Origin of the sequence: Rhizobium acaciae (assembly GCF_025941625.1) — a bacterium.
Lineage (GTDB): Bacteria > Pseudomonadota > Alphaproteobacteria > Rhizobiales > Rhizobiaceae > Rhizobium > Rhizobium acaciae.
In genome coordinates, this window is the sequence record NZ_JAPCZO010000002.1 from 169,886 (window position 1) to 285,228 (window position 115,343).

Consider the following 115,343-nt stretch of genomic DNA (forward strand, 5'->3'; position numbering starts at 1 on the left):
ACCGACTTCTTCGAATTCGTCCATCTGTATGTTCCCGACGATCAGATGCGCCGGATGTTTGCTGAGACGTTTGACCGCGATGCTCGGCTCATGGCTCTTCCCGAAGTAACTTTCGCAGATGCACCCGCCTTGGCGCACACGCTTCGGCAGATGACGAAAGCGATGTTGGCGGGCGGTCATCTGCTGGCTGAAGAAGCAATGACGCAGGCGATCAACGATTTCTTCGTTGATCCGCGTTATGGAGGAATGCGTCCCTGCGCGATCAGCGGCGGGCTCGCTCCTCATGTGCGGCGCCGGAGTCTGGAGTATATCGAGGCCCATCTCGGTGAGACAATCCGCTTGCAGGATCTGGCGGCGATCGGGCAGCTCAGCGCCTTTCATTTTCAGCGAATGTTCCGGGCAAGCTATGGTGTGTCCCCACATGGCTGGGTGGCTCACCGGCGTGTCGAGCGCGCCAAATCGATGTTATCAGGCATGGACCCGATCGCGCAGATCGCTTCGGCCTGCGGCTTCAGCAGCCAGAGCCACATGACACGGGCATTCAAGTTGGGCACCGGCGTCACACCCTCTGCCTACCGGCAACGACAGTGAAGCTCCGTCGCTCGGCCGCACTTCTCTTTTCAAAAACCAATCCGCGCTTCGACGTTTTGCAAAAGCCGCTCGGCTGAGCCGAGGGCTGATCGGCCTCCAGACGTCACTTCATCGCGATGACGACCTTCCCCTTGACGCGTCCCGTTTCCACATAGTCCAGCGCCTCGTTGGTCTTCTCGAACGGGAAGGCCCGGTCGATGACGGGGCGGATGGCGCCCGCCTCGATCAGCGCGGTGATCTTGCCGAGTTGCGCGCCGTTTGCCGTCATGAAGAGGAAGGAATAGCCGATCCCCCGGCGTTTCGATTTCCGCCGGATGCCGAAGCTCAGGAAGCGCATGACCTGCTGCAGCAGCCAGCCGAAACCGTTTTTCCTGGCGAAATCGGGATCGGGCGGACCTGATATCGAGATCAGTTTGCCGCCGGGCTTCAGGACGGCGAGCGATTTCTCCAGGGTCTCCTTGCCAAGGCTGTTCAGCACGACGTCATAGCCCTTCAGCACTTTTTCGAAATCGTCCTTCTTGTAATCGACCACCACGTCGGCGCCGAGGCTTTTCACCAGATCGATATTTGCCGTGCTCACGGTCGCCGCCACATGGGCGCCGAGATGTTTGGCAAGCTGGATCGCGATGGTGCCGACGCCGCCGGAGCCCGCATGGATCAGCACCCTCTGGCCTTTCTGCAGCGTGGCGCGCTCGACCAGTGCCTGCCATGCAGTCAGCGCCACAAGCGGAATGGATGCGGCCTCTTCCATGCTGAGATTGGCGGGCTTCAGCGCAACATCGGCAGCGTCGATGGCGATATACTCGGCGAAGGTGCCGATGCGATCCTGGTCAGGACGCGCATAGACCTCGTCGCCGGGTTTGAATTGCCGGACATTGGCGCCTACCCGGACCACGACGCCGGCGACATCATTGCCGAGCACCAAGGGAAGCCGGTAAGGCAGGATCAGCTTGAACTCTCCGTCCCGGATCTTGGCATCCAGCGGGTTCACGCCAGCGGCATGGATCTCGACCATGACGTCATTCTCGCGCAGTTGCGGTTCAGGGCTCTGGCTGAGCCTGAGGGCGCCGCCTTTCTTGTAGCGATCGATCAGGAATGCTTTCATGAGGGCGAACTTTCGTTTCTGTGGTCAGCCGGCGGGGCAGCAAGCTACGATCAACCGGGAAGTTTGTTGAATTTCCGGAGGCTCTTGTCGACGAAGGACTCGGGCAGGAAGCGGCGGATGAAACGCACTTGTCCTGCTGCTTTCCCGGCCGTGTAGCGTCTCTTCGGCGATGGCGCATTGGCGGCCTTGACGACGGTTGCGGCGACCACCTCGGGCGCATCGCCTTTCGAAACGATCTCGCGCATCAGCTTCTCCGCGTCGGCGCGCACTGCGTCATAGACGGCAAGCGGCCGATCGGGGCGCGTGATGTTCTCCTCGAAGGAGGTGCGGGTGACACCCGGTTCGACGAGCACGACGCGGATACCCTGTGTGCGCACTTCATGATCGAGGGATTCCGAATAACCTTCGATCGCGTGCTTGGTTGCTGCGTAGAGCGCGTTGAAGGGCGCCGGGATCAGCCCAAGGATCGAGCTCAGGTTGACGATCCGGCCGCTGTGCTGCCGCCGCATCACCGGCAGCACGGCATTGGTCATGCGCATCGTACCGAAGACGTTGACGTCGAATACGAATTTGGCCTGCGCCGTCGTCGATTCCTCGGCGCCGCCGAGCAGGCCGATCCCGGCATTGTTGACGAGAAGATCGATTCGTCCCGTGCGTTTCAGAATCTCGTCGACGACGCCCTGCACGGATTGATCGTCGATGACGTCGCAGACCAGCATGGTGATGCCGTCGGCAGTGTCAGCCATCGGCTTTCGGCTGGTGCCGAACACCCGGTAACCATCGCGTAGCAAGGCCTTCGCCGTCACCAACCCGATACCGGAGGAAGCCCCGGTGACCAGCGCAATGCCGCGTTCTCTTTTGCTCATCGACGTCTGCCTTCATTTTGTCGTGGAACGTTCATGGGCATTCTGTTACTATCAAATCGATAGCAAGTCACTACTAAAAAGATATCGACATGAAGAATCTTTCCGAACAGCCCTGCCTGATCGCCCGCAGCCTGGCGCTCGTCGGCGATGCGTGGAGCATGCTGATCATGCGCGACGCCCATGCGGGGCTGACCCGCTTCGATGAATTTCGCAAAAGCCTCGGCATCGTCCCGACAATGCTGACAGGGCGGCTGTCATCGCTGACCGAGGAAGGACTGTTGGAAAAACGCCGCTATTCCGAGCGTCCGCCGCGCGACGAATATGTGCTGACGGAAGCCGGCCGCGACTTTCTGCCGGTGCTGTTTGCAATCGGCGCCTGGGGCCGCAAGCACCGCGGCGGCGGTGGAGTCACCCGCTTCTTCGACGTCGAGACCGGAACGGAGATCGATCCCGTCACCATCGACCGCGTGACCGGCGCGCCGATTGGAACACGTCCTATTCGTATCGCCGCACCCGGATGCGAGCTGCCTGCGGCAGATGAAGCGGCACCTGACAACGCCCTTTGAAAGCGATGTCAGTATCCCCCGCCATCACCGCCTCCGGCGATGGCAAGGGTGATCCTCAAATAAAGCCCGCGGCGCCAATCCGGGCGCTACGACTGCTGCAGCCCGTAGAGCAGCGGCATCAGTCCTGCGAGCGCCCTGAAACGCTCCCACGACTTGGATGACGGCTTCGTCCAGCCCGTTTCGGCAAGTGCGGAAAGGCGCGGAAAGACGAGGCGGTCGAAAACGGCGCGATCCGTCATCGGCTCGGACCAGATGCAGGCCTGGATGCCGAGGAGTTTCTGTTTCTGGCTCGCCGTCCAGCCGCCGATGGGGTCGAAATTGTAGAGTTTCTCGGCATCCGAGGTGCCGGCCCAGCTGGCGCCGGGCTCATCCCAGTCGGGCCTCAGCGCCATGTCGAGGTAATAGACCTGTCCGGGGCAGACGACGATTTCGTAGCCGCGCTCGGCAAGTTCGGCCGAGACCTCGACATTGCGCCAGCTGCAGAGGTAGCTCTTCGATTTGTCGATGACATCGCCGTGGGCAGCCTCTTCCCAGCCGCCGGTGATGCAGTCCTTGCTCGCAAGGAAGCGCTGGACGCGGCTCAGGAACTCCGCCTGCAGGATGGCGGCACCCGAGCCGTGGATGTCGTCGGCGCCGTGGGTATTGGTCACCACGTTCAGCCGCTTGGCATGCGCATCGGCAACCTCGTCGCCCGCCACGCTGCGCAGGCGCTCGAGCGCTTCCGGCGAGCCGGACCACGCGCCGAGCGGCACTTCGTCGGCGCCGAGATGGATGGTCTTAAATGGAAAGAGCTCGATGAGTTCCAAGAGGATCGTCTCTATGATCTCATAGGTCTGCTCGCGGGCCGGATTGATGCAATTGTCGGGAAAGCCCTGAACCGAATAATAGCTGCCGACCTCGGCCGGATCGCGCAACTCCGGTATCGCCTGCAGCATGGCGTAGCAATGGCCGGGGACATCGATCTCCGGCACGATCTCCACGCCGAAGCTCTTGGCATGGGCGACGATCTCGCGGATCGCGGCCTTGGTGTAATAACCGCCGGTGCGGGCCGGGCTCGAACCGAGTAGCGGCGGAACGGCAAGACCGTGGCCGCGCCAGGCACCCACCGCCGTTAAATCAGGATAGGCGTCGATCTCGACGCGCCATGCTTCGTCGTCGGAAAGGTGCCAGTGGAAGCGGTTGAGCTTGTTCCAGGCAAGCACCGCCACCAGCTTCTTGACCTCGGCCGCGCCATAGAACTGGCGGGCGACGTCGAGATGCAGGCCGCGCCAACCCATCGACGGCTCATCGACGATCTCGCCGGAGGCCGGGAACTGGAAGACCTCGGGATGCAGCCTTGCACCGCGCCAGATCTGACCGAGCGTGACGAGGCCGTAGAGGAAGCCGGTCTGGCTGCTGGCCTCGATCGTGATCGTCTCACCCTCGAAGCTCAGCCGATAGGCCTCTGGCCCGAGCCCGGCGGCATCCTTCAGGGCAACCGGAACCGCGCCTTCCGCCTCGCTCCGCACGATGCCTTCGACCGCGAAGAGATGCTCGACCAGCGCTGCGAAGTTTCGTGTTGCCGCCTCCCCTTCAGCGCTCTGCGCCTGCGGCGCAAAACCGGCCGGCAGCGGACGGCGGGAAGTGACCGCTACATGGTTCGGCCAGGGGATGATCGACACATGAACTGGCGCATTGACGGGCACCGGATAGATCTCGGCGCCACGCTTCAATGGGGCGTTACTGACCGAAGATCGCGTCGGCTCGATGGTGAGCACGATCGTGCTGCCATCGGAAAGCGCGAGATAGCCGCTCGTTGCGCCGTCCGTCCAGTGGCGGAACTGCCAGCTCAGCGCGTAGACCGATATCGTCCACGTCTCGCCGGCGCCGAGGACGAAGTTGGCCGGTGGCTGGAATTCGGTGAAATTCGAGAGCCGCTGCGAAACCGTGGCGCCTTCGACACGCCCGGCCGGATCGACGCGACCCGGGCCACTGACGCAGAGGGAGAAATTCGAAAGCGGTTCGGTGCTGAGGTTTTTGAGGCGCAGGACGTAGGAAAATTCCTTGCCATCCGCAGGCGGGTTCCAAAGGGTTTCAAGCCGCAGGGTTTTCGGTCGCGATGTGGACATGGTCACTCTTTCCTCTTGAAGATCTGGCCTTTTTGACGATCGGGCCCTTTGAAATCAGCTCTTGAGCATTCCGGCGTAAATGCCGGGAGCGGAATTGGGGATCGGCATGGCCCCGACAGCTTTTTCGTAAAAGGCAGAAGGGCCGACATCGCCGATGATCGCATAGGCATAGCCCATCGCTTTCAGGTCGTTCAGGCTTGCAAAAAGCAATGCCCGGCCGATGCCGAGCCCGCGAAGCCCTTCGTCGACGCCCGTCGGTCCGAAGAAGCCCCGCGCCGTCGCTTCATGGCAGGAAAAACCGACGAGCTTCTGCTCGCGTGTAGCGATGAAGCAGCTCGGCGGCTGGCGGGTCATCGCGACGGATGCCTCGCTCGCCCATCCCTCACCGAATTGTTCTGCGATCCAGCCAGTGATCAGCCGGAATTCCGGCGGCAGGGCCCGCCGGATCGCCACACCCTCGCGCGCCATTCGTTCGGGCGACTGACTGTCCTGCGGCAGGGTGGAGAGGTTGACGAGATAGTCCACTTTGCCATCCTTCAGCTGGATACGCCGAGTGCGCGTATGAAATGGTTGGAGCCGACCTGCTCGATGACAGTCGATTCCGGACGGCTGAGCGAGCGTACCTTTTCCGCCTGTTCGAGGAAACGCGCGCTTCCGCCGGTCACGAAGGGTCTGCTGCCATCCGGAACGGCTGAAAGCAGCAATCTTGTATAGGGATGGCGCGGATCGGACAGAACCGTATCGGTGTCGCCCCATTCGACCATCTGGCCGGCGAACATGACAACGATCTCTTCGGCCACGTGCGCTGCCGTCGCGATGTCGTGGGTGATATAGAGCATGGCCAGGTCATTTTCCCGTTTCACCGTCGCGAGCAGATCGAGAATGTCCTTGCGGATGGAGACATCGAGCATCGAGGTTGGCTCATCGGCCACCAGCACACTCGGCGCGACGGCGAGCGCCCGGGCGATATTCACCCGCTGCCGCTGGCCGCCCGAGAGCTCATGCGGGAATTTCTGCCTGGTCAAACCGGGCTCCAGCCCGACGCTTGTCAGCAGGCGGGCAATCTCTTCGGCAAGATCCGCCCTGGAGCCGCTCTGCCGATGCAATTGCAGAGGCCGCGCCAGATGATGGCTGACCGTAAAGGCCGGGTTGAGCGACGAGAACGGATCCTGGAAGACCATCTGCACCTCCCTGCGGTACTGATGCTCATCCTTCGCCTCGCCGCGGGCGGCCAGATCCTGCTCGCGGAAAAACAGCCTGCCGCCCGTCGGCTTGTCCAAGCGCGCAATGATGCGGGCGCAAGTCGTCTTGCCGCAGCCGGATTCGCCGACCAGCGCCAATGCCCGACCGGGAAAGAGCGAGAAGGACACACCTTTCAGCGCGTGTATCGGGCCGAAATTACGCTGGATATTTTCGAGCCGGATCACGGCATCGGTGACAACAGGATTTGCCTCCGCCTTCATGCCAAGACTCCCGAGTGATGCGGATTGCCCGGAAGCTGGGGAATGGCATTCCAAAGCTTGCGGGTATAATCGTGCAGCGGCGCCTGGGCGACCTGGTGCACGTCGCCGACTTCGACGAGTTCGCCCTTCAGCATGACACCGATCCGCTGGCAGAGCTGCGCCATCAGATGCAGGTCATGGGTGATGAAGAGCACCGAGAAACCATAGGTCCGCTGCAGATCGACGACCTGCTCGAGGATCTCCCGCTGCACAACCACGTCGAGAGCCGTCGTCGGCTCATCCATGATGATAAGCTCGGGCCTCAGCGCCAGGCAGATGGCGATGACGATGCGCTGGCGCATGCCACCGGAGAACTGGTGCGGGTAATCGCCAATGCGATGCGTGGGAATGCCGACGAGGCGGAACATCTCCTCGCCGCGAGCCCTTGATTCCTCATGTGAGCAACCGGTGTGCCGGCGCAGAACGTCATGGAATTGCGCCTCGACCCGCATCAGCGGATTGAGCGAATTCATCGCGCTCTGGAAAACCATGCCGATGCGCTTCCAGCGGATTCTCTGCAACTCGCGTTCCGGCAGCCTCAGGAGATCTTGTCCGTCGAGCCTTATGCTGCCGCCGCTGATCCAGGCGGGTGCCTTGGAAAGACGGGTGATGGCATAGGCAATCGTGCTCTTGCCGCAGCCGGATTCGCCAGCGAGCCCGAAGATCTCGCCGCGGCCGATATTGAAGGAGACCTCCTTCACGGCGCGGAATTCCCCCTTGTCGACGAGATAGTCGACGTTGAGCTTGTCGATTTCCAGAAGATTGTCGCTCATCGGCCGAGCTCCAGTTCCCGGTTGCGGGCGCGGGTGAGACGGAACCAGCGGGTCAGCGCCGGGCCGGAGCGGAGCTGCGGGTTGGCGATCTCGTCGAAGGTGAAATTCAAAAGCGCAAGGCCGAGGCCGGTTACCGCGATGCCGAGCGCCGGCACGCCGATATCCCACCATGCGCCGACCATGATTGCCGAAGAATTCTGGGCATTGTAGAGCATCGTGCCCCAGGAGACTTTCAGGGGATCGCCGAAGCCGAGATATTCGAGCGTCGTCTGGGCAACGATGGCGTAGATGATGCTGCCGACGAGATTGATGCCGATCAGCGTCGTCAAGTTCGGCAGGATTTCCACGAAGATGATACGCCAGGCCGGTTCGCCAATCATCTTGGAGGCCGTGACGAAATCACGATTGCGAAGGGCCATCGTCTGCGACCGCGTCATGCGGGCGCCCCAGGGCCAGGAGGTCAGCGCTATGATCGTCATGATGGTCATCGGCCCCACGGTGCCGGCGAAGGAGGCGAGCAGGATCAAAAGCGGCATGTTCGGGATGACAAGCACGGCATTCGTCGCAAGATCGAGCACCGCATCGGTCTTGCCGCCGGCATAACCGGCGATGAGGCCGATGGCTGTGCCGAGAACGGTGATGGCAATGCCCGTGGCAAAGCCGACGGAGAGCGAGCTGCGAGCGCCCCAGACGAACTGGCGATAGACATCCCGCCCCATCTTCGTGGTGCCCATGACATGTTCGATCGACGGCGGCTGGTGCGAGCGCCCGACACGCGCTCCGGGCTCGCCGGGCGCAACGATCGGCGCAAACAGCGCCATCAGCCACAGAGCCATAATGATGACGAGGCCGGCCAGCGCTTTTTTCTGTCTGAGGATAGACCTTAGCCCGAAGTTCATTAGACCGCCTCCCGCAATCTGGGATCGACGAGCCCGTAGATGATGTCGACGAGGAAGTTGGCGCCGAGCGTTGCGAGCGTCATCAGCAGCAACTGTCCCTGGATGACGGGGTAATCGCGGGCGATGCTCGCGGTATAGAGCGTCAGTCCCAACCCCGGATAGTTGAAGACGATCTCGGTGACGATCGACCCGCCGAAGACGGCGCCGAGCATCAGCGCCAGGTTGGTCAAAACGGGAAGCATGGCATTGCGCGCGCCATAACCGAACATGACCTGAAGGTGGCTGAGCCCCTTCGCACGGCCCATGGTCACGTAGTCTTCGCCGAGCACCGAGATCATCGACGAGCGCATCGTCGTCTGGAATTCGCCGATCAGAAACGGCGAGAGTGTCAGGACCGGCAGGATGGCATGCATGAACACGCTGCCCGCGAAGGTGAAATTGAAGGCGGGATCGAGGTTCGGATCATAGGCGTAGCCGACCGGAAACCAGCGTAGCGAGACCGCAAAGACGAACAGCGTCGTCAGCGCCACGATAACGGGCGGCACCGAAATCATGATCACGGAAAGCGGCGAGACGATCGTGTCGAAGCGCCCGCCGCGGCGCCAGGCCGAAACAGCGCCCAGCACGACGCCGACGCAGAGCGAGAAGATGATCGCGGTGGTGACAAGGAAGACCGTCCAGAGCGTCGAGCGGCCGAGAACCTGGGCGACGGTCTGGGGATAATATTTGACCGAGACGCCCAGATCGAGGGTCGCAAGCCCCTTGAGGTAATCGACGAATTGCCAAAGCATCGGCTGGTCAACCGCGCCGAAGCGCGCTTTGATCGCCTCGATCGCGGCCGGTGTTGCCCGCGGGCCGAGTTGGGCAACCATGGCATCGACGGGGCTCCCCGGCATAAGCCGGGGAAGAATGAAGTTCACGACGATCGCAAACGCCAAGGCGACTGCATAGACGCCGAGGCGCCGGCTCGAAACACGCATGTCTGCACCTCCCGCGAGGTTTATTGGACCGGGGTGAGGCGCAGCAGATGCATCAGGCGCATGCGGTTGTTGTCATGATCCTCCGGATTCATGACGGGATCCTTGTCGGTGACCCAGCCGGTGAAGCGCTTGCTCGAGAACTGATACCAGGTCGGCCCGTTGAAGACAGGCACAACGGGGAAGTCGTCGGCGACCAGCAGCTGGATGTCGTTGAAGATCTTCTTGTGATCGTCCTGCGACGTCGCCTTCAGATACTGATCGAAAAGGGCGTCCAGCTTCGGGTTCGAATAGCGCGAGGGCGCGCCGGTGATGCGCCCGCCATAGGCGGTCGAAAGGTTCTGGTAATAGCCGCGGAACGGCGTTGCGGCATCGGCGCGGGAGTTCATGACGACCTCGAAGCTGCCGTCGAGGATCTGCTTGCGCCACTGCTCATATTCAGGCGTGGTGACGGATGCGTTGATGCCGGCGGCACGCAGTCCTTCGACGGCGATCTGAACGGCGTCGATCCAGTCAGTCCAGCCATTCGGAACGATGATCGGGAAGGCGATCGGCTTGCCGCTCGGCGTCGCGCGGAAGCCGTCGGCGCCCTTCTTGTAGCCGGCATCATCGAGAATCTTGTTGGCCTTCTCGGTATCGAAGCCCATGAAGGCATCCTTGTCGCCCTCGGCATCTTTGTTGCGCCAGCTCTCAAAACGCGGCGGCAGGCCGGACGCATGCTCGTTGACGACGGGATAGCCGAAGCCCGCAATATCGACCATCGACGTGCGGTCCATGGCAAGGCTGAAGGCATGGCGGAAGTTCAGGTCCTTGTAGGCCTCGAGGTTGCCTTCATTGCCGCTCTTGAAGTTCATCTGGAAGGCGACGGTCTCGGCCGGCGGCTGCCAATAGCCGTTGTGATCAGGATCGAGCGCGACGAATGTCTTGTCGATCTGGGGGATGAAGGAGCCGATCCAGTCCATATTGCCTTCCGGCAGGATTGCAAGCATCTGGTCGTTGCCCGAGATCTGCGGCAGCCTGAGGCAATCGACGTGCAGCGAGGCGGCATCCCAGTAGTTCGGGTTGCGGCATTGCTCGTAGACCTGCGGCGTGAACCGGCGCAGCTCCGTCATCGGCCCGGAACCGACCGGCTTCTCGTTCTTGAAGGCTACCGGATCGGAAACGTCCTTCCAGATATGCTCGGGAACGACGGCGAGGTCGGCAAGCGATTCCGGGAAATCGGAGTTCACGGCCTTGAGATTGACCCTGACCTCGGTCGCCGACGGCGCCTCAACGGAGGCAACGGTCTCGCCGACGCCGACAGTGTCGAGCGCGGCGTTCTTCAGCATCAGATCGATCGTGTATTTCATGTCGGCCGAGGTCAGCGGCTGCCCGTCGGACCATTTGACGCCGGGGCGAAGCTCGTAGGTGATCGACTTCATGTCATCGGAGAATTTATAGCTGGTCGCCAGGCGAAACACTGGTTTGCCACCATCCTCGGCATTGAAGATCACCAGGGGCTCGTAGATGAAATCCATCGTGCTCTGCCGGCGGCCGGCAAGGTCGAACGGATTGAAGTTCTGAACCCAGCTGCTCTGCTCCTCGATATGCATCGTCAGCACCGACTCTGCCGCTGCACCGCCGGCCGCGAAAGCGACGAGCGCCGTCAAAGCGGTTGCCGCCGCCAAGCCAGCGCGCATGGAATTGTTGCGGATTGCACTCTTGCTCAATCTCATTCCAGCGTTCCCCTTGTTGCTTATTTTTGAAGTCAATCAAATTGATTTAATATTGATAGTCAGTTTACCGTCGGCGCGTCAATTGCCGCTCTCAAATTTCTGCATCGACCTTCCGGATCAGCTCTTCGGCAGATCCAGGCACGATTTGGCTCATGGGATGGCCGGCGAATCCGGGCCTTCCGAGGTTTCACGTCCCGTTCCGAGAAAAAATAACGAGCCATGCTCGTTCGCGTTAACCATTAAGGTACTTTTAAGTACGATAATTAACCCAACGATGGCGAATTGATCTTCAACAACACAGGTCGATAAGCATGAGGCTGCTCGCCACGGCCGGGACGTTCCCCCCGGATGCACCACATTCAACTTTTAAGAGCGGGTCGAATTTCCCATGACGAGCATCAATACGAACAATTCAGCGATGTCTGCCCTTCAGACGCTGCGCAGCATCAACTCCAATCTCGAAACGACACAGAATAGTGTTTCTACCGGTTATCGGGTCGATACAGCATCCGATAACGCCGCTTACTGGTCGATCGCAACCACGATGCGGTCCGACAACAAGGCGCTCTCCGCCGTGTCCGACGCGCTCGGCCTCGGCGCGGCCAAGGTCGATACTGCTTACACGGCCATGGACAGTGCGATCGACGTCGTCGACGAGATCAAGGCCAAGCTGGTGGCAGCGACCGAGGACGGTGTCGACAAGTCCAAGGTCCAGGAAGAAATCAGTCAGCTGCAGGAGCAACTGATGAGCATAGCCCAGTCGGCGTCGTTCTCGGGTGAGAACTGGGTCGCCGGCGCTGACGGCACGATGAGCGTCGTATCCTCCTTCGTTCGCGACGGCTCCGGCGCCGTTTCCGTCAAGATGACTGAATATGCTTTGGACACCAGCTCCGCCGGCAATGTGCTGTTCGGCATGAACGGCGGGTCGATCGAAACCTCCACGGGTATCCTCGGAACGGCTGATGCAAACGGCGATTCCGTTTACTCGCTCGACATTACCGACTTTACCACCGGTCAGATCCAGTCGGCGCTGTCGACCATCGAATCCGCGCTGTCGGCAATGACCTCTGCCGGTGCGCAGTTGGGTTCGATCTCTACGCGCATCGACCTGCAGGAAGACTTCGTCAGTGCGCTTTCCGATTCGATCGACTCGGGCGTCGGGCGGCTGGTCGATGCCGACATGGAGGAGGAGTCGAGCAAACTCTCCGCCTTGCAAACACAACAGCAGCTTGCGATCCAGTCGCTATCGATCGCCAATTCGTCGTCGCAGAATATCCTGTCGCTCTTCCGCAGCTAAGCCCCGGACAAATAGGACGCTCGGACCAAATCCATTGAACAGAGGATCGAGCCTGACCCACCCGGTCAGGCTCGATCGCAATTGGGGATGCCTACAGCGCCGCTGTCTTTCAGACGCGGCGCTGCATCATTTTGAAATGCTGCATATTTTACTCTCGATCGATTCCGATTTAAGGAATTCTGCAGTAGTCTTCGCACTCTGGGCGGAGAATGCAGCTCGCGGGATCATCGCATGTCGGAACGACTTGAATCTGCCCGCCCTGATGAAGCGCCCGCCATCGTCTGGCTCGGCTTCATGGCGATGTGCGTCGGCATGTTCATGGCGATCCTCGACGTCCAGGTGGTGGCGACATCGCTGCCGACCATCCAGTCGGCGCTGGATATCGATCCGGATCAGATGAGCTGGATACAGACGGCCTATCTCATTGCCGAAGTGGTGGCGATCCCGCTCACCGGCTTTTTGACGCGGCTTCTGACGATGCGATGGCTGTTCGTTACCGCCATCAGCCTGTTCGTCGCAGCCTCCGCCGGCTGTGCGATGAGCGGCAGCTTCGGTGAGCTGGTCGCCTGGCGGGTGCTTCAGGGTTTTTCCGGCGGAACCCTGATCCCCTCGGTGTTTTCGGCCGTGTTCATTCTCTTTCGGAACGAGCGCCAGGCGCTTGCGACGACGATCGCCGGCGTTCTCGCGGTTTTGGCCCCGACCGTCGGACCGATCGCCGGCGGATGGCTGACTGAGACCTATTCCTGGCACTGGCTGTTCCTGATCAACATCCTTCCAGGCATTGCCTCGGCAATCCTGGCGGCACGGTCCCTGCCGAGGCAGGCGACCGATCCGTCCGAACTCAGGCGTCTCGACGGCCTGTCGCTTCTGCTGATGGCAACCGCGCTGACGAGCCTGGAACTCAGCCTGAAAGAGGCGCCGACGAGCGGCTGGATCTCGGCCTATGTGCTCAGTCTGCTGGCGGTCTGCCTTGCGTCGGGAGGTGTCTTCATCTGGCGAACGCTGCGCAGAGACCGGCCGATCGTCGATCTCGGAAATTTCGGCGATCGAAACTTTCTTGTCGGCTCGGTTCTGAGCTTCGTGCTCGGCATCGGCCTCTTCGGTTCGGTCTATCTCATGCCGGTCTTTCTCGCTTTCATCAGAGGACATGACGCCCTCCAAATCGGCATGACGATGCTGGTCACCGGCGTCGCGCAGCTGATCACGGCGCCGATCGCGGTCGCGCTGGAGAAGCGGATGGACGCGCGATTGCTGTCGGCCGCCGGTTTCGCGCTCTTTGCGATCGGTGTCGGGATGAGCGCCTTTCAGGATCCTCGTTCGGATTATGACGCGATGTTCTGGCCGCAGGTGGTGCGCGGCGTCGCCATCATGTTCTGCCTGCTGCCACCGACGCGACTAGCGCTCGGCACTCTGCCGCCAGACCGCATTCCCGACGCGAGCGGACTTTTCAACCTGATGCGCAATCTCGGAGGGGCCATCGGCATCGCTCTCATCGACACCATTATCTACACGCGCTCGGAGCCGCTGGGACAGGGTCTCTGGACCCGCCTTCAAGCCGGCGACGTCGAGGCTGCGACATTCGTCGGCGCGCCTCTTCAGACGATATCCGGGCATAGCGGCAGCTTCGACGCGGATACCACGGCGCTGCTTGATCCGCTGATCCAGACCGCGGCAAGCGTCCAGGCGATCAACGAAGCCTGGATGGTGATTGCCGTCCTGACCGGCTGCGCCCTGCTCTCAGTGCCCTTTGCCAGGCGGCCAAAGTCAACGTGAAAACCAGGTTGACGAAACCGCTTTAAGAGAATCAACTAAACTATTGAAAAACCTGGAGACGAGACTGCAATGGTGCCACCAGCTGTCAGTCTTCGCCACAAAAAATCTATTCTGCGACAAGGTCGGAACCCTACCCTCCGCCATTCTGAGATGGAGGCCACCGCATCGGTCTAGGCCAGCGTAGCACTGCGTGTCTCTGCATCGATGAAATAGGCTGCGGCACCTGCCAACAGCAGCAAAACAGCGAAAATCCCGATGACCAGGCCGAAATCTTTAGTCACAAAAAGACCGATCAACGATGGCGCAAGCAGCCCTCCAAGCCGAGCCATAGCACCGGCGGCACCCATCCCGGTTGCCCTGGACGCAGTAGGATAAAGCTCTGGCGTATAGGCGTAGAGTGCACCCCACGTACCAAGTAGCGCGAAACTCATGATTAGCAGTGACGACGCTACCAAGAGTGCGGATGAGCCGACGACGAACAAAATGGATCCCATCGCGGAAAGGATGCAAAATGCCACAAGCGTTGGACGCCGCCCCCACTTTTCGACGCCGTAGGCAGCGAGCGCATATCCAGGAAGCTGGGCAAGCGCGATCAGCACAAGAAAACCGTAGCCTCGAACGAAGCCAAAGCCGTCCCCGGCAAGTTTCGGAGGTATCCAAGTGAAGACACCATAGTAAGAAATGGACACCAGAAACCAAACCGCCAGGATCAATAGGGTTCGACGCCGCAGAGCGTGGGAGAATATTCCGATACTACGCGTCGGTGTCGCAGGCGCGATGTCAACCTCTTGCCCCAGAGCACTGCGGCCATTCACCACGGCCATCCGGTCGATGATCGCTTTTGCTTCTCCACCCCTTCCCTGGCGCAGAAGATAGAGCGGCGATTCCGGCACGAAAAACCGCAGACCGAAACCGATAATCGCCGGGAGCGCTGTTACGGCAAAGATCAATCGCCAGGCTTCGGCCACGTTCCAGAGACTGAGCAGCCAGGCTGCAAGTGCGACAACCAGGGTTCCGACGGCCCAGAAACCCTCCAGCAGCACCAGCCACCTGCCTCGGTTCTTCGCCGGTAGGAATTCGGCCATCATCGCATAGTCCACCGGCAACGTCCCGCCGACTGCCGCACCGGTCAGGAAGCGCATGAACAGGAGGAACGTGAAGTCCGGCGCGAAAATTGACAGCGTGCCAAAGACGGCATCACAGGAGACAGTCGCGATCAGAACGCCGCGACGGCCGATCCTATCGGCAAGCCTACCAAATCCCATTGCGCCCAGAAACATGCCAAGGAAAAACACCGTGCCCGTCTGAAGCGCCTGCGGCACCGTTAGTTCGAAGCTCGTGGCGATCGAAGCCGCAGTGAAGCCCACCGCGATGACCTGCATGGCGTCAGCAGCCCAGACCAAGCCGAAGACGGCCATCAGCCGTCCCTGATATCGTCCTGCCCCCGCGTGGTTGAGTGCATCGTCGATTGTGATTGTGGTCATTTGTTTTCCATACCCGGCTGCCGTGGTCCGCTCATAGCGCATTCAGCCCAAAAGATCACAGCCGCAAGCCGCGATGGCCATTTGCCAGCTTTACCTGGGCGTTTTATGACCTTCTGCAAGGTGATCCGTTCGTACATCTGATCTGAAGCTTAAGGCCGGAGCCTGAGAGGCCGCTGCTAAGGTTGGGAGGAGCTCCTCGGTGTTTAAGCTCTGCAGATGAACGGTTAACTTGGCGAATGGCTAGAAATCCTCAGCCGTGCCGAGCCCATGGCGCTATTGCCCATTCGACCTACGATTTCGGCTTAAAGAACCTATCGGCTTCCTTCATCGCATCCTGCGCCGAGCCGTACAGCGCGCTTACGGCATCGCGCATTTCAACAAACGCCTGCATGGTTCGTGGCGAAATGTAATCGCCTCTTGCTTCAGCATTGAGCCGCAAAGCTCTCTCGCAATCGGCGGCAATTCTATCCAGCTCCGGGGAAACCCGATAGAGCCGTTCCAAGATGGCGTCGATGTCACCCTTGGCGCGTTCAGACATTCGTTCTGCCATCAAACCCTCACTGCTGTGTTCTTTCCCCTGCAGGAGCCGAAGAATTCCTAAAGCAGTGTTCCCTGCTCGGCTTCGTCAGCCACTTTTACGTCCGCGTCGCCGCGGCGGCGAAGTTCCGTCTCCGCGCTGAAGCGGACGTCGGCATCCCGATCGCAAGCGAACGCCTGCAATGCCGCACTATCCAGCCGATCCCAGCTTTTGCCACGCTCGGGGCCCGAAGGTACTCGTGGCAAAAGACCCGGCTCGCTGCTCCATTTCACCAGTTGCTCGAAGGTGGATTCATTCAACATGTCCCGCAAATGATGTGCGGTTACGTACGCATCGGGCATTGCGCGGTGGGCGGGAAGGCCAATCGCGTGTACCAGTCCCTCGGGCATACGCAGATACCGCAGCATCTGGTTGGAGAACCTCGGCAGTTCAGGCCACAGCCGAAGCGCGCATTTCCACGTACATATCCAAGCCGCTCCGCCGGCAAATCTGGGGGTGCAGTAGCGCTGCTCGAAACTTGCCCTATGTGCAGCCAGTGCGACCACTCCACCTTCCGGCCGTAAGACGCTGGAGGCGATTTCTTTCCAAAAAGGTGCTGTCGCGACCTCCGCGTCCACGATGTGATGTATTGCCATCGTGTCAGGAGAGATCGGTCGCCCTGGATTTATAAGCAATGATCCGCGCTCATCATCAACCCGCCATCCCCCGTCATGACCAAGCACGACGTCCTGCCAGCCGATCTCGCAAACATCATTCGGGCCATTCCCGGCTGTTTCGAGGTCAACGACTCGGATGCGAGATGCATGATCTACAGGTTTTGATAGGATACCACTGCTCTCAATCAACATATTTAGCTATTTCGGCCCAGTGCCGTAAAAGTCCAGATATCACTCGGATACGATGCGACAGGCTTGCTGACGATTGTCGACACGCTAAAGCTATCACCATGGCCCATTTAAGATTTCAGGTAGCGAAGAATTCGGCCGACTAGTATTGGTCGGTGATCGACATTTTCATGGGATGGCCGTCCGCAGACAAAAAAAGAGGGCCGACGGAGAACCGTGGCCCATTAATTGTGAAGGTATCAACCTCCAGAGGGGAACAGCTGAAACGACGGAACTGGGAGGAAGGCCGTCGTGTATGCATCAGCTGTGAACACTATGCTCCTTTTTTGACCAGTTGGAAAACATTTTTTGTGCAATGCAGCTATGCAATGGCGGATCATCCAGCCGAAGGTAGTCCGTGTCAGAGGTTTCGCTTGATTTTACTCGGCGTCGTCGTTTGCCTTTGGGAACAGTTGCAGCACATTTGACCCACTCGGGTGCGCGAGAGTGCGCGCCTTTGGGTGCCGCGAGCTGTTTTCTCCAGCCTTTTGGATAGCTGAAACGAGACCTTCCCGCCGGCGATAATATTCTGGCTTGGCAGGCAGGGTGAGGTCAAACTCTTCAAGCATACGCTCAATAATGTCCATCGCTTCAGCCGCCAGACCAGCATAACCTTCTTGGCGTCGCTCGAAGAAGCCATCGTATCCGGGCCTGGAAAGGTCGAGACTATCCAACGCATAAGAAAGGGTCTTCACTCGGTTCGACAACCACAAAATTTCTTCTGAAAGCTCGGTATTAAAAAGCCCCCAGTTTGCGTCCTGCGGAAGTGCAAGGGTTGGATCGCGAACGTGAAATGCGAATTCGCCTTCATCCATAGGATTGAATTCGGGCATGTCGTGAACGGCCGCATAGCTGGCTCCGACAAAATCGTCCAGGGCCAGCACCGTCAGCATCGCTAGGTTTCTAACCTCGGCTTTCGGGCGCCGGTTGATCCCAGACTTCGCAAGTCGAATGACGATGGGAAGCAAGGACCCAGCGGCTAAACCGCCAGCGCCGATGAAAGCCCCCATTGCCATGATCCCTTGAGTGGTTTCGAAGAACTGCGTCAATAGTCACCTCGTTGAATGGAGCTGCGAGTTGCGTCAAGAAGCACGCACAGACGGAATCAGCGCTTTCCGTCCCAGTTTGCCTTGAAGTTAAATGATAGGGAACTCCGTTCCGGCCTATGGCGCCATTGAGCAACCTGACGGCATCATCGTCACCGGCGACCACAGTTCCTTTGAAGCCTTGGCAATGACCTCTCGGTGCAACGATCGAATTGGAATATCAAGTGATATCGACTGGCCTGGCTTTCAAGGACCTAATCGAGAACCGGCGCTAGTGGTAAGATTTCTCTCAACCATTTTGCGTCATCCTCCAGTTCCCTTCTGAAGCCAATCGACGAGATCTCAATGGCCACGGACCTTACGCGCAGTTTTCAAATGCCCCGACGCGACGAGCTTGGCCTCTTCACGATCAGCAACGGTTCCGGCCTGTCGATATCGGCCTTGCCGAACGGCACCCTATTTGCCATCGAATACGCCGACGACAAGGGATCGGTGCAGATCAACCAGATCCAGGGCTCGCCGCTCGCCGGCGGCGTCGGTCGCCTTTATCTGCGCATCGGAGGCGCCGCGCCCGAGGTGGTGGAGCTTGTCGGGCCTCGCGCTAACGGCAGCTTCGGGCACGATGCGACGAGCCTCTCCTGGAGCGGCAAAGCAGGCGATATCGGCTACAATGTCCGCCTCGAGCTTCATCCCTCCGAAACGGCCTGGTTCTGGCGTGCCTCCATCCGGCATCTGAAGGATGGGACGCTGCCGGTCGATCTGGTGCTGATCCAGGACGTCGGTCTCGGCGATCGCGGCTTCCTGATGAACAGTGAAGCCTATGCATCGCAATATGTCGATCATCATATCGCCGATCACGAGACATTCGGCCCTGTCGTAATGAACCGGCAAAATCTCAAGACGTCGGGCGCCCGCAACCCCTGGCTCGCGCAGGGCTGCCTCGATGGGGCGGCTGCCTATGCCACGGATGCGATCCAGCTGGTGCAGGCGAGCGACCGCCTCGACGACTTGCTGGTCGGGCCTTTCGGCACCAGCCTGCCGAGCAAACGGCGGCAGCAGGAGACGGCATGCCCCGCCATTCAGTCGAAATCGCTTTCTGTGCCGGCGACCGGCGCGACCACGACCTTCTTTGCCGTGTTCGCCGCCGATCATCCCGAGGCGTCGAAGGATGCCGACCTTTCACGGCTTGACGAGCTCGCGGCGACAGACAGTGCGCCCGCCGATATCGAGGAGGTCGCGCCGGTCCGCAGCCTGCTCCAGGATGCTGCTTTGCTGAAGGCCGAGGCGCTGGACAAAAAGGCGATCGGCAAGCTATATCCGGAGCGGAGCCTGGAAGAGCGGGTCGACGGAAAGCTTCTTTCGTTTTTCGTCTCCGATGATGGGGTTCTGAACCGTCATGTGGTCCTGCGCGACAAGGAGCTGATTGTGGCGCGCCGTCACGGCGCGATCGTCAGAAGCGGTGAGAACATGCTGCTCGACGATACGACGCTTGCCGCGACCTGCTGGATGCAGGGCATTTTCGCGGCCCAGCTGACGATCGGCAATACGTCCTTTCACAAGCTCTTTTCCGCCTCCCGTGACCCCTACAATCTGACCCGCGCCAGTGGGCTTCGCATCATGGCGGATGTCGGCGCCGGCTGGCAGCTTCTGGCGGTGCCGTCGGCTTTCGAAATGGGGCTCAGCGATTGCCGCTGGATCTATCGCCTCCCCGAACGCACAATCATCGTGTCGGCGGTCGCCTCCGGCGAGGATGCGGCGATGCAGTGGACCGTCTCTGTCGAGGGCAAGCCGTGCCGCTTCCTGGTGTTTGGTCATGTCGTGCTCGGCGAGCGCGAATATGACGTGGGCGGGCAGATCGAACTCTATCCGTCGGGCAAACGCATTCTTTTCCGACCGGACCCGGCCTGGCTCTGGGGCGAGCGTTATCCCGATGCCGGCTATTGGCTGGTGAGTTCGACGCCCGATGCCATCGAAGAAATCGGCGGCGACGAACTGCTCTACAGTGATGGGGTAACACGCAACGGTGCCTTTGTGGCGCTCCGATCCCTGATGACGCAGGCGCTCTCTTTCGCCGTCGTCGGCTCGATGACCGATGCGGCGGAAGCCGAGCGACTGGCGCAGCGTTATGAGGCCGGCGTCACCGATGAAGCCATGCTTGCGCCGGCATCGACATTCTGGCGGAACGCCGTGCGCGGCCTGACGATCGCCAGCACGGCGCCCGACCTTGCCGCGCAGACGACCCTCCTGCCGTGGCTGGCGCACGATGCGATCGTGCATCTGAGCGTACCACACGGCCTCGAGCAATATACGGGTGCCGCCTGGGGCACACGCGACGCATGCCAGGGGCCGATCGAATTCCTGCTCGCCTACGAGCATGACCGCGAAGCCAAGGAGGTGCTGAAGACCGTCTTCAGCGAACAATATCTGGAAAAAGGTGACTGGCCGCAATGGTTCATGCTGGAGCCCTATGCCAACATCCGGGCAGGCGATAGTCACGGCGATATCGTCGTCTGGCCGTTGAAGGCGCTCTGCGACTATATCGAAGCCACCGGCGATCTCGACATCCTCGACGAGAAAGTCTCCTGGCGCGACGAAAAGACGATGGCCAGGGCGCCGGAGCTCGACACCATCGCGATCCATGTCGAGAAGCTGCTCGAGACCGTTCGCGAAGCTTTCATCCCTGGAACGCATCTGATCCGCTATGGCGAGGGAGACTGGAACGATTCCCTGCAGCCGGCCGATCCGCATCTGCGCGACTGGATGGTCAGCAGCTGGACCGTTGCCCTGCTCTACGAGCAGATCGTCCGTTATTCGGCGATCCTGCGCCGCCTCGGCCATGGCGACAAGGCCAAGGGCTTGAGGAAGATCGCAACCGCGATGCGCCGGGATTTCAACCGCCATCTCGTGCGTGACGGCGTCGTTGCCGGCTACGGTATCTTCGATCCCAGCCATGACGGCGTCGAATTGCTGCTGCACCCGAGCGACCAGCGCACCGGCCTGCATTTTTCGCTGATCTCGATGACGCAGGCGATGCTTGGCGGGCTGTTCACGCCGGCTCAGAGACGCGATCATATGAAGCTGATTAAAGAGCATCTGCTCTTCCCCGACGGCGTGCGCCTGATAGAGAAGCCCGCGACCTATGCCGGCGGCCCCGAGACGCTGTTTCGCCGCGCCGAATCCTCCTCCTTCTTCGGTCGCGAGATCGGGCTGATGTATGTGCATGCGCATCTGCGATATTGCGAGACGTTGGCGCTCCAAGCCGAGGCGGAAGAGCTCTGGAAGGCGATCGCCGTCGTCAATCCGATTTCAGTCACATCAGCGCTGCCGCATGCATCGCTGCGCCAGCGCAATACCTATTTCAGCAGCAGCGATGCAGCTTTCCATGACCGCTATCAGGCAACGGCCGAATGGGAACGCGTCAAGGCGGGAGAGATCGCCGTCGACGGCGGATGGCGGATCTATTCAAGCGGCCCGGGGCTCTACACCAGGAGCTTCGTCGAAAATATCCTCGGCTTCAAACGGCGCTTCGGCCGGCGCAAACGCAAACCGCTTCTGCCCGCGATCCACGCTTCTGTCGATCTGCAAACCGACCACGCCGCCTGGCGGCGGCTGATGAAGTTGAAGCCTGAGGTGTGAAGCGGGGGCGCCATGCACTGCGGTATTATGCGGTAGCGTCGCGCAACTCTTCGAAGCGCGCGGCGCTCTTCGACAGGTGGCTTCGGATGGCGCGGCGCGCAGCAAGCTCGTCTCGGTCGCGGATCGCCGCGAATATGGCATGGTGTTCCCTGCGCATGCGCGCCGCATGACGCTTGCGCTCGGCTGATGTCATCTTGTCCAAGCGCGCCCATTGCCGCGGCACCATGATGTTGCCGAACGTGTCGAAGAGGCGGCCGTAATAGGAGTTTTGCGTTGCGACCAGGATGGATCTGTGGAAGGCGTAGTCCTCTTGCGCGCCATATCCACCCTCCTCGAGCGCCTTGTCGAGGGCATCGAGACGGTCCTGCATGCGGTCGATGTCCTCCTGCGTGCGCCGCAGCGCGGCAAGACCGGCGGCTTCGTATTCGATCCCCATGCGCAGCTCCAGCACGCGCAGAACCTCGCCGATCGACTGCAGGTCGTTGGGAATGATCGAGAAGGATCTCGGCGTCGGATCATTCGAGACGAAAGCCCCAAGGCCTTGCCGCGTGGTGATCAACCCCTTTGCGCGCAGCGCGGCGAGCGCTTCGCGAACGATCGTCCGGCTGACGCCGGTCGCCGTCATGATCGCCTGCTCGGTCGGCAGGCGCTGGCCGGGCTTCAGGTCACCGGACTCGATTTGCGCCGTCAACATATCGGCAAGGTTGCTGCGCAGGTTCGGCGCCTGCTGAATGGTATTGAAGACCGCGTTGTCCTTGTCTGCCATCCTGTTTCGAAATCCTGGTGTCGAGGCGGCTGCGCCGACCCCGTTTCCTGTTCGCATTCCGCATCCACGCCGATGCGGTGGGCAGCGGTGCTAAAGCGCGCAGCGATCTTTCAGATTACCTCCCCGCGCTTTAGGTCTTTGTTTTTATACATGTCGTTACCGCAAAACCGCATCACACTTTTGCGCGACATGCTTCAGGCCTGATCGGTTGGTGGGACCGATCAGCGCGCCAGCCAACCGCCATCGACGGGCAGGACCGTTCCATGCACGTAGTCGGATGCCGACGATGCCAGGAATACGGCCGCACCGCCGAGTTCGGACGGCGTTCCCCAGCGCCCGGCCGGGATGCGGGCAAGGATGGCGGCATTGCGGTCGGCATCCTCGCGCAGCGCCGTGGTGTTGTTGGTCACGAAGTAACCGGGGGCGATGGCGTTGACGTTGACGCCCTTGCCGGCCCATTCGCAGGCCAGCAGCTTGGTCAGTCCGGCGAGGCCGCTTTTCGAGGCAGTATAAGACGGGATCCGGATGCCGCCCTGGAAGGAGAGCAGCGAGGCGATGTTGATGATCTTGCCCCTGCCCTTGTCGACCATGTGGCGGCCGGCGGCCTGCGACAGGAAGAAGGCGGTCTTCAGGTTGACGTCGATCACCGCGTCCCAGTCTTCCTCGGTGAAGTCGAGCGCATCGGCGCGGCGGATGATGCCGGCATTGTTGACGAGGATGTCGAGACCGCCGAAGGTCTGGATGGTCTCCGTGACGATCCCCTTGACCGGCTCGATGCTGGCAAGATCGGCCTTGACGACATGGAAGCGGCTACCCGCTTCCTTCACCAGCGCTTCGGTTTCGTCCATCGAGGAGCGCCCGACGGCGACGATCGACGCACCGGCCTGCGCCAACGCTGCCGCGATGGCCTGGCCGAGCCCTGTATTGGCGCCGGTGACGACAGCAACCCGGCCGGAAAGGTCGAAGGGATTTGCCACGATGTTCACCTCAGATCCGCAATGGCGATATGGTCCATGTCGGTGAAGCTCTTATTGTCGCCGGCCATCGCCCAGATGAAGCTGTAGTTCTTGGTGCCGGCGCCCGAATGGATCGACCAGGGCGGCGAGATGACGGCCTGTTCGTTGGCGACAAGCATATGCCGGGTCTGCTGCGGCTCGCCCATGAAGTGGAAGACACGCTGCTCCGCTTCCAGATCGAAATAGAGATAGGCTTCCATGCGGCGGTCATGCGTATGGGCCGGCATGGTGTTCCAGACGCTGCCCGGCTCGATCATGGTGAAGCCCAGCGTGAGTTGGCAGGACTGGCAAACGTCCGGATGGATGAACTGATAGATGGACCGCTTGTTGGCCGTTGCGGCTTCGCCCGGCGTCAGGTGACGGGCCTTTTCGCGGGTGAGCAACACGGTCGGGTGCGTTTGATGCGCTGGCGTCGAGACCAGATAGAACTTTGCCGGATTGGCCGCATCCGCGCTCTCGAACCTGATGTCCTTGGCACCCTTGCCGACATAGAGGCAATCATATTTGGCAAGATCGTAGTTCGTGCCGTCGACGATGATGCGGCCGGCACCACCGATGTTCAGGGCGCCGAGTTCACGCTCGGCAAGGAAGGTTTCCTGTCCGATCGCCGTCGGCGCCGTCAGCGTCAGCCCGGGGGCGAGCGGCGTCGCGCCACCGATGACCATCCGGTCGTAATGCGAATATGTGAGCCGGATCTCGCCGCTCGCGAAGACGGTTTCCACCAGAAAGTGACGCCGCAGCGTCTCCGTGTCGAAATCACGCACGGCCCCGGGATGGGAGGCGTGCCTCACGTCGATCTGCATGTCAATTTTCCTTCCGCTTCATTGTCGCTACGGGTCGTCGCTATTGCGGGAGCCGATCTTATCCGGCCTGTTCCGCCGCGGCGGTATCCATCCGGTTACATAGTTGTACGACAAGTTTGGTGTCAACAGGTTTGTCGGTGCGCGCTTGAGGAGACGCAAGGCCCGCAAGAGCACGAGAGAAAATCTGGGAATGGACAGGAGAATTTCCGGAGATGATGACGCCATCATCAAGCGATGATCGCAAGCGGCCGTTCTTGGCGCGATCCAGCGGTGCTATCGGCCAAAACGAAAAAGCCTGCCGCGGGAGGAGGTGCGGCAGGCTTTCGTAAAAAACCGAACGACAGCTGGGAGGAGGAGTGCTGTCATTCCACAGACGACCCTGGGAGGAGGATGGGGCGCCTGTACATCGAAGGGATGCGGGAGGAGGTGCATCGCTTCGATAGAAATAATCATACTTATTTTTTGCTCAGTTGATAGGCACTTCTTTGCAGGGCAGCTATGCGTTATGCGAAAAGCGGGAGGCTCGATCTCATGGTCCAACTGCCGGAAGCACAAAAGCAAAGCGCCCGCTCGGGAGGAAGCAGGCGCTGGCATAGTCTTTGAAGATGCTTGGGCTAAGCTGCCGTTAGCGGGCGATGGCTGCGCGGGCGACGTTGCGGATTTCGCTGCGGCCGATGCCGAGGTCGTCCAGTTCGCGTGCGGACATACGACCCAGTTCAGCGACCGTCTGACGATACTTGCGCCAGTTGTTAAAAGAGCGTGCTACGTTCATGATGATCCCCTTTCGTGGGCTTTCGAAGCTTAGCTGCCAGTCCTTGGCGCTTCGTTCGCTTCGATGAGTTGTATATAGTATGAGACATCTGATTATTGCAGCGCCAATGCAACAGTGCACCTATGCGGCGCTTGCATGGGTCGCCATATCGAGTAGCCAATCAGAATCCGAACCGCTTCGCGGTCAGAGTTTGAAGCGATCGAAGGCCGTCAGCCGCACGATCGGCGGCTCCGCCTCGGCCCATCGGTAAATATCCGAGCGCAGATAGGAAAGCTCGTCGCCGAGATCCTCTTCACCGACTTCGATCCACCAGGACTTCAGGCGACCGTCGCTGCCGTCCGACCAGCGGTAACCCCTCGCCTTCAGATGATCCTTCATCTCGAACGGGCTGTGTTCGGCAAAGATGCGGATGCGCGAGCGCTGGCTGGCGCGGTAAAGCTCGGTGAACGGGCTTTCACCGTCGCGCTGCTTCCGATCGAGGATTTCCAGGAGGGCGTGGCAGTCGTCCACGGCGCGATGGCCTTCGTGAAAATAACCGGCCTGGCCGACGAGATAACCGAGCTTCGTGCCCTCGAAGCCGCGGGCGCTCCAGTCGATCTCCGAAACCGAGCATGCCCAGGCCTTGCCGGTGAAAATCTTCGAGAAGGCCTCGCAGAACGGCCGGTCGAAACCGGCATTGTGGGCAATGATCAGGTCCGCCGGCTCGATCAGAGTTCTCAGCGATTGGATATCGATGAGCTGTCCTTCGACCATCGCATCGGTGATACCCGTCAGCCGGGTGATCTCGGGCGGGATCGGCCGGGACGGCTGTTGCAGGCCGCCGTAAATGCCGACGATATCGCCGATCGTGCCGTCATCGTCGAAGGTAAAGGCGACGGCGCCGATTTCGATGATCTCGTCGTTGCGGTGGTTGAGACCGGTGGTCTCCGTATCGAGAATGACGCCGAGCCGCGAAAACCCGGGCCGTCGGACTGACGCAATCGGCCGGGCGGCCAGTTTTCTCAAGATGCGATAGTTGCCGCTCTCTTCGAGCGCCCTCGCCATGTCTTCATCGGAGTGGACGACCGGCTGCGACGGCCGCCGGTGCGATGGACCACGTGCCTTGGCAATCGCGGGCGATGCCTTGGCAAACATGTCGAGTTGCGAATCTCTGTGCACGCTCATCGAATCTCTATGTCACGGAGACGCGATTTAATCCATCGCATGACAACGCCGCGGGTCTTTTCGCGAGGCGCAAGGAACGCTGTAGCACCTTGAGTTATGCAGTCGCCAGATGCGGTGGAGTATCAACGCGTACCGTCTTGTCCGGCGGGAAGCTCAGCCGGCAGACCGCGCCGGGACTGCGGTTGTCGATCGTCACCTCGCCGCCGTGCATGCGCAGGATGTCGCGAACGAGATTGAGGCCGAGGCCGGCGCCGCGTCCGTCGTGATGGCGCTTGAAGAACGGCTCGAATATCCGATCCCGCATATCGGCGGGGATGCCTGGTCCCTCGTCGCTGACCTCGATCCAGTTGCAGCCGGCGGTCAGCGAGATGATACCTTTCCTGCCGCCGTGGTTGATCGCATTCTGCAGGATGTTCATCAGGGCGCGCTGCAGCGCCAGCGGATCGCCCTCGATCTCGCCGGCGCCATCGACATCGAACTGCACCGTATAACCTGCGGCAAAGGCCAGCGGCGCCATCTCGATGATGACCTTCCTCGCCAACTGGCCGAGGTCGACCTTGGTGAACTGGACCTTGCCCTGTTTCAGTCGCTGAAGATCGAGCATCTGCTCGGTGAGAACGGCAAGCCTTGCGGCATCTTCCAAGAGATCCGTCTTGATCGAACTGTGCGGCAGGGATCCAATTCTCGTATTCAGAATGGCGATCGGCGTGCGCAGCTCATGGGCGGCGTCGGTCAGAAACCGTTCCTGCCGCTCATAACCCTCGTCGAGACGGCCGAGCGCGCGGTTGACGGCGTGCACCAGCGGCGCGATCTCTTCCGGAGTATCGGTTTCAGACAGCCGGCCGCCGCGCTGGTCGATATCGATCGTATCGGCCTGGAGCGCGGCCTGATCGATCCCGACCAGCGACCTTCGCACGACGAGCGGCGTCGCGATCAACGCACCCAACGCCATAACCGCGACGATGGGAATGACAATTTTCGCAAGGACCAGCGAAAGCTTGAGCAGGATGAAGGTGGAGGAGTTGGGGCCGTCGGTGCCCGTCAGAAACTGCACCTGTCCCCAATCCGTCGCTACCCACTTCATCAGCGCAGCCTGACGATCGTGGTCGCCGAGATTCAAGCCGAACTTGGCTTGGCCGACATGATCGAGTGTGTTGCCGATTGTGGCATATTCTTCCGGGATCCGGCCTTCGGTCCAAACATGTCCCTGCATGTCGCGAACAGTGTACCAGAGATCGGGCGCCTCCTTGCGCAGCTGTCGCAGATCCTCGGTCTCCCTCAGGCTCAATTCTCCAGTGGGCTGGCGGAAGACGGCCTGGCGCAGGATCTCGATCGTGCCCTCCGTCGATCTAAATTCGGATATCTTGCCAACCGAAATCAGCACGATCATCACCAGGATGAGCACGACCGATTGCACGGCAAGAAGCCGCCAAAACAGGCGCTTGCGCAGCGAATAGGAGCATCGTTTGCTCATGATGCTTCACGCAGGAGATAACCCACGCCCCGGATAACGTTGATGACCACGCCTGCCTGCGATGCTGCCAGCTTGCGCCGCAGCCGCGATATATGAGAATCGAGCGCGTTCGACTGGATCTCGTCGTCGAAGCCGAAGACTGCTTCCATCAAGGCCGGTCGCGGCACCATGCGACCGGCACGGCGCATGAGGCATTCGAGCACCAGCGCCTCCCGGCGCGGCATTTCCAGACGCAGGCCGGAGACGATGATGTCGCAATAGGTCGGATCGAACGAAAGCCGGCCGATCGAGATCAGCGCCGGGCGCAAGGTTTCGGAGCGGCGCATCACGGCACGCAGCCGCGCCAGAAGTTCGTCGAAGACGAAGGGCTTGGCAAGGTAATCGTCGGCGCCGGTCTCAAGGCCGGTGATCCTGTCTGGAACCTCTCCCCTGGCGGTGATGACGATGATTGGCAGCGTCAGCCCCCTTTTGCGGATCTTCGGAATGAGTTCGAGGCCGTCGCCGTCGGGCAGTTGCCGATCCAGGAGGACGGCGTCGTAAGCGCCGTCGCCGATCACCAGTTCGGCGTCATATAGGGTCGAGACGTGGTCCATCACCATGTCGTGCCTAGTGAGCGCCCCTCGGAGCGCCACGGCCATTTGAGGTTCATCCTCGATCAGTAATATGCGCATCTCACATTCCTATCGGGGGCCCATCGGGGGCCTGTCGGGGCCGTCGGACCGTAGGTGGAAACCATATCACCCTCGAGCAAGTCTGCGATGCCTGTCGCGCATCGAATGCCGGATCGCCGCCTCGTAGCAAAGGATCGTATCCGTCATCACGCGCGGCGCTGCTCGATCAATATCATGGGCTGGTACCTGAGGCTGATGCGATAGACCGCGGCCGGCGGGATATTGCGCAACGTCCAGCCGACCCTCGTGGCGACAAGGCCGAGGGAGTCGAGGATTTCGACGGGCACCGGGCATTTCGGCCCGTAGGTGAACTGATAGAAGGCGCCGTGCGGTCTGAGGTTGGAAAAGCAGCCATCGAGCAGCGCCCGCACATCGTCCGGCCGCATGGCAAGAAGCGGAAGCCCGCTGACGACACCACCGAAGAAACTTCTGGAAAGCGCCGTCTTCCAGATCTGCCGCACGTCCAGATGCAGCACCCTGGCGTCGGGAAAGCGATCTTGAAGCAGCGTGGCGAAATCCCGCTCGTATTCGACCAACGTCAGATCGCGCTCTGCAATGCCGCGTTCCAAAAGGGCTGCGGTGAAAACGCCGGTGCCCGGGCCGAGTTCGAGAACCGGCCCGGTCAGCGTAGAAATTTCCTTGGTCAGCAGGCCCGCAAGGCGGGGGCCTGATGGTGTGATCGAGGCGATGCGCAGCGGTGCGCGAAGCCAGGCGAGAAGAAAGCGTCGGCGATCGAAACGTGGCATGGGACCTTCACGGTGGCTGATTGATCCCACCTATGAACCGGCTCAACATTGCAACAGTCTGTCATGACGCAGCCACGGTAACGCAGACGCAGATCTTCATGCCTGAAACGCGACCTTCCGCTGCGCGGCTCTCAGCCCCCTCCTGTCGATCCAGCTTTTGATTGCGGCGGCAATCGCCTCGGGCTGGTCCTCGGGTGCGATATGGCGTGCCGGCCCGCACCCCCTGATCTCCAGGCCCGCGATGTTGTCGCGGCACCACGAAATCATCTCGCTGCCGATCAACAGCGTCTCAGAGGGCCCTTCGAAGGTCAGCAGCAGCTTGGGAACCTCAGGACTGGCGGAAAGCCACCGGTCATAGGCCTCGATCCTGGCGACCACATCGGCTGGCTCGCCGTTGATCGGCATGGCGCGCGGCCATTCCAGCAATGGGCGGCGGCTGTCGCGGTCCGGATAGGGTGCGCGATAGACATTCCAGTCGGCGTCGCTGAGCCCTTTCAGCGTGGTCGCGCGCAAGGCCTGTTCGATGAAGAAATTTTCGTCGAGGACCTTGGCCTCGCCGGTTCCGGCACCCCGTAACAGTTCATAACGCGCCTTTCCGCCGTCTGGCAGATCCTCCCAGCTCATCGGCCGCAGGATGGTTTCCATGAAGGCGATGCCGCGCACTCGCTCGGCGTGGCGCGAGGCCCAGTCGAATGCCAGCGCGCCGCCCCAGTCGTGGCCGACGAGCACGACGCCGTCGAGGCCAAGCGCATCGAACCAGGCGTCGAGATAGGCGATGTGATCGCCATAGCGATAGCCGATATCGGGTTTGCCGGAGCGTCCCATGCCGATGAGATCGGGCGCCAGGCAGCGGCCGGGGCCGATGCCGGGCATGATGTTCCGCCAGAGATGCGATGAGGTGGGATTGCCGTGAAGGAAGACGATCGGGTCGCCCTCCCCCAGTTCCTCGTAGGAGATGAACGAGGTGAGGATATCGATGGTCGGCATATGGAGCTCCACGCTTTCGTGCTATATAGGCAGGCGACTGTCGATCTATCATATAGACAGGCAACTGTCTATATTTCTGTGCGGGGTTTCATGCCGTCTTCTTCCCTTGGCCTGTTGTTGCGTCTGGTCCATCAGCATTGGACACAGGCCGTCGAAGCGGCACTCGATGAGGCCGGCTACGGCGATATCCGCCCGCCGCACGCCAACGTCTTCACTTTCGCGCGGCCGGAGGGCATCCAGGTCAGCGAGCTGACCAAGCTCGCCCGTGTTCGCAAGCAGACGATGACGCAGGCCGTGGAAGAACTCGAGCGCCTGGGTTATGTCGAGCGCCGGCCCGATCCGAACGACCGGCGCGGCCGGCTGGTGTTTCTAACGGAAAAAGGCCAGGGGGTCAGGCCGATAGCGATGGCGGCGGGCCGGCGCGTCGATGAAAGCTGGGCGGCCTTGACCAGCCGGCAGCAGATGGACGATCTGCGGACAGCACTCCGGCGGCTGCTGGAACAGCTGCAATAGCGAAGCGGGCTTGCTTGAGACGACCCTTTCCACTTTAACCGTCGGACGACCGAAGGAAAATACATGCCGGGTGACAACAGCAAGGGCGCCGAAGAGGATGTCGTCATTATCGGCGCGGGTGCCGCCGGCATCGCCGCCGCCCGCCGCCTGCAGGCAATCCGCCCGGATCTCTCCATCCTCCTGCTTGAAGCCGGCGATCGTCTCGGCGGTCGCGCCTGGACGGCCAGCCTGCCTGAAGCCGCCGATATCGGGCTCGATCTCGGCTGCGGCTGGCTGCATGGCGCGCGGACCAATGCCTGGACTGCGATCGCCGGCGAGGTCGGATTGACGGTCGACCGCACACCTGCACCCTGGAACGATGGCGGACGGCGGCTTCAGCGGGATGACGCGGCGGCGCGTGCCGCAAGGCAGGCGATCGGCGCCTATTTCGAGCGCCTTGAGAGCCACGCGGGGAATGACGCAGCCATGGCCGATATGCTCGAGCCGGGCAATCCCTGGAACGGCCAGATCCGGGCGATCGGCACCTACATCACCGGCGCCGAACTGGAGCGGTCGTCGGTCGTCGATTACAACAGATATGATCCCGGCCCTGGCCCTGACTGGCGGGTGCGCGAGGGCTATGGAACGCTGGTCTCGCTCTATGGCAAGCCGGTTCGAGCAAAGCTCGGCACGGAGGTGACGCGCATCGACCATCGTCATGCCGGCCGTATCGGCATCGAGACGAACCAGGGTGTGCTCAGTGCCTGCGCGGTGCTGGTGACGGTTTCGACGAATGTGCTTGCGGCCGGCAAGATCGCCTTCGACCCGCCTTTGCCTGACAAGCTCGAGGCAGCGGCCCAATTACCGCTGGGGCTCGCCGACAAGCTCTTCTTGAGGCTCGCAAGTCGGGAGGCGCTGCCGGCGGACACGCATATGTTGGGCTCTACCCGTCGCGGTGCGACCGGCACCTATCAGCTCCGGCCGTTCGGCGCGCCTGTCGTCGAGGCCTATTTCGCCGGCGACCTCGCGCATGATCTGGAGGGGCAAGGCAGAGAGGCTGCCTTCTCCTTCGCTGGCGATGAACTGGCGGCACATTTCGGCGCGGACATCCGCAAGGAATTGTCGGTGGCCGCAATGTCGGCCTGGGCCGCAGCGCGCCATATCGGCGGCTCCTATTCCTACGCCGAACCCGGCGCCTCCGATCAACGCGGCCGTCTCGCCGCGCCGCATGACGAGCGGATCTTCTTTGCCGGCGAAGCCTGCTCGACGTCGCGCTATTCGACGGCGCACGGCGCCTACGAGACCGGCGTCGCTGCAGCCGATCGGATCGCCGGTTCGTTTTCGTGAAGTCCGGGCCTTCGCCGGCTGCCGCGGCAGGCAGGAATATTTTTTTCTCACTTGGTAGAGCGTGCGGGATTGGTTATGCTCTCCCTCGCCCCTGTGCTCCCAGCCCAGGGCGCTATACGTCATCCGGCGGCAAGCGGCCGCCTCAAGCACAATATTGTCATTGTCATTGATTGCAGGAGCCCCGGCTTCTACCCCGACGTTTGCACGTCGGCTGCGGGTATCCGCATGAGGAGGAAGAAATGGATTATCGCAAGCTCGGTCCCAGCGGGACCGTCGTCACCGCCTATTGCCTCGGCACCATGACCTTTGGCGCGGAGGCCGACGAGGCCGCCTCGCACAAGCTGCTCGACGATTATTTCGCCTGGGGCGGCAATTTCATCGATACCGCCGATGTCTACAGCGCCGGCAAGTCGGAAGAGATCATCGGACGCTGGCTGAAGGCGCGCCCGACCGAAGCCCGCCAGGCGATCGTCGCCACCAAGGGACGCTTTCCGATGGGCAACGGCCCCAATGATATCGGCCTGTCGCGCCGGCATCTTAGCCAGGCGCTCGACGATTCGCTCCGCCGCCTCGGCCTCGAGCAGATCGACCTCTACCAGATGCACGCCTGGGACGCGTTGACGCCGATCGAGGAAACGCTGCGCTTCCTCGACGATGCGGTTTCCTCCGGCAAGATCGGCTATTACGGCTTCTCCAACTATGTCGGCTGGCACATCGCCAAGGCCTCGGAGATCGCCAAGGCGCGGGGTTATACGCGTCCGGTGACGCTGCAGCCGCAATATAACCTGCTGGTGCGCGACATCGAGCTCGAGATTGTCGCGGCCTGCCAGGATGCCGGCATGGGTCTGTTGCCATGGTCGCCGCTCGGCGGCGGCTGGCTGACCGGCAAATACAAGCGCGACGAGATGCCGACGGGCGCCACCCGCCTCGGCGAAAACCCCAATCGCGGCGGCGAATCCTATGCGCCGCGCAATGCGATGGAGAGAACCTGGGCGATCATCGCTGTCGTCGAGGAAATCGCCAAGGCGCACGGCGTCAGCATGGCGCAGGTGGCGCTGGCCTGGACGGCGGCGCAGCCGGCGATCACCTCCGTCATCCTCGGCGCCCGCACGCCGGAACAGCTCGCCGACAATTTGGGCGCCATGAAGCTCAAACTCTCCGACGACGAGATGGCCAAACTGAACGAGGTGAGTGCGCCCCAGCCGTTCGACTACCCTTACGGCAAGGGCGGCATCAACCAGCGCCATCGCAAGATCGAGGGCGGCCGCTGAGCCTTCCGTCTGCAACCGGATGAGTCGTCTCGCCCGCTCTGCAGCCACCAATGAAAAAGCCGCCATGTTTCCATGGCGGCTTTTCGGCCTTTCTGCTTGGGAGGCGATTTTAGGCCGGAAGCTGGAAGATGACGTTGGCGATCAGGACGATCGCCAGGCCGCCGGCGAGTGCGAGATAGGGCAGCATGCCGGCTTTCTTGACGCCGAGATCCTGGCCGACGAGGCCAAGATCCTCCATCGCGCCGGCCGGGAATTTGCCGCCGTCGCGCACATAGTGGCGATAGGCGAAGACCGGCAGGATCAGGGCGGCGAAGATGAAGCCGACCCAGAGCGCATTGGAATAACCCCAGACCTTGGCACCGGCGCCGAGGAAGAGCGCATTGACGAAGGCCAGCACGGTGTTGAGGCCGATCAGCCAGGTCGGCGCCTTCCAGGGGCGTTCGATATGGCCGGAATCCATCCGGTGGATCCAGCCGGAATTGAGGTTCAGGAAGTTGAAGATGATGTAGCCGACATTCGAGACGGCGAGCACGAAGAAGTAGCCGCCGACATCCGAGGCGATCGCCAGCAGGAAGAGATTGAAGGCGAAATCGGTCCACATCGCCCTGGTCGGCGCGCCGTGTTCGTTGACGTGGTCGAGATATTTCGGCAGCCAGCCGTCTTTCGAACCCTGGTAGAGCGTGCGCGAGGAGCCGGCCATCGCCGTCATGATGGCGAGGAAAAGCGCCATGATCATCAATACGACGAGCAACTGGGTGACGATCCGGCCGGCGCCGATCAGGCCGCCGAGCGCTTCGGCAACACCCGTACCATCGACGATGCCGGGGGCCAGCATGCCTGCATGGCCGAGAACGCCCTGAAAGGCGAAGGGCACGAGGAAGAAGAACAGGCAGCAGGCAAGGCCGGAATAGAAGATCGCCTTGAAGGTGTCGGTCTTCGGGTTCTTGAGTTCGCGGGTGTAGCAGACCGCCGTCTCGAAGCCGTAGGTCGACCAGGCGGCGATATAGAGGCCGCCGAGGAAGAGCGTCCAGCCGCCGTTGCTCCAGGTGCCGTCGGCGGCGGCATAGGCGGCTGTCGGCGGCACGAGGCCGGTGACGTTGGTGGCAAGGATCTGGCCGCTGACGATCGGGTAAAGGCCGATGATGAGCAGCGGCACCAGCACGATGATGGCCAGCCACTTCTGCACGCTTGCCGTTTCCGAAATGCCACGATGCTGGATCGCGAAGATGATCAGCATCAGGATGCCGCCGATGAAGAAGGTGGCATTGATATTGGCGGTGGCAAGGAAGGGGATGTTGAAGCTGAAGAGCGACCAGCTGCGGATCGCCGGCGTCAGGGCGGCGACGCCATCGGCGCCGAGCAATGCCTTGACGGCGTCATCCGGCGTGGTGCCGGCATGGGCTGCGATATATTCGGCGACGCGGGAACTGTCGGCCGTGATGGAAGCGGCATGCGCTGAGATCCAGTCGAGGACCATTTGCGAATCCGCCGCCGGAATCGGATAGAATGCGTTGAGGATGTAACCGGCGGCGATGGCGCAGCCGAGCGACAGCACCGGCGACCAGGCAAACCAGTTGCACCAGACGGAGAGCGGCGCGATGAATTTCGAGTAACGCAGCCAGGCGGTGGCGCCATAGACCGAGGCGCCGCCGGATTTGTTGGCGAACATGCCGGCGATTTCGGCATAGGTGAAGGATTGCAGGAAACCCATCACCATCGAGATGATCCAGACGACGAAGGCGAGCTTGCCCGTCGTGCCTGCGATGCCGCCAATGGAGAAAAGAACGAGCGGCGGCACGCCCGCAGCCACCCAGAATGCGCCTTTCCAGTCGAGCGCGCGTACAAGCTTACCTTCGGTGCCGGATGCAATCCCGGCCTCCACAACGTCTGTCATCGGTGAAATTCCCCATTCTATTTGTTCCGGACGTATCTTTGTACGTCTCCCTGAACGTGTCTCCCTGACAGTCTCAAGCCCGCCCGGATGATTTTGGCGATCCGTGTTCCCGACGGATTCCCGAGTCTCAACTCTTTATACATAGTGAAGATATTTTCTTTTTAGTCAACATCACTTTACTTTCCCGGGGCATTTTGTAACCTGCATGGGTGGGTGTCCGAGGACGCCCGATCCTCCCATGAGGGCAGTATGCGAGAACTTCATCCTGCTATGACAGGCCTACGGCTGGCCGCTCCGAGCCTCGTGCATTATCCCGGCATTCCCATCCTGCCGGAGGGAACGGAGCGCTATAGGGCAAAGGGCGGCGGATCGGTCGTTATGCGCGTCGAGCCGGGCGATCGCGTCAGTGTCATCGACAGCGAGGGCGGTCAGCTCTGCGAGATCTCCTTTCTCGACGAGAAAGGGCGCTTCCTGGCCGCCGGTCTCGGAACGGATTTCAGTAATTCTGCCGAGGGTTTGAAGGCCATTCTTCAAGCAGAAGATGAGAGCGCTGCCCGTACGCGTGCAGCACTTCAGCGTCGCGGCGCCGATCTGGCAGCGGCCGGCGCGCTCTGCATTTTTGGGGCGGGATCGACGCCTGGCAGCCGGGCGGAATTTAGGATTTCCATGAAGGGCCTGCTGATCGTCGCAGCACCCGCCAGCGCCATGTCGCCGGAGGCGCAGGATACGGCGACGCCGATCGAGATCAGGATCCAGCGCAGCCTGCTGATCCGCGATTATGCCTCCGCCCTGCCGGAACCGGCGGCCGATCCGGTCGAGGATATCCGCATCCGGGCGGCGACCGCCGCGGCCTATTTCGTGCGTGCCGGCGAATTCATCCAGATCATCGACGTCTATGGGCGCCAGTGCACCGATTTCCAGGCCTTTGCCGCCCGCAAGGTCGACAAGGGTCTCGACCTCGCGCTCGATTCCACCGTCACCCGCACGTTGCTCAGCCGCAGCTATCCGATGCCGGGTCTCCCCTCCAAGGCCTTCGACCGCGACTTCGAGCCGCTGGTCGAAATCGTCCAGGATACGGTCGGGCGTCACGACGCTTTCGCGACCGCCTGCAATTCGCGCTATTACGACGACATGGGTTATCCCGGCCACGTCAACTGCACGGATAATTTCAACGCTGCGCTGGCGCCCTACGGCATTGCCGGCCGCAAGGGCTGGGAAGCGCTGAACTATTTCTACAACACCAATATCGACCACAACAACCAGCTCTATCTCGACGAGCCCTGGTCGCGTCCGGGCGATTACGTGCTGATGCGGGCGCTGACCGATCTCGTCTGTGTCTCCTCGTCCTGCCCTGACGATATCGACGCTGCGAACGGTTGGGATCCGACGGATATCCACGTCCGCACCTTTTCCGGAAAAGAGAAATTCTCACGAGCGATGGCCTATCGCATGACCCCAGATGCAGACGCCGAACTGACGCGCGAAACCGCCTTCCATCCCCGCCTCTCCGCCTTGACGCGGGACTACACCGAATATCGCGGCTTCTGGCTGCCGAACCGCTTTTCCAGCGAAGGGCCGGTCGAGGAATACTGGGCCTGCCGCGAGCGCGCCGCCGTCATCGACCTCTCGCCGTTGCGGAAATTCGAGGTGACGGGGCCGGATGCCGAGGAGCTGCTGCAATATTGCCTGACGCGCGACGTGCGCAAACTGTCGACCGGCCAGGTCGTCTATTCCGCCATGTGCTGCGAAAACGGCGGCATGATCGACGATGGCACGCTGTTCCGGCTCGGTGACAAGAACTTCCGCTGGATCGGCGGCGATGATTTCAGCGGCATCTGGTTGCGTCAGCAGGCGGAGAAAAAGGGCTTCAAGGCCTGGGTCCGCTCTTCGACCGATCAGATGCACAATATCGCCCTGCAGGGGCCGAAAAGCCGCGATATCCTCAAGGAGATCATCTGGACGCCGCCGCGCCAGCCTGATATCGGCGAGCTCGAATGGTTCCGCTTCACCGTCGGCCGCATCGGCGGCTTCGAGGGTGCTCCGATCGTCGTCTCGCGCACGGGTTACACCGGCGAACTCGGCTACGAGATCTTCTGTCATCCGAAGGATGCGCTGACGGTGTTCGACGCCGTCTGGGAGGCGGGCCAGCCGCACGGGTTGAAGCCGATGGGGCTGGAGGCGCTCGATATGGTTCGCATCGAGGCGGGCCTGATCTTTGCCCATCATGAATTCACCGACCAGACCGACCCGTTCGAGGCCGGGATCGGCTTCACCGTGCCGCTGAAATCCAAGCAGGACGAATTCATCGGCCGCGAGGCGCTGATCCGGCGCAAGGAGCATCCGCGCCATCTGCTCGTCGGCCTCGACATCAAGGCCAACGAGGCCGTCGGCCATGGCGATTGCATCCATATCGGCCGGGGCCAGGTGGGCGTTATCACCAGCGCCACCCGCTCGCCGATCCTCGGCAAGACGATCGCGCTCGCCCGCATCGACGTGATGCATGCGGGCCCCGGTACCGAGGTCGAGATCGGCAAGCTCGACGGCCACCAGAAGCGCCTGCCGGCGACGATCGTGCCGCTTTCGCACTACGACCCGCAGAAGACGCGGCCGCGCTCGTAGTGCCTGCTTTCGAGGTCGGGAGACGGCGATCGGCAGTTGATATTGCCGCGACGCGCACGATCAGCGAGATGCAATCTAATGGCGAATTGGCGAGTCAAAAAAACTAAAAGTTGACATATCCGGCTTTGATGATTATATCTCGGTGGTCGATATTGCTTGTTTGACTTTTGTTATCGCACGCTGGCAACGTGCCCTGGACGAACTTCCCTCTTCAAAATCGAGATCATCATCCGTCGTGCTTCCGCACGTGCGGTCGTTCAATTGCTATGAAAGGGTTTGTTATGACCACTGGCACAGTTAAATGGTTCAATTCCACCAAGGGCTTCGGCTTCATTCAGCCTGATGACGGCGGCGCTGACGCCTTCGTCCACATCTCTGCCGTCGAACGCGCTGGCATGCGCGAAATCGTCGAAGGCCAGAAGATCGGCTACGAGCTTGAGCGCGATAACAAGTCGGGCAAAATGTCCGCTTGCAATCTCCAAGCTGCTTAAACTGAAATCTGCTTTCCTTTGACCGCGGATGTACCGGCACTGTCGAAAGTATGATACTATCAAGGTCAGGCAAGTTGCCTGGCCTTTTTGCTGCTTTCGCCAAGCGGGCTCACAAATCCGGGATTAATATGACAGAGTCACACAGCAAATCACGCAAGCAGGCGGAGATTGCCTTCGGAAACGCGCAATCGCAATTCCTGGCGCGAAGCCGCGCGGTCGAAGAGATCGATTCGACCGTACGTGCCCGCGAGGAAAAAACCTTGCGGTTACGCGAAGCGCGTGAAGCCAAGGAATTGCAGGATCGCTTGACAGGGGTTACTGCTCCCGGCGCGAAGCGAAAAAAGAAAATCTGACCTACTGCATAATTCCCTAAATCGGATTCGATTTCAGGATAAAGCATGCGGCGGTTCAACGTAATACAGCGTCCTTCGCGCGTCTGATGGCGCGCGGCGCCTTGGAACAGGATGATTTTAGGCCGGATCGGCCTAGACACTGAATCTGTTCTAATTAAAGAGTAGAGCATGATGTGGTCCGAAAACCGCCCACGCTTTTCGACATCATGCTCTCGGGTCGAAGTCAAACAGTCAGGAAACAGATTTGAAAAACGCCAGAAACAACGAGCTTTCCGATCGCCGCAGCGCCGCTGCCGAAGCCAAGGCGGCTCTCCTCAATGCGTATCGCAGCGCCAAGGATTCAGCCGAACCCACAAGGCTGGCAAAGCAGGCGGAGCGTCAAGCCATTGCCGCGGCCAGGGAAGAACGTCGCGCTCAGCGAGAACGGGTCAAGCTCGAGGAGCTGGAGCGGGCTCAGGCCGCCGAGGCCGAACGTCAGGCTGCCGCCGAGGCCGCAGCACGCGCCGATGCCGACGCGCGCGAAGCAGCTGACAGAGACCGGAGCGCCCGCGTGATTGCCGACGAAGCCGCCCGAAAGGCCGAACGCGACCTGCGTTACGCCAATCGCAAAGCCAGGAAGTCCTGATCGTCAGCGCCGCCTGTTGTCGCAACAGGCAGCGCTCTCTTTCAAGCGGCCTGCACGGCCGCATTCAGCGGGATTTCGACGTCGATCTCAAGGGTCGAGACGTACTCGTTGCGATCGATCGTCACCTGCACCTTGTCGTGGTCGAGTTGTACATGCTTTGCGATCACCGCCAGGATTTCCTCGCGCAGCAGGGTGACCAGGTCCGACCCCGCCGAGGAACGTTCATGGGCGAGAAGGACCTGCAGCCGTTCGCGGGCGGCCGGTGCGGTTCTCTGTTTGTTGAAAAGACGGAAAATATTCATGCCGCCCTCCGTCCGAAGATCTTTCCGAAAATATTTCTCTTTTCCTCTGGGATGGCGATCGGCACCGTCTCGCCGGCGAGCCGGCGAGCAGCGTCGAAATAGGCCATCGCAGCCGCGCTGCGGCTGTCTGCCAGCGTGACCGGCGCACCGATGTTGGATGCCCGCAGAACATCCATGCTTTCGGGTATGATGCCGAGCAGCGGGATGGACAGGATTTCCAGGACGTCGTCGACCTTGAGCATGTCGCCGCGTTCGGCGCGGTTGGCGTCGTAGCGGGTGAGCAGCAGGTGCTTTTCCATCCGCTCGCCGCGTTCGGCCTTGGCGGTCTTGGCATCCAGCAGGCCGATGATGCGATCGGAATCGCGCACCGACGAGACCTCGGGATTGGTGACGACCACGGCAACATCGGCGTGGCGCATGGCAAGCGTTGCGCCGCGCTCGATCCCGGCGGGGCTGTCGCAGATGATCCAGTCGAAATAGCGCTTCAGGTCGTTGATGACGCGCTCGACGCCCTCGGCCGTCAGATTGTCCTTGTCGCGCGTCTGCGAGGCCGGCAGCAGGAACAGCGTTTCCAGCCGCTTGTCGCGGATCAGCGCCTGGGTAAGCTTGGCGTCGCCCTGGATGACATTGATCAGGTCGTAGACCACCCTGCGCTCGGCGCCCATGACGAGGTCGAGATTGCGCAGGCCGACGTCGAAATCGACGACGACGACTTTTTCATTGCGTTGCGCCAGCGCCGCTCCCAATGCGGCGGTCGAGGTTGTCTTGCCAACCCCGCCCTTGCCTGACGTGACGACGATCACTTTCCCCATCATTGTCTCTCCTTTGCCGTGGCCCCAGTAATTCAAGGTGTTAAAGCGTCCTTTGCGGCTCTCGAAGAGACGCGCGGCGCTGTCGTCAGATCAGTTTTTCCGCCATGATCGCGTCGTCTTCGAGCCAGAGCTGAACAGCCTGTCCGCGAAGATTGGGGGCCATGTCTTCCGCCATTTTGTAGATGCCGTCGATTGCAACCAGCTCGGCCTCGAGCTTGCGGCAAAAGATCCGCGCCGATGCGTTTCCGATGGATCCCGCCATGGCTCGGCCACGCAAGGCGCCATAGATATGGACGGACCCGCCGGCGATGACCTCGGCACCGGAGGCGACCGATCCGATGACGGTGACGTCGCCTTCCGGAAAGATCACCGATTGCCCCGAGCGCACCGGCTCCCTGATGACGATCGATTGCATGGCCGGGCGGGTCTCCGCCACTGCCTGTTTGCCGGGCGGATCGGCAGGCTCCTTTGCCTGAACCTCGATGTCGGAAACCGAACGACCGCCTTTGAGTGCCGGCGGCATGCCGGATCCGAGGATCGAAGGCCGCGCGCCCTCGATGCCCATGATGCTGACATTGCGCTTGGCAAGTTCGGCGATCAGGTCCTTCAACTGCGACCGGTCGATTTGCAGGTCCGTCAGATCGAGCACGACAGGCCGTCCCAGGAAGAAGCCGGCCGAACGCGCGGCCAGATCGTCCAGCCTGATCAACCAATCATCGATCGGAAGATCCGGGGACAGCATGACCGCGAGGAATGAGCGGCCCTTGATGCGGATAGAGCGAGCGTCTGTTAGCACTTTGGTCATCTATGTGAAGAAATCGTTGACCATGTCTACCGCTGCTATAGTTAACAAAAAGTTAACGCAGCCTTAATATTACCCGCAATCATTTGAGATTCGTCAAGCGCGGGATTACCGCAAGCCATTGGAAAAGCGTTGTAATCTGCGGAGGCGCCGAACGGTTAATAATGCGGCTTTGAACGTGAGCCGCAAATCCGCCGCTGCCTGGGAAAAGCTCAGCCTTCCGCCTTGCGTTGTGCGTTGGAAATGGCGCGTGCGGCCTCTTCCGAGGAGTTGGCGAGCGCGCGCATCTCGGCGGCAAGCACCGCAAAGCCCGACCCGGCCGTGCCGGCGCGGGCGGCCTCGATACCGGCATTGACGGCGAGCAGCTTGAGGTAACGCAACGATTGCAGGATCTCATTGGTCTTCGACGCGGTGACGCGCATGTCGGCGGTCTGGTCATCGATTCGCTGGTAGAGTGATTCGATGTTGATGATGCTGCCTTCGAGATAGAGAAGCTCGCCCTTCTCGTCCCAGATGCCGCCGCCCGTCTCGGTCACCCAGATGAGATGGCCCATGGCGTGACGGATGCGATATTCCATCGTCCAGTCTGTGCGCCTCTCCAGCGCCCGCCCGACGATCTCGTCCATCAGAGGCACGTCTTCCTCGTACATGATCGAGGTGAAGGTCCGCGTGCGGTTGCCGATGATTTCGTCGACGGGATAACCGAAGATGCGCTCGATGCCGTTGGTCATCTCAAGCATCGTGTAGTTTTCATCGGCACGGCAGCGATAGAGAAAACCGCTCATGCGCCCGAGAATGCTTGTTTGAAAATCCATGAAGGCGACATCCGAAAAGAAGAGTTGCAGATGGATTTATGTCGTCTCGTTTCCGGAGGAGCGTGCACGAACACCTCCTCCGGCAATGCAGGCCCGCCTCATCAGTTACGCAGATATTCCTCCATGGAATCGTCGAGCGCCTCGACCCAGGGCGTGTGGTGCGTCGGCGACATGTTGCCGGTCATCAGCGATCGGTAGGCATGGTCGCGGAAGCCCATGATGTTGTGGGCCTTGTGGTGTTCCCACTCCATGAAGGTCTGGTTGGTCCCCTCGATGTCGAAGCTCGGATAATCGGTTTCGGCAAGCAGTTCCTTCACATAGTCGCCCTGATACCAGATCATCTGCTCGGCATCCTCGAGCGTTTCCTCGCGGGCGCGCCACATGTCGAAATTGGCCTTCAACTCCTCTTCCGGCGGCAGGGTGATGCCGCCCATCATCACGTCGCGCGCCCACCAGGCCTGAACGTCGAACATGTTGAAGGTGTAGAACTGGTCCTGCATGCCGATATAGAAAAGCTGCGGGTTCTTGTCGAAGATCACACCCTTGTAGAGGCTGTCAGCCCAGAGGCGGTTGGCGGTCTTCAGCCGGAGATCGTCAGGCAGGAAGGGGAAATGGTGCTGGTAGCCGGTGCAGAGGATTACCGCATCGACCTCCTTGGTCGAGCCGTCGAGGAAATGCGCCGTGCGGTTTTCGAGCTTGGTCAGCAGCGGCCGCTCTTCGAAATTCTCCGGCCATTTGAAGCCCATCGGCTTCGAGCGATAGCTCGTCGTCACGGATTTCGCGCCGTATTTCCAGCATTGCGAGCCGATGTCCTCGGCCGAATAGCTGCGGCCGACGAGCAGGATGTCCTTGCCCTTGAACTCCAGCGCGTCGCGGAAGTCGTGGGCATGCAGCACGCGGCCGTTGGACGTCTTCACGCCCTCGAAATAGGGAACGTTCGGCGTCGAGAAGTGACCTGATGCCACGACGACATAGTCGAACTCCTCGTCATACATCCGGTCCTCGATGCGGTTATGCGCCGTCACTGTGAATTTCTTCGTCTGATCGTCGAAGCGGACCATGCGCACCGGCGTGCTGAAGCGGACCCAATGGCGGACATTCGCCTTCTCGACGCGTCCCTTGATATAATCCCAGAGCACGGCGCGCGGCGGATAGGAGGCGATCGGCTTGCCGAAATGCTCCTCGAAGGAATAATCGGCGAATTCGAGGCATTCCTTCGGGCCGTTCGACCAGAGGTAACGATACATGCTGCCGTGGACCGGCTCGCCATATTCGTCGAGCCCGGTGCGCCACGTATAGTTCCAGAGCCCACCCCAGTCCGACTGCTTTTCGAAGCAGACGATCTCCGGGATTTCGGCGCCCTTCTGGGCGGCCGATTGAAAGGCGCGCAGCTGCGCCAGTCCGGAAGGACCGGCACCGATGACGGCTACTCTAGTCATGAAGCATTCCCCTCTTGATTATCTCGCATTGCCTGACACATCGCTGCGCCTCAGTCCGGATAGATACCGGCGCTGGTCGGCGCCCCGTCGTCATATTTGGAAAACCAGTCGATCGTCGTCTCGCGGAAGCGGGTGAGGCCCTTGTAGTCGATAAGTTCTGGCGGCAGCGTCTTCAGCACGCGCGGGAAGCGGCGCGCCCATTTCGGCACGGTGACGAGCTCTTCCATGTTCATCAGGTAGCAGCGGATGACGAAGAGGATGGCGTTAGAGCGCGGCAGGCGCCAGAGGCTCTGCAGCTCGACGCGCAGATGCACCTTCTCGCCGACATTCTCCTGCGTCACCGTGGTGCGATCGGGACCCCATTTGTGATAATTCTCCGGGCTGGTGTCGAGCCGCGGATTGATCGTCATCGTCCAGTTGAAACGGCGTGTCGGCTTGCCCTGCTGCAGGTTCAGCAGGAATTTCAGCGCCCTGTCGAAGACGCCGATCTGGTGGGCGAGCGGCACCGGCCCGTGCCATTCCATGAAGTTCATGCCGATATCGAAATCGAGCGACCAGTCGGCCTGTGTCGTCACCATGCCGGCATCCATCCAGAGATTGCCGTCGCGCTGGTCGACGATGCAGAAATCGCCCTGGGCCTGGCGGGTGATATATTCGAAGGGCTCATAGGGCAGCGTCGAGGCATCGCCAAAGGTGAAGCTGTCGTCGATGCCGAGCGGGCGGTTGATCCAGCGCCACTGGTCACCGTTGCGGATCAGGGTGAAGTGGTCAGGGTAACCCGCCGCCTGCTCTTCCATCAAAAGTTCGAGCGTGTCCCATTGCGCGCTCATCATGTGCGGCAGGGCCTGATAGCGTAGCGGATCTTCCTTCAGGACCAGCGCCCGGTCGTGCATCTCGGCGACGTAATGTTCGTCGACGTCGATCAGGCTTTCGTAGACGGTTCCCGCCCGGCCGTGCACATGCGGCTCCATATTGACCGAATACATGTATTCGTCACGGTCGAAGGGAAACGGGAAACGCCGGATATTCTCGGGGCTGTTCCGATAGCTGAAATCGTTCCGGAAGGTTTCCTGCTTGAAGACGATTGCCATGTCCGGTCTCCTTGTTCCGCTTCCGATGCCGCTAGAGATCAAGATGCAGCGTGTTTCCCTCGAAGCGGGAAACGCAGATCATCACCTTGCGGCCGGATGCTTTTTCTTCGCTCGTCAGATAGACGTCATGGTGCAGCAGCTTGCCGTCACAGGTGACGACCCCGGTCTCGCATTGACCGCAGGCGCCGCCGCGACAGAGGAAGGGCGCGTCGACGCCCGCCGCCTCGATCGCCTCCAGCATGCTTTCGTGATGGCCGACCTTCACGGTCTTGCCGGAACGGAGCAGTTCCATCGTGAAGGGCTTGCCTGGTAGAGACGACAGGAACCGTTCCGAATGCAGGTTCTGCTCCGGCCAGCCGGCATCAAGGCCTGTTTTCAACACGCCGTCGATCATGCCGGACGGACCGCAGACATAGAGATGCGTGCCGAGCGGCTGGGTGCCGAGCAGGCGCGTCAGGGGGATGGCGTCGCCTTCGGCATCGCAATAGATCTTGATGCGATGTCCGCCGTAGCGCTCGACGAGTTGCTGCCAATAGGCGCCGCGGTCGCGGGTGCGGATGGCATAATGCAGCTCGAAATTGGCGCCTTCGCGGGAAAACTGCTCCATCATCGCGATGAAGGGGGTAATGCCGATGCCGCCGGCGATCAGAAGGTGCTTGCGGCCGCGCCAGTCCGGCTGGAAAAGGTTGACGGGATAGCTGACCTTCAGCTCGTCGCCTTCTCTGACCTTCTCATGCATGAAGGTGGAGCCGCCGCGTGAATCCTCGACATGCAGCACGCTGATCTCGTAGGCGGCGCAATCATGCGGCGGCGACATCAGCGAATAGGCGTTGCGGCGCATATGGCCGCCATCGTTCATCAAAACGATGACGTGGGCGCCGCCGGAGAAATAGGGCATCGGCTTGCCGTCAAGGCGCTCGAAACGGAAGCGCTTGACCCGCTCGGCGATTGGCGTGATCCGCGTCACGCGGACAGGAATTTCAGTGCCACCGCTCAAAGGAACAACTCCTCCGGATCAGGCGCGCTGCCCGGTTCTTCCGCATCGATGTTGACGCCCTGGAAGGCAGCCAGCCGGCGCGAATAATGGTCGCGCACCAGAAGGGGCAGCCCGCAATGGCTACAATTGAAGGGGCTGGTGATGACGTCGTCGGTGATGCCCTTGCAATGGACGCATTGCACACGCCGGGCCAGCGAGCCGCGATGCTCGGTGATGACGGAGGCATGGTCCATGCCGTAATCGAGCGCCACCAGCATTGCCTGGCCGATGAAACCTTCCGTGCCCGACAGATAAAGCCGTGTGCCCATATGGGCGGTGGCAAGTGAACCCTTCAATCGGAAGAGCAGCGTTGCGATGGTCGGGGCCGTGAAGAACATGTCGGCGCCGAGGCGGGCCAGCGTCTCGTCGAGGCCGGATCCTTGCGAGCCGCGGGCGACATAGAGGATCTCGCTGCGGGAAAGAGCCGTTTCGTCAAGCGCCGGCTGCTGATCGAGCAGAGCCCTGGCACCCTCCCCTTCGAGGGCGAAAATATGCCGCCGGGCGCGCGGCTGGATGGTCAGGCCCGTGTAGACTGGTCGGCTTTTGATGCCTGCAACGAGCATTGGCGTGCTCCTTAACCTACGGCAATCCTCTTCTTCTTCTCCGGATCGTCGAAAGGAAGCGTGTGGGCGGTGGCGCCTGCCTTCACGGTCTTGCCGCGGACTTCGAGTTTCGTCCCATGTACCGCCTTGTCAACGTCCAGACGGGCAATCGCCATGGATTTCTGCGTCAGCGACGAATAGCTCGGGCAGGTGATGACGCCGACTTTTTTGCCGTCGGCAAAAACTTCGTCGCCGAGATCGGCCGGTCCGTCGGCATCGATCAGCATGCCGAAGATCTTGAAGCGTTCCTTGCCCTTGAGGCGGGCATGTTCCTCGGCGCCACGGAAACCTGTCTTGCCGGGGCTGACGGTGAAGTCGAGGCCGAGTTCCCAGAGGCTGTCGCCGGGCGGCTGATCGGCGAACGGATACATCTGCGAATTGTCGTAGGGGTAGAACAGCAGATAGCTTTCGACCCGCAGCATGTCGAGAACCGAGAAGCAGCAGGGGATGATGCCCATCTCCTTGCCTTCCTCGACGATCCGGTCCCAGACCATGACCGCGTCCTGGCCGCGCACGAAGATCTCGTAGCCGCGTTCGCCGGTATAACCGGTGCGCGAGATCATCACCGGTGCGCCGAACAGCGTCGTCTGCATGTGGTGGAAATATTTGAGATCGCGGATGCCAGGCACATATTTGGCGAGATAGTCGACCGCGAGCGGACCTTGCAGCGACAGGTCGTGCAGGTCGTCGTCGAAGAGCACGGCGCAATTTCGGCCGGCGGCCTGCTTGACGAGCTCCTCGTGGCCGGAGCCGGAGCCGTGCACCAGCATCCAGGAATTCGGGCCGGTGCGATAGACGATGCAGTCGTCGGTGAAGTGGCCGCGCTCGTTCAGCATGGTCGCGTAGACCGACCGGCCGGGGTAGATCTTCGTCAAGTCGCGGGTGGTGATGGAGTCAAGCACGGCGATGGCGTGCGGGCCGACCAAATGCACCTTCTTCAGGCCCGAGACATCCATGATGCCGGCCTTGGTGCGGACGGCGACATGCTCTTCAGACATGTCCTTGTCGTAGGTCCAGGCGGTTCCCATACCGCTCCAGTCCTCGAGCTTCGATCCCAGAGCGCGATGCCGATCCGCCAAGACGGAGAAACGCCATGATAAAGCCATTGTCCGTTCCCTTTTGTTTCCTCTACGGAATATTTATTTCCTGACTATATAAGTCTTTCGCGCCGTGGCAAGCCCGCCCGGCATGCATTTCCCAAAACTTTGACGGCGTCTGTCCTGCGGCGCGATGGGTGCGATGACGCCAATCATCTCTCAGCCCATCCGCTCCGACGCGTAACTTCCCGGGCTTGCCGGGAAGACCACGGTGCGGTTGCCGTTGATGAAGGTGCGGTGATGGATATGGGCGTGGATGGCACGCGCCAGCACCTGGCTTTCGACGTCGCGGCCGATCGAGACATAGTCGTCGGGTGACTGTGCATGGGTGATGCGCGCCGTATCCTGCTCGATGATCGGGCCTTCGTCGAGATCGGCGGTGACGTAATGCGCCGTCGCGCCGATCAGCTTCACACCGCGTTGATAGGCCTGCTTGTAAGGGTTGGCGCCCTTGAAGCTCGGCAGGAAGGAATGGTGGATGTTGATGATCTTCCCGGACATCTTCTGGCACATCTCGTCCGACAGGATCTGCATGTAGCGGGCGAGCACGATCAGTTCGGTGCCGGTCTGCTCGGCCACCTCCATGATGCGGGCCTCGGCCTGCGCCTTGTTGGCCTTGGTGACGGGAATATGGTGGAAGGGAATGTCGTGGTTGACCACGACCTTCTGGTAGTCGAAATGGTTGGAGACGACGCCGACGATATCGATCGGCAGTGCGCCGATCTTCCAGCGGTAGAGCAGATCGTTGAGGCAATGGCCGAAGCGCGACACCATCAGCAGCACCTTCATGCGCTTCTCGCTGTCGTGAAAATCGTAATCCATCTCGAAGGGTGCCGCGACGGCTGCAAAACCGGCGTCGATATCGGCGCCCGAAAGACCTTCTTCCGAAATGAAGCTGACGCGCATGAAGAACTTGCCGGTATCGAGATCGTCGAACTGCGAGCTGTCGATGATGTTGCAGCCCTTGTCGGCCAGATAGCTCGAAATCGCCGCTACGATGCCGCGTGTCGATTTGCAGGATACGGTGAGTACGAAGTTCTTCATGCTGTCACTTTCTTCGCCATATCAAGTGCAGAAGGTCCGATCACGCCGGAGCTTGTCTGCTCCGGCGCATCAGCGTGTCTTCAGAACGTCCGTCCGTTCAGATATCGAGCGTGCTGTCGCGTTCCCACTGGGTGAAATGCGAGCAGTAGGCATTCCATTCCTGATGCTTGAGCTTGAGATAGGCGGCAGAAAACTCGGCCCCGATCGCCTGCTTCAAGCCCTCGTCTGCATCATAGGCACGCAGCGCATCGAGCAGGTTGAGCGGCAGGCGCGGCGCGTCCTTCACCAGATACCCCTCGGCATACATGTCGATATCGTAGTGCCGGCCGGGATCGGCTTGGCTGCGGATGCCGTCGAGGCCGGCGGCGATGATGATCGCCTGCAGCAGGTACGGATTGACCGCACCATCAGGCAGGCGCAGCTCGAAGCGGCCGGGTCCCGGCACGCGCACCATGTGGGTGCGGTTGTTGCCCGTCCAGGTCACGGTGTTCGGCGCCCAGGTCGCGCCCGATGTGGTGCGCGGCGCGTTGATGCGCTTATAGGAATTGACCGTCGGATTGGTGATCGCGGCAAGCGCGGAGGCGTGCTTCATGATGCCGCCGAGGAAGGTTTTACCCTGAGCGGAGAGCCCAAATGGCATTTCCTTGTCGGCGAAGGCGTTGACCTTGCCATCGATGTCCCAGACCGAGATGTGGGCATGGCAGCCGTTTCCGGTCAGGCCTTTGAAGGGCTTCGGCATGAAGGTGGCGCGAAGGCCGTGCTTTTCGGCGACCGACTTGACCATGAACTTGAAGAAGGAGTGCTTGTCTGCCGTCTGAAGCGCGTCGTCATATTCCCAGTTCATCTCGAACTGGCCGTTCGCGTCCTCGTGGTCGTTCTGATAGGGCTTCCAGCCAAGCTCGAGCATGTAGTCGCAGATCTCGGCGATGACATCATAGCGACGCATCACGGCCTGCTGATCGTAGCAGGGCTTTTCGGCTGTATCGAACTGGTCTGAAATCACCGAGCCGTCCGCGGAGATGAGAAAGAACTCAGGCTCCACGCCGGTTTTCACCCGGAGCCCCTCTTTCGCAGCTTCAGCGACCAGTCTTTTCAGCACCACGCGCGGTGCCTGTTCGACAGGCTGATCGTCCATGACGCAGTCGGCTGCAACCCATGCGACGTCTTTCTTCCAGGGTAGCTGGATGACCGAGGAAGCATCGGGAAGCGCGAACAGGTCGGGATGGGCTGGCGTCAAATCGAGCCAGGTTGCGAAGCCCGCAAAGCCGGCGCCATCTTTCTGCATATCGGCGATGGCTTCTGCGGGAACCAGCTTGGCGCGTTGGCCGCCGAACAGGTCGGTATAGCTGATCATGAAATATTTGATGCCTTTGTCTCTGGCAAAAGCAGCAAGGTCCAGTGTCATTCTCGTTCCCCTTTGGATTTCTTGGAGACACTTTGGTTATGGATGCGAGACGGCCGGGACGTTTGCCCGGCCGGTAGTAGAAATCAGTAGCCTCCCTTGCCGGGATACCAGTTTGTGCCGGCGAGCGGGATCTGGGCCATGGCGGCCGCCTCCATCGTCAGGGCGCAAAGATCTTCCGGTTCCAGGTTATGAAGGTGGTTCTTGCCGCAGGCGCGCGCGATGGTCTGGGCTTCCAGCGTCATGACCTTCAGATAGTTGGCAAGACGGCGGCCGGCGGCGATCGGATCAAGCCGCTTCATCAGTTCCGGGTCCTGCGTCGTGATGCCAGCCGGGTCTTTGCCTTCGTGCCAGTCGTCATAGGCGCCGGCCGTCGTGCCGAGCTTTTGATATTCTTCTTCCCAGTGCGGATCGTTGTCGCCGATCGCAACGAGTGCTGCCGTGCCGATGGCAACGGCATCGGCCCCCAGCGCCAGTGCTTTCGCCACGTCGGCGCCCGAACGGATGCCGCCCGAGATGATCAGTTGCACCTTGCGATGCATGCCGAGATCCTGCAGCGCCTGGACAGCGGGGCGGATGCAGGCGAGCGTCGGCATGCCGACATTTTCGATGAAGACATCCTGCGTGGCGGCGGTTCCGCCCTGCATGCCGTCGAGCACCACCACGTCGGCGCCGGCCTTCACGGCGAGCGCTGTATCGTAATAGGGACGCGCGCCGCCGACCTTCACATAGATCGGCTTTTCCCAGTCGGTGATCTCGCGCAGTTCCAGGATCTTGATTTCGAGGTCGTCCGGGCCAGTCCAATCCGGATGGCGGCAGGCCGAGCGCTGATCGATGCCTTTCGGCAGATTGCGCATGTTGGCGACTCGATCGGAGATTTTCTGGCCGAGCAGCATGCCGCCGCCGCCGGGCTTTGCGCCTTGACCGACGACCACCTCGATCGCGTCGGCGCGACGCAGGTCCTTGGGATTCATGCCGTATCGCGACGGCAGATACTGGTAGACCAGCGTCTGCGAATGGCCGCGCTCTTCATCGGTCATCCCGCCGTCGCCTGTCGTGGTGGAGGTTCCGGCAATCGTTGCGCCGCGTCCGAGCGCTTCCTTGGCATTGCCGGAGAGCGCGCCGAAGCTCATGCCGGCAATGGTGATCGGCGTCTTCAGGTGAATGGGTTTTTTGGCGAAGCGCGCGCCGAGGACGACCGAGGTATCGCACTTCTCGCGGTAACCTTCGAGCGGATAGCGTGAGATCGATGCGCCGAGAAACAGCAGGTCATCGAAATGCGGAACCTTCCGTTTGGTGCCGGCGCCACGGATGTCGTAAATGCCGGTCGCCGCAGCACGGCGGATTTCCGCCAGCGTGTAATCGTCGAAGGTCGCGGATTTGCGCGGCGGGGTATAGGGGTTGTGATAGCTCATGATGGTCCCTCGCCTTAATATGCGTCAGCGTTGTCGATATTGAAATTGTAAAGCTTGCGGGCGGAGCCGTAACGCTTGAATTCCTCGGGCCTCACTTCGGTCACGCCCGCCTTTTCGAGAAGTTCGGCCAGCTTCGTCAGATGCTCGGGACGCAGCTCCTTTTCGATGCAATCTGCACCCAGGCTCTTGACCGAACCGCGCACGAAGAGCTTTGCCTCGTAGAGCGAATCCCCAAGCGCATCGCCGGCATCGCCGAGCACCACGAGGTGGCCGGACTGGCCCATGAAGGCGGACATGTGGCCGATATTGCCATGAACGACGATGTCGATGCCCTTCATCGAGATGCCGCAGCGTGACGCCGCATTGCCCTTGATGACAAGGAGGCCGCCGCGACCGGTTGCGCCGGCATACTGGCTGGCATCGCCCTCGATGACGACTGTTCCAGACATCATGTTTTCCGCAACACCCGGACCTGCCGAACCGTGAACGGTGACTGTCCCGCCGTCGTTCATCCCGGCGCAGTAATAGCCGACCGACCCCTTCACATCGACCGTGACGGGCGCATCGATACCGACGGCAACCGAATGGCTGCCGCGCGGATTGACGACTTCGAAGGAAAGATCGTTCGAACCGTTCTGGATGTTGTGCAGGGCGCTGTTGAGTTCACGCAACGGCGTAGTGGCAAGATCAATGACAGGCATGTTTCGATAACCCTTGGAGAATACGCATGAGGCACCGGTCAAGCGACCTTCTGGTGATCCCAGAAATAGACGGTTGCAGGTTCCGGCTCCCAGACCCGGGCATTCTCGATGCCGGGCAGATTGACGAGCGCCCGGTATTCGGAACCGAAGGCGACATACTGGTCGGTTTCGGCCATGACGGCGGGCTTGCAGGCGATCGCGTCGCGCACGACGCCGAAGCCGGACTTCGTGCCGACGACAAAGGTGAAGAAGCCGTCGAGGTCATCCACCGCGCCTTCCAGCGCCTGGCCGAGATTCTTGCCCTTGGCCATCTCTGCCGTCAGATAGGCGGCGGCGACCTCGGTGTCGTTTTCGGTTTCGAAGGTCATGCCTTCGCGCTTCAGTTCGCGGCGCAGATTGTTGTGGTTGGACAGTGAGCCATTATGCACCAGGCATTGGTCGGAGCCGGTGGAGAAAGGATGGGCGCCAAGCGTCGTGACGGCTGATTCCGTCGCCATGCGGGTATGGCCGATGCCGTGGGTGCCGGCCATTGAATTGACCGCGAAGCGCGAGACGACATCCTTCGGCAGGCCGGTTTCCTTGTAGATCTCGATGGCGTCGCCGCTGCTCATGATGCGGATATTCGGACGCAGCTCGGCAACGGCTGCCTTGCCCGTGTTGAGCAGATCCTTCGCAAGCGTGATGACGGCATGGGTGCTCTTCACCTGGATGGCGACCGATGCGCCAACTGCCTGGCCGAGCTCGGCCTCGAGGCCGGCGAAATCCTTCTTCGGATTGGCCGACTGGATGGTGATCTTGGCATTGTTGCCGCTGGCGTCGCCATAGATCGCGATACCGGCGCTGTCCGGCCCCCGATCCGTCATCGTCACCAGCATCGAGGACAGCAGTGCCCCGAGCTCCGGTTCGAGACTTTTATCCTTGAGGAAGAGACCCACAATTCCGCACATGACCAGACCTCCGTTCGTGTTGAGAAAGGACTAGCAGGTCTGTTTTGGGTTTTCAACTCGGAAGAAAGATTTTTTCTTTTAAGGCAAGTCAGCTTTTCGAACTCTGCTGTGGATAGCTGATGATCGAGAGGTATTTGCTCGGCAGTTTCACCAGCTGCTCCGGCCCATGCGGCGCATCGGCGTCGAAGAACAGGCTGTCGCCCGGCTGCATCTGGAAAAGCTGGTCGCCGTGACGGTAAACGACTTCGCCCTCGAGCATATAGAGAAATTCCATCCCCTCGTGCTGGAAGGTCGGGAAGATGTCGGAGTCGGTCGTCAGGGTGATGAGGTAGGGCTCGACGATGACGCCGCTGGTATTGTTGTCGATATGACCGAGCACATTATATTGATGGCCGGCGCGTGTGCCGCGCCGTTCGAGCTCGATGCCTTGGCCTGCCTTGACGAAGACGGCGTTGCGCGGTTCCTCGAAACGGCGGAAGAAGGCCGTCAGCGGTACGCCGAGCGCCCGCGACAGCGATTGCAGCGTCGTCAGCGACGGCGAGATGTTGCCGTTCTCGATCTTCGACAGCATGCCGAGCGAAATGCCGGTCGCCGCCGCCAGATCGGTGACCGTAATGCCGAGTTTCTTGCGATAGGCGCGCACCTCATGGCCGATCGCCATTTCGAGGTTGTTTTCCTTCGGCTCACGGACGGCGTGCGGGTCCTGGGAAAAGGGAGCGCGTCCGCCCGCCTGTTCCGGTTGCTCTGCCGCTTCACGCCTGGATTTCATGGATTTTCCCCTGCCGCCATCTCTTTTGTCCAAAGGCAACCCTATCGTCATAGTGAAAATTTCTCAACCGTGAAGAAAACCTATTCCCGCCGCGCTGCGCGCGGGGCGATGCCGTAGACGGCACGGAACATCCGGGAAAAATGGCTCAGGCTGGAAAAGCCGGTGGCCACCGCGATTTCCGAGACGGAAAGCGGGCTCTGCTTCAGCAGCCGATGGGCATGCTGCAGCCTGATCCTGCGGTACTGATCAAGGTAGGTGGTGCCGAGATGAGCCGCAAAGAGCCGGTCGAGATGGCGGGTGGTGACGCCGGCAATGCGCGCCATGGCGGCACGCTCCAGCGGCATCTCGATCGTCTCCTCCATCCGTTCGAGAACGCTGAGCAGACCGGGATGATGGACGCCGTAACGCTGCGCCAGCGAGGCACGCTGGGGTGCAGCGGGCTCGTTGACCTCTGTATGAAGATACCAGTCGCTGACCCGGCGGGCGAAATCCGGCCCCATGCGCTCGGCGATCAGCACATGCATCATGTCGAGCGGTGCGATGCCGCCGCCGCAGGTAATCCGGTTGCCGTCGATCAGGAAGCGCGCCTGGCGCGGCGTGAGGTCCGGGAAGGCTTCGAGAAGGGCGGCGGCATGCTCCCAGTGGATGGTGAAGTCGCGGCCGCCGAGCAGTCCGGCAGCGGCCATCAGATAGGGCCCGCCCGAGATGCCGCCGATCCTCACCCCTTCGCGCGACAACTGCCGCAAGCAGGACAGCACGCCGGGATACCGCCAGTCGCGGGGCAAACCGCCGGCGCAGACGAAGGCCGTTCCGAGACCCGAGCCTCTGAGGGGAAGAGGTTCGGCGGGGACGCTGACGCCCGAGGAGGAGAGTGCGGCTGCGCCATCCGGCGAGAAGACCTGCAGCCGATAGATCTCGCGTCCGGCCAGAAGATTTGCCGCCCTCAGCGGTTCGGTCGCCGAGGCATAGGACATCAGCGCAAATCCCGGGATGAGGATGAAGCCGATCGTCTGCACATTTCTGCTATCAAGCGAGGACATGTCTCTTTCTTAGCGATTGATGTCCCTTTTGTGCAAGTCCGCCCTCCCCTTTCTGGCATCATGCAGCTGTTCTTTCCGGGGTGACCCATGCGCTATTCCGCTCTTTCGATTTTCCTGAACGGCCTTCGTGGCAACAAAGGTTGGGCGCCGGCCTGGCGCGACCCGGCGCCGAAGCCGCATTACGACGTCATCATCGTCGGTGGCGGCGGCCATGGTCTTGCCACCGCCTATTATCTAGCTAAGGAATTCGGTGTCACCAATGTCGCCGTCCTTGAAAAGGGCTACCTCGGCTCCGGCAATATCGGCAGGAACACGACGATCATCCGCTCGAACTACCTGCTGCCGGGCAACAATCCCTTCTATGAGCTGTCGATGAAACTCTGGGAGGGGTTGGAGCAGGACTTCAACTTCAACGCCATGGTCTCGCAGCGCGGCGTGCTCAACCTCTTCCATTCCGACGCTCAGCGCGACGCCTATACGCGCCGCGGCAATGCCATGCGGCTGCACGGCGTCGACGCCGAGCTTCTCGACCGGCAGGCGGTGCGCAAGAAATTGCCGTTCCTCGATTTCGACAATGCCCGTTTCCCCGTCATGGGCGGCCTGTTCCAGCCGCGCGGAGGCACCGTGCGCCACGATGCGGTCGCCTGGGGTTATGCGCGCGGCGCAGACAGCCGCGGCGTCGACATCATTACCCAGTGCGAGGTGACCGGCATTCGCACCGAGAACGGCGAGGTGACCGGCGTCGAGACCAGCAAGGGTTTCATCGGCTGTGGCAAGCTGGCGCTCGCAGCAGCCGGCAACTCCACCGTCGTTGCCGATATGGCCGGTCTTCGCCTGCCGATCGAAAGCCATGTGCTGCAAGCCTTCGTTTCGGAAGGGCTGAAGCCGTTCATCGACACGGTCGTCACATTCGGCGCCGGGCATTTCTACGCGTCCCAGTCGGACAAGGGCGGCCTCGTCTTCGGCGGCGATATCGACGGCTATAATTCCTATGCCCAGCGCGGCAATCTCGCCTCGGTCGAGCATGTCGCCGAAGCCGGGCTGGCGCTGATCCCGTCGCTGTCGCGCGTGCGGTATCTGCGCTCCTGGGGCGGCGTCATGGATATGAGCATGGACGGCTCGCCGATCATCGACCGCACCCATATCGACAATCTCTATCTGAATACCGGCTGGTGTTACGGCGGCTTCAAGGCCACGCCCGCCTCCGGCTTCTGCTACGCCCATCTGATCGCCCGCAACGCGCCGCATCAGACCGCCCGCGCCTTCCGGCTCGATCGTTTCGCGCGCGGCTATCCGATCGACGAAAAGGGCGTCGGCGCCCAGCCCAACCTGCACTGAGGACATTTAAGATGGCGAGCCTGATTTCCTGTCCCCATTGCGGCGCCCGACCGAAGGAGGAGTTCTCGATCCGCGGCGATGCGGGCCTTGGCCGGCCGGCGCCGGATGCCGGTGCGGAGGCCTGGTTCGATTATGTCTATCTGCGTGACAATCCGAGGGGCCGGCACAGCGAATACTGGCACCACTCCTCCGGATGCCGCCGCTGGCTGATCGTCGAACGCGATACCGTCACCCATGCAGTCCATGGCGTCAGGGATGCCGCCCTTTCCAAGCTCGGCGGAGAACCGGCATGACGAGCTTCCGTCTTTCCTCCGGCGGCCGCATCGACCGCACCAGGTCGCTCGGCTTCACCTTCGACGGCAGGCCGCTTGAAGGCCATCCGGGCGATACGCTCGCCTCGGCGTTGCTTGCCAACGGCGTCCAGCTCGTCGGCCGCAGTTTCAAATATCACCGCCCACGCGGCATCCTGACGGCGGGCGCTGCCGAACCGAACGCGCTGGTGACGACAGGCAGCGGCGGGCGCACCGAGCCGAACACGCGTGCGACGATGATCGAGCTCTATCAGGGGCTGACGGCAAAGAGCCAGAACCGCTGGCCTTCGCTCGGCTTCGATGTCGGCGCGGTCAACGGGCTGCTGTCGCCCTTCCTCAGTGCCGGTTTCTACTACAAGACCTTCATGTGGCCGGCGGCGCTTTGGGAAAAGCTCTACGAGCCGGTGATCCGCAAGGCGGCAGGCCTCGGCAGGGCCTCCTACGAGGCCGATCCCGATACCTACGAGAAATGCTGGGCGCATTGCGATCTGCTGGTGATCGGCGCCGGCCCCGCCGGTCTTGCCGCAGCTTTGACCGCCGGCCGCGCCGGCGCGCGCGTCATCCTCGCCGACGAGGGATCCGAACTCGGCGGCAGCCTGCTTTCCGACAGCGGTTCTGTCGACGGCAAGCCGGCGGGCGCGCTTCTGGGCGAGCTGCTTGCCGAACTGGCGAGCCTGGAGAACGTGCGCCGCCTGCCGCGCATGACGGTGTTCGGCTGGTACGACGACAATGTCTTCGGCGCCGTCGAACGGGTGCAGAAGCATGTGGCGATGCCCGATCCTGATCGTCCGGTCGAACGCTTGTGGCGCATCGTCGCCCGCCAGGCGATCCTTGCAACCGGCGCCGAGGAGCGTCCGCTCGTCTTCGGCGGCAACGATATTCCCGGTGTGATGATGGCAGGCGCCATGCGCAGCTATCTCAATCGGCAGGCGGTCGCGCCCGGCAGAAGCACCGTCATCTTTACCACCAACGATGCCGGATATCGCACCGCCGCCGATCTCGAGGCCGCCGGCCTCGCAGTTGCGGCGATCGTCGACAGCCGCGTGGATGCGGCCGCGAGCTGGCAGGGCCGCGCCGAAGTGCTGAAGTGCGCCAGGGTCATTGATGCGTTTGGCGGCAAGCGCCTGCGCGGTCTCAGCGTCGAAACCGCAACCGGCACCCGTCGGATCGAAGCCGATGCGCTTGCCATGTCGGGCGGCTGGAGCCCGATCATTCATCTTGCCTGCCATCGCGGTGCGAAACCGCTATGGTCGGACGAAGCCTCGGCGTTTCTGGCGCCCGTCCAGCAGGAAGGTCTGGCCGTTGCCGGCTCGGCCGCCGGCATGGCGCAAACGGCGACCTGCCTCGGGGATGGCGCAGCAAAGGCCGCTGCCGCGTTGAAGACGATCGGCTTCGCGGCGGCGGAAGCGGCCTTTGCCGCGGCGTCAGAGACGGCTGCACAGGCAAAGCCGCTCTGGTCGGTCAAAGGCTCGAAGGGCAAGGCCTTCGTCGATTATCAGAACGACGTGCATCTCAAGGACCTCGGCCTCGCCGTCCGCGAAGGCTACGGCCATGTCGAACTCGCCAAGCGTTACACGACATCAGGCATGGCGACCGACCAGGGCAAACTTTCCAACATCAACGCCATCGGTATCCTTGCCGAGGCGCGCGGCGTGTCGCCCGCCGAGGTGGGAACGACGACCTTTCGGCCCTTCTATACGCCGGTTTCCTTCGGCGCCTTGACCGGGGCGTCGCGCGGCAAACATTTCCAGCCGGCCCGCAAATCGCCGCTGCATGGCTGGGCCGAGAAGAATGGCGCGGTCTTCGTCGAAACCGGCCTCTGGTACCGGTCCGCCTGGTTTCCGCGCGCCGGTGAGACGACATGGCGTGAAAGCGTCGACCGCGAGGTGCTGAACATCAGGAAGAATGCCGGCCTCTGCGACGTCTCGACCCTCGGCAAGATCGAAATCTCAGGCAAGGATGCCGCGACCTTCCTCGATCGCATCTATTGCAACGGTTTCGCCAAGCTTGCTGTGGGCAAGGCGCGTTACGGCATCATGCTGCGCGAGGACGGCTTCATCTATGATGACGGCACGACCAGCCGGTTCAGTGACGAGCATTTCTTCATGACGACGACGACGGCGCTCGCCGCCGGCGTGCTGACCCATCTCGAATTCTGCGCCCAGACGCTCTGGCCGGAACTCGACGTCTGCTTCGCCTCCTCGACCGATCAATGGGCGCAGATGGCCGTCGCCGGGCCGAAGTCGCGTGCCATTCTTGAGGAGATCGTCGACGAGGACCTGTCGGATGCGGCCTTCCCCTTCATGAGCGCCCGCAAGGTCTCCCTCTTCGGTGGCCGCCTCGAAGGCCGGCTCTTCCGGATCTCCTTCTCCGGCGAACTCGCCTACGAGCTGGCAGTACCATCAGGTTACGGCGAAGGTGTTGCCGATGCGATCATGGCGGCGGGCGAGAAACATGACATCTGCGCCTATGGCGCCGAAGCGCTCGGCGTCATGCGCATCGAAAAGGGCCATGTCACCCATGCCGAGATCAACGGCACGGTGACGCCTGGTGATCTCGGCTTCGGCCGCATGGTTTCATCAACCAAACCGGATTTCATTGGCAAGGCAATGCTGGCGCGCGAAGGGCTGCAGGATCCCGAGCGGCCGCGCCTCGTCGGCGTCAAGCCACTTGACCCGGCGGTGGGCTTCCGCACCGGCTCGCATATTCTCGCCGATGGCGTTGCGGCGACGCTCGAAAACGACCAGGGTTACGTCACCTCGAGCGCCTTCTCGCCGACGCTCGGCCATACGATCGGCTTGGCGCTCGTCCGGCGCGGGCCGGAACGTATCGGCGAAAAAGTGACGGTCTGGAACGGCCTGCGCAACGAATTCACCGATGCGGTGCTCTGCCATCCCGTCTTCATCGATCCCGAAAACGAGAAGCTCCATGCGTGATCTTCCGCAACACAGACCGGTTCTGGCCGGCATGGCATATAACGGTATCTCGGAGGCGGGCGTCCGGCTGGAAGCCTTGCCGGAGGGCCATCTCCTGCATGTGCTCGGAGCGATCGAGCCATCCGCGCTCGCCGCGGAATTGGTGAAAGGCGGGTTTGCGAAAAGTTCGATCCGCAAGGCGGGTTTCCGGCAATGGTTCGTCGCCGGCGACGAGCCGCTTGTCCCGGCCAGCCTCGATGTTCTCGTGGCAGCGCTTGCGGGCAAGGCCTTCGTCATGGACCAGAGCCACGGCCGCGTGCGCATCGGCGTTTCCGGCCGTTCTTCGCGGGCGCTTCTCTCACGAGGCACCGCCGTCGATCTCGATCCTTCGGTCTTTCCGGAAGGCCATTCGGCCATGACGATGGTCGGCCATCTCTCCGTGCAGATCGTCCGCACCGGCGATGACAGCTTCGAGCTTACGGTCCTGCGCAGCTTTGCTGAAAGCCTCTGGGACGATCTCGCGCATATGGCGGCGAGCGCCGAAAAGGATGGCGCATCGTCATCATAACGAGAGCCTGGGTTCCAGCACGTTTCGCTGGAACCCGAAAAGCCATGCTGGCTTCAATGTTGCATCGCACGGTCTGCAACGCGCCACTTTTTCGGCGAGGGCGCTTAGTCAGACTTGTCGTATGATGACACGAAACTCGGCATCGGCGTTTCGCCTGGCTTGACCTCCAGCGTATTGCCATCGGTAAAGGAGAGCGTCAGCGCGCTGCCGAAGAAGAAATCCACCGAGATTCCATCGTTATCGTTTCCGTCGAAAGAAATCGTAGCCTTGTTGCCCGTTATGGTTACCTTTGTATTCTCAGCGGTGAAGCCTTCTCCCAACTCAATGGTGGAGGAGCTTTGGATCAGGCTTATGGAATCTTGTCCATCGCCGACCTCGAACTTGACGGTCGATCCGGAGCTTCCGTTTCCGTAGCTCTCGGCTTGGAGCCCGCTAATAGTAATTTTGTCATTCCCGGTCCCGCCGGTGATCGTGTTTCCGATCCCGGCAGAGATTGTATCGTCGCCGGCACCGGCATCAAGGGAATTGCGATGCGCGGCGCCAATTGTATCGTTGCCGACACCGCCAATCACCGTATTTTCAAATGCTGCATAGATCGTATCATTGCCGGCACCCGCATCAATCGTATTATTGCCCCCCGCAGAGATCGTATCGTCGCCTGCGCCGCCAGCCACCGTGTTTCTATTGCCGACAGAGATTGCGTCGTTGCCGCCGCCGCCGTCGATCGTGCTGTCAGTGCTGACTGATATCTGATCGTTTCCTGTGCCACCGCTGATATCCATCAGAAAGCTTCCGCTGATGATGTCGTCACCAGCGCCGCCGTTCACCCCGCCGCCCGGCCCCGCACGGATAACGTCGTCCTTGTCGGTGCCGGTGATGTCCGAAAACGCGCCGCCGATGATGAACTGCCCGCCGTTTTCGAGCAAAATTCGGGTGATCTGGCCCTCGGCCTGCTTCAGCGGATCGAGATTGACGCCGGAAATGGATGACAGAATCTGGGCGGCGGCCGACTGTTTTGTAGACGCCGCGGCCGACTGGGCAGATCCCTTGAGAAGGGTCAGTGCCGTCGAATTGCCGGAAGCTGCGGGCGATGAAACTGAAACCATGATGTCTTTTCTGTTAAACGCCCTCTCATGAGGCGGCATTGCAGATCGTCATCATGACGAACGTGAATCATTTGACATCGCTAGAGTGCAACGGGAACATTAATAGAGTATTTCATATGTGCAATCAATGCGCGAATAAATGCCGCCGCCAAGTGCTTGTTGGAGGCGTCGTCCGGCAAAGGTTTCAGGCCGTTACCTGCGCGGCGGCGCCGACCATTCGGGGCGCTCGGCGCCTTGCAGCTCTTCCACCGCATCGGCGGCAAAGCTCGGTACGACACCGGTCCACAGCAGTGCGCCATCGGGATTGGAATGGCCGTCGCCTTCGAGCTTGTAGATGCTTTCGACGATATACTGGCCGTCATTGTTCAGGCCCTTGATCTCGGAAATCTCGATCACCCGGCGCCGGCCGGTGCGCTTGAAGCGGGCGATCTGCACGACGACGTCGACCGCGGAGGCGATCTGGGCGCGCAGCGGCCGAAGCGGCATGTCGATATCGGACATCAGCGCCAGCGTCTCCAGCCGGTGCAGGGAATCATAGGGCGTGTTCGCATGCACCGTCGAAAGGCTGCCGCTGTGACCTGATGTCATCGCCTGGATCATATCGAGCGCCTCGCCGCCGCGGCACTCGCCGACGATGACCCGGTCCGGCCGCATGCGCAGCGACGAGCGGAAGAGGTCGCGGATGCTGGCGCCGCCGCGGCCGAAACGGTCAGGCTTCGTCACTTCGAGATAGACCACGTGTTCCTTGCGGATCTGCAGTTCGGACGTATCCTCGATGACGATGATGCGCTCGTGGTCGGCAAAGGCTTCCGACAGCGCGTTCAGCATCGTCGTCTTGCCGGTGCCGGTGCCGCCGGAGATGATCACGTTCTTCTGCAGGCCGACGGCCGCCTGCAGCAGCGTCAGCGACTGGTCGGTCAAGCTGCCCTGGGTGACGAGATCGTGGATGCTGCGATGTTCTTTCAGAAAGCGGCGAATGGAGATGCAGAGCCCGGTGCGGGAGGCGGGCGGCTGGATCATCTGCACGCGCGAACCATCCGGCAGACGCGCCTCGATGCTTGGCTCCTCCGGCGTCAGCCGCTTGCCGGAGAACTGCGCGATGCTGCGCGCGGCCGATTCCAGATCCTCGCGGCTGGCGAAGCGCGTATCGGCCCGTTCGAGCTTGCCTCGCCTTTCGACGAAGATGTCGGATGTGCCGTTGATCAGGATTTCGGACACGCTCGGATCATCGAGGAGAAAACGGATCGGCCCGAGCAGCTTGTCCAGCGCACGGGTCAGGACCTGAAAGGTCGCCTGTTCGGCGGCGTCGTCGGAAACGGCCTTCATCAGAGCGGCATCCCGACCAGGACCGTGCTCATGCCGAACAGTGTCGCCATCATCTGAACCGCAGTCGGAAAGAACATCATCAATGGAATGAGGACCAATCCAAGTATTAATATGCTGCTCATCGTTTCCATCGTTTTCTCTCCGGATCGACTGGCGGGCGATACCCACCATTTGACGAAAGCTTAATCCAGATCGCCAAACAACGCCATGGCCAGGCCCCGCGGAGGCAGTCATTATGATCGCCGCGCGCCGTTTCTTCTATCGCTTTGAAAGAATTGACCAATTATGGAGCAGTAGACGAGGCCTTGCAGGGTTGACAAAAACTTCGACCATTCAGGTAAAGCTGCAGCTTATTCAATCGGTTAATTGAAAAAATATGACGTCAACTGCGATTGTGCCGGCGATGCCTCCAAGACAATTGGAACCCTTCGTTTCGTTTGCTTGACGGAGGGCTGGCCTTGGGCGCACTCTTGGGTCTTAATGGTGTTGCTCAACAAACGTTGGCCGCCGGGGAAGATAAGCTGAAGCAGAAAATATCATTGGATCGAGCAACATGCTCGTTCGGATCGATAGCATATGCTTGGTTCATCTTCACCAGGGCTTCGAACCGAAACAAACCTGGGAATGAGGAGTAATCACATGTTTGGTAAACTCAAGACTCTCGCAATTGCACTTCACAAGGACGAACGCGGCGACATGGCCCAGATCGTCCTGGCCGTCGCCCTGATCGTCATTCCGCTGATGCTGATCCTGCTCGCATTCGGCAAACAGATCGGCGAATGGTTCAACGAAAAGAACACGGCGCTCTCGGATGCCGAGAGAATTCCTGAGCCGGGTCAATAAGCGGGTCGGGATCATGGATACGACCTATGATCTGACCCTGATGCCTGCGGCGGCGGCTCTTGCCGTCGCCTGCACCATGACCGCGGCGGTGCTCGACCATCGCCACGGTCATATCCCGAACGCCGTCACCTATCCTTGCCTGCTTGGCGGGTTCATGTTGGCAGCAGTCAGCGGCGGTCTCGCAGGGATAGGGCTTGCCTTTGCAGGCCTCCTTGCAGCCGGCCTGATCTTCATCATCGCCTTCGCAGCCGGAAGCTGCGGCGGCGGCGACGTCAAGCTGATGGCGGCGCTCGGCGCCATTCTTGGCCTCTGGCCCGCCATCGACGTCACACTTGCATCGCTGATGGCCGGCGGCGTGATCGCCGTTTTCTCCATGGCGCGGCGTGTTCAGTGGAGCGTGCTGGCCCGAACGGTCGGACTGTTTGCGCTTCTCCTGCCTGCCGGTTTCCGCGATGCCGCTTCGGTGCTGAAGCCGCGCGAAACCCATCATACCGTCCGCTTCGGCGTTGCCGCTGCTCTCGGACTTCTCTGGTGCCTTTTCATGCCCGATTTCACCCCTCTTTCATTCGTGAGGTAACGGCAATGCGCGCGGAACTCGAACGCCCCATCTTCGACGGTGCATTCTGGAGTTCGATCCTGCACTCGCGGACCTTCTGGGTCCCTCAGGATCACGGCGCGCTCCTCGGTACCTTTGTGATCGCCATGATGCTGCTTGCCTCGATGCTGCTGCTGCCGCGGCTTTCCGCCCGCCGGCGCCGGATATCGGAGCTGCACGGCGATATGTCCGGCAGCACGACGATGATGGATTTCGTGCTCGTGACACCGGTCTTCGTCTTCTTCATGTTCGTGGTCTTCCAGTTCACGATCCTGGCCAAGAACCACCTCTTCACTCATTATGCCGCCTATGCGGCGGCCCGCAGCGCCCGCGTCTATTTCTGCCCGGCTTTTCCGATCACGCTTAGAAGCATCATCGACGTCAAGACTTGCGATGACGATGCTGCCGCCGGCAAGGCCGATCTTGCCGCCCGCCTGGCGCTGATCCCGGCCGCACCCTACGACCAGCTGAAATGCGTCGGCGCCTGCCAGCCGCCGGAAGATGCGCTGAAAAGCCTTGCCGATGCCTCGGGCCTTTCGAAGAACTGGCGCGCGATGCGCAACCAGGCCCGCTACATGTTCGACCCACAGAACGTCACCGTGACGGTCGACCGCGCGCCGATGGCGCTCTATGCCGCCATCAACCGCTCGCCGCATGTGCCGGTCACCGCCAAGGTGGAAGCGCGCTTCCTGCTGCTCGAATATGCCGGCTGGGTCTTTGCCCGCGGCCAGAGGAAGGACGGCCGCTACTACACGATCTCGACGGCGGAGGTGAACCTGCTATGACACCGACCCTTATCAAGCGCCTGCACCGCGACGAACGCGGCTTCCTGTCGCCGATCATTCTCTACATGACGATCGCGCTCGCCCTGATGATCGTCTGGATCCTGAATACGGGACAGATGATCTACGACAAGCAGCGCACGCAGGACACGGCGGATGCCGCAGCACTCGTCCATGCCGACTGGGAAGCCCGCTATCTCAACATCATGGCGATGAACAACGTCGCCTCCTCGCAGGCAACGGTCGTCATGGCGACCTCGGTCGCCTTTCAGCTGACGACGGCGGAACTGGCCCTGCGCTCGGGCGTCATCCTCGCGAAACTCGCCGAATACTCTTTCACGGATGGCTTCGGCCCGGCGTCGCTCCTGCCGCCGATGCCGCCGATGCCGCATTGCCCGGGCTGGCAGAAGATCCCGGTCATCGGTGGCATCATCTACGGTGCTTGCCTGGCGTTCCAGGGGGTCCGGGCGATAGGAGCCACCAAGGCGATTGCATATACGGTAAAAGCACAGATCGATTATGATCCCTGGGGCCTCATCGTGAAGTCCAGCGACATCATCGACGCCATGAATGATCTCAACGACTACCTCGTCGAGAGCTTTCCGCAGCGGGTCGGCAACGAAGCCCTGCATCTGGTGCGCCTGAACAAGTCGGATCATGTCGTCTTCCATCCGCCGTGCGAGTCCTGCAACAACGCCGGAGAGGGCGCCGGGGGTAACCTGCCGGTCGATCGCGACGGCATCAATCCCGCCTCGGCCTATGCTGAAATGTGCCTCGCCATGACCTATGGCACCCAGGGGCAGGACCCGTTCCTCATGCGCGGCGAGTTTGCCAATCGCGGCTTCCCCAACGGCAAGGGTCCGTTGACCGCAGGCGGCGTCGACGGCAGCCATATCCGCGACTGGGTCAACCACGAGAGCGGCATCGACGATGCTTTAGTGGACTTCTACATCTTTTATGAAGCCTTCGGCCCGGCCTATCTGAGCAAGATCCCATTCAAGGCGATCATCGAGCAATTTGGCGATCTCAGCTGGTGGCAGGAACTGCTGCTCGATGGCAGCTTCTTTATCGCCGAGGAATTCTTCGGCATCGAATTCGGCATCGTGAACCCCTTTCAGCTGCCGATCGACAAGCCACCGCGCTATTCCGACAAGCAGACAAAAGACGAGAACGATTTCACCCGCAAGTTCGACACGATCTGGAATGGGGTCTGCAGCCCGGCGGGCGCTGCGATTTCGATGGCAGGCGCACTGCCCGTCATCTCCTTCCCGAAGCCTTACTGGCTGAAGGGACGCACACCTTTCAACTTCACGCCCTTTGGTGGCGAGCAACTCGACGACTATCAGACGCTGGCGATCGTTTCGCGCGCCCCGCGCGCCAGGCTCCAGATCCGCATTTTCAAGGACAAGACGCCGTCCGCCTATGCGCTCGCGCAGAGCTGGGTCCACAATTACACGGCCTTCGACCTCTATACGCAGGACTGGCTGGCATCGCTGGCGCCCGCCACGCTTGCCGACGATATCGGCGAGGTTTCGAACACCATCAAGCAAAGCCCGGCGGCCGACAGTTTTACCGGCCTGACGCGCGTCTTCGATCAAGGAGGAGCCAATGCCTGGGCTGCCGTCAACACACACTGAGCCTAAGAGCGGTCCTCCCGGCCGCGGGCTGCTGATGCGGCTGCACCGCGACAGGCGCGGTCTGGCCTCGATCGAATTCGTGCTCGCCGCGCCGGTCATCCTGCTGATCGTGATTTTCGTCATCCACGCGAACAAGATTTCCACCAAGAAGGTCGGAACCATGCTTGCCATGCGAAACGCCGCCTTCGCCGAAGCGAACGGGCTGGACTGCACGTCGGATTTCTCGAACGCCTTCCCGATCCCGGCCTTGCCGGCACTGCCCGGACGCGACGCCATGAGCTGCTCGCGCACGCCATCGCATGAAGGCGGCGGCGACCCTCAGCGCAGCTTTGTCTGGGACGACGTACAGAATACCTTAAAGAACGGCCGCGATTTCGGCGATATAGTCGGCGACCTCGCCAATGAAAAGCCGCAGCTCGTCACCGCGACGGCCGACCGGGTCTACAAATTCAGGGATTCCGACGATCTCGACACGATCCGGAGCCTCCGCTGGAAGGACGCGTTCGCGGTCGACGACTCGACACTGTTTGCCTCCCACAACAACGATACCACGAGCCGCGGCTACGATCCGACGCTGCGCCGGGAAATCCGCGATGTGGCCGACGATTCGGGCGATCTGTTCGACGGCGTCTTTCCGGGAGCGAAATAAGATGAGACAGGGCTCGCGCATCTCCTTCCGTTTCGCCGGCCATCTCACCGGTTTACTGCTCGTCATCGGGCTCGCCGCCGCCATGGGCACACCGGGTCGCGCCGAAATCTACAAGGATTTCAAAGTGACGCTGAATTCGATGCTGGCCGGCATTCTCGGCGCGCCAGAGCGGGCGCCGCGCGACCTCGTCATCAACGGCCAACCGCTGGAATTCACGCCCTATCAGAGCGATCGCAGCATTTCCGATATCACCGACGAATGGCTGCGGGTGCTGGCCGCCAACACACGGCCGGCCTTGCCCAGGAGCGATAGCAAGGAAGAACTGACCGCCGTCATTGCCGCCAACATGCTGATCGTCCCGAAGACGAGCCGCATCCGCGACGATCTCGCCGTGGTGGTGCGGTTCTTCGATGGCGACGGCGAGGCGGCCCTCGACTATCTCCGCCGGCAGGATCCCAAAAATCCTTCGGCAAGAGCGTCGATCTCGGGCGTCTCGATCATGATCCGCCGTCCCGCCGATGCGCCGAGGACCGAGGTGCTTATGAGCCGCTTCGAGGATGTCGCCGCGACGCTGCCGGCCTTCGCGGCTCCGGCTGATATCAGCAAGCTGCCGATGTCGCTGCGTCCGCCGGCCGGTGTCGAGGTGCTGAGCGATATCGGCGATCGCGACAGGGGCCACACGTCGCGCACGGTCGTGTCGAAAGGCACGCTGTCGGCCTCGCGCTGGTCCGATCAGCGCGCCGATCTGCTTGCCCGCGACGGCTTCACCATCGAGACGCCGCCGGCACAGCGCGGCGGGGTCACCGCCCTTTACGGCCGGCGCGGCAGCGTCGAGGCCAATGTCCTCTACACCCGCAGCAAGACCGACGGCCGGACCGTCGAAGTCATTCAAATCAGGCAACCCTTCGTAGGGGGAATAACACCATGAACTGGAAGCTCATCGCGGCCGTCATCGTCGGGCTGATCACCGGCGTTCTGCTCTATTTTTGGACCGAGAGCGTCAAGAACGAACAGACGGCCTATGCCTTCATGCGGCTCCAGCCCGACAGGAAGGTCACGCGAGGACAGGCGATCACGCCCGACATGCTCGCCGAACCGGTGATGCTGCCGGAAAGCTTCGGGGCGCTCGCCAAACTCGCGGTTCCCGCCGCCAGCGCCTATCAGGAATGGCTGAAGGACAGGACGGCTGCGAGCGATATTCCGGCAGGCTCCGTGCTGCTCTTTCAGTATTTCGACGATACCGATGGCGGACGCCTGACGACGATGATCGCGCCGGGTAAACGGGCGCTGACCCTCCCCGTCAACGCAGCCGCGGCCGTCGGCCATTTCGTCGAGCCAGGCAGCTATGTCGATATCATCGGCACGGTCGACGAACCGGTCGAGCCCGTGGCGCCGGCCGCAGCAGCCCAGCCGGGCGCGCCCGGCCAGCCCGCTGCCGTGCCAGGTCAGCCTGCCGCCCCGGGTCAGGCGCCGGCCGCCGGACAGCCGCAGGCTCCAGCCCAGCCGCAGTCGCCGGTCGAGCAGATGCTGAAGAACTATCTCACCCAGTATCCAGGCGCCGACGAGAACGATGTCAACGCCTACCGCAAACAGGCGCAGGATTATAAACTCGGCATCAGCTCGCGCACCCGCGTCGTCACCCGCACCTTCCTGCAGAATGTCAAGGTTCTGGCCGTCGGCGCGGCGACGACGGCGGAGGGTGCGGTCACCAAGGCCAACAGCACCTACAACAATGTCACCGTCGAAGTGACGCCGTCGGAGGCTGAAATGCTGATTTTTGCCATGGGCCAGTCGAACGGCAGCCTGAACCTCGTGCTGCGCAATCCGGCCGACAATACCGTCGAGGACCTGCCGAGCATCAATTGGACGCGCATGTGACCGCCGCGGGGGAATGAGCCATGCTGTTGAAGATTTCCTATGAGGACGGCAGCGGTCGGGAGGTCATCCCGCTCTCGGCGAACGAAACCTATTTCGTCGGCGAAAGCAGCACGCTGACGCTGCCCGCCGGCGCGGGGGTCGTGCGGCTGCGCGGCAGCCACGTCTCCTCGCCGCAATTCGTGCTGCGAAAGTCGGGCCAGGGCTGGTCGGTGCAGCATCACGGCCGCAACCCGACGCGCGTCGACGACCAGCCGCTTCGGGCCGGCACGCCGGTTGCGGTCTCGGCCGGCATGTCGATCTGGGTGCCGAACGTCACGATCGAACTCGTCGAGCCGGCGGCGGTGGCTGAAGCGGTCACGCAGTTTCCCGATCAGGAACGGGTGCTCGCCCTGCAGATGGAAATCCACGAGCGCCTGCTGAAGGACACGCAGTATGACCGGCTGGTGAAATCTTCCGATTTCGGCCGCGAGGACACGCGAAACCGAATCCGCGAGCGCCTCGACATGTTCATCAAGGAGGCGCTCGACGCTGCACCGCAGGATCTCGTTATCCTTGTCATCAAGAACGCCGTCTATCGGTGGCTGGCAAAACGCATCGCCCGCACGGGGCGGCGCGACGCCTCGTCGAATGCCGCAAGCCTGTCGCGCGAGGAGCAGGACAATCGCCGCCTCTTCGACGTCGGCAAGGCGCTGATTTCGGCCCTGCAGCTCAAGCTGAACTTCGAATCCACCCGCTCGGACTTCGCCCAGCTCGACACCCGTTTCAGCGCCGCCTTCCAGTCCAGGCAGGCTCTTTTCAACGCCGGTGACCGCTACGAGATCGCCCATATGCACCTGCGCTCCAATATCGAGGAGCTGATGTATCGCTGGGGGACGATCTCCGAGCTGATGGATCTCGACGTCATCTCGGAAATCATGGTGACGCGCTACGACGAGATCTACGTCGAAAAATTCGGCCTGCTGGAGCGGTACCCTTTCGCCTTCGCCAATGAACGGCAGCTGATGAAGGTGATCGAGCGCATCGCCGTCGATTCGAACCGCTCGATCAACGAGAGCGAGGCGATGGCCGACTTCCGCATGCCGGATGGTTCGCGCGTCAACGCCGTCATTCCGCCGCTGGCAGTCAAGGGCGCATGCCTCACCATCCGCAAGTTCGGCGGCAAGTCGCGGCTCGATATCAGCAAGCTGGTGACCGCCGGCGCGCTCAGCGAGCCGATGCGCGCCTTCCTCGAGGCTGCCGTCCGCTCCCGCAAGAACATCGTTGTTTCCGGCGGCACCGGTTCCGGCAAGACGACGCTCTTGAACAGCCTGTCGCAATTCATCCCGGTCGGCGAGCGCGTCGTTGCCGTCGAAGATACGTCGGAACTGCAGCTCGACGGCATCCATGTCGTCTACCTGCAATCGCGGCCGAAGACGGCAGAATCCGAGACCAGCGTCACCATCCGCGACCTCGTGCGCAACGCGCTGCGCATGCGGCCTGACCGCATCATCGTCGGCGAGTGCCGTGGCGCGGAGGCGATCGACATGCTGCAGGCGATGAACACCGGCCATGCCGGCTCGATGACGACGGCGCATGCCAACACGCCGCAGGACATGATGACCCGCCTGGAGGTGATGGTGCTGCAGGGCCAGAGCTCGCTGCCTGTCATGGCGATCCGCCAGCAGATCGTTGCCGCCGTCGAACTCGTCGTGCAGCTGAACCGGCTGGCGAACGGCCGGCGCGCCGTCACCGAAATATCGGAGGTGATCGGCATCGATCCGGATACCGGCCTCATCATCGTCGAGCCGATCTTCAATCTCGTCGGCCGCGCCGGCGGCCAGGCCGTGCATGCCTTCACCGGCTACTTGCCGAGCTTCGTCGCCGAGCTCGTCGAGTTCAACGACGACGGCGAGATCGAGAAACTGGACATGTTCGTCTAGAGCGGTTCCAGAACCGCTCTAAGTTTTTGTTTTTACGCAATTCCTCGGCAAAAACGCTTGGCGCTTTGCCTGGGAAAACCGCTTCGCACTTTTCCTGGAATTGCTCTGAGGGGGAAACCATGGATATCAGCATTCTGCAGATTTTTACGGTCGCCCTCGGGGCGGTGACCGCGGGACTGCTCGTCTGGGGCGCGCCGGTGCGTTGGCCGGCGCCGCTGCTGCGCGCCACCGAACGTGACATTGCGCTCGCCAGTGAGGCGGCGCAGGTCTTCGGGCGTGATGCCGTTCCGCCCTATACGATGATCCTCGCCTACGGCATCACCGCGGTCGTCGTCTTCATCGTGATCTCGCTGATCTTCGGACCGATCTTCGGCTTCGTCATCGCCATCCCGGTCGCTATCTTCCTGCCCAAGGGCGTGATCCGTTATTATCTGCAGCGCCGCTGGCTGCAGATCGAATCGCAGCTTCCCTATGCCGTCGACCAGATCGTCTCGGCGGTGCGCACCGGCAAGCCGCTCGCCATCGCCGTCAATGCGGTCGCCGATACCGGCCAGATGCCGGCCTCGCGCGAGTTCGAGCGCATTGCCCGCGAACAGAAGCTCGGCATCGGCCTGGTCGAGGCGCTCGACCGCCACGGCCGCAACGTGCCGAGCCTGCACTTCAAGATGGTCGATGCGGCACTCGGTCTCTTTGCGCGCCAGGGCGGCGACATTTCCGAGCCGCTGACGGAAATGTCGAAATCCTTCAAGGAAATCTGGAAGCTCGACCAGAAGATCACGACCTCCTCGTCGCAGGCGCGCATGAACTTCCGCGTCGTCAACGGCGGCGCGCTGTTCATGATCCTGATGATCTTCTTCGGCCAGCCGGAACTGATCGACAAAGTGTTCGGCAACGCCATCGGCATCGTCATCGCGATCGTCGGCGCCATCCTCTATGCAACCGGTTTCTTCTGGATGCGCTCGATGATGAAGGTGTCGGTATGATGTCTCAGATACCCCTCGCCCCGATCGCCATCACCTTTGCCGGCATTACCGCTGCGCTGTTCGTCTGGTGGATCGGCGATATGCTCGGCAGCATTCAGGTGGTGCGCCGGTCCGCCGGCGGCGATGGTCCGCCGCCGAATATCGTCGACAGCATCGGCATGCGCACGCCGGTCGAATTCGTGCTGACGCATTTCGAGCCGCTTCTGGCCGATTACGGCGCGCAGCTCGAGCAGAAGCTGATCTATGCCGGCCGGCCGTTCGGCGGCGTCACGGGACGGGAATATATCGCCCTTCTCGTCGTTCTGAGCCTCTTCGGCTTCGTTGTGCTCGGCCTGCTGTTCGGCATTGCCAGCGGCAGCGTCATCGGCGGGCTCGTGGCCGGCCTGATCCTCGGCCTCATCCCCGCCATCTATTTCTGGGTCGTCGCCGACGACAAGGCGCAGGACCGCAAGGAGCGCATTTCGCGCGAGTTCCCCTATTTCCTCGATCTCGTCGTTATGACGCAGCAGGCGCAAGCGACGCTGCCGGAAAGCCTGAGGCTTTATGCCGAAGCCGCACCCGGCACCGTCATGAGCGAAGAGATCGAACAGACGCTGAAGGACGTGGCGCTCGGCACCGGCATGATCGAGGCGTTGCAGCGGCTGGAGCGCCGCATGACCGCCGAGGAGGTCATCCGCGTCATCCGCGCGGTGATCCAGGGCGAAGTCGAGGGCAGCAACCGCGTGGAACTGTTGCGCGAACACGCGCGCGACCTGCGCTTCCGCCGCTGGGAAAAGGCCGACAGGGCCAGTGAAAAGCTGAAGGCCAAGATCGTCATGCCGGCGATGATGATCGTCGTATCGATCCTGCTTCTGGTACTGGCGCCTGCAATTGTCGAGATGATGTCGAGTGGGATGTTCTGATCATGGTCTTTTCCTTCTTTCGCGGAAACAAGCCTAGCCTTCTGCAGACCGGTCCCGGCGGCCAGAGCCGCAGCCATGTGCTCGATCGGCCGGAAATGTCGATCGGCCGGGCGGGCAATGCCGATATCGTCGTCGACGATCCGTTCCTGGCGCCGATCCATGCGCGCATCGAGCGGCAGAGCGACGGCGGCTTCATCATTCGCCGCATGGGGCTGAACCCGATCATGCTGCGTGGCGAAGCGCTGTTGCAGACGGCCTCGCTGAAAGCCGGCGACAGCTTCCGTCTCGGAAAGGACGTCGAATTCCAGTTCGTCGTCAAGGCCGCCGCCAAGGAGGCGCCTAAGAAGGAGGCTTCCAAGACGAGCGACGGCAAGCCGAAAAAATCGCTCCTCAAGCAGCCGGCCTTCCTCGCCGGCATGGCTGTCGTCTATCTCGCCATCGTCGGCATCATCGGTTACGTGATCCTCTCCGACAGCGGCAGCGCGGAAAGTGGCCCGACGGCAGAACGCATCAATGCGGAAGCCGCCCGCATTCCGACATGCATCAAGAATGCCCGGCGTTTGCGCCAGGTTTCCGAGCAAAGCTTCAACGGCGCCGTCGGCGGCCGCGTTGGCAGGGATGGCGATGCAACCTATGCCGCGCTTTCGCTGGCAGCCGAACCATCCGACGATGCCGGGCTGGCCAAGGCCGCCGAGCCGATCGTCGAGGCCTACAAGCGCACGGCGCTCGCAGCCCTCGCCTCGGAAAACCGCGGCAACAATACGTTGGCACAGACCCTCTACCAGCAGACCTACGATCTCGTTCCCGACGTCAACTGCTCAGCCGCGCGTTTCGCGCTGCAGCGGCGGGCTGCGGTGAAGCCGCCGGCGCGGCGCTGATCGCGAATGCTTTGATCAAACAGGACACTGTGAAGGCACGGGTCAGAAATTCCGCACTCTGACCATAGGCTTCGCTGCCCACGGGAGGGAAACACGTCATGGACGAATGGAAAGGCAAGGAAGTCAGGATCACGGTCTACAAGAAGGTGTCGGATCGCTCGTGGTCTTCCGCGGTGCCATCCAAAGATTACATTTTGAACGCAGATACAATGGCGGATGTATTCAATGAATACGACCCTAGCTCATATACTTTCACGATTGAGCCTGCGACCGAGGACGCTTGGCCTAAAGGCCTTGAGCCGAATCGAACTTCGCGATGACTGACAGCCGCATCGACCGGGACTATGTGGTCCCGGTGTGAGCGGCAAACCGTCGGCGGAGGCGTCGGAGCAGACGACAAAGGTCGATCCCTCCTGCGCCATGAAGAATCCACGCGCCGACAGCGCCTCGAGATCGGCAAAGATCGGCGGGTAGGCGACGATGGCGAGCTTATAGGCCTCCGCGGTATAGCGGCCGTCGGCCACGACCGCGCGTTGTCAGCCAAACCGGTCCACCAGGAAATCGATCACCGTCCGCAACATCGCCGTCGGCCGACGGTTCGGCGCATAGACGAGGTACATCGGTACAGGCTTGTAGGACCATTCCGGCAGCACCTGCTCAAGCCGTCCTTCGGCGATATCGGCGGCGAGCAGAGGTTCCGGCTGAAGCGCAATTCCCGCGCCGCTGAGCGCGGCCATGCGTAGCGCCGCCCCCTGGTTGGTCGAGAATTTTCCGGAAATCAATACATCGCGCATTTCGCCTCCAGGTCCGACCAGGTGCCAGCGATCCTGCATGCGCCAATAGGAGTGGCCGAGGCAGAGATGGTTCGTCAGAGCCTCCGGCGAGGTCGGCCGGCCATGGCGGGCAAGATAGTCCGGGGAGGCAGCGAGAATCCGCCGGTAGGGCGTCAGCGGGCGGGCGACGAGGCTGCTGTCGGCGAGCGGACCGATGTGGATGCCGAGCTCGAACCCCTCGCCAACGAGATCATGGACACTGTTATCGAGCGACAGCTCGATGCTGACGTCGGGATAGGCGTTCTGGTAATCGATCAGCGTCGGCACCAGGACTTGCGTGCCGAAGCTGACGGGTGCCACCAACCGAAGGCGGCCGCGCGGCGCCGATTGCAGCTCGTTTGCCGAAGCCTCGGCCAGCGCCACTTCGGAAAGCGCGCGCTTGCAGCGCTCGTAATAGAGCTGGCCTACCTCTGTCAGCTGATGGCGCCGCGTGGTGCGATGGATCAGCTTCGCCCCGAGCCGGGTCTCAATCGTCTTGATGTGCTTGGCAACCATGGCAGGCGACACTTGCGCGATCTCCGCGGCCGCCGCGAAACTGCCATTGTCGATGACCCTGACGAACATCGCCATGCCGGCCAGCTTGTCCATAATTGCCTACCTGTTGGTTTTGAATGACGATACCGGGAGCTTATTTATCAACCAAGGAATTTACAACATGGTCGTCATGCCCGCGCCAAGACGACGGACACCACCAACCTGACCAAGGAGACACCATGCCCATTCTTCACCTGCAGATGCATCCCGGCCGCACCGACGATCAGAAACGCGCCTTCGCGCGCGAAGCAACCAAGGCCGCCGTCGAAACCCTGGCGTGCCCGCCCGAGTCGCTGGAAATCCTGATAACGGAGATCGCCAAGGATTCCTGGGCGGTCGGTGGCAGGCTGAAATCTGAAGCCTAAGAGGCGACCCGCAGCGTCGAAGGCTCGAACTGCGGGACGCCGCCGCCATGGTATTGAACAGGGAGCCGGCACGCGGCTCCCGTGCTGACCGGGCGGGTGGCCGGTTGACTTTACTGGCTGCTGCAACTCCACCGCACGCAAGCCTTTGGGGTCACTCGTTCGCAAGCGCTGCCTTTCCCGATGCAAATTGGCGATCATAGAAAACCCGAACCGACAGAACGTCGCCGGCGATCAGGACAACGACCCCGGCGACTTCGATCGGCGTTGGCCAGCGCGCATGCACGACAAGTCCGCCAATCACGCCGAAGACAATCTCGGAGACGATCAATTGCGCGGCCAGGGCAACCGGCAGGGTCCTTGACGCAATACTCCAGGCCCAGACGCCGCCCACGGTGGCCAGTAGCGCGAGAGTTGTGCCCCAGACATAGAGGTTGCCGGCAGCGCTCCAGCCGAATCCCAATGTCGGAAGCCGGAAGAGGTCCATCGCGGCACCGATGGGATAGAAGGCCAGCATCAAGACGCCGCCGCCAACCAGTATCAGCGCCGACCACACGCCGGAGGGCATGTCCGGCCGTACGGCGAGTGCTGCCTGATTGGAAAGTGCGAACCAGACCCAAAGGCCCACGGCAGCAAGCGCCAGCGGCACGCCAATCCACAATGATTGCACAGAGTCCAGTCCTTCGGCCGTGAATGCTGTGCCATTGACGAGAACAAGGCCGACCAGCACCAGTGCCAGAGGCACCATGAGGGATCGCCATGGCAATGATGCCTGACCCTGATTGCCAATGACCATCAATACGATTGGTACCAGCCCGAGGAAGGCCGGAGCGATGACTGGGCCGGCAAAGAGGGCCGCTCCCGTCACTGTCAGGAAGTAGCCGACATAGCCGACGAAGGCGAGCCAGATGGCTTGCAGGCAGTTTCGAAGCGTGAGGTGGCGCATGACACCCTTCTCGGAAAACAGGATGCAAAGCCCGACGAGTGCCGAGACGACGTGACGGATGAGAGCAAAATCAAAGGTGGAATAGTCACCGATGATGAAGGGCACCACGAAGTTGAGCGAAAAGGCAAAGGCCGCAAAGAGAGCGGCCGACACGCCAATATAGAAAAGTCTGTCCATAATGTTCACCCTTTTGAGGTTGCGTCACCGAGCCCTGGTCTCCGCGACACCGAGTGTGCCGTTTGGCAATCAAGCGAAATGCTTGATCGAATGGGAAAATTTTTACCGGCCACGCGCTCTGGTCGGTAGCCGGCGAAAATGAGAACCAGCCTCTCGATACGCATCACCCGGATCGTGAAACGGTGCTGTATCGCGGGGGCCGCGATGCGGCTCCCACTTTGACCGGGGCGGGCGACTGGTTGACTCTGCTGGCTGCCCGGAACTCCACCGCCCGCAAGCCTATGGCAGCCGACTTCGCCGGGGGATTTGCCTTTTGGTGCATCTGAGCCATGGCGGAGTTCGGCCCGAAGCGGTCGTTGGTGAGGAGTTTAGTTACTTCGCTCGGGGCTGAGATTAGGTGGAATACAATGTACGCTCACTCCATTGCGAGCTCGAAAACTCAACGACTTTTCCACTAAGCTGATTTCGATCCTCGACGCCTTGTCTAGTATGAGCGTCTCGGGGGCTCCGTCACTCCCGGAACAGGCCCTGCGGAAGACCTTGATGACAGGGCCGTAGACGACCTGATAGCGGCCAAGGTCGACGCAATTGGGTTCTCCTGTAGTAATCGGATTGCCGCTAGCATCACATCTCTCAGCATAAGGGAAATTTTTTGCTGTCATCGAAAACCGAATAAGGGCTGCGCTTTGGCTGAACATTTCCCAGAAAATATATATGACGATAACGACACAGGCGAAGAGGCCACTGAGTCTGAAAAGACCAAGGGACAAACTAGGACCGGCCTCATCATCCTGCATTTTGTGCTTTTCTAGCTTTGGGACTAATGTCCGCGGCTGGGGCGCAAAAGTGACGTCGAGAGGCGAGTAGCCCCCCGAAATACGTGCTATCTTTGCGCGCTTGAGGGAAGGTCCGGTCGTCGCTCTCCAACCCCCTGCCGGACGAGCGATAGAGCAGCGATACCCGCCTCATCGGCCGCACGCAGAAGCGCTTCCCGGAATTGTTCCGGGGCAATTTTGCCGCTCAACGCGTCGACGCAGGCTTTCACGGCAGCCACATATTCCTCGCCGTCATCACAAGGCCAATCGTTGATCAGGAGACGCGCCGCGTCGCCCAGCGTCCATACGATCTTGCGAGATGCCGGGCCTCGCAAAGCAAACCCAACCGGCGTGAATGCTGATGATGTGTTCCAGCACATTGTCCTCGACCCCTCAAGGCACGGATACTGCAGTCCCCAGTTCAATATACGCGCGTATTTTGTAATTTGGAATTGAAATTTGTTGAATGATGCGGCTTGAGCGCGAGCTGCCGAATGAAGCAGAAACGGCGCTCACACTTCCCTATTCGGTCCCATTTTTCGCCGCGCTCACCGCAATTCGGCGGTGACGCGGAAGATGCCGCCGGCCGACGCGTCGGAGCAGACGACGAAGGTCGAGCCTTCCTGCGCCATGAAGGCGACATTGCCGCCGGCTTCGCAGGGGGTGGCGCTCCATTGCAGGATGATATCGCCGTTATCGGGCAGTTTTTCCGGCGTGATCTTTGCCGCACTTGCCATCCATTCCGTCGCCGACGGCAGGTGGACGGGCGCGTTCAGCTGCTTCGACAGCCAAGCCGTATAGTTCTGCGCCACGGCAAGCGGCACGTCGTCGGCCGGCTGCTCAGGATTGTCGGCATAGGCCTGGGCTGCGGCGGGATCGGAATTGGCGGTGTAATATTCCGCCATCTCCGCCCGTGTGACGGCCTTCGTCTGCATGCAGAAGGACTTGTCGATCTTCACGGCGCCATTGGCAACGCCGAGCATGCCGCCGAGCTCCTGCATCGACGAGGTCATCAGCCGGACATTGTCAAGCGAATAACTGCCCGCCGGCACGGTCTCGAAGGCAAGCGTCTGCGAAACCGGGCAGAAGCCGCGCGCCGACAGCGCCTCGAGATCGGCAAGGATCGGCTGGTAGGCAACGATCGCCAGCTTATAGGCCTCGGCGGTGTAGCGGCCGTCAGCCTCGCCGATCTTCGGGGCGAGTGCGGCAAGCGTCGGATCGGCAGCACCGGCGCGGGTCGCGATCGAGGCGCTGAGATCGGTAACTTTCTGCTTCAGCGCCGTCGCCTCATCCTTCGCCGCCATGACGTCGGCGATGACGGCGTCGAACAGTTTGGCGGCGTCGCCATAGCCTGACGTCGCGGCCGGCATCTGCCATTGCTCGGCCTTGGCCTTGGCCTCGGTCATCAGCCCGCTCGCCTTGGCGACATCGGGGCTATCGCCGGCGCCGATGCGATTGACCGTTTCGCGTTTTGCCGCCGCGTCCTTTTCGGCCGCCGCCAGCGCGGTGAGCGCCTTGGCGAGATCGTCGAACGTCGTTTTCGACGCGTCATAGGCGTCGACGGCAGCATGCATCTGCTTGGCGGTGGCGGCGTCGGCAGCAGTCTTCATCTTGGCGTCGGCCTCGGCAAAACCTGGCGCCTTGTCGCCACCTGCGGCCGAAGCGGCAGCCTTCGCCTTCTCGGCATTCTCCTTCGATATGCCGATCAGCGCATTGCCGAGATTGATGGCTGCCGTCTGGAAGCCCGGAAGAGCCTTTTCGTAATCTTCGTCCTTGAGCAGCGCATCGGCCGATGTCAGCGCCGCGGCGCCGGTGTCGTAGGAGAGCTTTGCCTGGTCGCTGGCCGGGCGCTCCGGCGCCTTGGCGGCGATTGCCTTCTGCTTGCGGCTTTCGGCCTCCTTCTTCCACACGCCGACATCGGCGACGAGTTTCGGATCCGGGCGGAGCAACTTCGGGATGGTGAAGGCACCGACGCCGATGCAGATCAAGAGCAGAGCTGCGATCATGGAGATTTTGACAGGCGTCCACTTCTTCGGCTTCGGGGTGTCCTGCTGCGGCGGCATGCCGCCGCGCGGATCCCACGACATTGGCTGGATGCCTGTCGTCACGCGAGCAAATTCGCCCAGCGCGTCGGCGCCCGTGCGCGGTCGCGCGCTCGGGTCGCGGCTCAGCATTCTTTCCACAAGGCTTGCAAGACCCTCCGGAAAGCCCGGGATCAACACGTCGAGGCGGGGAAAGATATTGGAAGGATCGAGATGGATGTTCTTCCAGCTCTGCTCGCGCTGGTGTTCGTCTTCCCAGACCATGACGCTGTCGAAGACGCTGGCATAGGTCTGCCGTGGCAGGAAAAGCTTGTAGGCGATCATGCCCATGGCGTAGATGTCGAGAGCCGCCGATGCGGAGAAGGTGCCGCTGGCATAGATCTCCGGTGCGCCGAATTCCGGCACATAGGGCGGGATGATGTGCTCGCCGATCTTCGAAATCAGGTGCAGGTTGCCGATCCGGACCGACAGGCCGGAATAGTCCTCGGAGACGTAGATGCACTGGTCCGTCAGGGCATTGTGGGCGTAACCCGCACCGTGCAGCGTCGCCAGCCCCTCGAGGATGTGGCGGCCGATCTCGACGGCGCGCTCGTAAGCCACCATTTCCGTCTCGTCGAGATACTGGTGCAGCGTTTTCGACGGCCGCTTCTCGACGATGTAGAAATTGTCGTCTTCCGGCGACGGCGGAATGAGGTCCTCGATCTCGACGAAGCGCCGCGCCGTCAGCGATTTGGCCTCGTTGATGGACGTCCAGACCCGCTCGAACCGAGCTTTGTCCAGTTTCAGCGCCATATCGGGCGCGACGATGAACACCGAATGGTCCATCCGCTTGTCCTGGGCAGGATAGACGATGAACTCGTTCTCATAGACCGGCTCGCCGATCGTATAGCGGGCGATCAGATCACTTCTCATGCACTTGTCCCCCTGCATTCATTGCATTCATGAAAACCGAATTCTATTCGCCTGCCAGAAGCGGATCGCCGATCAGACCGGCAGCCAGCAGCAGGCCGGTCTTGGTATCGCGAAGCGCGAAGGCAAAACGGGCATCGGCCACGACGCGAATAAGCTTCGGATCGATGCTGCGTTCCGTGATAACCGCCGTGGCTGCCGCCGCCTCCGTGCCGTTTTCGTCAACCTTGATCATCGTCTTCTGAAGGACGCGCGACAAGCTGATGTTTTCCTTGGTGAACCCCGGGAAACCCGCATCCTTGGCCTTCTCGGGCGCCACGCCCATCGCATTGAGTATCGGCATCAAATCACGCCCGTCGTTCAGGGAAAAGCGGGGCAGGAAGATTTCGCCCTTGGCGGCTTCGAATTTTTCCCCTTGCAGCCAGGAAGCGAGCGCCTTCAGGTCCGAGCCACCCACCCCCTTGCCGGAGCGCGCCGCCACCACGACCATGCTGTAGCTCTCGCCGGCATAGGCAAGGTCGACGGCGGTGAATTTCTCGTCGAAGCGGAATTTCTGGCCATCGCCGGCAAGATGCATCATCGGCACCGAAATCGTCGATCCATCCGGCCGCTGAAAGGGGCTTGCCGGGGTTTCCCTATCGAAGGACGTCTTCCAGCGTGCCTTGAAGGAGAGCGCGCCGAGACTGACGAAGCCGCCGCCGGGGGGGGCGTCCAGGATGACCGGAATGGCGCCCCGCGTTGCCTGTTTGACCCAGCCGTTGATGTGCTCGACCGATTTCGGTCCGTCGAGATCCTCGATCGAGGGCTTGATCCGGTGGCCGGCGAGCATGGAGAGCGCATCGGGAACGAGCACCAGCTTGTCGTCGAAGACGATCGCGACCGCCGTCGTCAAAGGCGCATCTGCCGCTGCCGGCTTCTCGGGGGTCATTGCGTCAAGCGCCGCCTCCGGTCCCTTCACCTCGCCACCGAAGCCGAGACCCCTGGCGATCGAGGCTTTGCCTTGGTCGGAGGCGCCGAGGCTTGCCAGACCGAGCGCTGCGGCAAGGCTTGCCGGCGATACCATGATATTGGCAGCACCCTTCTTTGTCAGCGTACGGTCGATCAGTTCGGCCGCAAGCCCTGCTTGTGCGGCAAGCATCGCCTTGCTGTCGCCGGCGTTGCCGGCATGAGCTGGGGCAAGCGTGATCAGGGAAGCGGCAAGACCCGCCAGCAGAGTGGGTTTCGGCATGGTTCGCTCCTGTTCAGCGGATGCGATAGAATTTGGAATCGAACGACCATTTGCCTTGGGCGCCGTTCTCGTCGTCGCCGACGATCCTGAGGCTTCGGGCGAGATCGTAGACATAGTTGAAGGCGGCGCGCTGGCCGACGAGCGGCGTCGGCACATCGGGGAGGTCGAGCACTTCGATCGGCTTGTCGCTGAGGATGGCAACGACCATGCCGACACCGGCCGGCCCTTCCACCACATATTCGAAGCCGGTATAGGGATTGCGCGCATCGGGCACGACGACCGGCCGGGCCGGATCGAGCCGGTTGTCGCCGCTTTTGGCTGTCGGCTTCAGGCCCATCGAGCGCTTGTTCGGGTAAAGCTGCGTCAGCTTGCCGGAGGCGTCGATATCGACCAGGATCAGGTAACCGGACTTCTTGGTGGAGACGCGCATCGCCACCTTGTCGCCGATGCTGACGGCGGTGCCGGGCAGCACGTCGACGGCGACGCCAGCCTCATTGTCGCTTTTCAGCGTGTTCTCGACAGCGGCGAGCGGCGTCTTCGCCTCCTCGCCCGTAATGACATCCCGGCCGAGCGCATCCGGCTGGCCATAAAATTGCGGCACCGGCGTGAAGCGGCAGTCTCCCGCATGTGTCCGGCAATATTCGTCGGATTTGCGCCGGACATAATCGAGCAAAGCGGCATTGCTGACATTCGGCTTGTCGGCCGCGCGCGCCACGCCAACCTGCACGCCTTCGATGAAGTGGCGGGTGAAGACGCCAAGCGCCGGCTTGGCCTCGCGGTCGATGAGCGCCCACTGCCCCGCGTTGACGGCCGACCAGACCATGGCGTTTTCGCCGCCGAAGGAGAATTTCGCTTCCTTGCCAGACTTGTTCGGCGGTTCGAGCGCTGCCAGCGCCGGGCCGAGGCAACGCACTGTGCCGGAGGGTGCGGCCACCGCGCTGCGGCTGCCGGGCCCGACATGGCAGGCATCGATCAGCAGCGTCACGCGGCGGTCCTTGAGACTGTTCAGCCGTGCGGCGATCTCTGTTTCGCGGATCTGGTTGGTGACCGTCACCTTGCCGCCCTCGCGCACCAGCTTGGCATCGGCTGCCACCAGCGTCGGGCTGGTCGTCGCCTCCGCACCCATTTCTTCCGAGCCCTGGCCGCTGAAATAAAGGAAGACCCGGCTTCCGGGCGTCGATTGGCGCACCAGCCAGTCATCGATTTCGGCAAGGATCGCCTCGCGGGTCGCCTTGCGGTTGGTCAGCGTGTGGATCTGCTCCGGGCGGTAGGCGAGCGTTTTGGCGAGGAAGACCTGCATCGCCTTCACATCGCTGGCGGAGCCGGTCAGTTTCGCCTCGCGCATCTCGTAATCGTCGATGCCGATCAGCAGCGCGCGGTCGCCGGGCGAGCTTTCGATCACCGGCGTCTGGACGACCGGTGGCTGCACGGCGGGCTCGTCACCGACGGGCTTGTCAGCCGGCGGGGTATTGCCGGCGGGCGCGTCGGGCGTTTCGGTCGTGGCGGCTGGCGCAGTATCGCCGGCGGGCGGGGTGGTGATGGCGAGATTGGCCTCTTCCTGTCCGGACTTCCTCTGCTTCGTCCCGCCACTGGTCGTGGTGGAGGCGACCTGATCGTCTGCAGCAGGTCCTTCAACGTTTGGCACGTCGCCGTCGGTCTTTACGGCGATCCAGTCGCGGAAGGCGGCGACACGGGTATAGACGCCGTAATGTTCGGCCTCGGCGCAGCCGGCGCCCCAGCTGACGATGCCGAGCTGGATCCAGCGCTTGTCGGGACGCTGGGCGACCAGCGGCCCGCCGCTGTCGCCCTGGCAGGCATCCCTGCCACCCTCGGCATAACCGGCGCAGACATTGCGCTCGTCGATCGGGTTCATGCGCATCGAGCTGTCGCGGTAGGCGGCGCGGCAGTCCTCGCGCGGCACGATCGGCAGTTCCACTTCCTGCAGCTCGGTCGGCAGGTATTTGTCGTCCCAGCCGTGATCGGCCTTGGTGTAACCCCAGCCGGTGACGACGGCCGGGTGGCCGGCGGCCTCCACCTCGTCATCGGAGGCCGAGGCAAGGATCGCCGGCTTCGATTTGGCCGGCTCGCTCAGCTTGATGAGGGCGATGTCGTTGGCGAAGACCTTGCGGTCGAAATCCTCGTGGATGATCACCTCGTCCACGGCAAGGCCCGGCTTGTCGGGGCCGTCGACCGCGATCACCTTGTCGATCTTCGACTTGCCCTCGACGATCAGCAGGTCGCGGGCGAAGAGATCCTGCTTGCCGGAGCGGCCGCTGGTGACGCAGTGGGCGGCCGTCAATATCCAGCGCGGCGAGATCAGCGAACCGCCGCAATGGCCGCCGAAGCGGCCGCGCTGTTCGGGGTCGGGCGCCAGGATCTTCACCTGCCAGGGCCATTCGCCCTTCTTGGCGGTCTGGCCGCCGATGACACGCCCGCCATCCTCGCCGGCAAAATCGGTATCCTGCTGCGCCACCACGGGAGTAGCCAGAAGCAGCATGACGGACGCAATATTGAGGACCCTGCTGATCGACGTACTCATAGCTTGGCTCCGGCGGAGGTATAGAGGACCGTAAATCCGACGCGCGCGCCCTCCGGCAGGAATTCGCCGAGGCGCTTGGCGATATTGCCGGCGGTGCGGCGCCTGTCGTTCTGCTTCAGGAATTCAATAAGTTCGGGCATCGGGGTTTCAGAGGTGACGGCGACAAGCAGGTCCGTGCCGAAAGGTGCGACGACGGAAAGATCGAGATCGAAGGTCTGAGACATCTCGGCATCGACCTCCTTTTCGCCCGGATAGAGGAACTGTACGGTTCCATCGCCGGTGACGTCGAAGAGCACGAGCTTGCGGCCCGATAGATCCGAAACCGTGACGCCGACGCGCTCACCTTCGCGATGGACGGTGTCGGAAGGCGTCACGCGCACGGTCTGCGGGTTGGTCTCGGAGAGCCGCTTCAGCGCATCGAGCGCGGCCATCCGGTCGACGACGAAAGGCATGTCGCCGGCGCCGACGCCGGAGGCGACGACATCGCCGCCGGCAATCGCCTCGTGTTTTTCGGGATCGAAGACGAGCTCGGCATCAGCACCCTCCGCCAGCTTGAACGGCGTGACGGCGGGGTCGATCCCCTGCAGCACCGGCTCGGAGCCGAGGGCGGCAATGCTGATCGGCGCGGGCTCGGCGAGCAGCGGAGTGTTTGATTTCTCCGCCGCCGCCTGGGCCCCCGCCCCTTCGTAATGATAGACGACCGCGCGATCGAGATCGGTTCCGGGCGGGCTTTCGGTAAAGATGTTCTGCCGCTGGTTGGTGAACTGATAGACCGCCTGGCGCACATATTCGAACAGTTCACGGCGGCTGACGGCGCCGTCGCCGTTCCGGTCCGCAGCCCCCTCAAAAGCGCGGGCGGTGGCATAGCTCAGCGCGCCGCGTTTCTGCGGAATGCCGGGAATTGATATCTCTGGCGACTTGGTGTTTTCGTCAACGGCGGCGAGAAAGGTCAGCCGCTTGAAATCGAAGCCGGTGGACAGCGCATCCGCCGTGGTCGAAATCGGCGCGAGATCGTCCTCCTCGATCGCATAGGAAGGCGCCTGACGCCAGGTGATCTCGGCGCCGCGCGGATCGACGTCGCGGGTCATGCCGCCGGCATGGCAGGTATCGGCGATGAAGACGACATCGGCGCCCCTGGTCTCGAGCTTGCGGATCAGCGTCTTGAATTCGTCGCCGAAGATGCGCTCGCGCGATCCCGGCAGCCGGGTGTCGAAGCCTGCAAGGATATAGACCTCGTCGCGGCCGCTCGGTTTGGAACCCTTGACGCGTTCCGGCTCGCTCGACCCATGACCGGCGATGCCGAGCACGATCAGGTCGCCAGGCCCTGCCCGTTCAGTCACGGCCTCGATCGCATGGAAGATGCCCTCGCGGTCGGCAGCGCCATTCTTCAAGAGCGTCATGTCCTCGACGCCGACCGAGCGCAGCGAAAGCGAAAGGTCGTCTGCGTCGGCGACGGCGCCGTGCAGCGGCGGAACATTGCGGTAGAGGTCGATGCCAATCAGCACGGCCCTGACCGCACCACGCTCGGGCGCCTCGATCACCCTTGCCAGGCTGTCGGTGGCCGCCATGGTGAGGAGGGCAAGTGCTGCGGCCATGGAAACGAATGCGGTCATGGCCAGTTCCCCCTCGTCCGGCCTATTCGCGGCGCCATTCGACGCGGCGGTTCAGCGCATCGACATCGTCTTCGGTGAGGTTTGCGGTTGCCGTGACGTCCACCGGTTCGGATGCTCCGCGGCCTTCGGCGTCGATTGTCGCGTCGAGGCCGTTGCTCTTCAGGAAGTCGGCGACGGCCTGGGCACGGCGTTCGGAAAGCTTCTGATTATAGTCGTCGCCGCCGCGCCGGTCGGTATGGCCGACGAGGATGATGCGGCCGGGCTTCTGTTCCTTCAGCGCCTCCAGCAGCTCCTCAGCGGCTTCGGTGCCGATCGAGGTGAAGCTCGACTTGTTGAAGTCGAAGGTGATCGGAACCGGAATGGAGACCGGCACGATGCCGCGCACATTCTCCGAATAGATGCCGCCGAGCACGCCGCTGCGGTGATCCTTCTCGGCCGGCACGAAGCTGCCTTCAGGATTGTCGCTGGTCGGGTTGGCGGCAAGGATGCGGGCCTGGGCGGCGCGCTGGATGAGGTCGGAGATCGTCTCGGCGGGCGGTGCCTTCGGCGTGCGGGTCTCGTTCTTGATGATCTCGATCGCCTGCTGGTAATCGGCGGCGGCATCGGCGAAGCGGCGTGCGGAGAAATAGATCTCGCCAAGTGTGGCGGAGGCCTGCCAGAGCACTTGCGGGCTGTCGGCGGCGACAAGCAGCGGCTCGTAATCGGCGACCGGCTGGTTGGCGGCCATCATCTCCTGGGCCGCGGAAAGCCTGAGGGCGGCGACGCGGCGCTGGGCGTTCACCTGGAACTGGCCGCAATCGGCGCTGACGGCGATCGCATCGGCCTCAGCCGCGGCAGCGCTGATATCCTTGGCGGCGACGGCGGTATTCAGCTTGTCGAGAAGGGCGGTGCAAACAGGCGTATCGGCGTTCGCTACCTCGATCTCTTCCCCGGCCTGGCCAGGTTTGGCCGAACGGCCGAGGTTTAGCTGCGGCATCTTGATGCTGAAGCCGCCGGGAAGCTTGAACTGCGGCATCTTGATCTGCGGCATCGGCAGTTTCGGCATCTTCGTCTGCGAAGACTGGCTCGGCTGCTTGTACTGCGTCGGCTGCTTATATTGGGTCGGCCGGGTGGATGAGGTGGTGTCGGCCGGACCGATCAGCTCCAGTTCGTCGGCGGCTAGCTCCTGGCCGGGCGCCAGGTTGGTGACGATCTTGTATTTCTTCGGCGGCTGCTGGGTTGCCTGCTCGACAGGCTTCGGCGCGACCTTTTTCGGGGCCGCCGGCTTCGGTTTTTCCACCAGCGTTTCCGGCTTCTTGGCGACTTCCTGTTTCGTTACCTTCGGCTTCGGCGCGGCCGCAGGTTTCGGTGCAACGGGCGGCTTTGCAGCCTGCTCGACCGGTTTCGCGGGGGCGGCCGCGACGGGCGGGATGGCAGCCGGACTATCGACCGTCGTCAGCATCAGCGTCTTGCTGCTGATCTTGGTGCCTAGGCTGCGGGCTTCTTCAAGACTGCGGGAAACGGCATCCATGCCGCCGTCGATCGAGCGGAACATGCCACCGCCGCTGCCGCCGAGATCGGCGAAGATGTTGAGCGGCTTGGAGGAATAGAAGACTTTGATCTGCTCCTGGCCGACCGGGCCTGAAACCTGCAGCTTGGCGCCGCTTGCCGGATCCGGCACCTGCACGCGCTTTCCGGCCCCGACAAGGGCGTCGGTCTGGTACTTGTTCGGGAAAAGCTTCACGACCGCCCCGTTCGGCGAGACGTTCAGCACCGTGACATAGGCGTTCTCGGTCGACTGGATGAAGAGGCCGACAACTTCGCCGATGGCGTATTTGGCTTCAGCGCGATCGAAGGTGATGGTGACGGGCCCGGTCTGCGCCGGCGCTTCGGTCAATGTGCGTTCGTTCTGCGCCTCGACGGCGGGAACCACCGAAAAGAACGAAAGAAAGGTGGCTGCAGCCAGGATGGCTTTGCGGTTCGGCATTGAAAAACCTCCTCTTCGAACATCTCACACTGTGTTGAAGATGAGAATAGCACTGACTGGCGAAATTGGGATGGTTTCGCCTGTCTTGCTTGAGGGAGGGTTACAAATTATTTGGAGCCTGGAAGAATCCGCCAAGGCAAAGACGTGAGCAAGACTCACGCTCTGGAATAACCGTGGCCTGTTATAGTCCGTTCAACTGTGAGGAGGCGGTTAGTTCTTGGGTTTCTGCCCGGCTGATTTCAAAATCGAGATCAGGTCGCTCATTCCCTCGGGCGAGGAATTGTAGAGCCAGAGAATATCCGGATTGTCGACCGTGAATTCCTTGCCGGGGCCTGAGCCCATGTCGCGGCCGGGCGAGGTCGCATCGGGCAGCTTGTCCTCGCCGGGCGTCAACCCCTTGGCGCGTTCGTGTTCGGCGATGATCGCAGTCGCCGCAGCAAAGGCCTTCTCGTCATGTTGGCGCAGCGCCGCAAGCGAGGGGTTTCGCGCCGCGAGCGCGTCCTCAGTCGGGCCGGAATGCGCGACCTCAGGTACCTGCAGCGCCAGCAGCAGGCCGATCGACAAGGTTATGAGCCAGGATTTCGTCATCGTCGTCACATCCGTCTTATTGGCGCCACTGCGCGACAAAAGCACGTCGCATTAAACTTGATTCATGCGACGTGCTTTCGCTCTTTGTTTTTATGCATGTCGTTGCCCCGGAACTGCTGCACCCTTCCGGGCGACATGCATAAGCGTCCCGAGAATAGGGAGAGGCCGGAAGGAAGGCAACGGCGCTCGGTGCCAATCGATTGGGAGGGTTGAAATCGGCTGGCAGCGGCGCTTTCGCTCTTTGTTTCATGCATGTCGTTGCCCCCTGCCGCACACTTCCGGGCGACATGCATCAGAGGATCTTCAATTGCTGCAGGCTAAGGCGCAGATCGCGCAGCATCTCGCCGAAGATTTCCTCTATCATTCCGGTCGACCAGACGACCATGGTGCCGTAGGGCGAGCGCTTGCGCTGCATGAAGCCCGCCGCCTCGAAATCGATCAACGTCTTGCGGCAAGTCTCGCTCGACATTACCGCGACAAGGAAACGGGCGAGATTGGACTGGTCGATCGCGCCTGATTTATCAGCCCAGTTCTGGATCAGCCGCGGCTTGGTGTCGGCGGTGAACATCGAGGCGAGCGCACGATCCTGCGAGAGCCCCAGACGCTGCAGCTTGGCCGGATCGCGGGTGAGCGAAACCACGTAATCATTGTGCAGATCGGCGAAGCGTTCGATATCCTCGGCGGTGCTGATGCCGAAGACCTTCATCGAATAGAGGAACTCGGCCATCAGATAGGTCGGCTCCGAGCGCAGCTGCGCCAGATGCTTGTCGTCCTTGCTGGCCGAGGCGGCGCAGACTCGGTCCGAGAAGTTGATCCTTGCCGCCCGAACCTGCTCCAGCAAGCTTATGTCGAGCGCCAGTTCGTCACCGTTCCATTCCAGCATAAGCATTTCCTGCCGATGAATCTTCGAGACGATGATCTTGTACTATCGCCGGCGCAGATCTCCAAATCGTTTGGAAAGCAACGGCTTGCTGAGAGGCCATATCTAGCCTACCATTTTAAAGACTTGACGGTCACAGAGCATGATGCCGGGAGTCGAGGCAATGCGTAGTTTAGGGTCGCATATCTTGTTCGCCGCGGCACTTGCGGTCGCCTTCCCGGTTTTCGCCAAAGATACGACGATCATCGAGCTTCGCGGCGGCGACGGCGCGCGTTCGGTCGGCATCATCTCTTCCAACGAGGAAGCGGAGGCATCCGGGCCGGCGGCGATCACCGTCGGCGACGACGGCACCATCTACATCCTCGACCAGAACAACGGCCGCGTGCTCGCCGTCGACGCCGAACGCTCGCAGGCCGAGCCTGAGATCCTGCCGCTGCCGGAAAATGCCACGCCGGAGGATCTCGCCGTCGTTCACAACGAACTCTACCTCTGGTCCGACGGCGTCGTGCCGCTCGAGCGCTCCACCGATGCTGACGGCCGTTCGCAGACGCTGCGCGCCGTCGACGGCGGCGGTGATGCCGACGACTACACCCGCTCGGTCTTCGCCTCGATGGGCTCGGTCTCGCCGGGTCCGCTGAACAGCATCATCGACGAGATCGGCCGCAGCACCAGCCGGCCCGAGGCCCGCCCGCCGGTCATTCAATATGTGCCGAGCCGCGGGCTCGGCGATATCGTTGCCGAGGTCTCGGCGGCCGCAAACGACAAGGCGGAGATCCTGCTGCGGCGCAGCAGCTCGGAGGAGAATTTCCTTTCGCTGCAGCTCGCCTCGGAAGGGCGGATCGGCACCGTCGAACTTCTCGACATCGACACGACAGGCAGGCCCTATGCGCTGGTCGAACTCGTGCCCGCCGACCGGCCCGAGCGCACCGGCATGTTGGTGGTGCGCTTCACGCCGAACGGCGCGATGGACCGGGTTTACGACCTGCCGATCGAACCGGGCACGGTATTTTCCAGGCGTTTCGTGGCGATCGGTCCGCGCGGCGACGTGCTTTATCTGCGCTCGCAGGAAAGTCGGGCGCAGGTGCTGCGGCTCGACGGCCGGGAGCCCGGCCGCAAGCTCGCCGTTATCAGGCCCACCAAGCAGCCGACTGCAGGCAAGCCCGGCAAGACTCCGAAGGTGGCGATCGTGCCGAAATCGCGCAGCGACGTCATCGAGCGGGCAATCGGCTTCGAGACGCTGAATTGGCTGGTGACATCAACAGCCTATGGCAAGGATCCCGGACCGGGCTGCGTCAACATGAACCGGCTGCGCCGCCCCATCTACCTGATCGGCAAGCGCGGCCAGACGGTCAAGGGTGTTCCCTACTGCTGGGGCTGCAAAACGCCGCTCGAAAATTTCGTCGGCGGCGTGGAAAAGGGCCAGACCGCCGGCAATGTCTGCACCAAGAGCGCGCCGCAATCCAGCATCCTCGGCGTCGACTGCTCCGGTTTCGTCAGCGACGCCTGGGGCTTGAAGATGCACGTTTCGACGCGCGCCATCCCCGGCATCACCAAGCGCCTCTCCGACCCCTGGTCGATGCGGCCGGGCGACGCGCTGAACAAGCCGGGCTCGCATGTGCTGTTGTTCATGCGCTTCACGGCCGACAAGAAGGTGGAGGTGATGGAAGCCTCGCCGAATGCCTGCAAGGGCCGCGTCTGCCGCAATACCTATTCGCTCGGCAGCCTGTTGATGCGCGGCTACCAGCCGGTGCGCTTCAAGGGTCTCGACGGCTGAACGGTCGGAGTCTCACGCTGCCGGCTTGATGTCAGCCGCCGCTTCACCGTTTCCAGAAGCCGGTTGATGGCGACGCTTGCAGTGATCCCGATAGGCCGGATGCTTGATGAAGTGGCTTGACGTGTCGCATGTGTGGGGTTGAAAAATCTCGGCCCGAGAGCGCTATCCGCCCGGACATAGACGAGGCTACAGATATAGAGCGCTCAAACAGCGGTCATGTTGCCGCTGGCCCTACGTGAGAACTAAAAGAGTTCCTGTGAAAGGAATCTATGGGCCAGTCGACCGTCTTCTCGATCATACTGCTGACAAAATGAAACCTTCTGAAGATGCGCGTTGTGTCCGTGAGCGGCGGCTTGCAGCGTTCACAGAAAGTCCCACGGCTACTGCGCCAGCTCCTGACGTAGCCAGCGAAAAGCCTTCTTTTACAGAAACCATATCGATGTCGAGATCCGCATAATTCACCATGTAATAGCCGGACGCAGTCCGTATGACCGCATCAGGCCGGATCAAGAGCAGGTCCTGGGCCATAGTGCCGATAAAAAGTGGTCCGCACCATATGTAACGGAACGCATAAATCGGAATGCCAGCCGGGGAGGTGCCAAGTCGACGGATATCTGTTTTCAAACGGCGGTCAGACCAGCCAGGATCGCTTCCACCAGGATCGCTTCCGCCTGAGTTACCGTCAGAACCGCCACCCATGCCACCCGAGGAGCCCCCCATGCCGCCGGAACTGGAATTCCCAGCGGAGCCGTTATCAGAGCGGGAAAAAGCCGGTTCATTGCTCCTTGCGGCTACCCTTCGGATAGTCGGCGTTTGTTTTTTTACTGTCGGCTGTTTGTTGACGGTCGGTTCTTCGCTGGCGAACAGTGTCCTGGCGCCTGGGTCGAAGATGCAACTCTGTAGCATTGCGCCTGAACCAGCGATGAAGGTCGAGCACAGGAGTACACGGATGAAGAGTTTGCTGGTCATGTAGGGCGCCCCCAGATCGCCGTTTTAGAAGAGATCGTATCTCGGATTTCGTTTCACCCAAGTCGCTTTGGCAAGAAGCATCAGCCTCTCGTTAAGCGATTTGGTCTTCGGAAGAGCCTTGAGTTCTTGTGGAGTGAGCTCGCTTGAAAAAGCCTCAGCTGCCTTCTTCTTTGCGGAATCAGCTAAGGATGCGAGCTCTTTGTCAGACTGTTTCTTAGGGTCGCCGGTGCCAGGTCTGTTGACTGCGCTTGCAAGAGCGAAATAGCGCGCTGCGGTCACCAGGCTTTCCGAGTTTGAACCGTCGCCCTTAGCCATCTTGGCCCGCTCGAGCGCACTCCAATAATCACCGCGCTCGGCGCCCATTTCCAGCCATGTGATGGATGCGGACTCGTCTTTAGGCACTCCTAAGCCGTCTCTATACATCAGGCCAATGTTTCGCGGAGCATAAGGCTGGCCGCCGTCCGCCGCCTTTTTAAAAAGCTCGAGTGCCTTCTCAAGATCTTGCGGCACGGCTTTGCCGGCGCGATAGATCATCCCGAGGCTATTCATTGAATAGATGTCGTCTCGCTTGAGGCCCGACTCGTAAAAGCGAATGCCGCGTTCTATGTCGGGTGGAACGCTGACGCCGTTGAAGAAGATGTAGCCGAGTTCGTTCATTGCGTAGGTGTGGCCCAAATCGGCCGCTTGAAGCATGAGCTTCAGGCCTTCTTGCGTATCAGCCTTGATACCTCTGCCATAATAGAGGCTTTTCCCGTAGGCATAGAGCGCATAGGGATCACCCTTCTTCGCACCGATGGCGGCTATCTCGCTCGATTTATCGAGGTTCGCCGGTACAGATGCTCCGACAAGATAAAGTGCAGAGAGCTCTGAAATAGCCCTGACATGCCCGGCATCCATCGCCTTCTTGATCGTCGCAAAAGCCGTCTTCGTCTCGCGGTTGGCGAGCTGGGCGCGGCCGAGCTGATAGACGAAGCGCGCGACCTCGGGATAAGCCTTCATCGCCTCCGTGCAGGCTGGCACGGCCACGCTTGGATCGATCTCATTCGGCAACTTGCCCGCGGTGACGCCCTGCAGGTCGAGCGGAGCCGCGGCTGCGCTATCGCAGGCGTCGAGTGCCGGCTTGAAAGTGACGGTCGCCGGCGGCAAGTCGTCATTGGCGGCCTGCAGCGTCAGGGCGAAAGGCTGGCTTTCTGTGCCGATCTGCGGCTCATAGGAAAGTGCGGGAATATCGGCGGCTTCAAGCACATGGCCGAGCCCGATCACCCGATCTCCGGCACGCAGCGTGCCCTTGTCGGGCAGGGCCGCGACCTTGAAGGTCATCTCCGCGGCCGATGCCGGCACGACCGGCAGGCTGGCTTCAACAGGGCCGACGCCGATCGTCGTGCTCACGTCGCGCGGCAATTCTTTCAAATAAGCGTCGGCCTCGGCCAGCCGCACCTGCTTTTCCTGTTCGAGCTGGGCGAGCTTGGCGCCGGCATCGGCCGAGACGGTGATCGCGATGACGCCCTGCGTTGCCTGGCCGTAAGGGTCGCTCACGGTATAGCCGATCAGGCCGACGGTTCCGGCGGCAACACCTGATGAATCATAGGTCAGCGCCGTCAGTGCCGCGGCTGGCATCTTCGCGCCCTGCTCGACCGGCTTGCCGTCGAAGCTGAGCGTGCCGGTCTTGGGAAGCTGGTTGAGGGTGACGAGCAGCGCCGAGCCGGTCTCGTCATGCGGCGGGGCGATCGGCAATCTGGTCGTGGCCGCACCCTCCGGCACGCTCACCTGCTGCATCGGTTCGACGCTTGGCGGCGGCGGCGCCGGGATGAAATAGAAGCTGTCCATCAGCGAGGAGTTTTCCCAGGGAACCTGCTTGCCGTCGGTCATGGCGATCACGTCGCGGCGCACGTCGGTCAGGACCTGGCGGATTTCCTTGTTGGGTTCGCTCGCCCGCTTGATGAAGGATTCGGAATAGGGGCTGAGCGCCCCGGTGCCATCGAGCGCCACCTGGCCGGGTTCTGTCGAAAAGGCGATCAGGCTGCCGAGATCGCTGTCGATGCGGGCAAGCCCGCGTGTGGCGCCGACCGGCTCCAGCTTTTCCGCCATCCAGAATTTCTGGGCATTGAAGGGATTGTTGCGGCAGGCGTCGAGGAAGATCAGCTGCACCCGCGAATTCTGCTTGAGATGGTTCAGGATGAGGTCGAGCGGCATGGTCTGCGTCTCGACGTCATAGGGCGTCTCCAGCGTCGCATCGACCGGCACGATGAAATTCTGGCCGCCCACCTGGATGCCATGGCCCGAATAATAGATGAGGCCGGCCTCGGCATTGCTGGTCGAACGCAGGAAGCGGCGCACCGTATCTTCGAGCCCGATGCGGTCGACATTGACGCCGATCGTCACGTCGAAGCCGGCGGCGCGCAACGTGGTCGCGACCTCTCCGACATCATTGGCAGGATTGGGAAGCGAGGGCAGCGTCTTGTAGACCGAGTTGCCGATGACGAGGGCGACGCGGCGCCCGCTCTCCTCGGTGACGGCTGCATGTACCGTGCCGATCGATAGCAGCATTGCCGCAATGATCAGCAGATAAGCGCACAGTCTCTTGACGCAGTGAAACCTGGGCATGGCTCGATCGCAAACATTCTATTGTCTAAGTTCAATAAAATTTGCTGGCCTGCTGGTGCTGGGCCCCCTCCGCATTCACAATTCAAAACTATTCCTCGGCGCTCCAAAAAGCAAGCTTCGCCGCCTCCAAGTGAATTGGAGCAGTCCCGTCAGTTTGGAAGCCCATCCGCGGCCGGAAAGACTATCGAAATCAGGAAATTATCATGCGGCCGGAATTAGATACGTCATCTCCGGCGAAGTTTCCTTAACCTCGAAACGTATAGTTGCTGATCGAGGCCGGTTTCATCTCGATGGAAAAGCCCGGCAGGGTGGGCGGCATGTAGGCGGCGTTCTCGATCAGGCAGGGGTCGAGGAAGTGTTCGTGCAGGTGATCGACATATTCGATGACGCGGCCTTCTTTCGTCCCCGACACCGCAATGTAATCGATCATCGACAGATGCTGCACATATTCGCAGAGGCCGACGCCGCCGGCATGCGGCCAGACCGGCAGGTCGAACTTGGCGGCGATCAGCAGCACGGAGAGGACCTCGTTCAGCCCGCCCATGCGGCAGGAATCGATTTGCACGATGTCGATCGCGCCCTCGGCGATGAACTGCTTGAACATGATGCGGTTCTGGCACATCTCGCCGGTCGCGACCTTCACCGGGCCGATCGCCTGGCGGATCTTGCGGTGGCCGGCAACATCGTCAGGGCTGGTCGGCTCCTCGATGAAGAAGGGCTTGGCGAAGGAAAGCGCCTTGACCCAGTCGATCGCCTGGCCGACGTCCCAGACCTGGTTGGCGTCGATCATCAGGTAGCGGTCGGGGCCGATGACCTCGCGGGCGATCCTGAGGCGGCGGATATCGTCGTCCAGGTCGCGGCCGACCTTCATCTTGATATGGTTGAAGCCGGCATCGATCGCCTCCTGGCAGAGGCGCCGTAGCTTTTCGTCGCCGTAGCCGAGCCAGCCTGCCGAGGTCGTGTAGCAGGCATAGCCTTCCTTTTCGAGGATGGCGATGCGTTCCGCCTTGCCCGCCTCGGCGCGTTTCAGGATCTCGATCGCTTCGGCGCGCGTCAGCACGTCGGTGAGATAGCGGTAATCGACGATATCGGCGATCTCTTCCGGCGACATTTCGGCGACGAGCCGCCAGACGGGCTTGCCGGCCTGTTTGGCGAGCAGATCCCAGACGGCGTTGACGACCGCGCCGGTCGCCAGGTGAATGGCGCCTTTTTCCGGACCGATCCAGCGCAGCTGGCTATCGCTGGTCAGATGCCGCCAGAAGGCGCCGGGATGGGCGAGAACCTCTGTGAGGTCGGCGCCGACGACGAGGTGGCGCATTGCCTCGATCGCCATGCAGCAAATGTCGTTGCCGCGGCCGATGGTGAAGGTCAGGCCGTGGCCGGCGAGATCAGGCGCATCCGTATCGAGAATGACGTAGGCGGCCGAATAATCCGGATCGGGATTCATCGCATCGGATCCGTCCAGGCTTTGCGACGTGGGAAAACGGAGATCGAAGACACGAAGGTCGGTGATGCGGGTCATGGTGTTTCTCCCGATTATAATGGGCCTATTATAGAGAGCCGATTGCAGCGGCCGGGCCGGCCGGCGAGACTGCCGCGCCGGCCGCCTCGCTGAAATTAGATCGTCCAGCCGCCGTCGATGGCGATCGCCTGGCCCGACGTGTAGGTCGCGCCGGCGAGATAGACGGCGAGATCGGCGATCTCTTCCGGCGAGCCCAGCCGGCCCATCGGCTGGCGGGCGATGAAGGCGGCGCGCGCCGCGTCGTAATCGCCCTGTGCCCGCATACGGTCCTGCAGCGACGGGCTTTCCACCGTGCCGGGGCAGATAGCGTTGCAGCGGATGCCCTGACCGACATAATCGGCGGCGACGGCTTTGGTGAGCCCGATCACCGCCGCCTTGGTGACGCCATAGGCGAAGCGGTTCGGCACGCCCTTGATGCTGGAGGCGACGGAGGCCATGTTGATGATCGCCCCGTCCTTGCGCTCGATCATGCCCGGCAGTACGGCGCGGATGGTGCGGATCATCGCCTTGACGTTGAGGTCGAAGGCGAATTCGAGATCGGAATCCTTCATCTCGAGGATCGAGCCGGCATGGACGAAACCGGCGCAATTGAACAGTACGTCGACGGCGCCGATCTTGGCGACCAGAGCCTTGACCGCATCCTCTTCGAGCACGTTCAGCTTATGGGTGGAGACGCCTGTTTCCGCGGCAAGCGTCGCCAGCGCTTCGGTGTTGATGTCGGTCGCGTGGACCTTGGCGCCGATTGCGGCAAAGGCTGCCGCCGTCGCCCGGCCGATGCCCTGCCCGGCGGCGGTGATGAGAACGGTCTTGCCGGAAAGTCTGCTTGTCACATCGGGGGTTGTCATATCACGGGCCTTTTCTGGAATGTCTACGCTGGACGATGGAGTGCGGTTGATGTCTTGGCGAAGCTCGGTCGTGATGAAACGCCTCGTTCATCATCGTCCGCCATTCGCCCTCGTTGCGCGTTTCGACCGGGTTCTGGCAAGATGCGCGCGGCTCTCTGTGTTAAATGGAGGAGTTGCCACTGTTGCAAAGGCAGACCAGCGCCGGATCCTACCGATCGGCTGCATGCGGACGCTTGAGTTCGGCGACCTTCGCCGGCTCCAGGGCCAATGACCATTCCCATGCACTGCATGGTCTTCCTCCCTGTCACCGCCCTGTTCTTCAGTGATGATTTGTCTGTTTATAGACAAACAGACGATTGGCCAAGGGTCAAGTGTGAAGTTTTCCTTTTCCGGCTGCGGTTCTGCGTATATGCAGAGCGATATTCACAGGAGGAAGGAATGGAGACCGACGAGTCCGACCGCTACCGCGCTCCTGCCCTCGACAAGGGCCTCGATATCCTGGAATTGCTCGCCGGCGTCGACAGTGGCCTGACCCAGGCAGATATCGCCAAACGGCTCGACCGCAGCCCCAACGAATTCTACCGCATGCTCGATCGCTTGGTACGCCGCGGTTACGTCACCCGGCTGGATGGCGACCGCTACTCGTTGACGCTGAAGCTCTTCGGCCTTGCGCAGCTGCACGCACCGGTGCGCCGGCTCGCCTCTTACGCCACGCCGCTGATGCGCGATCTTGCCCAGCGCACGCGCCAGGCCAATCATCTTGCCGTCTTCGATCGCGGAGCTGCCGTCGTCATCGCCCAGCAGGAGGCGCCGGATTATTGGGGATTTTCGATCCGCATCGGCGCCCATATCAGCCTCTTCGACACCGGGTCCGGGCACGTGCTGCTCGCCTTCCGCAGCGAGGAGGAGCGGGAGATGATGATCTCGGAACATGTGCGCAGCCGCGCGGACGTCGAACTCGGGCCAGAATTCTACGATCGTCTCGACCAGATCCGCGAGCGCGGCTACGAGATGATGGCGAGCGCCCAGACATCAGGCGTCTACAATCTTTCGGCTCCCGTTCTTGGACCGGACCGCCGCTGCATCGCCGCCCTCACCTGCCCCTTCATCGCGCTCGTCAATGCGCCGTCTGCTCCCGATATCACCCAGGCGATCACGCTGGTGCAGAAGGCGGCGGCCCAACTCTCACTGCTTGCCGGCGCCGATGTCGTCGCCCCTGCCTGAGGCCAAAGAATTTCTATTTGAACAATCCATTCACCAGGGATAGTTTCACGACACCATTCTGGGAGGAACAGCGTGTTCATCGACACCCATCTGCATATCATCGATCGATCGGCCCTGCCCTATCCTTGGCTCTCAGGCGCGCCTGATCTCGATCATGATTTCCTCTACGAGGCCTATGCGACCGAGGCCCGGCGCTGCGGTATCACCACGGTGCTGCATATGGAGGTCGACGTCGATCCAGCCGCCATGCAGGGCGAGACCGAACACGTCGCCAGGATCGCCAAAAGGGAAGGCAGTCTGATTGCCGGCGCCATTGTCTCCTGCCGGCCGGAAGAGCAGGGCTTTGCCGCCTATCTCGAGCGGCAAAAGGCCGATCCCTTCGTCAAGGGGTTCCGCCGCGTGCTGCATGTCGTGGCCGATGATGTCTCCGAAGGCGCCCTGTTTCGTGGAAACATCAGGCGCATCAGCGGCAGCGGCCTGACCTTCGACCTTTGCACATTGCCGCATCAGGCGAGCCGTGTGACCGCCCTCGTCGATCTTGCGCCCGACGTGCAGTTCGTGCTCGACCATTGCGGCGTGCCGGATATCCGCTCGGATGCCTTTGAGCCGTGGAGGGCCGGCATATCGGAGATCGCCCGGCGGCCGAACGTCGTCTGCAAGATTTCCGGCGTTATCGCCTATGCCGATGCGAAGACATGGACGGCGCAAACGCTGCAGCCCTATATCGAACATGTGACCGCAAGTTTCGGCTGGGACCGCGTCGTCTGGGGCAGCGACTGGCCGGTCTGCACGCTCGGTGGCGGCCTCTCTACCTGGGTCGCGGCGACCCATGCGATGCTTTCCGGCGTGAGCGAGGCGGAGCGTTCCAAGTTGCTTTTCGCTAACGCACAGCGACTCTGGTCGCTCTGACGTCACAAAATAAAGCGACCGGTCTCCTGGACGTGCCATTTCGGCATGTTTTTTGTACCATTCCGGGACAAAAAGTGCCCAATTTTCGGGTTTAACTCTATCTACATGCAAGCAATTGCTAGCCTTATTTATCTCGGCTAAAAGTTGTTGACACGGATATGGCGAATAACCCCTTGTCCGCTGCCTTCAGAAGGGAAATGAGATGAAAGAAGAACCGCATTCCGTCGATGTTCACGTCGGAAAGACGATCCGCATCCAGCGTCTGTTGAGGAAAGTTTCTCAGACGGAACTGGGCGATCGCGTGGGCGTAACGTTCCAGCAGATCCAGAAATACGAAAAGGGTTCCAACCGCGTTTCCGCCAGCATGCTGGTCGAAATCGCCGGCGCGCTCAAGGTCGATGTCAGGACGTTTTTCGACGATTTGTCGACCCCTGATACGGCCAACGACAACGCCGCTCCCAGCGAGGAATTCGTTATTTCGCGCGAAGGCGTGCTTCTCAATGCGGCGTTCTTTTCGATCAAGAACGAAGCGCTTCGCAAGAAGATCCTGAAGCTCGTCCAGGCGATTGCCGCCACCGGACAGTTGGATACTGAAGCCGCCGAATAGACCGGGTGTCCTTCACGCGCTCAGAACGGACCGCATGAGGATCAATGGCGGTTAATCGAGATCAACAGCAATCGATCGGGCTCAATGGCGATCGATCAGGATCAGATTCTCGCTGGCATCCTTCATTGCGATCTTGGCTTTGCTGCCGACCAGCTTTTCGAGATTGACGTCAAGCTCCCTGTCGGGATCTATGCCGTCCCAATCGATGACGACCTGCAGCAGCGCCATGTTCGTCAGGTGCATCAGATTACGCAGCTGAAGCTTTTCAGCCTCCTCCTTGGCTGCCGACAGCAGCCGGAAGATCCTTGCGTATTCGCTGCCGGTACCTTCGTGGTGTTGTTCAAACATCGTTCCCGCCCTCTTTGGTCGTGGAACCCTACGATTCCATCATTACTGCATCTTCCGCCGCGACCGTTATTCAAGCGTTACAGGAACCGCATTGCGCGTGACTTCAGCGTGCAGGAGCTCCCAGTGCGAGGTCGCGGCAAAGCGCCAGTCACGGTTGGCTGGGCGGAATTTGTCTCGGCGCAGCCATTCCAGCACTAGTAACGCGTCGCCGCGCTTGCGCTCGACACGGCTGCCGCGGATGGCGGCGAGGATGTGGTCGCGGCGCGGCTTGCGGAAATGGCACTCGTCGGCCACCTTGGCATAGGTGCGCTCGGAGAAATGCAGGAAACGGCCGGCCAGCAGCAGCTTCTTGCGCTCGCCGGACGAGATTTCGCCGTTGGCGTAAAGCGCATCGATGGTCGGCTCGAAATCGACCCAGGGTACGGAAAGCGGTAGCCAGCCGAGCTCCTGCGGCGCATGCACCAGCGCGACGGCCTCGTCGTCGAGCAGCCGCCCGGACTCATAATCTTCGAAGATGGAGCCGAGCCCGACCATGCCGAAGGGCGCGCATTCGGCTGCCCGCAGCGCGCCCATGCTGGCGCCGCCGGCAACGGCGACATCGTGTTCGAGTGCGTAAAGTATTTCCTTGTGCCAGACCGAAGGCAGATCGCCGAAATAGCCATCGACGAGGCCGATCGCGGTGGCGCCGTCCTGAACGGCCTTCAGGATGTCGCCGGCGGCGGCCGGCGGCCGGAAATCGATGCGAGGAGACATGGCCCTTGCCGCGGCAAGATCGCTCCCAAGGCTCGGGCCGACGAACAACACCTTCATGATTCGGCTCCTCTCATAGTGTTGACGGCGCGCAGGCCGAGCTGGATATATTGGCCTGAGATATCGACCTCCAGTCCCGGCACGACCACCCTGACGACGGAAACCGGCAGGGCCGGGTGCGGAAACGGCACGACGACGATCTGCTCGATGCCGGTCGCCGCCAGCCGGTCGGCAATATGGCCGATGGTGTCCTGGATCGTCGACGGGCGACGATCGCGGGCCTGGAACGAGCGCATCCGGCCGCTGTCCTCGCAGAGTTCGACCACCTGCTGCATCGCCGCACTCCTGTCGAGCCGCTGATAGATGCGCGGCGAGAAATCGTCGCGGCTGCCGGCAATCGCGGTCAGCCGGCTCTGCGCCGCTTCGGTGATGGCGCGCAGCGCGGCGCGCGCGGGATCGGGATGGCAGCCGCAGCCACCGCAGACATGCGACCAGCGCGCGTCGACACGGTCGGAAAGGTTGCCTGGCATGATGACGGCCAGAAAAGCGGGAACGCTGATATCCGTCGTCATGTCGAGCAGCAGCAGTTTCATGCCGGCGCGGGTAATCCGGTCGGTCATGACGTCGATGACCGCATCGCCGAAGGAGGCGGGGTCGATGCGGCTCTCCTTCAGGCGCTCGGGCGATTTCAGCTGGGTCAACGCCCAGGCGTCGCGCTCCACCAGCTCGCAAAGTCCATGCAGGACCGCCTCGGACGGCGTGTTGCCGGAGGCAAGCCCATCGCTCGACTGCTCGAAGCCCGGCGGCCTCTCGCCGCGATGGTCGAGACCGACGAGCCACCAGGGCACGAAGACGCTGCTGCCGGAAAGGATGTCGAACCCCGTGCACCAGGGAATAGGACTGCTGCCGATCTCGTCGGGCGCGCAGCGTGCGACATTGTCGAGATCGATCATCGCGGCACGCTCCGCCCGCATGCTGTCGACCGTCGCCTGCGTCAGGTCGGCGGGGGCAATTTCGGCGATCCGCGTCTCGATTGCTTCCATCGCCGCGGAGGCCATGGCGGCATCATTGTCGATACCCTTGCCCTGAAACACCGAGAGCGTATGGCTGTTCGGCCTCGTTGCGAAGGCGACGGGGATGTTCAAGACGTCGAGCGCAGTCAGCAGACCGACGCGTGTGATGCCGAATTCGCGCAGATGCGGCCTGATGGCTGCGAGGGTCTGAGCCGGCGTAACCGCGCGGTCATGATAATCGCTGACACCGGCCGATGATCGTTTAAGGTCACCGGCAAGCGTTTCAAGGTCGGTGAAAGCAGACATACCGATTTGTTCCTTAGCGGAACCTCAGCGCATGTGTCAGGCTCTCGAGCGCATTGGCGGAAACGTTGAGCTCGTCCTGCTTCATGGCTGCCTTGGCGGCTGCAGAGAAGCGCAGTGACTGTGTCTGAGCTGCGGTGGTGTCAGCATTCGTCTTCATGTTTCATCTCCGATTGGTTGGGCAGCGCCTTGCTGCCGTTAACCTTCGGAGGGAAACATTGCCTGCGTCATTTAAGCGTTACAGGCTTCATTAAAAGGCGGTGCATCAGGGAAGTCCGGCAAGTTGCAGGCCCTGTATCAGCGGTTCCGTATAGGCGGGATCGCGATCAGGGACGAAATGACGGATGTCCTCACTACGGAAATCGGGGAAGTTTTCCAACACTATCCTGGCGTAATTCCCAGCCTTTCCCGTATCGCCTGCCATGGCATGCGAGGCGGCGAGCAGACGGGCCGTTGCCTGCTTCGCCTTCACCGGTTCCAGCGCCTCGATCGCCATTTCATATTCTTCGCGCATGAAGTGGATGCCGCCGAGGTTCCAGTAATAATAGTCCGGCGGCAGCGGATTGAGTTTGAAGGCGGCGCGGCTGAGCTCCAGCGCTCGATCGAAATCGCCATCATGGGACAGCGCGTCGGCATAGTCGGCGAGGATGTCGGCGTCGTTGGGATTGAGATCCTGAGCCTGCTGGAAATATTCCAGGCTTTCGTCAAAGCGGCGGCGATAGAGCGCCACGAAGCCGAGCTCGCGGTAGGCCCGGCCGCTGTTCGGGTCGGACTGCTGCGCCTGCCGGGCAGCACCGTTTGCCTCGTCGAGCAGTTCCTTGTCCCGCATGCCGCGGATCAGCCATTCCATGCCGAGCGCGCGTGACATGCCGGCATGGGCGGCGGAGAAATGTTCATAACGATTAAGCGAGGATTTGAACCATTTGCGCGCCTGGCGCAGATGCTGCAGGTCGGTCTGGGCGATCAGCCGCTTGCCTTCCAGGTAGAGACGGTAGGCGGACGGCGGCGCCTCGCCGATCGGTATCGCCAGTTCGTGACGCTCGATCGAGTCGGCAAGCGAGGAGACGATCCGCCGCGTCAGATGCGCGAAGGATTCGCTGATCTTCTGCATGACCAGCGGCAGTTCGATGGCCCAGATCACCTCCGATGTCGTCGTTCGCGTCAGCCGGCAGGTCGCAAAGACATCCTCGTCGCGGCCCTGGATGGTGACGTAGACTGCGTAGTCGAAGCTGAGGTCGAGCGGACCGGGCACGGCACGGGACGGATCGATCGAACGGCTGAGGATCTCCAGGCTCGTATGCGCCGCGATCACCTTGAAACCGCGCTGCTGGCTGAGACCGATGGTGACGTCTTCGAGAAGGGCCCGGCCGACGCGCTCCATCACCGGATCGGTGAAAATACTTTCCGGCGGCAGGATGATGATGCGCGGCTGACCAAGCGGACTGCCGGAAAGGTTCGGCGCCGACTGAGGATATCCCGACGTCGCCTGCGCTGCCGGCACCAGGTTCAGTTCGCGGGCAAGAGCGGTGGTGCTTTCTTCCGGCTCGGTGTCGAAGTCGTCCTTCAGCTGGCTCTTGCACTTCAGATAGGCCTGACGCGCCGCTGCCGGATCGTTCATCCTGACATAGGTGCGCATCAAGGCGCGATAGGCCGTCTCGCTGGCAGGGTCGAGTTCCAGCAGGCGCCTGGCAAGCGTGACCTGATCTTCGTCCGATCTGTCTTCTGATGTCTCGACCAGCCGGGTGAGATGGGCGGAGCGCAACTCGTCGACCCGCTGGCGCTCAAAGGTCAGCCAGTCCTCGGCGCCCTGCGTCGGCGATTTGACGCCTTCGAGCAATTCGCCGTTCAGCAGGTCGCCGTCTTCGGTTGCGAGCGGCCCTTTCTGCTTCAGGATATGAACGTCGACCTCCCAGCCATCGGCAAGGCCGATATGGGTTCGGGTCGCGGCAAGCAGCGGTGGAAGGCCGGCGGGAATGCTCTGTTCGATGCGCGCCAGCAGCTGGCGCAGGCTGCCCGCGCGCTTTTCCGGCAGTTCCGATTGCCAGAGCTGCCGCCTGACGGTTTCGCGGTCGAGTTCGAAATTGGGTTCGGCGGCGAGCATGGCGAGGAGAAAATAAGACTTCTCCGGCAAGGGGAGTTCCTTCCCCGCCGCCAGCAATCTCGGTCTTCCGAGCAGGCACAGCCTGTTCGTCAGCATCTGCCGGATGTCCGTCGCATCTCGGTTCTCACCCCTGAAAGCCAAGGCGCACAAGCGCACCGGCCAGTCCAAACTATGTTAGAGCCATTAGAGGCCGGCGCATAGCGGTTTTGCTTCAAAAAGCAGAAGTTTCATCGAATATTTGCATATTCTCGTGTCACTCGCGCAGGGGATGCTTGATCAACACTGTCATCAGGATACGGTTTGCGTTACCTGACGGCAGGTTATTGAGCTATTGACGGTCCGTATTACGGGCTGTTCTCGACCAAATTGCAGCCACCGTGTAGTCCGAGCGCTTTGATGTGCTCGATCGAACGTCGGGCGAAGCGGCGCCAATCGGCCGGATTGTCGTGCCCGGTGACGATATGCTCAGCCTTTGTCTCGCGGGAAAGTGGTACAAGCATCGTAAACTTAACGATCTCACAGCGAGTCCACCCTTCGTTAAGTTGACGATGCCCATCAAAGCGATCCTGTCGGCCAGTACATCAAGCTCTACTTCTTCCTGTTCAGAAAGATCCAGGCACCAAAAGCGGCCCCAGCACCGGGAGATCTGGTATCGGCGGTCATATAGCGGACATCGGGACTGAACAGACAAGGGGACCGGCGGGCTTTGCCAGTCCCTTTTTTTGTTCCCTAGAGAGCGGCTCACGCGGTCTGGAAATCTGTGAGCATGCTGTAGGAGGGCAATGTCCTTTTGGCGAAGATCCCCTTGCGGAGGAGGACGCGGTCGGAGTGCGGACGGGCGATAACCTGGTCGAGGCTCCAGGCTTCCAGGATCATCAGGTCTGCCGGACGACCGACGCCGATCGTACCGGCGTCGATGCCCATGATGCCAGCGGGCGCCGGGCCTGCAAGAGCGGGCGCATCCCCGTAGGGGTGGTCGAGATGCAGGATGCGCACCGCTTGCCGCCAGGTGTCCAGCATGTCGTGATCGCCATAGGCAAAGAACGGATCACGACAATTGTCGCCGGCCGCGGCGACCGGAATGCCAGCCGCATGCAATTCCTGCACGGGCGTGACCCCGCGCCAGCGCGGCGTGCGGCCGTCTTCGCGATCCTGGAGGTACATGTTGACGGTTGGCAGCGTGATGATCGAGAGGCCGGCATCGGCGATCAGCGCGATCGTGTCGCGCAATTCTTGCTCGCCCTGAAGCGCAAGGGAACAGCAGTGGCCGCATGTCACGCGCCCCTCGTAACCGTGGCGGATGGCGGCACGCGCCACATGCGGCAGGGCATCGGCCTGTGCCGCCTCGTCGACATGCAGATCGACATCCAGTTCCCGTTCCTTCGCCAGCGCAAACAACCGGTCGAGCAGCAGGTCGATATCGTCGAGGCCTGACCCATGGGTGCCCCCGGAGGCGCGGGTGACGCCGCCGAGCAAGCCGCCGTGGACGGCAACGATATCGGCAAGGCGGGTGCCATAGTCGTCGCGATAGGCATCGAGCGGCACGAGGCCGGCAGCCTGCAAGGTGATGCAGCCTTTCCAACGTTCGCGCGTTTCGGCAAACGCGCTCCAGGTGATTTCCGCCTGCCCCTCGTGACTGTCGAGATGGGTGCGGATAGCGGCCACGCCATGGGCGTCGGCCGTTGCAAGAGCGAATTCCATCCGTCGCAGGAGGTCGTCGGCATTCCAGTGGGCAAGCCGGTCCGCCGTCGTCGCGGCGCGCGCGCCGGGATGCGTGCCGCCGGAATCGGGCGCACGTCCCATGATGTGGCCCTTGTCGAGATGGGCGTGCGCGTCGATCAGAAGCGGCCAGACATGGCGGCCGTGGAGCGCGACTGCATCTTCGCCACCATCGGCAAGGGCCGGCGTTATCGCAGCGATCCTGCCGTTCTCGACCAGAATATCGACGAGGGCGCAACCGTCCCGGTCCACCTCTCCGCCACCAGGCACGTCATCTCCAAGCAGCGCGACCGGGACGCGCGCCTTCGCAAGACGAATGCGCTCCTGTCTCGCCAGACGAGCGGCAAGGGTGGGAAACAGGGAAAGATCGTTCATGGTGGGTCTCTATTGGATGGGTTGCCGAGCGGTCAGCTCTGGTCGAACGAGGCGAGCAGCCGCTCCTGCGCGAATTGCATGAAATGGCTGCCGGCGGGTGAAAGCGAGCCGCGGGCGCGGTGGAGGATGTTGAGCCGTTGCAGCGAGTCGGTTCCCGTCAGCGGAATGAAGACCAGGTCGCCGGTCGCCATCTCGCGGTCGACATCGAGCCGGTTGAGGAAGGTTACGTGAGGCGTTGTCCGGGCAAGGCGCTTCATCAGTTCCATCGAATTGGTCTCGACGACGGGAACAAGGGTGGCACGCGCCGGGGCAGTCGCCTCGACGACCTCGCGCAGCGACAGCGATCGATCCGCCAGAACCAGCGGATAGAGCAGGCAATCGGACATGCGCACGGTCTTGCGGTTTGCGAGGGGATGGGCGGGCGCGACGACGGCTCCCAGCGCATGGCGGAATTCGGCGGCACGTTGCAGCCGGGTATCGTCCGGCAGGTTGTAGGCAATGGCGAGATCGGCCTGGCCGAGCGCAACCATCTCCGCAACAGTCGTCCGGTCGCCGACCATGATCCGCAGGCTGACCTGCGGATGTTTTTCTCGGTAGGCGGCAACGATCTCGGCAACCCGGCCCGCAGCGAGCGTTGCCATGGTCGCTAGCACCACCTCGCCGCGATTGAGCCCCTTGAGGGACTGGATCTGCGCCCGCATCCGCTGATGCGCCTGCAGTGTCTCGCGAATGTGCTGGATGAGGATCTCGCCGGAACTCGTCAATTTCAGGCCGCGCGGCAGGCGCTCGAAAATGGGTGCCTGCAGCTCTTCCTCAAGCTCCAGGATATAGCGGTTCACCGCAGAGGCGGCGACATGCAATGTCTTTGCCGCCTTGCGGATGGAGCCCTGTCGGGCCACCTCGTCGATATAACGCAGCGCGCGTCCATGAAGCATGATGGGTCCGTTGCCTGACGGGAGTCGGATTGACTGTTCCACGATGTCACCGCAACGGACCATCTTCAACGTTACTTCTTGGCGAAATTGGCGTTGATGCGCCGGGTCAGGTATTCGCCGGCGGTGATCGCCTCGTATTTGCCGAGCGGACCCTGCATGACGGCATCGCGGTTTGCCTGGCAGAAGAAGGGCAGTGACAGTCGGCGGCCCATGTACTCATTCTCGCGCGGCATGCGCACCCGGTGCAGCGTCGACTGCAGCTGGTCGTCCGACCAGCGCATCAGCATGTCGCCAATGTTGCAGGTGATGTAGCCCTTGCGCGGCGGAACATCCGTCCATTCCTTCAGGGCTGCATCCTTGCCCGGGCACACCTGGAGCCCGCCTTCGCCCTCCTTCTGGTGAAGGATGGTCAAGCAATCGAAGTCCGAATGCGCGCCGGCACGCCACGACGTGAAGTCTTCCGGCTTGGCGCCTTCCATCGACATGTAATGGATGAGGCGCAGCGTCGATTGATACTGGTCCGAAGACGGGTCATGCGCCTTGGTGAAGAAATCCTCGGCAAAGCCCATCTTCAGCGCAAAGCAGGAGAGGATGCGCATGCCGAGCTCCCAGTTCTGTCGCTCGAAGCGGAGCATCTTTTCCCGGAAGCCCGGAAGATCGTCTTCGCTCGGCCACAGGTTGAGGCGGATCATGTCCGGCCGGGTGAGCTGGAAGCTCTCCTTGTTATCTGGAGTACCGGTGGAGGGGCGGACCTGCGCCTTGAATTCCCAGCCGGCATTGATGCCCTTCGGCATTGGGGTTTTCGCCTTAACCTCCGCCGGCAGTGCGAAAAATGTCCAGGCCGTTTCGAAGGCAGCGTCGATATCGTCCTGGGCGATACCGTGATTGTAGACCTGGAAGAAACCGATATCGACCGAGGCCTGCCAGAGTGCATCAACGATCTCGTGCTTGCGGTTGTCGAAGTCAGAAAGGTCGATGACGGGGATTTCCCGGTCAACGGTCGTGCCCATGCCGCCGATAGTCGCTTCCTTGGCGAGTTCCGCGAGGGTGTCTGTCTGGATATTCATATCATTCTCCTTACGTGAATGCCGGCGAACCGACGGTTGAGGAGCAATGTCCGGGCAAGGCCCGACTGCTTCTACTCCGGATGGGTTCAGCCGTTTTTCGGCAGGCTCCAGGGAAAGAGGAGCTTCTGCGTCAGGACCACGGCCTGAAACAGCAAGAGCGACATGGCGGCGAGCACCAGCAAGCCGGCCCAGGCCTGTGGTAGCTTGAACAGGGAGGTCGACAGCTGGATGAAATAGCCGACGCCGGCTTCGGATGCGCAGAACTCCGCAACCACGGCGCCGATGACGGCAAGCGTGATCGAGATTTTCAGCGCCGAGAAGATGTAGGGCACTGCAAACGGCAGACGTATCTGGGTGATCTCGCGGAAGCCCGAGGCGCGCAGGCTTCGCGACAGCTCGATCAGCTCCGGCGGGGTTGCCGCAAGGCCCGTTGCGGTGGAGACGACAAGCGGAAAGAAGGTGATGAGACAGGTGATAACGATGCGTGGCGCATCGCCCGCCCCGAGCACGACGATGATGATCGGCGCAATCGCCACCACCGGCGTCGACTGCACTACGACGAGCAGCGGATAGAGCGTTCGCGACAGGAATGGCGATCGCATCATGACCACCGCGAGTGGAATGGCGATCACGATGGACATCGCATAACCGATCAGCGCCACCCGCAACGTCGCGGCGATGTGACCCATCCAGCGCTCGAAGCCGATGGAGGAGAACGAGCCGAGGATCGCGCTTGGCGGCGGCAGCAGATAGGTCGGGATCGACAGGAGCCGCGCCGCCGCTTCCCATAGCAGCACCGTGCCGATCAGGGCCGCGGCGGTCGTGATGCCCGGCAACGCCAGCAGCTGCTTTAGGAGCGCGACCGGCGTACGGCTCTGCATGGCCTCACGCCGCGTGACGGGTGAGGAGGAGATCGCGGAGGTAATTGGAGAGGTCATGGATCGCCTTGTCCTTTGCAGTTTCAGGGCCGCGTGGCCGGCCGACGGGAACGGTGACTTCAGTCAGGATCGAGCCCGGACGTCCGGTCATCACCAAAACGCGGTCGGACAGAAGCGCCGCCTCGCTGACGGAGTGGGTGATGAAGACCACGGTCTTCGGACGTTCGGAGAAGATGCGCAGCAGATCGAAGCCCATCACCTCGCGCGTCAGGGCATCCAGCGCCGAGAAGGGTTCGTCCATCAGCAGGATATCCGGGTCCATCAGCAGCGCGCGGGCGATGCCGACACGCTGCTGCATGCCGCCGGACAGTTCGTCCGGCAGGCGTTTCTCGAAGCCGGCAAGCCCGACCATGCTCAGCAATTCACCCGCCCGCCCGCGCTCCTCTGCCGTTACCCGGCCGGTCTTGTGGCGGGCGGGAAACACGACATTGTCTTCGACAGTCGCCCAGGGAAGCAGCGTCGGCTTCTGGAAGACGATCCCGATGTCGTCACGCGGGGCCGTCACCGGCAGAGCGAAGACGTCTACCGAGCCGGAGGTCGGCTTCAACAGGCCGGCGATCATGCGCAGCAGGGTCGATTTCCCGCAGCCCGAAGGGCCGAGGATCGAGACAAACTCATGCCGGGCCACATCGAAACTGACGTCGCGCAGCGCTTCCGTGCGCCCGGACCGGGTTTCGAAAACCTGTCCAAGCCTGTCGAAGCGGATAGCGGGCATCGCCATGGCGGTTACTCCGTGACGGCGAAGGTGCGGTTGACCGTGGTTTCCGGATCGAGCTTGGCCGGATCGATGTCCTGCGCTTCAGAGACACGGCGCCAGGTTTCGGCGAGGCGGGCGGTTTCGAAGGCACCGAGGCCGTCCTTCTCCGTCACCTCGTTGAAGATCAACGGCAGCGTGTCCTTGAGCGAGCCCTGGACATCTTCCGAGCCGAGTTCCGGTACGATGGCGGTGACAGCAGCGGCAGCCTTCTGCGGATTCTCCTTGGCGAACTCGACGGATTTCTTGTAGGCGGCGATAAAGCGGGCGGCGACCTGCGGACGCTTGGCGAGGAAATCGTCGCTGGCGATGAGAGATGCGGAATAAAGCTCGAGCCCGGCTGCCGACCATGGCAGGGCAACGATCTCCTTGCCAGCTTCCTTGCCCTGGTTGCTGTAGCGCGTCAGGTCGGTCATCCAGGCGATGATGCCATCGGCATTGCCGGTCATCAGCATCGGGCCGAGTGCGCCGGGATCGGCCTTGATGAGCTTGATATCCGCCATGTCGATGCCGGCATCCTTGAGCACCAGCGGCAGGTAGACATTCGAGGATGTGAAGGGCGACGTCGCGATCGTCTTGCCCTTGACGTCAGCGACGCTTGCGATCGAACCGCCCTTGGCGACGTAGAAAGCATGCGGCCCCTTGTTGAACAGCGACATGACGGCGGTCACCTTCACGCCTTCATTGGCGCGGGCGGCCATCAGGGCGCCGATATCGGAAACACCGATGTCGGAGGACGCGGCGGCAAGGCGCGAGATGGCGTCGGTCGAGCCGCGACCGGAGGCGATCTCCACCTCAAGGCCGGCATCCGAACAGAAACCTTCCTGGATGCAGACGTAGATCGGCGCCTTGTCGCCACCCGGCAGCCAATCGAGCTGAAAGATCACCTTGTCGGCGGCGGAGGTGGCGCCGGCAGAAAGGGTTGCGGCAAGTGCATAGAAGGCAAGCTTGGTGCGGGACATGGGTCGACCTTTCGCAATGAGTGTTCGGTTTTTAAGGACGGATAATGATTGGCGACGCGCTCCGGATCGAAGCCATCCGCGACGAGCCTGGCAATTGCGCAATCGCGTCTTTCAGGACGCTTGGTGCTCAGGCATGCAAAGCAACGATGCGCGCGAAGGTGATCAACTCCAGTGTCGATCTCTGCGGATTTCGGGACGAGATCACTGGTTTTTCCCTGCATTAGGACACCTCCTCGACAGATTTACCCGTCGAGCAATGTCCAGAACCGAGGCTCAGACCGCTTCTACTCGCAGGTCTTTTGTCTCATGAATTTCCGGCGTTCTGCAAGATTTTAAACGCTTCAATTCGTGTGCTGAAAAAACAGGCGAAATTGACAGCATTGAGGTTGAGGCGGGCAGGCCCGTCATCGATGTGATTGAAATAAAAGGATAAATTCCTCTGCAGGCGAGCGGGCCGGCGGCTGAAGAAATAAGCGTTCTAATATTTAGAGCGCTTAGCTCGTAATTTTCTTGTCGCACCTTTAGCTTTAGCGCTTCAAATCACAGCGTCATCCAGCGCTTCGTCTCTCTCTCCATGATCCGATCGCCAACCTCTTCCACATCCCCAGACACGTGTGGGCGCAAATCGCTCGGACAAGAACCGTCGAGGCGCGGCCAGCCTAGAATTGCGATCGTTAAGTTTACGATGCCGGGCCACCGCCTGCTCCAGCATGGCGAATTCGACGGTGGCCACGGACGTTATGCCTATTACGACACGGTGCCCGATCTCGGCGTGATGATCGAATTGCTGGAATTCGACAGCGACAAGGAGGTCCAGCCGAAACACGCCTGAGGATTACAGCACCTGTGCAATCCGCCTTGGGCTTGTTTCCGTTGCGGTCGCGGCCTCGACGAAATCAAGCCCGATATCCAGCACAGGGGCGCTGTGCGTCAGCCAGCCGACGGAAATGAGGTCGACACCGGAAGCGGCGATTGCGGCGGCCGTTATCGGCGTGACGCGGCCGGATGCCTCGGTGATGGCCCGGCCGGCGACGATGGCGACGGCCTCGCGCAGCTGATCCGGCGTCATATTGTCGAGCAGCACGGCGTCGACGCCGGTCTCCATCGCTTCGCGCAGCTGATCGAGGGTGTCCACCTCGACCTCGATCTTTACCATATGGCCGACGCCGGCCCGCGCCCGACGGATCGCCTCAGTGACGCCGCCGGCGATGGCGACGTGATTATCCTTGATCAGCACCGCGTCATAAAGCGCGAAACGGTGGTTCATGCCGCCGCCGGCCCGCACTGCATATTTCTCCAGCGCCCTCAGCCCCGGCGTCGTCTTGCGCGTGCAGGCAACGGAGGCCTTGGTGTCGCGAATGGCGGCGGCAATCTCGGCCGTCACAGTCGCAATGCCGGAGAGGTGGCCGAGGAAATTCAGCGCGGTGCGCTCGCCGCTCAGCAGGCCACGCGAGGCCCCCTCGATGGTAGCGATCACGTCGCCGGGCTTGACCGCATCGCCTTCCTGAAGATGGCGGCGCATGACGATCTCGGGATCGACGAGGGTGAAGGCGAGTTCGGCGGCATCGAGACCGGCGATCACGCCCGGCTGACGGGCCGCCATCACCACCGTCGAGCGATGATGCCTAGGGATGACCGAGGCCGAGGTGATGTCACCGGCAAGACCGAGATCTTCGAGAAGGGCTGCCCGCACCAGCGGCTCGACGATCAGGCGCGGAAGGGGAACGAGGCTCATCTCAGGCACTCCTTGCAAGGGCATAGGGCGGCGTCGCGCGGGCGATCTCCAGAACGTCGGAAAGGCACATCCGGCGCCGGTTGGCATTGGCGAGCTTCAGCGGAAAATCGGCGCGGGCATGGGCGCCGCGCGATTCCATCCGCAGGCTGGCAAAGACGGCAATCAGCAGCGCGACGATGGCCGGATCGGCGGCAGGGCCGTTGCCTTCGGCAAGCGGCAGCAGGGCGGCGATCGCCCCCTGAATGGCGCCGGCATTGCGCAACACGCCGAGATGACGCGAGACGATCGGCCGGATGAGTGATGCATCGGCCGGCGCCGGCAGTCTCTCGGCGAAGACCGCGCCGGTGGCACTTGCGGGCGCGCCTGATATGTCGCGCGCCGCCCGCATGCCCATGACAGCCGCCTCCAGCAGTGAATTGCTGGCAAGCCGGTTTGCGCCGTGCAGGCCGGTCGAGGCCGCCTCTCCCGCGACCCAGAGACCGGGAACAGAGCTGCGGCCATTTGCATCCGTGGCCACGCCGCCCATGTGATAGTGAACGGCGGGTCGCACAGGAATGAGGTCTTTCGCCGGATCGATGCCGGCCTCGCCGCAAAGGCTCGAGATGACAGGAAAGCGGGCGGCAAAGCGGCTGCCGAGAGCCGCGCGGGCGTCGAGAAAGACTCGGCCGCCGCGGGCGATTTCGGCGCTGATCGCCCGCGCCACCACGTCGCGCGGCGCAAGCTCGGCGCCGGATATGCGGGCCATGAAGCGTTCGCCGCGCTCGTTGACGAGCAAGGCCCCCTCCCCGCGCACCGCCTCGCTAACGAGCGCCAGCGGCCGCCGGCGTGAATCGAGTGCGGTTGGATGGAACTGGACGAATTCCATATCGGCGAGCGCGGCACCGGCTCTTGCCGCAAGCGCGATTCCCTGGCCGAAATTGCCCATCGGATTGGTGGTCGCGTCGTAAAGCCCGCCGACACCGCCGGTGGCGAGCACCACCTTCGATGTCGGCAAAGTGACGGCCCCGTTCGCGGTCGCGCAAAGCAGGCCGGCGACCTGTTCGCCGTCCATCAGAATCCGCCGCGCTTCGAAGCCTTCGAGTACTGATATAGCTGGCGTTTTCATCACCGCCTCGATCAGCGCGGCGATGATCGCCGCACCCGAACCGTCGCCTTCGGCATGGACGATGCGACGGCGATTATGGGCCGCCTCCAGCCCGAGCGAGAGTTCGCCTGCGGCATTTCGGTCGAAGCGTACGCCGGCCTGCTCCAGCGCCGCGATCGCCGCTGGCGCCTCGGCAATGATGCCGGCGGCGATCGCGGGATCGCAGAGCCCGTCGCCGGCCGCAAGCGTATCGGCAAGATGCAGCGCCGCGCTGTCGTCGGCGCCCATGCTGGCGGCGATGCCGCCCTGTGCCCAGGCGCTCGACGTCTCCGCGCCAAGGGCCGCGCGGGTGACGATGACGGAGGGTTCAGGCGCCAGTGTCAGCGCGGTCATCAACCCCGCAAGCCCGCTGCCGACGATCACCGTGCGTCCAGTGAGATGCTCCAGAATCTCGGTCATATCGCCAGCATCCTCTCGACGGCGCGGCGGGCGGCCACCGCAATTGCCGGATCGACGGTGACCTCGTGGCGATTTTCCTCGAGGGCGGCGCGGATATTGGCCAGCGTGATCCGCTTCATATGCGGGCAGAGATTGCAGGGGCGAATGAACTCGACATCGGGATGGTGCACGGCGACATTGTCGCTCATCGAGCATTCGGTGAGCAGCACGACGCGCGCCGGCTTCTGCCTGCCGACATAGTCCGACATGACAGCGGTCGAGCCGGCGAAATCGGCTTCCGCCACCACTTCGGGTGGGCATTCTGGATGGGCGAGCACCGTTACGCCCGGATGGTTTTCGCGCAGCTGGCGTACGTCCTCGGCGGTGAAGAGTTCATGCACCTCGCAGTGTCCATGCCAGGCGATGATCTCGACGTCAGTCTCGCGGGCGACATTGCGCGCCAGATATTCGTCCGGGATCATCAGCACCTTCGGCACACCCAGCGATTCCACCACCTGCTTGGCATTGCCCGAGGTGCAGCAGATATCGGAGGCAGCCTTCACTGCGGCCGAGGTGTTGACATAAGTGACGATGGGCACGCCGGGATGGGCCTGGCGCAGCAGGGCGATATCCTCGGGCGTGATCGAATCCGCCAGCGAACAGCCGGCGCCAAGATCCGGGATCAACACGGTTTTCTCGGGGTTCAGCAGCTTGGCGGTCTCGGCCATGAAGTGGACGCCGGCAAGCACGATGACATCGGCGTCGACCTCGATCGCCTTGCGGGCGAGCGCCAGGCTGTCGCCGACGATATCGGCCACGCCGTGGAAGATCTCCGGTGTCTGATAGTTGTGCGCGAGAATGACGGCGTTGCGGCGGCGCTTGAGTTCGAGGATCGCGTCGACGTCATTTTCGAACGTCATCCATTCGGCTTTGGGAATGACACGGCTGACGCGCTCATAAAGCGAGGATGCGGAAACAGGATAGTTCATGACCGGCTCCTAATTATGCTCTCTTTGAGCATATCGTAGGCCAAGACATATTCTCACGGTGAGCATATGTCAATTGCGGGAGAGCGGTAATTTCGTTCCTGCCAGTGCCCGTTCTTCGAGAACGGTATGGCGAAAGCGGAAGAGCTTGGCCGGCCTGCCGCCGGTTTCGCTTTCGGTTCTGCCGGTTTCCTCGACGAGATCCTGCTGTTCGATGAGGCGGCGGAAGTTCTGCTTGTGCAGTGTCAGCCCCGCCAGCGCCTCGATGGTGCGCTGCAGCCTGAGCAGCGTGAAGCTTTCCGGCATCAGTTCGAAGACGACGGGGCGGTATTTGATCTTGGCGCGCAGCCGGGCGATGCCGGTGGCGAGAATACGGCGGTGATCGGCAAACATCGCGTGGCCGAGATTGGCCTCCGCGTCGCATCCGGCTTCCGCGACGAGCCGCGCTTCGTAAAGCAGTTCGTAGCGCTGCAACGCCAGATCCTCGTTCCAGCCGCCACCGTCGAGGCCGAAGGTGAAATCCGCCCGGCGGTGGCGATGGTCGCGTCTTGCCGGATCTGCATCGGCCCAGTTCCTCAGACGCGCCATGATCTTGTCAAGCACGGCTGGCCGGCCCTGCCGATGGTCTTCCCAGGGGAAATATTCGTACCAGCCGTGCCATCCCGGCCGGCCGGCGCCCGACTGCTCGTTGACGAGGCCGAGATAGCTGATCGAGATCGTCCGCCCGCCTGGGATATCGTTGTTCCGGTCGCGG

At 61.8% G+C, this 115,343-nt stretch carries 103 protein-coding genes and 1 pseudogene (2 of these 104 running past the window's edge); 33 read left to right on the top strand and 71 right to left on the bottom strand.

The window, feature by feature from the left end:
• A protein-coding gene (locus OLZ32_RS04585) for a helix-turn-helix domain-containing protein (protein WP_264420100.1) crosses the window boundary here: on the top strand, positions 1-591 show its 3' portion. It extends 150 nt beyond the left edge of the window; only the last 591 of its 741 coding nucleotides appear in the window; its start codon lies off the left edge, out of view; its stop codon occupies positions 589-591.
• Between the two features lie 103 nt (positions 592-694).
• Here OLZ32_RS04585 and OLZ32_RS04590 read toward each other — a convergent pair whose 3' ends face one another.
• Positions 695-1,696: an NADP-dependent oxidoreductase gene (locus tag OLZ32_RS04590; protein ID WP_264419745.1), complete on the bottom strand. Its 1,002-nt coding sequence runs from the start codon at positions 1,694-1,696 to the stop codon at positions 695-697.
• Between the two features lie 50 nt (positions 1,697-1,746).
• A complete protein-coding gene (locus OLZ32_RS04595; RefSeq protein WP_264419747.1) occupies positions 1,747-2,562 on the bottom strand; it encodes an oxidoreductase in 816 nt (271 codons plus the stop codon).
• An 89-nt stretch (positions 2,563-2,651) separates the two neighbouring features.
• On the opposite strand from OLZ32_RS04595, the gene OLZ32_RS04600 reads away from it, so the two are divergent.
• Positions 2,652-3,128, top strand: a complete 477-nt coding sequence (locus OLZ32_RS04600) for a winged helix-turn-helix transcriptional regulator (RefSeq protein WP_264399321.1) — start codon at positions 2,652-2,654, stop codon at positions 3,126-3,128.
• A gap of 86 nt (positions 3,129-3,214) precedes the next feature.
• Here the strand turns inward: OLZ32_RS04600 and OLZ32_RS04605 are convergent, their stop codons facing one another.
• Genes OLZ32_RS04605 through OLZ32_RS04635 form a run of 7 tightly spaced genes read right to left on the bottom strand, consistent with a single transcriptional unit; the run spans position 3,215 to position 11,102 of the window.
• Positions 3,215-5,236 (bottom strand): beta-N-acetylhexosaminidase, encoded by a 2,022-nt coding sequence (locus OLZ32_RS04605; RefSeq protein WP_264419749.1) that lies wholly within the window; start codon positions 5,234-5,236, stop codon positions 3,215-3,217.
• A gap of 54 nt (positions 5,237-5,290) precedes the next feature.
• Complete coding sequence (locus OLZ32_RS04610; protein WP_011655245.1) at positions 5,291-5,761, bottom strand: GNAT family N-acetyltransferase; 471 nt, start codon at positions 5,759-5,761, stop codon at positions 5,291-5,293.
• 11 nt (positions 5,762-5,772) lie between these two features.
• Positions 5,773-6,699 carry an ABC transporter ATP-binding protein gene (locus OLZ32_RS04615; protein WP_264419752.1) on the bottom strand — a complete coding sequence of 309 codons (927 nt, stop codon included), beginning with the start codon at positions 6,697-6,699 and terminating at the stop codon, positions 5,773-5,775.
• Positions 6,696-7,511, bottom strand: a complete 816-nt coding sequence (locus OLZ32_RS04620) for an ABC transporter ATP-binding protein (RefSeq protein ID WP_011655247.1) — start codon at positions 7,509-7,511, stop codon at positions 6,696-6,698. Before OLZ32_RS04620 ends, OLZ32_RS04615 begins: the two co-directional genes overlap by 4 nt.
• The gene (locus OLZ32_RS04625; RefSeq protein WP_011655248.1) at positions 7,508-8,410 is read right to left on the bottom strand and encodes an ABC transporter permease; all 903 of its coding nucleotides are present in this window, start codon (positions 8,408-8,410) and stop codon (positions 7,508-7,510) included. The genes OLZ32_RS04620 and OLZ32_RS04625 overlap by 4 nt, the downstream gene beginning before the upstream one ends.
• Complete coding sequence (locus tag OLZ32_RS04630) at positions 8,410-9,390, bottom strand: ABC transporter permease (protein ID WP_011655249.1); 981 nt, start codon at positions 9,388-9,390, stop codon at positions 8,410-8,412. The genes OLZ32_RS04625 and OLZ32_RS04630 overlap by 1 nt, the downstream gene beginning before the upstream one ends.
• A 20-nt stretch (positions 9,391-9,410) precedes the next feature.
• Entirely contained in the window at positions 9,411-11,102 is a 1,692-nt protein-coding gene (locus OLZ32_RS04635; RefSeq protein ID WP_017992036.1) for an ABC transporter substrate-binding protein, read from the bottom strand.
• Between the two features lie 388 nt (positions 11,103-11,490).
• Here OLZ32_RS04635 and OLZ32_RS04640 point away from each other — a divergent pair, with 388 nt between their 5' ends.
• Positions 11,491-12,399, top strand: coding sequence for a flagellin N-terminal helical domain-containing protein (locus OLZ32_RS04640; RefSeq protein WP_003548048.1), 909 nt, complete (start codon positions 11,491-11,493; stop codon positions 12,397-12,399).
• 231 nt (positions 12,400-12,630) lie between these two features.
• Positions 12,631-14,172: a DHA2 family efflux MFS transporter permease subunit gene (locus OLZ32_RS04645; protein ID WP_264419755.1), complete on the top strand. Its 1,542-nt coding sequence runs from the start codon at positions 12,631-12,633 to the stop codon at positions 14,170-14,172.
• Between the two features lie 170 nt (positions 14,173-14,342).
• Here OLZ32_RS04645 and OLZ32_RS04650 read toward each other — a convergent pair whose 3' ends face one another.
• From OLZ32_RS04650 to OLZ32_RS04665, 4 genes are all read right to left on the bottom strand, one after another.
• A complete protein-coding gene (locus OLZ32_RS04650) occupies positions 14,343-15,656 on the bottom strand; it encodes an MFS transporter (protein ID WP_264419757.1) in 1,314 nt (437 codons plus the stop codon).
• 289 nt (positions 15,657-15,945) lie between these two features.
• Positions 15,946-16,206: a hypothetical protein gene (locus OLZ32_RS04655; protein ID WP_003548054.1), complete on the bottom strand. Its 261-nt coding sequence runs from the start codon at positions 16,204-16,206 to the stop codon at positions 15,946-15,948.
• Between the two features lie 47 nt (positions 16,207-16,253).
• A complete protein-coding gene (locus tag OLZ32_RS04660; RefSeq protein ID WP_052635700.1) occupies positions 16,254-17,042 on the bottom strand; it encodes a DNA polymerase III subunit epsilon in 789 nt (262 codons plus the stop codon).
• Between the two features lie 416 nt (positions 17,043-17,458).
• Positions 17,459-18,127: a hypothetical protein gene (locus tag OLZ32_RS04665; protein ID WP_003548057.1), complete on the bottom strand. Its 669-nt coding sequence runs from the start codon at positions 18,125-18,127 to the stop codon at positions 17,459-17,461.
• 342 nt (positions 18,128-18,469) lie between these two features.
• On the opposite strand from OLZ32_RS04665, the gene OLZ32_RS04670 reads away from it, so the two are divergent.
• On the top strand, positions 18,470-21,760 hold the full coding sequence (locus OLZ32_RS04670; RefSeq protein ID WP_264419760.1) for a GH36-type glycosyl hydrolase domain-containing protein: 3,291 nt from the start codon (positions 18,470-18,472) through the stop codon (positions 21,758-21,760).
• A gap of 25 nt (positions 21,761-21,785) precedes the next feature.
• Here the strand turns inward: OLZ32_RS04670 and OLZ32_RS04675 are convergent, their stop codons facing one another.
• From OLZ32_RS04675 to OLZ32_RS04715, 9 genes are all read right to left on the bottom strand, one after another.
• The gene (locus tag OLZ32_RS04675; RefSeq protein WP_264419762.1) at positions 21,786-22,526 is read right to left on the bottom strand and encodes a FadR/GntR family transcriptional regulator; all 741 of its coding nucleotides are present in this window, start codon (positions 22,524-22,526) and stop codon (positions 21,786-21,788) included.
• Between the two features lie 221 nt (positions 22,527-22,747).
• Positions 22,748-23,512, bottom strand: a complete 765-nt coding sequence (gene kduD / locus OLZ32_RS04680; RefSeq protein WP_319641101.1) for a 2-dehydro-3-deoxy-D-gluconate 5-dehydrogenase KduD — start codon at positions 23,510-23,512, stop codon at positions 22,748-22,750.
• Positions 23,509-24,345 carry a 5-dehydro-4-deoxy-D-glucuronate isomerase gene (gene kduI, locus OLZ32_RS04685; RefSeq protein ID WP_264419764.1) on the bottom strand — a complete coding sequence of 279 codons (837 nt, stop codon included), beginning with the start codon at positions 24,343-24,345 and terminating at the stop codon, positions 23,509-23,511. The genes kduD and kduI overlap by 4 nt, the downstream gene beginning before the upstream one ends.
• A gap of 625 nt (positions 24,346-24,970) precedes the next feature.
• Complete coding sequence (locus OLZ32_RS04690) at positions 24,971-25,117, bottom strand: DUF1127 domain-containing protein (RefSeq protein WP_003548073.1); 147 nt, start codon at positions 25,115-25,117, stop codon at positions 24,971-24,973.
• A gap of 183 nt (positions 25,118-25,300) precedes the next feature.
• A complete protein-coding gene (locus OLZ32_RS04695) occupies positions 25,301-26,281 on the bottom strand; it encodes a 3'-5' exonuclease (protein WP_264419766.1) in 981 nt (326 codons plus the stop codon).
• A gap of 94 nt (positions 26,282-26,375) precedes the next feature.
• Entirely contained in the window at positions 26,376-27,755 is a 1,380-nt protein-coding gene (locus OLZ32_RS04700) for a sensor histidine kinase (RefSeq protein ID WP_264419768.1), read from the bottom strand.
• Positions 27,752-28,426 (bottom strand): response regulator transcription factor, encoded by a 675-nt coding sequence (locus tag OLZ32_RS04705; protein WP_264419771.1) that lies wholly within the window; start codon positions 28,424-28,426, stop codon positions 27,752-27,754. Before OLZ32_RS04705 ends, OLZ32_RS04700 begins: the two co-directional genes overlap by 4 nt.
• 146 nt (positions 28,427-28,572) lie before the next feature.
• Positions 28,573-29,172 (bottom strand): class I SAM-dependent methyltransferase, encoded by a 600-nt coding sequence (locus tag OLZ32_RS04710; protein ID WP_264419773.1) that lies wholly within the window; start codon positions 29,170-29,172, stop codon positions 28,573-28,575.
• A 96-nt stretch (positions 29,173-29,268) separates the two neighbouring features.
• Positions 29,269-30,159 (bottom strand): haloalkane dehalogenase, encoded by an 891-nt coding sequence (locus OLZ32_RS04715; RefSeq protein WP_264419775.1) that lies wholly within the window; start codon positions 30,157-30,159, stop codon positions 29,269-29,271.
• On the opposite strand from OLZ32_RS04715, the gene OLZ32_RS04720 reads away from it, so the two are divergent.
• The 3 genes from OLZ32_RS04720 to OLZ32_RS04730 all read left to right on the top strand — a co-directional run bounded on the left by OLZ32_RS04720 (position 30,160) and on the right by OLZ32_RS04730 (position 33,269).
• Positions 30,160-30,672, top strand: coding sequence for a MarR family winged helix-turn-helix transcriptional regulator (locus OLZ32_RS04720; RefSeq protein WP_264419777.1), 513 nt, complete (start codon positions 30,160-30,162; stop codon positions 30,670-30,672). It begins immediately after the preceding gene.
• Positions 30,673-30,735: 63 nt separating this feature from the next.
• Positions 30,736-31,998, top strand: a complete 1,263-nt coding sequence (locus OLZ32_RS04725; RefSeq protein WP_264419779.1) for a flavin monoamine oxidase family protein — start codon at positions 30,736-30,738, stop codon at positions 31,996-31,998.
• Between the two features lie 239 nt (positions 31,999-32,237).
• Positions 32,238-33,269: an aldo/keto reductase gene (locus OLZ32_RS04730; protein ID WP_264419781.1), complete on the top strand. Its 1,032-nt coding sequence runs from the start codon at positions 32,238-32,240 to the stop codon at positions 33,267-33,269.
• A 109-nt stretch (positions 33,270-33,378) separates the two neighbouring features.
• On the opposite strand, the gene OLZ32_RS04735 is transcribed toward OLZ32_RS04730, so the two are convergent.
• A complete protein-coding gene (locus OLZ32_RS04735) occupies positions 33,379-35,163 on the bottom strand; it encodes an APC family permease (protein WP_264419783.1) in 1,785 nt (594 codons plus the stop codon).
• Between the two features lie 249 nt (positions 35,164-35,412).
• Between OLZ32_RS04735 and OLZ32_RS04740 the strand changes: the two genes are divergently transcribed.
• From OLZ32_RS04740 to OLZ32_RS04755, 4 genes are all read left to right on the top strand, one after another.
• Entirely contained in the window at positions 35,413-37,782 is a 2,370-nt protein-coding gene (locus tag OLZ32_RS04740) for a DUF1989 domain-containing protein (protein ID WP_264419785.1), read from the top strand.
• A 281-nt stretch (positions 37,783-38,063) separates the two neighbouring features.
• Positions 38,064-38,273 (top strand): cold-shock protein, encoded by a 210-nt coding sequence (locus tag OLZ32_RS04745; protein WP_003548109.1) that lies wholly within the window; start codon positions 38,064-38,066, stop codon positions 38,271-38,273.
• Between the two features lie 128 nt (positions 38,274-38,401).
• Positions 38,402-38,626, top strand: a complete 225-nt coding sequence (locus OLZ32_RS04750) for a hypothetical protein (RefSeq protein ID WP_003548112.1) — start codon at positions 38,402-38,404, stop codon at positions 38,624-38,626.
• A gap of 244 nt (positions 38,627-38,870) precedes the next feature.
• Positions 38,871-39,251, top strand: coding sequence for a DUF6481 family protein (locus tag OLZ32_RS04755; protein WP_264419788.1), 381 nt, complete (start codon positions 38,871-38,873; stop codon positions 39,249-39,251).
• Between the two features lie 41 nt (positions 39,252-39,292).
• Here the strand turns inward: OLZ32_RS04755 and minE are convergent, their stop codons facing one another.
• The 16 genes from minE to OLZ32_RS04835 form a co-directional block, all read right to left on the bottom strand.
• Positions 39,293-39,553, bottom strand: coding sequence for a cell division topological specificity factor MinE (gene minE, locus OLZ32_RS04760; protein WP_003548116.1), 261 nt, complete (start codon positions 39,551-39,553; stop codon positions 39,293-39,295).
• Positions 39,550-40,365 carry a septum site-determining protein MinD gene (gene minD, locus OLZ32_RS04765; protein WP_018448670.1) on the bottom strand — a complete coding sequence of 272 codons (816 nt, stop codon included), beginning with the start codon at positions 40,363-40,365 and terminating at the stop codon, positions 39,550-39,552. The genes minE and minD overlap by 4 nt, the downstream gene beginning before the upstream one ends.
• Before the next feature lie 85 nt (positions 40,366-40,450).
• Entirely contained in the window at positions 40,451-41,170 is a 720-nt protein-coding gene (gene minC, locus OLZ32_RS04770) for a septum site-determining protein MinC (protein ID WP_003548119.1), read from the bottom strand.
• 209 nt (positions 41,171-41,379) lie between these two features.
• Positions 41,380-41,982, bottom strand: coding sequence for a methyl-accepting chemotaxis protein (locus tag OLZ32_RS04775; RefSeq protein WP_003548122.1), 603 nt, complete (start codon positions 41,980-41,982; stop codon positions 41,380-41,382).
• Between the two features lie 101 nt (positions 41,983-42,083).
• Positions 42,084-43,421 (bottom strand): NAD(P)-binding domain-containing protein, encoded by a 1,338-nt coding sequence (locus OLZ32_RS04780; RefSeq protein WP_264419791.1) that lies wholly within the window; start codon positions 43,419-43,421, stop codon positions 42,084-42,086.
• 50 nt (positions 43,422-43,471) lie between these two features.
• Entirely contained in the window at positions 43,472-44,512 is a 1,041-nt protein-coding gene (locus OLZ32_RS04785; protein ID WP_264419793.1) for a heme-dependent oxidative N-demethylase family protein, read from the bottom strand.
• Positions 44,513-44,543: 31 nt separating this feature from the next.
• Positions 44,544-45,509 (bottom strand): PDR/VanB family oxidoreductase, encoded by a 966-nt coding sequence (locus tag OLZ32_RS04790; RefSeq protein WP_264419795.1) that lies wholly within the window; start codon positions 45,507-45,509, stop codon positions 44,544-44,546.
• The gene (locus OLZ32_RS04795; RefSeq protein ID WP_003548131.1) at positions 45,506-46,111 is read right to left on the bottom strand and encodes a dimethylamine monooxygenase subunit DmmA family protein; all 606 of its coding nucleotides are present in this window, start codon (positions 46,109-46,111) and stop codon (positions 45,506-45,508) included. The genes OLZ32_RS04790 and OLZ32_RS04795 overlap by 4 nt, the downstream gene beginning before the upstream one ends.
• 11 nt (positions 46,112-46,122) lie before the next feature.
• The gene (locus tag OLZ32_RS04800) at positions 46,123-47,256 is read right to left on the bottom strand and encodes an aminomethyltransferase family protein (RefSeq protein WP_003548132.1); all 1,134 of its coding nucleotides are present in this window, start codon (positions 47,254-47,256) and stop codon (positions 46,123-46,125) included.
• A gap of 150 nt (positions 47,257-47,406) precedes the next feature.
• Complete coding sequence (purU, locus tag OLZ32_RS04805) at positions 47,407-48,291, bottom strand: formyltetrahydrofolate deformylase (protein ID WP_264419799.1); 885 nt, start codon at positions 48,289-48,291, stop codon at positions 47,407-47,409.
• 97 nt (positions 48,292-48,388) lie between these two features.
• Positions 48,389-49,696, bottom strand: coding sequence for a type III glutamate--ammonia ligase (glnT, locus tag OLZ32_RS04810; RefSeq protein WP_027665464.1), 1,308 nt, complete (start codon positions 49,694-49,696; stop codon positions 48,389-48,391).
• Between the two features lie 83 nt (positions 49,697-49,779).
• A complete protein-coding gene (locus tag OLZ32_RS04815; RefSeq protein WP_003548137.1) occupies positions 49,780-51,108 on the bottom strand; it encodes an FMN-binding glutamate synthase family protein in 1,329 nt (442 codons plus the stop codon).
• A gap of 14 nt (positions 51,109-51,122) precedes the next feature.
• Positions 51,123-51,809, bottom strand: coding sequence for a GltB/FmdC/FwdC-like GXGXG domain-containing protein (locus OLZ32_RS04820; protein ID WP_003548139.1), 687 nt, complete (start codon positions 51,807-51,809; stop codon positions 51,123-51,125).
• A 38-nt stretch (positions 51,810-51,847) separates the two neighbouring features.
• Positions 51,848-52,756 carry a class II glutamine amidotransferase gene (locus tag OLZ32_RS04825; RefSeq protein ID WP_264419802.1) on the bottom strand — a complete coding sequence of 303 codons (909 nt, stop codon included), beginning with the start codon at positions 52,754-52,756 and terminating at the stop codon, positions 51,848-51,850.
• A gap of 88 nt (positions 52,757-52,844) precedes the next feature.
• Positions 52,845-53,525, bottom strand: coding sequence for a helix-turn-helix domain-containing protein (locus OLZ32_RS04830; protein ID WP_028741877.1), 681 nt, complete (start codon positions 53,523-53,525; stop codon positions 52,845-52,847).
• Between the two features lie 80 nt (positions 53,526-53,605).
• Positions 53,606-54,565 (bottom strand): GlxA family transcriptional regulator, encoded by a 960-nt coding sequence (locus tag OLZ32_RS04835; RefSeq protein ID WP_264419805.1) that lies wholly within the window; start codon positions 54,563-54,565, stop codon positions 53,606-53,608.
• 87 nt (positions 54,566-54,652) lie between these two features.
• Here OLZ32_RS04835 and OLZ32_RS04840 point away from each other — a divergent pair, with 87 nt between their 5' ends.
• From OLZ32_RS04840 to OLZ32_RS04855, 4 genes are read left to right on the top strand one after another with little or no spacing between them, the layout of a single operon-like run.
• Entirely contained in the window at positions 54,653-55,903 is a 1,251-nt protein-coding gene (locus OLZ32_RS04840) for a sarcosine oxidase subunit beta family protein (protein WP_264419807.1), read from the top strand.
• 11 nt (positions 55,904-55,914) lie between these two features.
• Positions 55,915-56,196 (top strand): sarcosine oxidase subunit delta, encoded by a 282-nt coding sequence (locus tag OLZ32_RS04845; protein WP_264419808.1) that lies wholly within the window; start codon positions 55,915-55,917, stop codon positions 56,194-56,196.
• Positions 56,193-59,150, top strand: a complete 2,958-nt coding sequence (locus OLZ32_RS04850) for a sarcosine oxidase subunit alpha family protein (RefSeq protein WP_264419810.1) — start codon at positions 56,193-56,195, stop codon at positions 59,148-59,150. The genes OLZ32_RS04845 and OLZ32_RS04850 overlap by 4 nt, the downstream gene beginning before the upstream one ends.
• Positions 59,143-59,697 carry a sarcosine oxidase subunit gamma gene (locus OLZ32_RS04855; protein ID WP_264419812.1) on the top strand — a complete coding sequence of 185 codons (555 nt, stop codon included), beginning with the start codon at positions 59,143-59,145 and terminating at the stop codon, positions 59,695-59,697. The genes OLZ32_RS04850 and OLZ32_RS04855 overlap by 8 nt, the downstream gene beginning before the upstream one ends.
• 104 nt (positions 59,698-59,801) lie before the next feature.
• On the opposite strand, the gene OLZ32_RS04860 is transcribed toward OLZ32_RS04855, so the two are convergent.
• The 3 genes and pseudogenes from OLZ32_RS04860 to OLZ32_RS04870 all read right to left on the bottom strand — a co-directional run bounded on the left by OLZ32_RS04860 (position 59,802) and on the right by OLZ32_RS04870 (position 62,260).
• Positions 59,802-60,803 carry a calcium-binding protein gene (locus OLZ32_RS04860; RefSeq protein ID WP_264419814.1) on the bottom strand — a complete coding sequence of 334 codons (1,002 nt, stop codon included), beginning with the start codon at positions 60,801-60,803 and terminating at the stop codon, positions 59,802-59,804.
• A 184-nt stretch (positions 60,804-60,987) separates the two neighbouring features.
• Positions 60,988-62,129, bottom strand: a pseudogene (locus OLZ32_RS04865) (CpaF family protein).
• Positions 62,129-62,260 (bottom strand): hypothetical protein, encoded by a 132-nt coding sequence (locus OLZ32_RS04870; protein ID WP_012763633.1) that lies wholly within the window; start codon positions 62,258-62,260, stop codon positions 62,129-62,131. The pseudogene OLZ32_RS04865 and the gene OLZ32_RS04870 overlap by 1 nt, the downstream one beginning before the upstream one ends.
• A gap of 508 nt (positions 62,261-62,768) precedes the next feature.
• On the opposite strand from OLZ32_RS04870, the gene OLZ32_RS04875 reads away from it, so the two are divergent.
• The 11 genes from OLZ32_RS04875 (at position 62,769) to OLZ32_RS04925 (ending at position 73,195) form a co-directional block, all read left to right on the top strand.
• Positions 62,769-62,972, top strand: a complete 204-nt coding sequence (locus OLZ32_RS04875; RefSeq protein ID WP_003548168.1) for a hypothetical protein — start codon at positions 62,769-62,771, stop codon at positions 62,970-62,972.
• Positions 62,973-62,985: 13 nt separating this feature from the next.
• A complete protein-coding gene (locus tag OLZ32_RS04880; protein WP_011655292.1) occupies positions 62,986-63,549 on the top strand; it encodes an A24 family peptidase in 564 nt (187 codons plus the stop codon).
• Positions 63,550-63,554: 5 nt separating this feature from the next.
• Positions 63,555-64,352: a TadE/TadG family type IV pilus assembly protein gene (locus OLZ32_RS04885; RefSeq protein WP_011655293.1), complete on the top strand. Its 798-nt coding sequence runs from the start codon at positions 63,555-63,557 to the stop codon at positions 64,350-64,352.
• Entirely contained in the window at positions 64,349-65,986 is a 1,638-nt protein-coding gene (locus tag OLZ32_RS04890; protein WP_011655294.1) for a Tad domain-containing protein, read from the top strand. Before OLZ32_RS04885 ends, OLZ32_RS04890 begins: the two co-directional genes overlap by 4 nt.
• The gene (locus OLZ32_RS04895) at positions 65,958-66,635 is read left to right on the top strand and encodes a TadE/TadG family type IV pilus assembly protein (protein WP_264419817.1); all 678 of its coding nucleotides are present in this window, start codon (positions 65,958-65,960) and stop codon (positions 66,633-66,635) included. Before OLZ32_RS04890 ends, OLZ32_RS04895 begins: the two co-directional genes overlap by 29 nt.
• A gap of 1 nt (position 66,636) precedes the next feature.
• The gene (locus OLZ32_RS04900) at positions 66,637-67,563 is read left to right on the top strand and encodes a hypothetical protein (RefSeq protein WP_264419820.1); all 927 of its coding nucleotides are present in this window, start codon (positions 66,637-66,639) and stop codon (positions 67,561-67,563) included.
• Complete coding sequence (cpaB, locus tag OLZ32_RS04905) at positions 67,560-68,513, top strand: Flp pilus assembly protein CpaB (protein WP_264419822.1); 954 nt, start codon at positions 67,560-67,562, stop codon at positions 68,511-68,513. The genes OLZ32_RS04900 and cpaB overlap by 4 nt, the downstream gene beginning before the upstream one ends.
• Before the next feature lie 20 nt (positions 68,514-68,533).
• Positions 68,534-70,432, top strand: coding sequence for an ATPase, T2SS/T4P/T4SS family (locus OLZ32_RS04910; RefSeq protein ID WP_065284049.1), 1,899 nt, complete (start codon positions 68,534-68,536; stop codon positions 70,430-70,432).
• Positions 70,433-70,551: 119 nt separating this feature from the next.
• A complete protein-coding gene (locus tag OLZ32_RS04915; protein WP_264419826.1) occupies positions 70,552-71,415 on the top strand; it encodes a type II secretion system F family protein in 864 nt (287 codons plus the stop codon).
• Positions 71,412-72,317, top strand: coding sequence for a type II secretion system F family protein (locus OLZ32_RS04920; RefSeq protein ID WP_164067278.1), 906 nt, complete (start codon positions 71,412-71,414; stop codon positions 72,315-72,317). The genes OLZ32_RS04915 and OLZ32_RS04920 overlap by 4 nt, the downstream gene beginning before the upstream one ends.
• Positions 72,318-72,319: 2 nt before the next feature.
• The gene (locus tag OLZ32_RS04925; protein WP_264419830.1) at positions 72,320-73,195 is read left to right on the top strand and encodes an FHA domain-containing protein; all 876 of its coding nucleotides are present in this window, start codon (positions 72,320-72,322) and stop codon (positions 73,193-73,195) included.
• A 536-nt stretch (positions 73,196-73,731) separates the two neighbouring features.
• On the opposite strand, the gene OLZ32_RS04930 is transcribed toward OLZ32_RS04925, so the two are convergent.
• Complete coding sequence (locus OLZ32_RS04930; RefSeq protein ID WP_264419832.1) at positions 73,732-74,616, bottom strand: LysR family transcriptional regulator; 885 nt, start codon at positions 74,614-74,616, stop codon at positions 73,732-73,734.
• Between the two features lie 125 nt (positions 74,617-74,741).
• Here OLZ32_RS04930 and OLZ32_RS39335 point away from each other — a divergent pair, with 125 nt between their 5' ends.
• Positions 74,742-74,927 (top strand): 4-oxalocrotonate tautomerase, encoded by a 186-nt coding sequence (locus tag OLZ32_RS39335; protein WP_097616603.1) that lies wholly within the window; start codon positions 74,742-74,744, stop codon positions 74,925-74,927.
• Positions 74,928-75,078: 151 nt separating this feature from the next.
• On the opposite strand, the gene OLZ32_RS04940 is transcribed toward OLZ32_RS39335, so the two are convergent.
• The 9 genes from OLZ32_RS04940 to OLZ32_RS04980 form a co-directional block, all read right to left on the bottom strand.
• Positions 75,079-76,047 (bottom strand): DMT family transporter, encoded by a 969-nt coding sequence (locus OLZ32_RS04940; RefSeq protein WP_264419837.1) that lies wholly within the window; start codon positions 76,045-76,047, stop codon positions 75,079-75,081.
• Positions 76,048-76,930: 883 nt separating this feature from the next.
• Positions 76,931-77,242, bottom strand: coding sequence for a DUF982 domain-containing protein (locus OLZ32_RS04945; protein ID WP_011655309.1), 312 nt, complete (start codon positions 77,240-77,242; stop codon positions 76,931-76,933).
• 168 nt (positions 77,243-77,410) lie between these two features.
• Entirely contained in the window at positions 77,411-79,816 is a 2,406-nt protein-coding gene (locus OLZ32_RS04950; RefSeq protein ID WP_264419840.1) for a protein kinase domain-containing protein, read from the bottom strand.
• 43 nt (positions 79,817-79,859) lie between these two features.
• A complete protein-coding gene (locus OLZ32_RS04955) occupies positions 79,860-81,041 on the bottom strand; it encodes a serpin family protein (RefSeq protein ID WP_264419842.1) in 1,182 nt (393 codons plus the stop codon).
• 13 nt (positions 81,042-81,054) lie between these two features.
• A complete protein-coding gene (locus OLZ32_RS04960; RefSeq protein WP_264419844.1) occupies positions 81,055-83,580 on the bottom strand; it encodes a trypsin-like serine protease in 2,526 nt (841 codons plus the stop codon).
• Positions 83,577-85,193 carry a caspase family protein gene (locus OLZ32_RS04965; RefSeq protein WP_264419846.1) on the bottom strand — a complete coding sequence of 539 codons (1,617 nt, stop codon included), beginning with the start codon at positions 85,191-85,193 and terminating at the stop codon, positions 83,577-83,579. The genes OLZ32_RS04960 and OLZ32_RS04965 overlap by 4 nt, the downstream gene beginning before the upstream one ends.
• A gap of 22 nt (positions 85,194-85,215) precedes the next feature.
• On the bottom strand, positions 85,216-87,159 hold the full coding sequence (locus OLZ32_RS04970; RefSeq protein ID WP_264419848.1) for a DUF4384 domain-containing protein: 1,944 nt from the start codon (positions 87,157-87,159) through the stop codon (positions 85,216-85,218).
• Between the two features lie 210 nt (positions 87,160-87,369).
• Positions 87,370-87,747, bottom strand: a complete 378-nt coding sequence (locus OLZ32_RS04975; RefSeq protein ID WP_264419850.1) for a hypothetical protein — start codon at positions 87,745-87,747, stop codon at positions 87,370-87,372.
• A 292-nt stretch (positions 87,748-88,039) separates the two neighbouring features.
• A complete protein-coding gene (locus tag OLZ32_RS04980; RefSeq protein ID WP_264419852.1) occupies positions 88,040-88,630 on the bottom strand; it encodes a hypothetical protein in 591 nt (196 codons plus the stop codon).
• Positions 88,631-88,790: 160 nt separating this feature from the next.
• Here OLZ32_RS04980 and OLZ32_RS04985 point away from each other — a divergent pair, with 160 nt between their 5' ends.
• Complete coding sequence (locus OLZ32_RS04985; protein WP_264419854.1) at positions 88,791-90,401, top strand: NHL repeat-containing protein; 1,611 nt, start codon at positions 88,791-88,793, stop codon at positions 90,399-90,401.
• Positions 90,402-90,695: 294 nt separating this feature from the next.
• On the opposite strand, the gene OLZ32_RS04990 is transcribed toward OLZ32_RS04985, so the two are convergent.
• The 4 genes from OLZ32_RS04990 to OLZ32_RS05005 all read right to left on the bottom strand — a co-directional run bounded on the left by OLZ32_RS04990 (position 90,696) and on the right by OLZ32_RS05005 (position 96,326).
• Positions 90,696-91,370 (bottom strand): tail fiber domain-containing protein, encoded by a 675-nt coding sequence (locus tag OLZ32_RS04990; RefSeq protein WP_264419856.1) that lies wholly within the window; start codon positions 91,368-91,370, stop codon positions 90,696-90,698.
• Between the two features lie 24 nt (positions 91,371-91,394).
• The gene (locus OLZ32_RS04995) at positions 91,395-93,974 is read right to left on the bottom strand and encodes a caspase family protein (RefSeq protein ID WP_264419858.1); all 2,580 of its coding nucleotides are present in this window, start codon (positions 93,972-93,974) and stop codon (positions 91,395-91,397) included.
• 244 nt (positions 93,975-94,218) lie between these two features.
• The gene (locus OLZ32_RS05000; RefSeq protein WP_264419860.1) at positions 94,219-95,496 is read right to left on the bottom strand and encodes an L-fuconate dehydratase; all 1,278 of its coding nucleotides are present in this window, start codon (positions 95,494-95,496) and stop codon (positions 94,219-94,221) included.
• A gap of 95 nt (positions 95,497-95,591) precedes the next feature.
• Complete coding sequence (locus tag OLZ32_RS05005; RefSeq protein ID WP_264420103.1) at positions 95,592-96,326, bottom strand: SDR family oxidoreductase; 735 nt, start codon at positions 96,324-96,326, stop codon at positions 95,592-95,594.
• A gap of 453 nt (positions 96,327-96,779) precedes the next feature.
• Here OLZ32_RS05005 and OLZ32_RS05010 point away from each other — a divergent pair, with 453 nt between their 5' ends.
• The 3 genes from OLZ32_RS05010 (at position 96,780) to OLZ32_RS05020 (ending at position 99,081) form a co-directional block, all read left to right on the top strand.
• Positions 96,780-97,565: an IclR family transcriptional regulator gene (locus tag OLZ32_RS05010; RefSeq protein ID WP_003548224.1), complete on the top strand. Its 786-nt coding sequence runs from the start codon at positions 96,780-96,782 to the stop codon at positions 97,563-97,565.
• Positions 97,566-97,637: 72 nt separating this feature from the next.
• Entirely contained in the window at positions 97,638-98,474 is an 837-nt protein-coding gene (locus OLZ32_RS05015; RefSeq protein ID WP_264419862.1) for an amidohydrolase family protein, read from the top strand.
• A 202-nt stretch (positions 98,475-98,676) separates the two neighbouring features.
• The gene (locus OLZ32_RS05020) at positions 98,677-99,081 is read left to right on the top strand and encodes a helix-turn-helix domain-containing protein (RefSeq protein ID WP_264419864.1); all 405 of its coding nucleotides are present in this window, start codon (positions 98,677-98,679) and stop codon (positions 99,079-99,081) included.
• An 81-nt stretch (positions 99,082-99,162) separates the two neighbouring features.
• On the opposite strand, the gene OLZ32_RS05025 is transcribed toward OLZ32_RS05020, so the two are convergent.
• The 11 genes from OLZ32_RS05025 to OLZ32_RS05075 all read right to left on the bottom strand — a co-directional run bounded on the left by OLZ32_RS05025 (position 99,163) and on the right by OLZ32_RS05075 (position 110,346).
• Positions 99,163-99,429 carry a hypothetical protein gene (locus OLZ32_RS05025; RefSeq protein ID WP_003548229.1) on the bottom strand — a complete coding sequence of 89 codons (267 nt, stop codon included), beginning with the start codon at positions 99,427-99,429 and terminating at the stop codon, positions 99,163-99,165.
• 66 nt (positions 99,430-99,495) lie between these two features.
• Positions 99,496-100,239, bottom strand: a complete 744-nt coding sequence (locus OLZ32_RS05030) for a TfuA-like protein (protein ID WP_003548231.1) — start codon at positions 100,237-100,239, stop codon at positions 99,496-99,498.
• On the bottom strand, positions 100,236-101,498 hold the full coding sequence (locus tag OLZ32_RS05035; RefSeq protein WP_264419866.1) for a YcaO-like family protein: 1,263 nt from the start codon (positions 101,496-101,498) through the stop codon (positions 100,236-100,238). The genes OLZ32_RS05030 and OLZ32_RS05035 overlap by 4 nt, the downstream gene beginning before the upstream one ends.
• Positions 101,499-101,511: 13 nt before the next feature.
• Positions 101,512-101,655: a hypothetical protein gene (locus tag OLZ32_RS05040; protein WP_012763602.1), complete on the bottom strand. Its 144-nt coding sequence runs from the start codon at positions 101,653-101,655 to the stop codon at positions 101,512-101,514.
• 105 nt (positions 101,656-101,760) lie between these two features.
• Positions 101,761-103,752, bottom strand: a complete 1,992-nt coding sequence (locus OLZ32_RS05045) for a BTAD domain-containing putative transcriptional regulator (RefSeq protein ID WP_264419868.1) — start codon at positions 103,750-103,752, stop codon at positions 101,761-101,763.
• Between the two features lie 585 nt (positions 103,753-104,337).
• Positions 104,338-105,690: a cytosine deaminase gene (locus OLZ32_RS05050; RefSeq protein ID WP_264419870.1), complete on the bottom strand. Its 1,353-nt coding sequence runs from the start codon at positions 105,688-105,690 to the stop codon at positions 104,338-104,340.
• Positions 105,691-105,722: 32 nt separating this feature from the next.
• Positions 105,723-106,694 (bottom strand): LysR family transcriptional regulator, encoded by a 972-nt coding sequence (locus tag OLZ32_RS05055; protein WP_264419872.1) that lies wholly within the window; start codon positions 106,692-106,694, stop codon positions 105,723-105,725.
• A gap of 2 nt (positions 106,695-106,696) precedes the next feature.
• A complete protein-coding gene (locus tag OLZ32_RS05060; RefSeq protein WP_264419874.1) occupies positions 106,697-107,692 on the bottom strand; it encodes an isopenicillin N synthase family dioxygenase in 996 nt (331 codons plus the stop codon).
• Positions 107,693-107,778: 86 nt separating this feature from the next.
• Positions 107,779-108,573: an ABC transporter permease gene (locus OLZ32_RS05065; RefSeq protein ID WP_018071608.1), complete on the bottom strand. Its 795-nt coding sequence runs from the start codon at positions 108,571-108,573 to the stop codon at positions 107,779-107,781.
• A 4-nt stretch (positions 108,574-108,577) separates the two neighbouring features.
• A complete protein-coding gene (locus OLZ32_RS05070; RefSeq protein ID WP_264419876.1) occupies positions 108,578-109,351 on the bottom strand; it encodes an ABC transporter ATP-binding protein in 774 nt (257 codons plus the stop codon).
• A gap of 5 nt (positions 109,352-109,356) precedes the next feature.
• Complete coding sequence (locus tag OLZ32_RS05075; protein WP_011655337.1) at positions 109,357-110,346, bottom strand: ABC transporter substrate-binding protein; 990 nt, start codon at positions 110,344-110,346, stop codon at positions 109,357-109,359.
• 685 nt (positions 110,347-111,031) lie between these two features.
• Here OLZ32_RS05075 and OLZ32_RS05080 point away from each other — a divergent pair.
• On the top strand, positions 111,032-111,178 hold the full coding sequence (locus OLZ32_RS05080; protein WP_245511221.1) for a hypothetical protein: 147 nt from the start codon (positions 111,032-111,034) through the stop codon (positions 111,176-111,178).
• Between the two features lie 3 nt (positions 111,179-111,181).
• Here the strand turns inward: OLZ32_RS05080 and nadC are convergent, their stop codons facing one another.
• The 4 genes from nadC to OLZ32_RS05100 form a co-directional block, all read right to left on the bottom strand.
• A complete protein-coding gene (gene nadC, locus OLZ32_RS05085; RefSeq protein ID WP_264419881.1) occupies positions 111,182-112,105 on the bottom strand; it encodes a carboxylating nicotinate-nucleotide diphosphorylase in 924 nt (307 codons plus the stop codon).
• Complete coding sequence (locus tag OLZ32_RS05090) at positions 112,083-113,624, bottom strand: L-aspartate oxidase (protein ID WP_264419883.1); 1,542 nt, start codon at positions 113,622-113,624, stop codon at positions 112,083-112,085. Before OLZ32_RS05090 ends, nadC begins: the two co-directional genes overlap by 23 nt.
• Entirely contained in the window at positions 113,621-114,592 is a 972-nt protein-coding gene (nadA, locus tag OLZ32_RS05095; protein WP_017991961.1) for a quinolinate synthase NadA, read from the bottom strand. Before nadA ends, OLZ32_RS05090 begins: the two co-directional genes overlap by 4 nt.
• A 69-nt stretch (positions 114,593-114,661) precedes the next feature.
• On the bottom strand, positions 114,662-115,343 hold the 3' portion of the coding sequence (locus OLZ32_RS05100; protein ID WP_264419885.1) for an NUDIX hydrolase. Its footprint extends 317 nt past the window's final position; 682 of the gene's 999 nt are visible here — the last part of the coding sequence; its start codon lies beyond the right edge, outside the window; the stop codon is at positions 114,662-114,664.

Bases quoted from the DNA above. Each gene is read 5' to 3' on its own strand.
- OLZ32_RS04980 (WP_264419852.1), bottom strand. From the start codon at position 88,630: ATGCTGGAATGGAACGGTGACGAACTGGCGCTCGACATAAGCTTGCTG.
- nadA (WP_017991961.1), bottom strand. From the start codon at position 114,592: ATGAACTATCCTGTTTCCGCATCCTCGCTTTATGAGCGCGTCAGCCGT.
- OLZ32_RS04700 (WP_264419768.1), bottom strand. From the start codon at position 27,755: ATGAGCAAACGATGCTCCTATTCGCTGCGCAAGCGCCTGTTTTGGCGG.
- OLZ32_RS04640 (WP_003548048.1), top strand. From the start codon at position 11,491: ATGACGAGCATCAATACGAACAATTCAGCGATGTCTGCCCTTCAGACG.
- nadC (WP_264419881.1), bottom strand. From the start codon at position 112,105: ATGCCCTTGCAAGGAGTGCCTGAGATGAGCCTCGTTCCCCTTCCGCGC.
- OLZ32_RS04950 (WP_264419840.1), bottom strand. From the start codon at position 79,816: ATGAGAAGTGATCTGATCGCCCGCTATACGATCGGCGAGCCGGTCTAT.
- OLZ32_RS04970 (WP_264419848.1), bottom strand. From the start codon at position 87,159: ATGCCGAACCGCAAAGCCATCCTGGCTGCAGCCACCTTTCTTTCGTTC.
- OLZ32_RS04855 (WP_264419812.1), top strand. From the start codon at position 59,143: ATGCGTGATCTTCCGCAACACAGACCGGTTCTGGCCGGCATGGCATAT.
- OLZ32_RS05065 (WP_018071608.1), bottom strand. From the start codon at position 108,573: ATGCAGAGCCGTACGCCGGTCGCGCTCCTAAAGCAGCTGCTGGCGTTG.
- OLZ32_RS04745 (WP_003548109.1), top strand. From the start codon at position 38,064: ATGACCACTGGCACAGTTAAATGGTTCAATTCCACCAAGGGCTTCGGC.
- OLZ32_RS05000 (WP_264419860.1), bottom strand. From the start codon at position 95,496: ATGACCCGCATCACCGACCTTCGTGTCTTCGATCTCCGTTTTCCCACG.
- OLZ32_RS04595 (WP_264419747.1), bottom strand. From the start codon at position 2,562: ATGAGCAAAAGAGAACGCGGCATTGCGCTGGTCACCGGGGCTTCCTCC.
- OLZ32_RS04785 (WP_264419793.1), bottom strand. From the start codon at position 44,512: ATGGCAATCGTCTTCAAGCAGGAAACCTTCCGGAACGATTTCAGCTAT.
- OLZ32_RS04895 (WP_264419817.1), top strand. From the start codon at position 65,958: ATGCCTGGGCTGCCGTCAACACACACTGAGCCTAAGAGCGGTCCTCCC.
- OLZ32_RS04620 (WP_011655247.1), bottom strand. From the start codon at position 7,511: ATGAGCGACAATCTTCTGGAAATCGACAAGCTCAACGTCGACTATCTC.
- OLZ32_RS05020 (WP_264419864.1), top strand. From the start codon at position 98,677: ATGAAAGAAGAACCGCATTCCGTCGATGTTCACGTCGGAAAGACGATC.
- OLZ32_RS04660 (WP_052635700.1), bottom strand. From the start codon at position 17,042: ATGTTGATTGAGAGCAGTGGTATCCTATCAAAACCTGTAGATCATGCA.
- OLZ32_RS05040 (WP_012763602.1), bottom strand. From the start codon at position 101,655: ATGAAGACGAATGCTGACACCACCGCAGCTCAGACACAGTCACTGCGC.
- OLZ32_RS04690 (WP_003548073.1), bottom strand. From the start codon at position 25,117: ATGAACGTAGCACGCTCTTTTAACAACTGGCGCAAGTATCGTCAGACG.
- OLZ32_RS04830 (WP_028741877.1), bottom strand. From the start codon at position 53,525: ATGAAATCCAGGCGTGAAGCGGCAGAGCAACCGGAACAGGCGGGCGGA.
- minC (WP_003548119.1), bottom strand. From the start codon at position 41,170: ATGACCAAAGTGCTAACAGACGCTCGCTCTATCCGCATCAAGGGCCGC.
- cpaB (WP_264419822.1), top strand. From the start codon at position 67,560: ATGAACTGGAAGCTCATCGCGGCCGTCATCGTCGGGCTGATCACCGGC.
- OLZ32_RS05010 (WP_003548224.1), top strand. From the start codon at position 96,780: ATGGAGACCGACGAGTCCGACCGCTACCGCGCTCCTGCCCTCGACAAG.
- OLZ32_RS04860 (WP_264419814.1), bottom strand. From the start codon at position 60,803: ATGGTTTCAGTTTCATCGCCCGCAGCTTCCGGCAATTCGACGGCACTG.
- OLZ32_RS04990 (WP_264419856.1), bottom strand. From the start codon at position 91,370: ATGACCAGCAAACTCTTCATCCGTGTACTCCTGTGCTCGACCTTCATC.
- OLZ32_RS04880 (WP_011655292.1), top strand. From the start codon at position 62,986: ATGGATACGACCTATGATCTGACCCTGATGCCTGCGGCGGCGGCTCTT.
- minD (WP_018448670.1), bottom strand. From the start codon at position 40,365: ATGGGGAAAGTGATCGTCGTCACGTCAGGCAAGGGCGGGGTTGGCAAG.
- OLZ32_RS04600 (WP_264399321.1), top strand. From the start codon at position 2,652: ATGAAGAATCTTTCCGAACAGCCCTGCCTGATCGCCCGCAGCCTGGCG.
- OLZ32_RS04670 (WP_264419760.1), top strand. From the start codon at position 18,470: ATGGCCACGGACCTTACGCGCAGTTTTCAAATGCCCCGACGCGACGAG.
- minE (WP_003548116.1), bottom strand. From the start codon at position 39,553: ATGAATATTTTCCGTCTTTTCAACAAACAGAGAACCGCACCGGCCGCC.
- OLZ32_RS04975 (WP_264419850.1), bottom strand. From the start codon at position 87,747: ATGACGAAATCCTGGCTCATAACCTTGTCGATCGGCCTGCTGCTGGCG.
- OLZ32_RS05070 (WP_264419876.1), bottom strand. From the start codon at position 109,351: ATGGCGATGCCCGCTATCCGCTTCGACAGGCTTGGACAGGTTTTCGAA.
- OLZ32_RS04940 (WP_264419837.1), bottom strand. From the start codon at position 76,047: ATGGACAGACTTTTCTATATTGGCGTGTCGGCCGCTCTCTTTGCGGCC.
- OLZ32_RS04845 (WP_264419808.1), top strand. From the start codon at position 55,915: ATGGCGAGCCTGATTTCCTGTCCCCATTGCGGCGCCCGACCGAAGGAG.
- OLZ32_RS04705 (WP_264419771.1), bottom strand. From the start codon at position 28,426: ATGCGCATATTACTGATCGAGGATGAACCTCAAATGGCCGTGGCGCTC.
- OLZ32_RS04655 (WP_003548054.1), bottom strand. From the start codon at position 16,206: ATGGCAGAACGAATGTCTGAACGCGCCAAGGGTGACATCGACGCCATC.
- OLZ32_RS04630 (WP_011655249.1), bottom strand. From the start codon at position 9,390: ATGCGTGTTTCGAGCCGGCGCCTCGGCGTCTATGCAGTCGCCTTGGCG.
- OLZ32_RS04815 (WP_003548137.1), bottom strand. From the start codon at position 51,108: ATGAGCTATCACAACCCCTATACCCCGCCGCGCAAATCCGCGACCTTC.
- glnT (WP_027665464.1), bottom strand. From the start codon at position 49,696: ATGACACTGGACCTTGCTGCTTTTGCCAGAGACAAAGGCATCAAATAT.
- OLZ32_RS04780 (WP_264419791.1), bottom strand. From the start codon at position 43,421: ATGACTAGAGTAGCCGTCATCGGTGCCGGTCCTTCCGGACTGGCGCAG.
- OLZ32_RS04885 (WP_011655293.1), top strand. From the start codon at position 63,555: ATGCGCGCGGAACTCGAACGCCCCATCTTCGACGGTGCATTCTGGAGT.
- OLZ32_RS04900 (WP_264419820.1), top strand. From the start codon at position 66,637: ATGAGACAGGGCTCGCGCATCTCCTTCCGTTTCGCCGGCCATCTCACC.
- OLZ32_RS04795 (WP_003548131.1), bottom strand. From the start codon at position 46,111: ATGCTCGTTGCAGGCATCAAAAGCCGACCAGTCTACACGGGCCTGACC.
- OLZ32_RS04775 (WP_003548122.1), bottom strand. From the start codon at position 41,982: ATGGATTTTCAAACAAGCATTCTCGGGCGCATGAGCGGTTTTCTCTAT.
- purU (WP_264419799.1), bottom strand. From the start codon at position 48,291: ATGAAGAACTTCGTACTCACCGTATCCTGCAAATCGACACGCGGCATC.
- OLZ32_RS04625 (WP_011655248.1), bottom strand. From the start codon at position 8,410: ATGAACTTCGGGCTAAGGTCTATCCTCAGACAGAAAAAAGCGCTGGCC.
- OLZ32_RS04835 (WP_264419805.1), bottom strand. From the start codon at position 54,565: ATGTCCTCGCTTGATAGCAGAAATGTGCAGACGATCGGCTTCATCCTC.
- OLZ32_RS04915 (WP_264419826.1), top strand. From the start codon at position 70,552: ATGGATATCAGCATTCTGCAGATTTTTACGGTCGCCCTCGGGGCGGTG.
- OLZ32_RS05090 (WP_264419883.1), bottom strand. From the start codon at position 113,624: ATGACCGAGATTCTGGAGCATCTCACTGGACGCACGGTGATCGTCGGC.
- OLZ32_RS05025 (WP_003548229.1), bottom strand. From the start codon at position 99,429: ATGTTTGAACAACACCACGAAGGTACCGGCAGCGAATACGCAAGGATC.
- OLZ32_RS04870 (WP_012763633.1), bottom strand. From the start codon at position 62,260: ATGGAAACGATGAGCAGCATATTAATACTTGGATTGGTCCTCATTCCA.
- OLZ32_RS04985 (WP_264419854.1), top strand. From the start codon at position 88,791: ATGCGTAGTTTAGGGTCGCATATCTTGTTCGCCGCGGCACTTGCGGTC.
- OLZ32_RS05030 (WP_003548231.1), bottom strand. From the start codon at position 100,239: ATGAAGGTGTTGTTCGTCGGCCCGAGCCTTGGGAGCGATCTTGCCGCG.
- OLZ32_RS04820 (WP_003548139.1), bottom strand. From the start codon at position 51,809: ATGCCTGTCATTGATCTTGCCACTACGCCGTTGCGTGAACTCAACAGC.
- OLZ32_RS04930 (WP_264419832.1), bottom strand. From the start codon at position 74,616: ATGGACAAGCTGGCCGGCATGGCGATGTTCGTCAGGGTCATCGACAAT.
- OLZ32_RS05050 (WP_264419870.1), bottom strand. From the start codon at position 105,690: ATGAACGATCTTTCCCTGTTTCCCACCCTTGCCGCTCGTCTGGCGAGA.
- OLZ32_RS04945 (WP_011655309.1), bottom strand. From the start codon at position 77,242: ATGTGCTGGAACACATCATCAGCATTCACGCCGGTTGGGTTTGCTTTG.
- OLZ32_RS04615 (WP_264419752.1), bottom strand. From the start codon at position 6,699: ATGAAGGCGGAGGCAAATCCTGTTGTCACCGATGCCGTGATCCGGCTC.
- OLZ32_RS39335 (WP_097616603.1), top strand. From the start codon at position 74,742: ATGCCCATTCTTCACCTGCAGATGCATCCCGGCCGCACCGACGATCAG.
- OLZ32_RS04715 (WP_264419775.1), bottom strand. From the start codon at position 30,159: ATGCCGACCATCGATATCCTCACCTCGTTCATCTCCTACGAGGAACTG.
- OLZ32_RS04635 (WP_017992036.1), bottom strand. From the start codon at position 11,102: ATGAGATTGAGCAAGAGTGCAATCCGCAACAATTCCATGCGCGCTGGC.
- OLZ32_RS04925 (WP_264419830.1), top strand. From the start codon at position 72,320: ATGGTCTTTTCCTTCTTTCGCGGAAACAAGCCTAGCCTTCTGCAGACC.
- OLZ32_RS04875 (WP_003548168.1), top strand. From the start codon at position 62,769: ATGTTTGGTAAACTCAAGACTCTCGCAATTGCACTTCACAAGGACGAA.
- OLZ32_RS04910 (WP_065284049.1), top strand. From the start codon at position 68,534: ATGCTGTTGAAGATTTCCTATGAGGACGGCAGCGGTCGGGAGGTCATC.
- OLZ32_RS04710 (WP_264419773.1), bottom strand. From the start codon at position 29,172: ATGCCACGTTTCGATCGCCGACGCTTTCTTCTCGCCTGGCTTCGCGCA.
- OLZ32_RS04645 (WP_264419755.1), top strand. From the start codon at position 12,631: ATGTCGGAACGACTTGAATCTGCCCGCCCTGATGAAGCGCCCGCCATC.
- OLZ32_RS04840 (WP_264419807.1), top strand. From the start codon at position 54,653: ATGCGCTATTCCGCTCTTTCGATTTTCCTGAACGGCCTTCGTGGCAAC.
- OLZ32_RS04605 (WP_264419749.1), bottom strand. From the start codon at position 5,236: ATGTCCACATCGCGACCGAAAACCCTGCGGCTTGAAACCCTTTGGAAC.
- OLZ32_RS04695 (WP_264419766.1), bottom strand. From the start codon at position 26,281: ATGAGCGTGCACAGAGATTCGCAACTCGACATGTTTGCCAAGGCATCG.
- OLZ32_RS04995 (WP_264419858.1), bottom strand. From the start codon at position 93,974: ATGCCCAGGTTTCACTGCGTCAAGAGACTGTGCGCTTATCTGCTGATC.
- OLZ32_RS05075 (WP_011655337.1), bottom strand. From the start codon at position 110,346: ATGTCCCGCACCAAGCTTGCCTTCTATGCACTTGCCGCAACCCTTTCT.
- OLZ32_RS04850 (WP_264419810.1), top strand. From the start codon at position 56,193: ATGACGAGCTTCCGTCTTTCCTCCGGCGGCCGCATCGACCGCACCAGG.
- OLZ32_RS04720 (WP_264419777.1), top strand. From the start codon at position 30,160: ATGGAGCTCCACGCTTTCGTGCTATATAGGCAGGCGACTGTCGATCTA.
- OLZ32_RS04725 (WP_264419779.1), top strand. From the start codon at position 30,736: ATGCCGGGTGACAACAGCAAGGGCGCCGAAGAGGATGTCGTCATTATC.
- OLZ32_RS04800 (WP_003548132.1), bottom strand. From the start codon at position 47,256: ATGGCTTTATCATGGCGTTTCTCCGTCTTGGCGGATCGGCATCGCGCT.
- OLZ32_RS05080 (WP_245511221.1), top strand. From the start codon at position 111,032: ATGCCGGGCCACCGCCTGCTCCAGCATGGCGAATTCGACGGTGGCCAC.
- OLZ32_RS04960 (WP_264419844.1), bottom strand. From the start codon at position 83,580: ATGAGTACGTCGATCAGCAGGGTCCTCAATATTGCGTCCGTCATGCTG.
- OLZ32_RS04955 (WP_264419842.1), bottom strand. From the start codon at position 81,041: ATGCCGAAACCCACTCTGCTGGCGGGTCTTGCCGCTTCCCTGATCACG.
- OLZ32_RS04740 (WP_264419785.1), top strand. From the start codon at position 35,413: ATGCGAGAACTTCATCCTGCTATGACAGGCCTACGGCTGGCCGCTCCG.
- OLZ32_RS05035 (WP_264419866.1), bottom strand. From the start codon at position 101,498: ATGTCTGCTTTCACCGACCTTGAAACGCTTGCCGGTGACCTTAAACGA.
- OLZ32_RS04750 (WP_003548112.1), top strand. From the start codon at position 38,402: ATGACAGAGTCACACAGCAAATCACGCAAGCAGGCGGAGATTGCCTTC.
- OLZ32_RS04890 (WP_011655294.1), top strand. From the start codon at position 64,349: ATGACACCGACCCTTATCAAGCGCCTGCACCGCGACGAACGCGGCTTC.
- OLZ32_RS04675 (WP_264419762.1), bottom strand. From the start codon at position 22,526: ATGGCAGACAAGGACAACGCGGTCTTCAATACCATTCAGCAGGCGCCG.
- OLZ32_RS04920 (WP_164067278.1), top strand. From the start codon at position 71,412: ATGATGTCTCAGATACCCCTCGCCCCGATCGCCATCACCTTTGCCGGC.
- kduI (WP_264419764.1), bottom strand. From the start codon at position 24,345: ATGCAGATCGACGTGAGGCACGCCTCCCATCCCGGGGCCGTGCGTGAT.
- OLZ32_RS04735 (WP_264419783.1), bottom strand. From the start codon at position 35,163: ATGACAGACGTTGTGGAGGCCGGGATTGCATCCGGCACCGAAGGTAAG.
- OLZ32_RS04730 (WP_264419781.1), top strand. From the start codon at position 32,238: ATGGATTATCGCAAGCTCGGTCCCAGCGGGACCGTCGTCACCGCCTAT.
- OLZ32_RS04825 (WP_264419802.1), bottom strand. From the start codon at position 52,756: ATGTGCGGAATTGTGGGTCTCTTCCTCAAGGATAAAAGTCTCGAACCG.
- OLZ32_RS04650 (WP_264419757.1), bottom strand. From the start codon at position 15,656: ATGACCACAATCACAATCGACGATGCACTCAACCACGCGGGGGCAGGA.
- OLZ32_RS04965 (WP_264419846.1), bottom strand. From the start codon at position 85,193: ATGACCGCATTCGTTTCCATGGCCGCAGCACTTGCCCTCCTCACCATG.
- OLZ32_RS04590 (WP_264419745.1), bottom strand. From the start codon at position 1,696: ATGAAAGCATTCCTGATCGATCGCTACAAGAAAGGCGGCGCCCTCAGG.
- OLZ32_RS05060 (WP_264419874.1), bottom strand. From the start codon at position 107,692: ATGAATATCCAGACAGACACCCTCGCGGAACTCGCCAAGGAAGCGACT.